Source organism: Streptomyces sp. NPDC058697 (assembly GCF_042715345.1).
Lineage (GTDB): Bacteria > Actinomycetota > Actinomycetes > Streptomycetales > Streptomycetaceae > Streptomyces > Streptomyces liliifuscus.
Map to the genome: position 1 here is coordinate 1 of NZ_JBHXSU010000026.1, position 115,039 is coordinate 115,039.

At 70.6% G+C, this 115,039-nt stretch carries 95 protein-coding genes and 3 pseudogenes (1 of these 98 cut by a window edge); 55 read left to right on the top strand and 43 right to left on the bottom strand.

The annotated features are described in order from the left end of the window. Nucleotides 1-141 precede the first annotated feature (141 nt). From ACFWXQ_RS38400 to ACFWXQ_RS38420, 5 genes are all read right to left on the bottom strand, one after another. Entirely contained in the window at nt 142-2,337 is a 2,196-nt protein-coding gene (locus ACFWXQ_RS38400) for a 3-hydroxyacyl-CoA dehydrogenase NAD-binding domain-containing protein (protein WP_383947156.1), read from the bottom strand. Between the two features lie 52 nt (nt 2,338-2,389). Then, nucleotides 2,390-3,604, bottom strand: coding sequence for an acetyl-CoA C-acetyltransferase (locus ACFWXQ_RS38405; protein WP_383947153.1), 1,215 nt, complete (start codon nt 3,602-3,604; stop codon nt 2,390-2,392). A gap of 40 nt (nt 3,605-3,644) precedes the next feature. After that, nucleotides 3,645-4,787 carry an acyl-CoA dehydrogenase family protein gene (locus ACFWXQ_RS38410; protein WP_383947151.1) on the bottom strand — a complete coding sequence of 381 codons (1,143 nt, stop codon included), beginning with the start codon at nt 4,785-4,787 and terminating at the stop codon, nt 3,645-3,647. Beyond that, a complete protein-coding gene (locus ACFWXQ_RS38415; RefSeq protein WP_383947148.1) occupies nt 4,784-5,923 on the bottom strand; it encodes a CaiB/BaiF CoA transferase family protein in 1,140 nt (379 codons plus the stop codon). The genes ACFWXQ_RS38410 and ACFWXQ_RS38415 overlap by 4 nt, the downstream gene beginning before the upstream one ends. Before the next feature lie 118 nt (nt 5,924-6,041). Beyond that, complete coding sequence (locus ACFWXQ_RS38420; RefSeq protein WP_383947145.1) at nt 6,042-6,422, bottom strand: MmcQ/YjbR family DNA-binding protein; 381 nt, start codon at nt 6,420-6,422, stop codon at nt 6,042-6,044. 112 nt (nt 6,423-6,534) lie between these two features. Here ACFWXQ_RS38420 and ACFWXQ_RS38425 point away from each other — a divergent pair, with 112 nt between their 5' ends. Together ACFWXQ_RS38425 and ACFWXQ_RS38430 are read left to right on the top strand one after the other, a co-directional pair. Then, entirely contained in the window at nt 6,535-7,743 is a 1,209-nt protein-coding gene (locus ACFWXQ_RS38425) for a saccharopine dehydrogenase family protein (RefSeq protein ID WP_383947142.1), read from the top strand. Nucleotides 7,744-7,834: 91 nt separating this feature from the next. Then, a pseudogene (locus ACFWXQ_RS38430) lies at nt 7,835-8,034 on the top strand (PfkB family carbohydrate kinase); the annotation flags it as partial. Here ACFWXQ_RS38430 and mmpA read toward each other — a convergent pair. From mmpA to ACFWXQ_RS38445, 3 genes are all read right to left on the bottom strand, one after another. Beyond that, nucleotides 8,015-8,161: a morphogenic membrane protein MmpA gene (mmpA, locus tag ACFWXQ_RS38435; protein ID WP_383947139.1), complete on the bottom strand. Its 147-nt coding sequence runs from the start codon at nt 8,159-8,161 to the stop codon at nt 8,015-8,017. The pseudogene ACFWXQ_RS38430 and the gene mmpA overlap by 20 nt on opposite strands. 102 nt (nt 8,162-8,263) lie before the next feature. Continuing rightward, on the bottom strand, nt 8,264-8,968 hold the full coding sequence (locus ACFWXQ_RS38440) for an endonuclease V (protein ID WP_383947136.1): 705 nt from the start codon (nt 8,966-8,968) through the stop codon (nt 8,264-8,266). A gap of 75 nt (nt 8,969-9,043) precedes the next feature. Beyond that, complete coding sequence (locus ACFWXQ_RS38445; protein WP_383947134.1) at nt 9,044-10,108, bottom strand: WD40/YVTN/BNR-like repeat-containing protein; 1,065 nt, start codon at nt 10,106-10,108, stop codon at nt 9,044-9,046. A 297-nt stretch (nt 10,109-10,405) separates the two neighbouring features. On the opposite strand from ACFWXQ_RS38445, the gene ACFWXQ_RS38450 reads away from it, so the two are divergent. After that, complete coding sequence (locus tag ACFWXQ_RS38450; RefSeq protein WP_189839578.1) at nt 10,406-10,822, top strand: SsgA family sporulation/cell division regulator; 417 nt, start codon at nt 10,406-10,408, stop codon at nt 10,820-10,822. Between the two features lie 15 nt (nt 10,823-10,837). Here the strand turns inward: ACFWXQ_RS38450 and ACFWXQ_RS38455 are convergent, their stop codons facing one another. Both ACFWXQ_RS38455 and ACFWXQ_RS38460 read right to left on the bottom strand, forming a co-directional pair. Further along, complete coding sequence (locus tag ACFWXQ_RS38455) at nt 10,838-11,680, bottom strand: isocitrate lyase/phosphoenolpyruvate mutase family protein (protein WP_383947131.1); 843 nt, start codon at nt 11,678-11,680, stop codon at nt 10,838-10,840. A 188-nt stretch (nt 11,681-11,868) separates the two neighbouring features. After that, nucleotides 11,869-12,537 (bottom strand): GPP34 family phosphoprotein, encoded by a 669-nt coding sequence (locus ACFWXQ_RS38460; protein WP_383947129.1) that lies wholly within the window; start codon nt 12,535-12,537, stop codon nt 11,869-11,871. Nucleotides 12,538-12,859: 322 nt separating this feature from the next. Here ACFWXQ_RS38460 and ACFWXQ_RS38465 point away from each other — a divergent pair, with 322 nt between their 5' ends. The 4 genes from ACFWXQ_RS38465 to ACFWXQ_RS38480 all read left to right on the top strand — a co-directional run bounded on the left by ACFWXQ_RS38465 (nt 12,860) and on the right by ACFWXQ_RS38480 (nt 19,053). Further along, on the top strand, nt 12,860-14,491 hold the full coding sequence (locus ACFWXQ_RS38465) for an ABC-F family ATP-binding cassette domain-containing protein (RefSeq protein ID WP_383947126.1): 1,632 nt from the start codon (nt 12,860-12,862) through the stop codon (nt 14,489-14,491). 10 nt (nt 14,492-14,501) lie between these two features. After that, the gene (locus ACFWXQ_RS38470; protein ID WP_383947124.1) at nt 14,502-16,844 is read left to right on the top strand and encodes an ATP-binding cassette domain-containing protein; all 2,343 of its coding nucleotides are present in this window, start codon (nt 14,502-14,504) and stop codon (nt 16,842-16,844) included. A gap of 235 nt (nt 16,845-17,079) precedes the next feature. Further along, nucleotides 17,080-17,856 carry a dimethylargininase gene (gene ddaH / locus ACFWXQ_RS38475; RefSeq protein ID WP_383947121.1) on the top strand — a complete coding sequence of 259 codons (777 nt, stop codon included), beginning with the start codon at nt 17,080-17,082 and terminating at the stop codon, nt 17,854-17,856. Nucleotides 17,857-18,072: 216 nt separating this feature from the next. Further along, nucleotides 18,073-19,053, top strand: coding sequence for an acyl-ACP desaturase (locus ACFWXQ_RS38480; protein ID WP_383947118.1), 981 nt, complete (start codon nt 18,073-18,075; stop codon nt 19,051-19,053). A 97-nt stretch (nt 19,054-19,150) separates the two neighbouring features. Here the strand turns inward: ACFWXQ_RS38480 and ACFWXQ_RS38485 are convergent, their stop codons facing one another. Beyond that, nucleotides 19,151-22,552 carry a hypothetical protein gene (locus ACFWXQ_RS38485; protein WP_383947115.1) on the bottom strand — a complete coding sequence of 1,134 codons (3,402 nt, stop codon included), beginning with the start codon at nt 22,550-22,552 and terminating at the stop codon, nt 19,151-19,153. 177 nt (nt 22,553-22,729) lie between these two features. Here ACFWXQ_RS38485 and ACFWXQ_RS38490 point away from each other — a divergent pair, with 177 nt between their 5' ends. Next, nucleotides 22,730-25,201, top strand: coding sequence for a hypothetical protein (locus tag ACFWXQ_RS38490; RefSeq protein ID WP_383947113.1), 2,472 nt, complete (start codon nt 22,730-22,732; stop codon nt 25,199-25,201). A gap of 12 nt (nt 25,202-25,213) precedes the next feature. Here ACFWXQ_RS38490 and ACFWXQ_RS38495 read toward each other — a convergent pair whose 3' ends face one another. Continuing rightward, nucleotides 25,214-25,483, bottom strand: a complete 270-nt coding sequence (locus ACFWXQ_RS38495) for a WhiB family transcriptional regulator (RefSeq protein ID WP_190227651.1) — start codon at nt 25,481-25,483, stop codon at nt 25,214-25,216. A gap of 315 nt (nt 25,484-25,798) precedes the next feature. On the opposite strand from ACFWXQ_RS38495, the gene ACFWXQ_RS38500 reads away from it, so the two are divergent. Both ACFWXQ_RS38500 and ACFWXQ_RS38505 read left to right on the top strand, forming a co-directional pair. Then, entirely contained in the window at nt 25,799-26,587 is a 789-nt protein-coding gene (locus ACFWXQ_RS38500; protein WP_383947110.1) for a VOC family protein, read from the top strand. Nucleotides 26,588-26,890: 303 nt separating this feature from the next. Continuing rightward, the gene (locus tag ACFWXQ_RS38505) at nt 26,891-28,117 is read left to right on the top strand and encodes a glycoside hydrolase family 64 protein (RefSeq protein ID WP_383947107.1); all 1,227 of its coding nucleotides are present in this window, start codon (nt 26,891-26,893) and stop codon (nt 28,115-28,117) included. Nucleotides 28,118-28,262: 145 nt separating this feature from the next. On the opposite strand, the gene ACFWXQ_RS38510 is transcribed toward ACFWXQ_RS38505, so the two are convergent. Continuing rightward, nucleotides 28,263-29,309: a LacI family DNA-binding transcriptional regulator gene (locus tag ACFWXQ_RS38510; protein ID WP_383952149.1), complete on the bottom strand. Its 1,047-nt coding sequence runs from the start codon at nt 29,307-29,309 to the stop codon at nt 28,263-28,265. Nucleotides 29,310-29,494: 185 nt separating this feature from the next. Continuing rightward, nucleotides 29,495-30,454, bottom strand: coding sequence for a multicopper oxidase domain-containing protein (locus ACFWXQ_RS38515; RefSeq protein WP_383952172.1), 960 nt, complete (start codon nt 30,452-30,454; stop codon nt 29,495-29,497). Nucleotides 30,455-30,767: 313 nt separating this feature from the next. Here ACFWXQ_RS38515 and ACFWXQ_RS38520 point away from each other — a divergent pair, with 313 nt between their 5' ends. Together ACFWXQ_RS38520 and ACFWXQ_RS38525 are read left to right on the top strand one after the other, a co-directional pair. Beyond that, on the top strand, nt 30,768-33,197 hold the full coding sequence (locus ACFWXQ_RS38520; RefSeq protein WP_383952174.1) for a ThuA domain-containing protein: 2,430 nt from the start codon (nt 30,768-30,770) through the stop codon (nt 33,195-33,197). 14 nt (nt 33,198-33,211) lie between these two features. After that, complete coding sequence (locus tag ACFWXQ_RS38525) at nt 33,212-35,431, top strand: OmpL47-type beta-barrel domain-containing protein (RefSeq protein ID WP_383952151.1); 2,220 nt, start codon at nt 33,212-33,214, stop codon at nt 35,429-35,431. Here ACFWXQ_RS38525 and ligD read toward each other — a convergent pair. Continuing rightward, nucleotides 35,418-36,446, bottom strand: a complete 1,029-nt coding sequence (gene ligD, locus ACFWXQ_RS38530) for a non-homologous end-joining DNA ligase (protein ID WP_383952153.1) — start codon at nt 36,444-36,446, stop codon at nt 35,418-35,420. The genes ACFWXQ_RS38525 and ligD overlap by 14 nt on opposite strands. A 354-nt stretch (nt 36,447-36,800) precedes the next feature. On the opposite strand from ligD, the gene ACFWXQ_RS38535 reads away from it, so the two are divergent. From ACFWXQ_RS38535 to ACFWXQ_RS38545, 3 genes are all read left to right on the top strand, one after another. Next, nucleotides 36,801-37,772: an SGNH/GDSL hydrolase family protein gene (locus tag ACFWXQ_RS38535; protein ID WP_383952155.1), complete on the top strand. Its 972-nt coding sequence runs from the start codon at nt 36,801-36,803 to the stop codon at nt 37,770-37,772. A 148-nt stretch (nt 37,773-37,920) separates the two neighbouring features. Continuing rightward, the gene (locus tag ACFWXQ_RS38540; protein WP_383952156.1) at nt 37,921-38,991 is read left to right on the top strand and encodes an ATP-dependent DNA ligase; all 1,071 of its coding nucleotides are present in this window, start codon (nt 37,921-37,923) and stop codon (nt 38,989-38,991) included. A gap of 201 nt (nt 38,992-39,192) precedes the next feature. Continuing rightward, nucleotides 39,193-40,179 carry a DUF3048 domain-containing protein gene (locus ACFWXQ_RS38545; protein ID WP_383952158.1) on the top strand — a complete coding sequence of 329 codons (987 nt, stop codon included), beginning with the start codon at nt 39,193-39,195 and terminating at the stop codon, nt 40,177-40,179. A gap of 3 nt (nt 40,180-40,182) precedes the next feature. On the opposite strand, the gene ACFWXQ_RS38550 is transcribed toward ACFWXQ_RS38545, so the two are convergent. Beyond that, the gene (locus tag ACFWXQ_RS38550; RefSeq protein ID WP_383952160.1) at nt 40,183-40,656 is read right to left on the bottom strand and encodes a MarR family winged helix-turn-helix transcriptional regulator; all 474 of its coding nucleotides are present in this window, start codon (nt 40,654-40,656) and stop codon (nt 40,183-40,185) included. 204 nt (nt 40,657-40,860) lie between these two features. On the opposite strand from ACFWXQ_RS38550, the gene ACFWXQ_RS38555 reads away from it, so the two are divergent. The 7 genes from ACFWXQ_RS38555 to pcaD all read left to right on the top strand — a co-directional run bounded on the left by ACFWXQ_RS38555 (nt 40,861) and on the right by pcaD (nt 47,550). Continuing rightward, nucleotides 40,861-41,643 carry a CoA transferase subunit A gene (locus ACFWXQ_RS38555; RefSeq protein ID WP_383952162.1) on the top strand — a complete coding sequence of 261 codons (783 nt, stop codon included), beginning with the start codon at nt 40,861-40,863 and terminating at the stop codon, nt 41,641-41,643. After that, a complete protein-coding gene (locus ACFWXQ_RS38560) occupies nt 41,643-42,314 on the top strand; it encodes a CoA transferase subunit B (protein WP_383952164.1) in 672 nt (223 codons plus the stop codon). The genes ACFWXQ_RS38555 and ACFWXQ_RS38560 overlap by 1 nt, the downstream gene beginning before the upstream one ends. Continuing rightward, nucleotides 42,311-43,513, top strand: a complete 1,203-nt coding sequence (locus ACFWXQ_RS38565) for a thiolase family protein (protein WP_383952166.1) — start codon at nt 42,311-42,313, stop codon at nt 43,511-43,513. The genes ACFWXQ_RS38560 and ACFWXQ_RS38565 overlap by 4 nt, the downstream gene beginning before the upstream one ends. A gap of 8 nt (nt 43,514-43,521) precedes the next feature. Then, the gene (gene pcaH, locus ACFWXQ_RS38570) at nt 43,522-44,292 is read left to right on the top strand and encodes a protocatechuate 3,4-dioxygenase subunit beta (protein WP_383386148.1); all 771 of its coding nucleotides are present in this window, start codon (nt 43,522-43,524) and stop codon (nt 44,290-44,292) included. Nucleotides 44,293-44,294: 2 nt separating this feature from the next. Beyond that, the gene (gene pcaG / locus ACFWXQ_RS38575; RefSeq protein ID WP_383952168.1) at nt 44,295-44,858 is read left to right on the top strand and encodes a protocatechuate 3,4-dioxygenase subunit alpha; all 564 of its coding nucleotides are present in this window, start codon (nt 44,295-44,297) and stop codon (nt 44,856-44,858) included. 230 nt (nt 44,859-45,088) lie between these two features. After that, entirely contained in the window at nt 45,089-46,402 is a 1,314-nt protein-coding gene (gene pcaB, locus ACFWXQ_RS38580) for a 3-carboxy-cis,cis-muconate cycloisomerase (RefSeq protein ID WP_383954712.1), read from the top strand. After that, nucleotides 46,399-47,550: a 3-oxoadipate enol-lactonase gene (gene pcaD, locus ACFWXQ_RS38585; RefSeq protein WP_383954710.1), complete on the top strand. Its 1,152-nt coding sequence runs from the start codon at nt 46,399-46,401 to the stop codon at nt 47,548-47,550. Before pcaB ends, pcaD begins: the two co-directional genes overlap by 4 nt. 61 nt (nt 47,551-47,611) lie before the next feature. On the opposite strand, the gene ACFWXQ_RS38590 is transcribed toward pcaD, so the two are convergent. Then, nucleotides 47,612-50,302, bottom strand: a complete 2,691-nt coding sequence (locus ACFWXQ_RS38590) for an ATP-binding protein (RefSeq protein WP_383954708.1) — start codon at nt 50,300-50,302, stop codon at nt 47,612-47,614. Nucleotides 50,303-50,527: 225 nt separating this feature from the next. Here ACFWXQ_RS38590 and ACFWXQ_RS38595 point away from each other — a divergent pair, with 225 nt between their 5' ends. From ACFWXQ_RS38595 to ACFWXQ_RS38610, 4 genes and pseudogenes are all read left to right on the top strand, one after another. Then, nucleotides 50,528-51,832: an MFS transporter gene (locus ACFWXQ_RS38595; RefSeq protein ID WP_383954706.1), complete on the top strand. Its 1,305-nt coding sequence runs from the start codon at nt 50,528-50,530 to the stop codon at nt 51,830-51,832. A gap of 60 nt (nt 51,833-51,892) precedes the next feature. Then, a pseudogene (locus tag ACFWXQ_RS38600) lies at nt 51,893-53,032 on the top strand (anhydro-N-acetylmuramic acid kinase); the annotation flags it as partial. 276 nt (nt 53,033-53,308) lie between these two features. After that, nucleotides 53,309-53,689: pseudogene (locus tag ACFWXQ_RS38605) on the top strand (anhydro-N-acetylmuramic acid kinase); the annotation flags it as partial. Nucleotides 53,690-53,744: 55 nt separating this feature from the next. Beyond that, complete coding sequence (locus ACFWXQ_RS38610; protein WP_383954704.1) at nt 53,745-54,707, top strand: DUF2510 domain-containing protein; 963 nt, start codon at nt 53,745-53,747, stop codon at nt 54,705-54,707. Between the two features lie 190 nt (nt 54,708-54,897). Here the strand turns inward: ACFWXQ_RS38610 and ACFWXQ_RS38615 are convergent, their stop codons facing one another. After that, entirely contained in the window at nt 54,898-55,521 is a 624-nt protein-coding gene (locus ACFWXQ_RS38615) for a TetR/AcrR family transcriptional regulator C-terminal ligand-binding domain-containing protein (RefSeq protein WP_383954244.1), read from the bottom strand. Between the two features lie 249 nt (nt 55,522-55,770). Between ACFWXQ_RS38615 and ACFWXQ_RS38620 the strand changes: the two genes are divergently transcribed. After that, nucleotides 55,771-56,628, top strand: coding sequence for a phosphatase PAP2 family protein (locus ACFWXQ_RS38620; protein WP_383954246.1), 858 nt, complete (start codon nt 55,771-55,773; stop codon nt 56,626-56,628). Further along, complete coding sequence (locus ACFWXQ_RS38625; RefSeq protein WP_383954248.1) at nt 56,625-57,587, top strand: DMT family transporter; 963 nt, start codon at nt 56,625-56,627, stop codon at nt 57,585-57,587. The genes ACFWXQ_RS38620 and ACFWXQ_RS38625 overlap by 4 nt, the downstream gene beginning before the upstream one ends. Before the next feature lie 98 nt (nt 57,588-57,685). On the opposite strand, the gene ACFWXQ_RS38630 is transcribed toward ACFWXQ_RS38625, so the two are convergent. The 11 genes from ACFWXQ_RS38630 to ACFWXQ_RS38680 all read right to left on the bottom strand — a co-directional run bounded on the left by ACFWXQ_RS38630 (nt 57,686) and on the right by ACFWXQ_RS38680 (nt 69,094). Next, nucleotides 57,686-58,567, bottom strand: a complete 882-nt coding sequence (locus ACFWXQ_RS38630) for a phospholipid scramblase-related protein (RefSeq protein WP_383954250.1) — start codon at nt 58,565-58,567, stop codon at nt 57,686-57,688. An 86-nt stretch (nt 58,568-58,653) separates the two neighbouring features. Beyond that, nucleotides 58,654-60,702 (bottom strand): phosphocholine-specific phospholipase C, encoded by a 2,049-nt coding sequence (locus ACFWXQ_RS38635; RefSeq protein WP_383954252.1) that lies wholly within the window; start codon nt 60,700-60,702, stop codon nt 58,654-58,656. 180 nt (nt 60,703-60,882) lie between these two features. Continuing rightward, nucleotides 60,883-61,935 carry a 2-aminoethylphosphonate ABC transporter substrate-binding protein gene (locus tag ACFWXQ_RS38640; protein WP_383954254.1) on the bottom strand — a complete coding sequence of 351 codons (1,053 nt, stop codon included), beginning with the start codon at nt 61,933-61,935 and terminating at the stop codon, nt 60,883-60,885. 48 nt (nt 61,936-61,983) lie between these two features. Then, on the bottom strand, nt 61,984-62,781 hold the full coding sequence (locus tag ACFWXQ_RS38645; RefSeq protein ID WP_383954256.1) for an ABC transporter permease: 798 nt from the start codon (nt 62,779-62,781) through the stop codon (nt 61,984-61,986). Continuing rightward, a complete protein-coding gene (locus tag ACFWXQ_RS38650) occupies nt 62,768-63,571 on the bottom strand; it encodes a 2-aminoethylphosphonate ABC transporter permease subunit (RefSeq protein ID WP_383954264.1) in 804 nt (267 codons plus the stop codon). The genes ACFWXQ_RS38645 and ACFWXQ_RS38650 overlap by 14 nt, the downstream gene beginning before the upstream one ends. An 85-nt stretch (nt 63,572-63,656) precedes the next feature. After that, a complete protein-coding gene (locus ACFWXQ_RS38655) occupies nt 63,657-64,709 on the bottom strand; it encodes an ABC transporter ATP-binding protein (protein ID WP_383954258.1) in 1,053 nt (350 codons plus the stop codon). Then, on the bottom strand, nt 64,706-65,380 hold the full coding sequence (locus tag ACFWXQ_RS38660) for a phosphonatase-like hydrolase (RefSeq protein WP_383954260.1): 675 nt from the start codon (nt 65,378-65,380) through the stop codon (nt 64,706-64,708). Before ACFWXQ_RS38660 ends, ACFWXQ_RS38655 begins: the two co-directional genes overlap by 4 nt. Continuing rightward, nucleotides 65,374-66,498 (bottom strand): TIGR03364 family FAD-dependent oxidoreductase, encoded by a 1,125-nt coding sequence (locus ACFWXQ_RS38665; protein WP_386270268.1) that lies wholly within the window; start codon nt 66,496-66,498, stop codon nt 65,374-65,376. The genes ACFWXQ_RS38660 and ACFWXQ_RS38665 overlap by 7 nt, the downstream gene beginning before the upstream one ends. A gap of 131 nt (nt 66,499-66,629) precedes the next feature. Next, nucleotides 66,630-67,385, bottom strand: coding sequence for a GntR family transcriptional regulator (locus ACFWXQ_RS38670; RefSeq protein ID WP_383952858.1), 756 nt, complete (start codon nt 67,383-67,385; stop codon nt 66,630-66,632). Nucleotides 67,386-67,472: 87 nt separating this feature from the next. Continuing rightward, the gene (locus ACFWXQ_RS38675; protein ID WP_383952860.1) at nt 67,473-68,426 is read right to left on the bottom strand and encodes a GlxA family transcriptional regulator; all 954 of its coding nucleotides are present in this window, start codon (nt 68,424-68,426) and stop codon (nt 67,473-67,475) included. A 23-nt stretch (nt 68,427-68,449) separates the two neighbouring features. Next, entirely contained in the window at nt 68,450-69,094 is a 645-nt protein-coding gene (locus ACFWXQ_RS38680) for an HD domain-containing protein (RefSeq protein ID WP_383952882.1), read from the bottom strand. A 232-nt stretch (nt 69,095-69,326) separates the two neighbouring features. Between ACFWXQ_RS38680 and ACFWXQ_RS38685 the strand changes: the two genes are divergently transcribed. From ACFWXQ_RS38685 to ACFWXQ_RS38695, 3 genes are read left to right on the top strand one after another with little or no spacing between them, the layout of a single operon-like run. Beyond that, entirely contained in the window at nt 69,327-70,391 is a 1,065-nt protein-coding gene (locus ACFWXQ_RS38685) for a Rieske 2Fe-2S domain-containing protein (RefSeq protein WP_383952862.1), read from the top strand. After that, on the top strand, nt 70,388-70,603 hold the full coding sequence (locus ACFWXQ_RS38690; protein WP_383952864.1) for a hypothetical protein: 216 nt from the start codon (nt 70,388-70,390) through the stop codon (nt 70,601-70,603). Before ACFWXQ_RS38685 ends, ACFWXQ_RS38690 begins: the two co-directional genes overlap by 4 nt. Continuing rightward, the gene (locus ACFWXQ_RS38695; RefSeq protein ID WP_383952866.1) at nt 70,600-71,544 is read left to right on the top strand and encodes a PDR/VanB family oxidoreductase; all 945 of its coding nucleotides are present in this window, start codon (nt 70,600-70,602) and stop codon (nt 71,542-71,544) included. Before ACFWXQ_RS38690 ends, ACFWXQ_RS38695 begins: the two co-directional genes overlap by 4 nt. A gap of 6 nt (nt 71,545-71,550) precedes the next feature. On the opposite strand, the gene ACFWXQ_RS38700 is transcribed toward ACFWXQ_RS38695, so the two are convergent. Next, the gene (locus ACFWXQ_RS38700) at nt 71,551-72,348 is read right to left on the bottom strand and encodes an IclR family transcriptional regulator C-terminal domain-containing protein (RefSeq protein WP_383952884.1); all 798 of its coding nucleotides are present in this window, start codon (nt 72,346-72,348) and stop codon (nt 71,551-71,553) included. A 190-nt stretch (nt 72,349-72,538) separates the two neighbouring features. Here ACFWXQ_RS38700 and ACFWXQ_RS38705 point away from each other — a divergent pair, with 190 nt between their 5' ends. From ACFWXQ_RS38705 to ACFWXQ_RS38720, 4 genes are read left to right on the top strand one after another with little or no spacing between them, the layout of a single operon-like run. Further along, the gene (locus tag ACFWXQ_RS38705; RefSeq protein ID WP_383952868.1) at nt 72,539-73,510 is read left to right on the top strand and encodes an ABC transporter substrate-binding protein; all 972 of its coding nucleotides are present in this window, start codon (nt 72,539-72,541) and stop codon (nt 73,508-73,510) included. Next, nucleotides 73,507-74,280: an ABC transporter permease gene (locus ACFWXQ_RS38710; RefSeq protein ID WP_326758431.1), complete on the top strand. Its 774-nt coding sequence runs from the start codon at nt 73,507-73,509 to the stop codon at nt 74,278-74,280. Before ACFWXQ_RS38705 ends, ACFWXQ_RS38710 begins: the two co-directional genes overlap by 4 nt. After that, entirely contained in the window at nt 74,277-75,056 is a 780-nt protein-coding gene (locus ACFWXQ_RS38715; RefSeq protein WP_383952870.1) for an ABC transporter permease, read from the top strand. The genes ACFWXQ_RS38710 and ACFWXQ_RS38715 overlap by 4 nt, the downstream gene beginning before the upstream one ends. 35 nt (nt 75,057-75,091) lie before the next feature. Next, nucleotides 75,092-75,898 (top strand): ABC transporter ATP-binding protein, encoded by an 807-nt coding sequence (locus tag ACFWXQ_RS38720; protein ID WP_383952886.1) that lies wholly within the window; start codon nt 75,092-75,094, stop codon nt 75,896-75,898. A gap of 6 nt (nt 75,899-75,904) precedes the next feature. Here the strand turns inward: ACFWXQ_RS38720 and ACFWXQ_RS38725 are convergent, their stop codons facing one another. Beyond that, nucleotides 75,905-76,561 (bottom strand): hypothetical protein, encoded by a 657-nt coding sequence (locus tag ACFWXQ_RS38725; RefSeq protein WP_383952872.1) that lies wholly within the window; start codon nt 76,559-76,561, stop codon nt 75,905-75,907. Between the two features lie 275 nt (nt 76,562-76,836). On the opposite strand from ACFWXQ_RS38725, the gene ACFWXQ_RS38730 reads away from it, so the two are divergent. The 4 genes from ACFWXQ_RS38730 to ACFWXQ_RS38745 are packed head-to-tail and all read left to right on the top strand — an operon-like array spanning nt 76,837 to nt 80,735. Next, nucleotides 76,837-77,496 carry a helix-turn-helix domain-containing protein gene (locus ACFWXQ_RS38730; RefSeq protein WP_383952874.1) on the top strand — a complete coding sequence of 220 codons (660 nt, stop codon included), beginning with the start codon at nt 76,837-76,839 and terminating at the stop codon, nt 77,494-77,496. A gap of 31 nt (nt 77,497-77,527) precedes the next feature. Further along, nucleotides 77,528-78,058, top strand: a complete 531-nt coding sequence (locus ACFWXQ_RS38735; RefSeq protein WP_383952876.1) for a toxin-antitoxin system, toxin component — start codon at nt 77,528-77,530, stop codon at nt 78,056-78,058. A gap of 15 nt (nt 78,059-78,073) precedes the next feature. Next, the gene (locus ACFWXQ_RS38740) at nt 78,074-79,315 is read left to right on the top strand and encodes an MAB_1171c family putative transporter (RefSeq protein WP_383952878.1); all 1,242 of its coding nucleotides are present in this window, start codon (nt 78,074-78,076) and stop codon (nt 79,313-79,315) included. Then, nucleotides 79,299-80,735, top strand: a complete 1,437-nt coding sequence (locus ACFWXQ_RS38745) for an NAD(P)/FAD-dependent oxidoreductase (RefSeq protein WP_386270271.1) — start codon at nt 79,299-79,301, stop codon at nt 80,733-80,735. Before ACFWXQ_RS38740 ends, ACFWXQ_RS38745 begins: the two co-directional genes overlap by 17 nt. A 45-nt stretch (nt 80,736-80,780) precedes the next feature. Here ACFWXQ_RS38745 and ACFWXQ_RS38750 read toward each other — a convergent pair whose 3' ends face one another. After that, entirely contained in the window at nt 80,781-81,824 is a 1,044-nt protein-coding gene (locus ACFWXQ_RS38750) for an alpha/beta fold hydrolase (RefSeq protein WP_383944167.1), read from the bottom strand. A 241-nt stretch (nt 81,825-82,065) separates the two neighbouring features. Between ACFWXQ_RS38750 and ACFWXQ_RS38755 the strand changes: the two genes are divergently transcribed. Then, nucleotides 82,066-82,293 carry a hypothetical protein gene (locus tag ACFWXQ_RS38755; RefSeq protein ID WP_055614757.1) on the top strand — a complete coding sequence of 76 codons (228 nt, stop codon included), beginning with the start codon at nt 82,066-82,068 and terminating at the stop codon, nt 82,291-82,293. A 69-nt stretch (nt 82,294-82,362) separates the two neighbouring features. Here the strand turns inward: ACFWXQ_RS38755 and ACFWXQ_RS38760 are convergent, their stop codons facing one another. Continuing rightward, complete coding sequence (locus tag ACFWXQ_RS38760; RefSeq protein WP_384088662.1) at nt 82,363-83,061, bottom strand: 4'-phosphopantetheinyl transferase; 699 nt, start codon at nt 83,059-83,061, stop codon at nt 82,363-82,365. After that, nucleotides 83,009-83,914, bottom strand: coding sequence for a metallophosphoesterase family protein (locus tag ACFWXQ_RS38765; protein WP_383944161.1), 906 nt, complete (start codon nt 83,912-83,914; stop codon nt 83,009-83,011). Before ACFWXQ_RS38765 ends, ACFWXQ_RS38760 begins: the two co-directional genes overlap by 53 nt. 212 nt (nt 83,915-84,126) lie before the next feature. Between ACFWXQ_RS38765 and ACFWXQ_RS38770 the strand changes: the two genes are divergently transcribed. The 4 genes from ACFWXQ_RS38770 (at nt 84,127) to ACFWXQ_RS38785 (ending at nt 88,399) form a co-directional block, all read left to right on the top strand. Continuing rightward, nucleotides 84,127-86,028 (top strand): HAD-IIIC family phosphatase, encoded by a 1,902-nt coding sequence (locus ACFWXQ_RS38770; RefSeq protein ID WP_383944159.1) that lies wholly within the window; start codon nt 84,127-84,129, stop codon nt 86,026-86,028. After that, on the top strand, nt 86,028-86,255 hold the full coding sequence (locus tag ACFWXQ_RS38775) for a phosphopantetheine-binding protein (protein WP_307519734.1): 228 nt from the start codon (nt 86,028-86,030) through the stop codon (nt 86,253-86,255). The genes ACFWXQ_RS38770 and ACFWXQ_RS38775 overlap by 1 nt, the downstream gene beginning before the upstream one ends. Further along, nucleotides 86,252-87,016, top strand: coding sequence for a 2-oxo acid dehydrogenase subunit E2 (locus ACFWXQ_RS38780; protein ID WP_383944156.1), 765 nt, complete (start codon nt 86,252-86,254; stop codon nt 87,014-87,016). The genes ACFWXQ_RS38775 and ACFWXQ_RS38780 overlap by 4 nt, the downstream gene beginning before the upstream one ends. 201 nt (nt 87,017-87,217) lie before the next feature. Then, a complete protein-coding gene (locus ACFWXQ_RS38785) occupies nt 87,218-88,399 on the top strand; it encodes an ATP-grasp domain-containing protein (protein WP_383944153.1) in 1,182 nt (393 codons plus the stop codon). On the opposite strand, the gene ACFWXQ_RS38790 is transcribed toward ACFWXQ_RS38785, so the two are convergent. The 5 genes from ACFWXQ_RS38790 to ACFWXQ_RS38810 all read right to left on the bottom strand — a co-directional run bounded on the left by ACFWXQ_RS38790 (nt 88,376) and on the right by ACFWXQ_RS38810 (nt 96,552). Further along, nucleotides 88,376-90,106 carry an IS200/IS605 family accessory protein TnpB-related protein gene (locus tag ACFWXQ_RS38790; protein ID WP_383944173.1) on the bottom strand — a complete coding sequence of 577 codons (1,731 nt, stop codon included), beginning with the start codon at nt 90,104-90,106 and terminating at the stop codon, nt 88,376-88,378. The genes ACFWXQ_RS38785 and ACFWXQ_RS38790 overlap by 24 nt on opposite strands. 184 nt (nt 90,107-90,290) lie before the next feature. Further along, the gene (locus ACFWXQ_RS38795; protein WP_383944150.1) at nt 90,291-91,163 is read right to left on the bottom strand and encodes a sulfotransferase family protein; all 873 of its coding nucleotides are present in this window, start codon (nt 91,161-91,163) and stop codon (nt 90,291-90,293) included. 151 nt (nt 91,164-91,314) lie between these two features. Then, nucleotides 91,315-94,365, bottom strand: coding sequence for an alpha-mannosidase (locus ACFWXQ_RS38800; RefSeq protein ID WP_383944147.1), 3,051 nt, complete (start codon nt 94,363-94,365; stop codon nt 91,315-91,317). Nucleotides 94,366-94,394: 29 nt separating this feature from the next. After that, complete coding sequence (locus ACFWXQ_RS38805; protein ID WP_383944141.1) at nt 94,395-95,732, bottom strand: 6-phospho-beta-glucosidase; 1,338 nt, start codon at nt 95,730-95,732, stop codon at nt 94,395-94,397. A gap of 70 nt (nt 95,733-95,802) precedes the next feature. Further along, on the bottom strand, nt 95,803-96,552 hold the full coding sequence (locus ACFWXQ_RS38810; protein ID WP_055614767.1) for a DeoR/GlpR family DNA-binding transcription regulator: 750 nt from the start codon (nt 96,550-96,552) through the stop codon (nt 95,803-95,805). A gap of 148 nt (nt 96,553-96,700) precedes the next feature. On the opposite strand from ACFWXQ_RS38810, the gene ACFWXQ_RS38815 reads away from it, so the two are divergent. The 8 genes from ACFWXQ_RS38815 (at nt 96,701) to ACFWXQ_RS38850 (ending at nt 108,460) form a co-directional block, all read left to right on the top strand. Then, complete coding sequence (locus tag ACFWXQ_RS38815; protein WP_383944139.1) at nt 96,701-97,765, top strand: carbohydrate kinase family protein; 1,065 nt, start codon at nt 96,701-96,703, stop codon at nt 97,763-97,765. A gap of 37 nt (nt 97,766-97,802) precedes the next feature. Further along, a complete protein-coding gene (locus ACFWXQ_RS38820; protein WP_200394780.1) occupies nt 97,803-99,089 on the top strand; it encodes an extracellular solute-binding protein in 1,287 nt (428 codons plus the stop codon). Beyond that, nucleotides 99,089-100,051 carry a carbohydrate ABC transporter permease gene (locus tag ACFWXQ_RS38825; RefSeq protein WP_383944136.1) on the top strand — a complete coding sequence of 321 codons (963 nt, stop codon included), beginning with the start codon at nt 99,089-99,091 and terminating at the stop codon, nt 100,049-100,051. Before ACFWXQ_RS38820 ends, ACFWXQ_RS38825 begins: the two co-directional genes overlap by 1 nt. A 14-nt stretch (nt 100,052-100,065) precedes the next feature. Beyond that, entirely contained in the window at nt 100,066-100,962 is an 897-nt protein-coding gene (locus ACFWXQ_RS38830; protein WP_383944133.1) for a carbohydrate ABC transporter permease, read from the top strand. Further along, the gene (locus tag ACFWXQ_RS38835; RefSeq protein ID WP_383944131.1) at nt 100,962-103,877 is read left to right on the top strand and encodes a glycoside hydrolase family 2 TIM barrel-domain containing protein; all 2,916 of its coding nucleotides are present in this window, start codon (nt 100,962-100,964) and stop codon (nt 103,875-103,877) included. The genes ACFWXQ_RS38830 and ACFWXQ_RS38835 overlap by 1 nt, the downstream gene beginning before the upstream one ends. Nucleotides 103,878-103,981: 104 nt before the next feature. Beyond that, complete coding sequence (locus ACFWXQ_RS38840; protein ID WP_383944129.1) at nt 103,982-105,832, top strand: LamG-like jellyroll fold domain-containing protein; 1,851 nt, start codon at nt 103,982-103,984, stop codon at nt 105,830-105,832. Nucleotides 105,833-105,862: 30 nt separating this feature from the next. Further along, nucleotides 105,863-107,533 carry a PHP domain-containing protein gene (locus tag ACFWXQ_RS38845; RefSeq protein ID WP_383944126.1) on the top strand — a complete coding sequence of 557 codons (1,671 nt, stop codon included), beginning with the start codon at nt 105,863-105,865 and terminating at the stop codon, nt 107,531-107,533. Between the two features lie 102 nt (nt 107,534-107,635). Further along, a complete protein-coding gene (locus ACFWXQ_RS38850) occupies nt 107,636-108,460 on the top strand; it encodes a PaaX family transcriptional regulator C-terminal domain-containing protein (RefSeq protein WP_383944123.1) in 825 nt (274 codons plus the stop codon). Nucleotides 108,461-108,528: 68 nt separating this feature from the next. Here ACFWXQ_RS38850 and ACFWXQ_RS38855 read toward each other — a convergent pair whose 3' ends face one another. The 4 genes from ACFWXQ_RS38855 to ACFWXQ_RS38870 form a co-directional block, all read right to left on the bottom strand. Beyond that, entirely contained in the window at nt 108,529-108,984 is a 456-nt protein-coding gene (locus ACFWXQ_RS38855) for a MaoC family dehydratase (RefSeq protein WP_383944120.1), read from the bottom strand. Nucleotides 108,985-109,016: 32 nt separating this feature from the next. Continuing rightward, entirely contained in the window at nt 109,017-110,519 is a 1,503-nt protein-coding gene (menE, locus tag ACFWXQ_RS38860) for an o-succinylbenzoate--CoA ligase (protein WP_383944117.1), read from the bottom strand. Nucleotides 110,520-110,582: 63 nt separating this feature from the next. Further along, entirely contained in the window at nt 110,583-111,458 is an 876-nt protein-coding gene (locus tag ACFWXQ_RS38865; protein WP_383944170.1) for an amidohydrolase family protein, read from the bottom strand. Nucleotides 111,459-111,470: 12 nt separating this feature from the next. After that, the gene (locus ACFWXQ_RS38870; RefSeq protein ID WP_383944115.1) at nt 111,471-112,388 is read right to left on the bottom strand and encodes an SDR family oxidoreductase; all 918 of its coding nucleotides are present in this window, start codon (nt 112,386-112,388) and stop codon (nt 111,471-111,473) included. A 258-nt stretch (nt 112,389-112,646) separates the two neighbouring features. Between ACFWXQ_RS38870 and ACFWXQ_RS38875 the strand changes: the two genes are divergently transcribed. The 3 genes from ACFWXQ_RS38875 to ACFWXQ_RS38885 form a co-directional block, all read left to right on the top strand. Continuing rightward, nucleotides 112,647-113,075: a MarR family winged helix-turn-helix transcriptional regulator gene (locus ACFWXQ_RS38875; RefSeq protein ID WP_383944112.1), complete on the top strand. Its 429-nt coding sequence runs from the start codon at nt 112,647-112,649 to the stop codon at nt 113,073-113,075. A 30-nt stretch (nt 113,076-113,105) separates the two neighbouring features. Next, nucleotides 113,106-113,855: an IclR family transcriptional regulator gene (locus ACFWXQ_RS38880; protein WP_383944110.1), complete on the top strand. Its 750-nt coding sequence runs from the start codon at nt 113,106-113,108 to the stop codon at nt 113,853-113,855. Between the two features lie 307 nt (nt 113,856-114,162). Then, nucleotides 114,163-115,039, top strand: partial view of a sensor histidine kinase gene (locus tag ACFWXQ_RS38885; RefSeq protein WP_383944107.1) — the 5' portion only. Its footprint extends 350 nt past the window's final position; only the first 877 of its 1,227 coding nucleotides appear in the window; its start codon is at nt 114,163-114,165; the stop codon falls past the right edge of the window.

Below are 115,039 nucleotides of genomic sequence, written 5' to 3' on the forward strand. Positions count from 1 at the left end.
CCCCTGAAAGGGGCGCGGGGAACTGCGCGAGCAACCCACGACGGCCCGCAGCCAAAAACGAACCCCACGGGGTCTGGGGCGGAGCCCCAGAAGGACGGGAATGGGTAGGGGCGGCGGGGGCGAAAAACCGGCGTCAAACCCTCACGCGTCCGTGAACCGCTCCCCCTTCTCCGCCTTCTCCACAAGCAGCGCCGGAGGCGCGAACCGCTCCCCGTACCGCTCGGCGAGCTCACGCGCACGGTCCACGAAGCCCGGCAGCCCGCCCTCGTACCCGTTGATGTACTGAAGAACGCCACCCGTCCAGCCAGGGAAGCCGATCCCGAAGATCGAGCCGATGTTGGCGTCGGCGACGGACGTCAGGACGCCCTCCTCCAGAAGCCGGACGGTGTCCAGCGCCTCGGAGAACAGCATGCGCTCCTGCATGTCCCGGAAGGGAATCCCGGCCTCGGCGGCCCCCGCACGCGTGAAGTGCTCGCGCAGCCCGGGCCACAGTCCGGCGCGCCTGCCGTCCTCCCCGTACTCGTAGAAGCCCGCGCCACCGCTGCGCCCGGGGCGGCCGAACTCGTCGACCATGCGGTCGATGACCGCGTCCGCGGGGTGCGCCGTCCAGGTGCCGCCCGCCTCCTCGACGGCCCGCTTCGACTCGGCGCGGATCTTGCGCGGCAGGGTGAGGGTCAGCTCGTCCATCAGGGAGAGGACCTTGGCGGGGTAGCCGGCCTGGGCGGCGGCCTGCTCGACGGAGGCGGGCTCGATGCCCTCGCCGACCATCGCCACGCCCTCGTTGATGAAGTGCCCGATGACGCGGGAGGTGAAGAAGCCCCGCGAGTCGTTGACGACGATCGGGGTCTTCCTGATCTGCCGTACGAGGTCGAAGGCGCGGGCGAGTGCCTCGTCGCCGGTGCGCTCGCCCTTGATGATCTCGACGAGCGGCATCTTGTCGACGGGCGAGAAGAAGTGCAGTCCGACGAAGTCGACCTGTCGCTCGACGCCTTCGGCGAGGGCGGTGATCGGCAGGGTCGAGGTGTTGGAGCAGAGCAGCGCGTCCGGTTCGACGATGTGCTCGATCTCCTGGAACACCTTGTGCTTGAGCGCGGAGTCCTCGAAGACGGCCTCGATGACGGCGTCGCAGCCCGCCACGTCCTGAGGGTCGGCGGTCGGCGTGATGCGGGCCAGCAGCGCGTCCGCCTTCTCCTGAGTTGTACGGCCCCGGGAGACGGCCTTGGCGCAGAGCTTCTCGGAGTAGCCCTTGCCCCTTGCCGCCGCCTCGGCGGACACGTCCTTGAGGACGACGTCGATGCCCGCGCGGGCGCAGGAGTACGCGATGCCGGCGCCCATCATCCCGGCGCCCAGGACGGCGACCTTGCGGACCTGGCGGGGTTCGACACCCTTGGGCCGGTTGGCGCCCGAGTTGACGGCCTGGAGGTCGAAGAAGAAGGCCTGGATCATGTTCTTGGAGGTCTGGCCGGCGGCCAGCTCCACGAAGTAGCGCGCCTCGATGACCTGCGCGGTCTCGAAGTCGACCTGCGAGCCCTCGACGGCGGCCGCGAGGATGTTGCGCGGCGCCGGGTAGGGCGCGCCGTTCGTCTGCTTGCGCAGGTTGGCCGGGAAGGCGGGCAGGTTGGCCGCGAACTTCGGGTTGGACGGGGTGCCGCCCGGGATGCGGTAGCCGGGCTTGTCCCAGGGCTGGCTCGACTCGGGGTTGGCGTCGATGAAGGCGCGGGCCTTGGCGAGCATCTCCTCGTGGGTGGCCGCCACTTCGTGGACGAGGCCGTTCTCCAGGGCGCGCCCCGGGCTGTACTGGGTGCCCTGGAGGAGCACCTTCAGGAGCGCGTCGGCGATGCCCAGGAGGCGTACGGTCCTGACGACGCCGCCTCCTCCGGGCAGCAGACCGAGTGTGACCTCGGGGCAGCCGATCTTGGAGCCGGGCGCGTCGAGGGCGACGCGGTGGTGACAGGCCAGCGCGATCTCGTAGCCGCCGCCCAGGGCCGCGCCGTTCATGGCGGCGACGACGGGCTTGCCGAGCGTCTCGATGCGGCGGAGGTCGCGCTTGATGGCGAGGCCTCCGTCGAGGAGCTGCTGAGCGGTCTCGGGGGTGACGCGGATGAGGTCGCGCAGGTCGCCGCCCGCGAAGAAGGTCTTCTTGGCGGAGGTGAAGACGATGCCGCGGATGGCGTCGGGGTCGGCCTGGACCTCCGCCTCCAGCCGGTCGGTGATCGCGGCGAGCGAGTCGCGGAACGCCTGGTTCATGGTGTTCGCGGACTGGTCGGGGTCGTCGAGGACCAGGGTGACGATGCCGGTCTCGTCCTGTTCCCAGCGGATGGTGGTGCTCTCGGTCATGAGGGGGTTCTCCGTTGAAGTCCGTTGGAAGTCCGTTGATCCGCCGGGAAGTTCAGACGCGCTCGACGATCGTGGCGATGCCCATGCCGCCGCCCACGCACAGGGTGGCGAGGCCGAACCGCTTGTCCTGGCGCTCCAGTTCGTCGACGAGCGTGCCGAGGATCATCGCGCCGGTGGCGCCGAGCGGGTGGCCGAGGGCGATCGCGCCGCCGTTGACGTTGACCTTGTCCAGGGACAGGCCCATGTCCTTCACGAAGCGCAGGACGACCGCGGCGAAGGCCTCGTTGATCTCGACGAGGTCGATGTCGTCGATGGTCAGCCCGGCCTTGGCGAGTGCCTTGCGGGTGGCGGGCGCGGGCCCGGTCAGCATGATGGTCGGCTCGGAGCCGGAGACGGCCGCGGCGACGATCCGCGCGCGCGGGGTGATCCCGTACCGCTCGCCGACCTCCTTCGAGCCGACGGCGACCAGCGAGGCGCCGTCCACGATGCCGGAGGAGTTGCCCGCGTGGTGGACGTGGTCGATCTTCTCCACCCAGTGGTACTTCTGCAGCGCCACGGCGTCGAAGCCGCCCAGGTCTCCGATGTCCGCGAACGACGCCTTTAGCTTGGCGAGCGAGTCGGCGGTCGTTCCGGGGCGCAGGTGCTCGTCGTGGTCGAGGACGACGAGTCCGTTGCGGTCCTTCACGGGGACGAGGGACCGCTCGAAGCGGCCGTCCTTCCAGGCCGCGGCGGCGCGCTCCTGGGACAGCGCCGCGTACTCGTCGACGTCCCGGCGAGAGAAACCCTCGATGGTGGCGATGAGGTCGGCGCCGATGCCCTGGGGTACGAAGTTGGTGGCGATGTTGGTCATCGGGTCGGCGAACCAGGCGCCGCCGTCGGAGGCCATCGGCACCCGGGACATCGACTCGACGCCGCCCGCGAGGACGAGGTCCTCCCAGCCCGAACGGACCTTCATCGCGGCGAGGTTGACGGCTTCCAGGCCCGACGCACAGAAGCGGTTCTCCTGGACTCCGGCCACCGTGTCGGGCAGTCCGGCGGCGATGGCGGAGATCCGGGCGATGTCGGAGCCCTGGTCGCCGACGGGTCCGACGACACCGAGCACGATGTCGTCGATGGCGGCCGGGTCGAGCCCCGGGAAGCGGGCGCGGATCTCGTGGATGAGCCCGACGACCAGGTCGACGGGCTTGGTGCCGTGCAGGGCGCCGTTCGCCTTGCCGCGGCCGCGCGGGGTGCGGATCGCGTCGTACACGTACGCTTCGGTGGTCACGCGTGAGCCTTTCAAGGAGAGCCCGCAAGGGCCGGGAGGGTCAGCCGAGCAGGGAACGGCCGATGATCTCCTTCATGATCTCGGTCGTCCCGCCGTAGATGGTCTGGATGCGGCCGTCGGTGAAGGCCCTGGCCACGCGGTACTCCGTCATATAGCCGTAGCCGCCGTGCAGTTGGAGACAGCGGTCCGCGACGCGCTTCTGCAGCTCGGTGGCCCACCACTTGGCCATCGAGGCGTGCACCGCGTCGAGTTCGCCGTCCGCGTGGTCCTCTGTGCAACGGTCGACGAACGTCCTGGTGACGGCGCACTCGGTGGCCATCTCGGCTATCTCGAAGCGGATGTGCTGGAGCCGGGACAGCGGCCGCCCGAAGGCCTCGCGCTCCTTGACGTACTCCGTGGTGATCTCCAGCAGGTACTCGGCGGCGGCGATCCCTGCGACGGCGATGTTCAGCCGCTCCTGCGCGAGATTCGTCATCAGGTGCACGAAGGCGCCGTCGAGCTCGCCCAGCAGGTTCGCCTTCGGAACGCGTACGTCGTGGAAGAACAACTCGGCGGTGTCCTGGGCCTTCTGCCCGATCTTGTCGAGGTTGCGGCCGCGCTCGAAGCCGTCCATGCCTCGCTCGACGACGAGCAGGGAGAGGCCCTTGGCGCCTCCCTCGGGGGTCGTCTTCGCGACGACGATCACCAGGTCGGCCAGGATCCCGTTCGAGATGAAGGTCTTGGAGCCGTTGAGCAGCCAGTGGTCGCCCCGGTCCTCGGCGCGCGTCTTGATGCCCTGGAGGTCCGACCCGGCGCCGGGCTCGGTCATCGCGATGGCGGTGATCAGTGAGCCGTCGCAGAAACCGGGCAGCCACCGCCGCTTCTGCTCCTCGGTGGCGAGGCCCGTCAGATACGGCCCGATGATGTCGTTGTGCAGCCCGAGCGCGAGCCCGGCGGCCCCCGCGCGCGTGAACTCCTCGGCGAGTACGGCGCTGTAGCGGAAGTCGGCGTTGCCTCCGCCCCCGTACTCCTCCGGGACGGCGAGTCCGAGCAGGCCCTGCTTTCCGGCGGCCAGCCAGGCGTCCCGCGAGACGATGCCGTCCTTCTCCCACTGCTCGTAGTGCGGCAGCACCTCCTTGGCGAGGAAGGTCCGGACGGTCTCGCGGAACGCGTCGTGCTCGGGCGCGAAGATCTGCCGCTTCATTCGGTGCTGCCCTTCAGGAGGTCCGGTACGTCCCAGTCGCGGGCCACATCCGCGGTGTCGGCGCCCGGCAGTGCGGGCCCGCTGCGGACGGCGGTGGGAGTGGCGGAGAAGCGGGGTGCGGGCGCGGGCTGGGTGATGCCGCCGTGGTCGGTGAAGGTGCCGCGGGCGGCGAGATGCGGATGGTGCGGGGCCTCGCGCAGCGACAGCACCGGCGCCACGCAGGCGTCGGAGCCCTCGAAGACCGCGGTCCACTCGTCTCTCGTGCGGGTCTTGAAGCGGGCGGCCAGCGCCTCGCGGAGTTCGGCCCAGCGGGACAGGTCCTTGCGCGCCGAGACGTACTCCTCCAGGCCGAGCAGCCGCACGAACTCCTCGTAGAACTGCCCCTCCAGCGCGCCCACCGCCATGTACTGGCCGTCGGCCGTCTCGTACGTTCCGTAGTACGGGCAGCCGCCGTCGAGGAGGTTGGCGCCCCGCCGGTCCTGCCAGCCGCCGGCGGCGAGCATGCCGTGGATCATCGAGGCGAGGTGGGCCGTGCCGTCCACGATCGCCGCGTCCACGACCTGGCCGGCGCCGGTCGCGCGGGCGTGGTGGAGGGCGGCGAGGACGCCGACGACGAGGTAGAGCGAGCCGCCCGCGTAGTCCCCGACGAGGTTCGCGGGGACGGCCGGGGGCTCGCCCGGAGCGCCGATCATGCCGAGGGTGCCGGTGAGCGCGATGTACGCGATGTCGTGGCCCGCGCGCGGGGCGAGCGGGCCCTCCTGGCCCCAGCCGGTCATCCGTCCGTAGACGAGCTTCGGGTTGCGGGCGTGACAGGCCTCGGGGCCGACGCCGAGGCGCTCGGCGACGCCCGGACGGAAGCCCTCGATGAGGATGTCGGCGCGGTCGGCCAGGTCGAGGACGCGGTCCGCGCCGTCGGGTGCCTTCAGATCGACGATCACCGAGCGCTTGTTGCGGTTGGTGATGTCGTAGTCGGGGTTGATCGCGAGTCCGACGCCGTTCGGCCTGTCCACGCGGACGACGTCCGCGCCCAGGTCGGCCAGGAGCATGGCGGCGAACGGGCCGGGCCCGATGCCCGCCAGCTCGACCACGCGCACCCCGGCGAGCGGGCCGTGCACTGCCGTCCCTGCCGCTGCCATCAAGCCCCCAGCACTGTGACACACCTGATGTAACATCAGTGATGTTAAGAACGTGTTCCACTCCGCACAAGCCCTGGCGAGCAAGCGCTTAGTAGATTCTGGAAGCCAACCAGGAGCTTCAGCGCGCGTCCAGCTCCGCTATGAGCCTCTTTGGCGCGATGGTGCGGTAGCTCTCCTCCACCCAGTCGCACAGCAGCTCCGCGGCCGGGGCGCCCTTCTCCTCCAGCGGGACCCTCACCCAGCCCGCCTTGCCCAGGCCGTATCCGGCGGGCTCCGCGCCCGGTGAGGACAGCGCGTGGGCGTGCGCCACCTCGTCCTTGAGCTTCACGGTGACGCCCAGCGGATAGCTGCCGTCGTCGACACCGAGGAACACGAACACCTTCTTGTTGACCTTCGCGACGCTCTCACTCCAGGGGAACTCCTCGACCGCGCCCGGCAGTCCGAGGGCGAACTCTCGTACTTTCTCCCACTTCTTCAGGGCGGTCTTCGTCGGGGCCACGGCTGCCTCCGGTCCTTTTCGGCCCCGCGCACGGGGTCCTGGTTCGGCTCCTCGTACCTCACGCTAGCCTCAGCCACCGACAACGGCGCGGGCTGGACGGCTGAGAGGTGCCATGAGCAGGCAGGACAGGACGGAGCGCGCGTACGACATCGTGCTCTTCGGGGCCACGGGATTCGTCGGCGTGCTCACGGCGGAGTATCTCGCCGCGCACGCTCCAAAGGGGCTGCGGTGGGCGATCGCGGCGCGCGACACCGCGAAGCTGGAACGGCTGCGGGAGCGCCTGACGCAGATCGACCCGGCCTGCGCGGAGCTGCCGCTGCTGCGGGCCGATGTCGCCGATCCGGCGTCCGTGCGGGAACTCGCGGCGCACGCGCGCGTGGTGGCCACGACCGTCGGGCCCTACCTGACGTACGGCGAGGACCTGGTGGCCGCCTGCGCGGAGGACGGCACCGACTATCTGGACCTCTGCGGAGAGTCCGAGTTCGTGGACCTCATGTACGTGCGGCACGACGCACGCGCGCGTGAGACCGGCGCACGGCTGGTGCACGCCGCCGGCTTCGACTCGGTCCCCCATGACCTCGGCGCCTACTTCACCGTGCGTCAACTGCCCGAAGGGGTGCCACTGACCGTCGACGGGTTCGTGCGCGTCGAGGGGATGTTCTCGGGCGGCACCTTCGCCTCCGCCCTCAACCAGATGTCGCGCGGGCGGCACATGCTCGCCGCGGCGCGGGACCGCAAGCGGCACGAGCCCCGGCTGGTGGGACGGCGGGCGTACGCGCCGTCGAGCGCTCCCCGGTACGCCAAGGAGGTCGGGGCGTGGGCGTTGCCCCTGCCCACCATCGACGCGCAGATCGTGCAGCGGTCCGCGCGGGCGCTGGAGCGGTACGGGCCCGACTTCCGTTACCGGCACTACGCGGCCGTCAGGACGCTGCCGTTCGCGGTGGGCGGGGTGGCGGGGGCCGGGGCGGTCATCGCGGCGGCCCAGGTGCCGCCGGTGCGGCGGTGGCTGTCGGACCGGCTCAAGCCCGGTGACGGGCCCAGCGAGGAGAAGCGGGCGTCGAGTTGGTTCTCGGTGCGGTTCGTCGGTGAAGGGGGTGGGCGGCGGGTGTTCACTGAGGTCTCCGGTGGGGATCCCGGGTATGGGGACACCGCGAAGATGTTGGCCGAGTCCGCGTTGTGTCTTGCGTTCGACGAGCTTCCCTCGACTTCTGGGCAGGTGACGACTGCTGTTGCCATGGGGGATTCGCTGATCGAGCGGTTGCGGGGGGCTGGGATCAGTTTTCGGGTTGCCGCCGATCGCTCCGCGGGAAGTGCCGGATGACTGGTGCGGGTTCGTTGTGGCTGGTCGCGCAGTTCCCCGCGCCCCTGACGGGGCGCGCTGCCCTCAGACCCTTCTCATGACATGCGGCGGATCGCCGAGCGCGCCGGTCGTGGATTCGAACGGAGCCGGGACGCCTTCGCGGCGGGCTGGCTGTTCGGCAGGGTGAGCGGCGAACCGCCCGAGCGGTGCGGGCTCTTCGGCGTGATCGCCGGGGCCCATGCGTGCACGGTGCCGGCCACGCGGGCCGGCGTCATCGGACGCGGGGAACTGCTCAGAGCGGCCACCCCATGACCGTGTAGATCATCCCGGCTATCCAGGCGACACCGGCGAGGACGGCGAGGAGCAGTCCGGCCATCACGGCCCGCTCGACGGGCTGGGTGGGGCTGGTGGCGGTCTTCGGGGCACGGTGTGTCGTCATGCGTCACAGCCTGCCGATCATGGCGGGGGCCCGGCATCCGTACAGATACTCAGAACCGGTACTCAGAACGCCTACTCGGAGGCCGGTGCCGAGTACTCGTACTCAGGGGGCCGTCCCAGCGGCCGTCGCCTTCAACGCCCGTCGGCACAGGGCGTCCGCGTGCCTGGTCGTCTCCGGTTGGCGGAAGCGCGGCGCGAGGTGGAGGGTGTGGGCGCAGGCGGTGTCCAGGGTCACCCGGTGGCCGACGGAGACGAACACCGGTTTGACGCCCGCCTGGGTGCGCAGTGCGCGGCCGACCTCCTCCTCGCCCGCGAGCAGCGGTGACGCGGATCCGCGCGGGGCGCCCGGCTCCTCGTACGTGAAGGTGAACGGGTTCTTGGCGACCCCGATCGTCGGCAGGCCGGTGAGGACGCCGAGGTGGCTGGCCAGGCCGAAGCGGCGGGGGTGGGCGAGGCCGTAGCCGTCGCAGACGACCAGGCCGGGTGCGCACGGCAGCGCTTCGAGGGCGGCCAAAACGGCCGGGATCTCCCGGAAGGCCAGCAGCCCGGGGACGTACGGGAACGGCACCTGGCCCACGGCCGTGGACTCGGCGACCACGTCGAGCGTCGACGCGTCGAGCACGACGGCCGCGGCCACGACGACATCGCGCTCGTCGTCGTACGCCACGTCGACCCCGGTCACCCGGCCGGTTCCCGGCGGCGGCCCGGGCTCGTCGAGAACCACCCGCCCCCGCAACTCGTCCTGTACGGCCCTGGCCTGGTCCTCGGTGGCGGGCCAGCCCGCGGGGATGCGTACGGTCGTCGTCATGATGTGACGAGCGTACGACCCCGCGGCCGACGGCCACTTGCCACTTTTCGCGCCCGTTCTCCCGGGGATCGCTGTTCAGCGCTCCAGGCGGGCCACCCGGCCCTTCTCGCCGGAGGCCCAGCAGGCCCGGTCGGGGGTGCAGTCCACGGTGTCGTACGAGCCGGTGTCCAGGGTGCGCCAGGTGCGGCCGCCGTCCCTGGTGAGGTCGGTGCCGGTGGGGCCGACCGCGAGGGCGGACGTCCGGCTGTGCGGGAGCCAGGTGACGCCCGAGCGGTAGGCGGGCGGCGGTGTGCCTGCCGTGGTCCAGGTGCGGCCGCCGTCGCGGCTGGTCGCGGCCGCCTGTGGGGAGGCCTGGTCGGCGCGGTAGTCGCCGCCGACCGCGATGCCGTGCGTCCGGTCGCGGAATGCGACGGCGAAGACTCCGCGTGCCGGGTCGCCCGCCGGGATCGGGGTGTCGGTGGCCGTCCAGGTCAGGCCCCGGTCGGAAGAGTGCAGCACACGCGCGCGTGCCGCCCCGCCGGTGGCCAGCCACACGTCCCGCGGCCCCGAACTGACCAGGCACTGCCCACTGGCCGCGAAGCCCGCCTCGCCGGTCTGGGCCGCGGGCATGCCGGCGCTCGGCAGGACCTTCCAGGAGCGGCCGCCGTCGCTGGTCGACAGGATGCGGAACCTGCCGTCCACCGGGTCGCTCATGGCCAGGCCGTGGCGGCTGTCGAAGAAGGTGATGCAGTCGTAGAAGGCCTTGGCGTCGGTGTTGCGGAACGACTCGGTCCAGGTCGCCCCGCCGTCCTCGGTCCGGAAGACCCGGGACGCCTCGCCCTCGCCGATGGCCAGCACCACGGCACGCCTGCTGTCGAAGGCCTCGATGTCCCGGAACTCCAACTCGGCGGCTCCCGGCGGCGATACGTTCCGCCAGTTCCTGCCGCCGTCGGCCGTGCGCAGCACCGTGCCCTTGGACCCGGCCAGCCAGGCGGTGTTCCGGCTGACGGCGGAGAGCCCTCGGAAGCGGACGTCCGTGCCGCTGTCCTTCAGCTCCCAGTGCGGAGCCTTCCCGCCACCCGGTCCCTGGTCGTGTGCCTGTGCCTGTGCGGGTGCCGTGAGCGTGGCGGCGAGTGCGAGTCCGCACACCCCCGCGGTCACCAGCCGCCTCGTGGATCCCGTACGCCCTGTGAATCCCGTAAGTCTCGTGCGTCGCGTCTTCCCCAAGCCCCTCATGGCGGGCGAAGCTAGCCCACTCCCCCAGTGGCGTCCAGATGCCCCGGAAGGCATCGGGGGTCACTTGAGGAATCTTTGATCACTTCCGTGATTGAAGGCGGTGACGGAGGTCACTCGAATTTCATGGGTTTTAGTGCGCACGGATCGGCCGGTTCGAGCGTCTCTACAAGTGCCCGGCTCATCCGTCCACCGTTCGTCCAGCCGTCACAAGGGAGCAAGGCGTTGTCCACCGTCATCGAGCAGCCCGTAGAGGCCCGTCTCGTCGCCGCGGCTCCGCGGATGCCGAGCATTCCCGCAACACTCCGATACGACCCGCACGACCCCTTCGCCGTCCGCATGTCCTTCCCGGCCCCGGCCACGCTCGAAGGCGTGGACGTGATCTGGACCTTCGCCCGCGAGCTCCTCGCCTCGGGCCTGGAGGAGCCGGTGGGACACGGGGACGTCCGCGTGCGGCCGTACGGGTACGACCGCATCGTCCTGGAGTTCCACGCCCCCGAGGGCACCGCCGTGGTCCACGTCCGCACGGGCGAGCTGCGGCGCTTCCTGGAGAGTACGACCCAGGTCGTGCCCTTCGGTCTTGAGCATCTGCACCAGGACCTGGACCAGCAGCTCGCCGAGCTGCTGCGGGACGCCTGCTGACCCCTTCCGGAGAGGTCAGCGCCCTTTCCCCAGCAGGGTGTTGAGCTCTCCGTAGTCGAGTCCGCCGGCCAGCGACTCGTACGTCCCCGTGCCCAGCAGCTCCCGCGCGGCACGGCGGACAAGTGCGTGTGCGGCCTGCGCGATTCCCGAACCGACGCTGATCCGGGCGACGCCGAGTGAGGACAGCTCGGCGACGGACGGGGCACCGGGGCCGGCCATCACGTTGAGCGGCCCGTCCACGCCCTCGGCCAGGTTCTTGACGGTGACCGGGTCGACGGGACCGGGCACGAAGACTCCGTCGGCCCCTGCGGCGAGGAAGGCGGCGGCGCGCTCCAGGGTGACGGCCAGGTCTCCGGCTCCCCGCAGATACGTGTCGATGCGGGCGTTGACGAACAGCGGTACCCCGGCCGAGTCGGCGGCCTCCCGGGCGGCCGCGATCCTCTCGGCCTGCTCGGCGACCGGCCGCAGGGCCGCACCGCCTCTGCGCGCCTGCTCCGGCCCGTACAGGGCGTCCTCGATGTTCACGCCCACCGCGCCGGCCGCCAGCACCGCGCGGACCGTGTCGCCGACGCCCTGGGCGTCCTCGGCGTAGCCGGTCTCGATGTCGGCGCTCACCGGCACCCGGACGGCGGCCGCGATGCGCCCGACCGCTTCCAGCGCGCGGTCCCGGTCGAGGTGGTCCCCGTCCGCGGCGCCCAGGTCCCAGGCGAGGCCCGCGCTGGTGGTCGCGATGGCAAGGGCGCCCGCCTCCTCGACGACACGGGCGCTCATGGTGTCCCAGGCATTGGCGAGGACGAGTGGCCGGCCGGGGATGTGCAGCTCGCGGAAGGTCAGGGCCTGTGCACGGAGATCGGTCATGCGAATGAGCCAATCACCGGGGCGGGCAGCTTGGCTGGCAGGAATCCGACACGTACGTGGGCCGCCTGAGCGGACCTCACGGCCGCGGCCGGGGCTCCCGCCACGCCCCTCACCCGGGCGGGGTCGACTCCCCGGCACAAGCCGCTCCTGCCACCCCGGCTCGCGGGCGCCCGGGCTTCCTCTGCCCCTCAGCTCCCGGGCACGCCCGTAGTCGTCATCACCAGGACCACCGCCGAACGCACCTCCTGGACCGCCTTCTTCAGGGCGGGAGTCGTCGCCCCGCTGCGTTCGGCCAGGTCCTCGATTCGCTGCTTGTACTGCCGCTGTTCCTTGCCCGACAGCAGGGTGCGCAGCTCGGCGCCGGCGGCGAGGGCGACGAGGGCCGCGTCCTGCTCGGGCACCTCCTCGACGGGCCCGGGCCCCTCCAGTACCTCCCGGGCCTCCTCGCGCAGCCTGTCCACGGCGGCGACGCGGTCGATCTCGTACTCCACGGACGGGAACACCCCGAGCACCCGTGTCTTCTCCGCGCGCAGGTATCCGTCGGCGGCGAGCTGCTCCCGTACGGCGTCCAGGGTGACGCGGGCCCGAAGGCCGACCCAGGTCTTCCACCTGTGCGGGCGGGACTCCTCGACCAGTTCCAGGAGCCCGTCGAGGACGGGGTCCCCGGTCTGGGCGTCGGGGTCCGTGGGCGTGGCGATGCCGTCCACGTCGGCGAGCAGTCCGCGCTGTGCCAGCTCGGTGAGGGCTCCCGCCCGGACGATGTGGGGGAGGTGGGCGGCGTCGGTGACCTTCAGCTTCGTGGTGTCCCAGGCCAGCAGGTAGAGCCGGGCGGGCAACGAGAGGGAACCGTCGGGCACGGGGTCTCCTTGGTGCGGTCGAGGTGGGGGCTCACGTTATTTCGTTGACAGCCGTGAGAGCCCTTCGTACGGTGTGTGACGGTTCTGTTGTCGCCGATTGGAGAAGGACGTTGCTCGTCTGAGGTCCTGAGACACCTCGTCACACACGTGTCCGTGTGTGCGCAGCGTGCGACCTCGGCATTCGAGCCGTCCTCCCGGAACAGGGCCTTCCCCTTTCCTCCCAGGATGCCTTGAGGACCTCTGTCCGTCCTCCCGGCCGTCGTCGCCGCCCCGGTGTCTCGATACGCGTTGCCCTGACCGCATCAAGTACCGCGAGGCGCGTATGTCAACCTTCCCCACCTCCATCACCTGTACCTCCCTTTCCTTCGCCTGGCCGGACGGCACCTCCGTCTTCGACGATCTGCAGGTGGCCTTCGGACCCGGCAGGACCGGGCTCGTCGGCGTCAACGGATCAGGGAAATCAACGCTGTTGAAGCTGATCGCCGGGCAACTGACCCCGGCCGACGGCACCGTGCGTGTCGCGGGCGAGGTCGGATATCTGCCGCAGAACGTCACCCTGGACACCGGTCTGCGGGTCGACGAGGCGCTGGACATCGCCGCCAAGCGGACCGCGCTGCACGCCATCGAGGCGGGTGACGTGTCCGAGGCGCACTTCGACGTCGTGGGCGACGACTGGGACGTGGAGGAGCGGGCCGTCGCCACCCTCGGCGAACTCGGTCTCGGCCACATCGAGTTGGACCGCACCATCGGCGAGGTCTCGGGCGGCGAGTCGGTCCTGCTGCGGCTGGCCGCACTGCTGCTGCGCCGGCCCGACGTCCTCCTGCTCGACGAGCCCACCAACAACCTCGACCTGTACGCGCGCCGGCGGCTGTACGCGGCCGTCGAGGCCTGGTCAGGAGTCATGATCGTGGTCAGCCACGACCGTGAACTCCTGGACCTGGTCGACCAGATCGCCGATCTGCGTTCCGGCGAGGTGACCTGGTACGGCGGCAATTACTCGATGTACGAGGAGGCGCTCGCCACCGAGCAGGACGCGGCCGAGCGCATGGTGCGCGTGGCCGAGTCCGATCTGAAGAAGCAGAAGCGTGAACTGGCCGATGCACAGGTCAAGTTGGCCCGGCGCAAGAAGTACGGCCAGAAGATGTTCGAGCAGAAGCGCGAGCCGAAGATCGTCATGGGTGCCCGCAAACGCGCCGCCCAGGAGTCCGCGGGCAAGCACCGCATCATGCACGAGGAGAAGCTGGCCGAGGCGAAGGAGCGGCTCGACGAGGCCGTGGACGCCGTGCGGGACGACGACGAGATCCGAGTCGACCTGCCGTACACGGCCGTACCGCCGGGCCGGAACGTACTGACGCTCCTGGACCTGGAGTTGGCGTACGGCGCGAGGGTGGGCAGCTTCGATCTGCGCGGGCCCGAGCGGGTCGCGCTGATCGGGCGCAACGGGTCGGGCAAGACGACCCTGCTGCGGACGGTCGCCGGGGAGCTGGAACCGGTCTCCGGGGAGGCACGGGCGCATGTGCCCCTGCGGTTTCTGCCGCAGCGGCTCGACGTGCTCGACGACGAGCTGACGGTCGCCGAGAACGTGGCCCGGTTCTCGCCCGGCGCGACCAACAACCGCGTCCGGGCACGGCTGGCCCGCTTCCTCTTCCGGGGTGCGCGGGCCGACCAGCGGGCGGCGACGCTCTCCGGCGGCGAACGCTTCCGGGCGGCGCTGGCCGCGCTGATGCTCGCCGAGCCCGCGCCACAGGTCCTGATGCTGGACGAGCCGACCAACAACCTCGACATGGCGAGCGTGCGACAGCTCACCACGGCCCTGGAGTCGTACGAGGGAGCGCTGATCGTGGCCAGCCACGACGTGCCGTTCCTGGAGTCGATCGGGATCACCCGGTGGCTGCTGCTGGAAGGAGGAGAACTCAAGGAAATCACGCCAGAAGCTGTCGGGTATCCCGGCTAGCTTCGGCGGTATGAGCCAGTTGACCACCGGTACACAGCAGCCCTTCACCGGCCCTGACCAGCCCGTTTCCGGTACGCACTCGTTCATCGGGGTGGTCGGGGCCCGTGAGAACAACCTCCAGGACGTGACCCTGCGCATCCCGAAGGGCCGGCTCACGGTCTTCACCGGGGTGTCGGGGTCGGGCAAGTCGTCGGTCGTCTTCGACACGATCGCGGTCGAGTCGCAGCGCCAGCTGAACGAGACCTTCACCTGGTTCGTCCGCAACCGGCTGCCGAAGTACGAACGGCCGCACGCGGAGGCCATCGAGGATCTCTCGCCCGCGATCGTCGTCGACCAGAAACCGGTCGGTGGCCACTCCCGGTCGACGGTGGGCACGATGACGGACGTGTACTCGGTGATCCGGGTGCTGTTCTCGCGGCACGGCAGCCCGAGCGCGGGTCCTGCCACCGCGTACTCGTTCAACGATCCGTCGGGCATGTGCCCCGAGTGCGACGGTCTCGGGCGCACGGTCCGGCCCGACTGGGACCGCATCCTGGACCCGGACCTGTCCCTGGCGGACGGCGCGATCCTCTTCCCGCCGTTCGCCGCCGGAACCTGGCAGGGGCAGGGATACACGAACACCACCGAGTTGGACCCGCACAGGCCCGTACGCGAATTCACCGCGGCCGAGCGGGAGTTCCTGCTGCGCGGGCGCCCCGGCAGCAAGGTCACCATCAGCGGCTCGGGCGGCACCTGGAGCACCGACTACGAAGGGCTCGCCGACCGTTTCGAGCGGCTGTATCTCAAGCGGGACCTGTCCGCGCTCAGCCAGAAGACACGTGACCAGGCGCGGGGCTATATGACGGAGGGGCTCTGCCCGGGGTGCCGGGGCGCCCGGCTGAACGAGGCGGCGCTCGCCACCCGGATCGGCACCGGGCCCGCCGGGCGGCCCGGCCTGTCCATCGCCGACTGCGCCCGGATGCAGATCAGCGACCTGATCCCCGTGCTGAAGGACATCGACGACCCGGTCGCCACACCGGTCGCGGCCGCCGCCGTGGCCTCGCTGGAGCGGATCGAGGCGATCGGGCTCGGCTATCTCAGCCTGGACCGGGAGACTTCGACGCTGTCCGGCGGGGAGGGGCAGCGGCTGAAGATGGTCCGGCACCTCGGGTCGAGCCTGACCGGGATGACGTACATCTTCGACGAGCCGAGCGTCGGGCTGCACCCGCGTGACGTGGGACGGCTCGGGGACCTGCTGCTGCGGCTGCGGGACAAGGGGAACACCGTGCTGGTCGTCGAGCACGACCCGGACGTCATCGCCCTCGCCGACCACATCGTCGACATGGGGCCGCGGGCAGGAGCGGACGGCGGCCGGGTCGTCTTCGAGGGGACGCCCGGCGAGCTGGCGTCGGCCGACACCCCGACGGGCCGTTGTCTGCGCCGCCGCACCGAGGTGAAACGGCGGACACGGACGGCCACCGGAGGGCTCTGGGTGAAGGGCGCCGCCCTGCACAACCTGCGGGACGTGACGGTCGAGTTCCCCACCGGGGTACTGACCGCGGTGACCGGTGTCGCCGGCTCGGGGAAGAGCACGCTCGTCTCGAAGGAGTTCACGGCCGCGCACCCGGACGCCGTGGTCGTCGACCAGTCGTCCATCGGCATCTCGGCGCGGTCCACTCCGGCGACGTACCTCGGCGTCATGGACACCGTACGGAAGATCTTCGCGCGGGAGACGGGCGTGGAGCCGGGCCTTTTCAGCTTCAACTCCGATGGGGCGTGCGGGACTTGTCAGGGGCGCGCAGTCAGCTACACCGACCTCGCGTTCATGGACCCGGTGACCACGACCTGCCCCGACTGCGAGGGGCGACGCTTCAAGGACGAGGTGCTGCGGCTGACCGTGGGCGGCAACTCCATTGTCGACGTACTGGAGATGACGGCCGATCAGGCCCTGGGCTTCTTCGAGGACCCGGGCGTACGCCGCCGACTGCGGGCTCTACGGGACGTGGGGCTCACGTATCTGACACTCGGTCAGCCCCTGTCCACGCTCTCCGGCGGGGAACGCCAGCGCATCAAACTCGCGACCCGGCTCCACAGAACCGGAGCGGTGTACGTGCTCGACGAGCCGACCACCGGCCTGCACATGTCGGACGTCGACGGCCTGCTCGCCCTCCTCGACCGGCTGGTCGACGCGGGCAACACGGTGCTTGTCGTCGAGCACAACCTCGATGTTGTCGCCCACGCCGACTGGGTCATCGATCTGGGGCCCGAGGGGGGCAAGGAGGGTGGGCTGGTCGTGTTCGAGGGGACGCCGGGGCAGCTGCTCGATGCGGAGGGGTCGTTCACCGCGGAGCACCTCCGGCGGTTCGTGGGGTAGGGCTTCGCCGGGGGCGTTGACGGACACCACCAGGTCGTGACGGAGAGTGCGGGCCCGTGGGGGCTGGTCGCGCAGTTCCCCGCGCCCCTGACGGGGCGCGGCCCGCCACCGCTCGCGGATACGGACACACCCGCCACAATCCCCTCTCCAGCCCCGCACCCCGGGGGGCTGTTGTGACTCCGGCATGGGCTGCATGATGTGCGGGGACACACCCGGCCGAGACGGAGAAACGCACGTGCCCAGCCAGAAAGCCCTCATCCGCCGCCCGAGCCCCCGCCTGGCCGAGGGTCTGGTCACGCACATCGAGCGCACGAAGGTCGACGTCGAGCTGGCGGTCGAACAGTGGGAGGCGTACGCGGAGGCGCTGCGTACGCACGGCTGGGAGACCGTCGAGGTCGAGCCCGCCGACGACTGCCCGGACTCCGTGTTCGTGGAGGACGCGGTGGTCGTCTACCGCAACGTGGCGCTGATCGGGCGCTCCGGCGCGCAGTCGCGGCGCGGCGAGACCACCGGGGTCGAGCAGACCGTGGCGCGGCTCGGCTGCTCGGTGAACTGGGTGTGGGAGCCGGGCACGCTCGACGGCGGCGACGTCCTGAAGGTCGGCGACACGATCTACGTCGGCCGGGGCGGGCGGACCAACGGGGCCGGCATCCATCAGCTGCGGGCCGCCTTCGAACCGCTGGGCGCCCGAGTCGTCGCCGTACCGGTGAGCAAGGTGCTGCACCTGAAGTCGGCGGTCACCGCGCTCCCGGACGGCACGGTCGTCGGGCACGAGCCGCTGGTGGACACCCCGTCGGTCTTCCCGCGCTTCCTCGGGGTACCTGAGGAGTCCGGCGCCCACGTGGTGCTTCTCGGCGGCGGCAAGCTGCTGATGGCGGCCAGCGCGCCCAAGACCGCCGAGCTGTACGCCGATCTCGGCCACGAGCCCGTCCTCGTCGACATCAGCGAGTTCGAGAAGCTCGAAGGCTGTGTGACATGCCTCTCGGTACGGCTCAGGGGGCTGTACGCCTGAACGACCGACGGGGACACCCGTTCGCCCCCTGGGACCTGCGGTGTCCGCCAGGTGGGCGACTCAAGGAAGCGGCTCTTGGCGATCTCCGGAGAGATCGTCCCTGATCAGGGCCCTTTACGCCGCGCTTAACCTACGGCATCGTAACCTACGGATACGTAGCCTACGATGCCGTAGGTTGTGTGAACGCTCAGTATTTACGTCCCCTCTGGAGCCCTCGTGACGATCACTTCTCCCCATCTCGGCAGCCCGTCCTCCGACTGGACCGACGCACGGCTGCTGTTCGCGCTGGAAGAAGTGGTGGAGACCGAGCTCAACCGTCATCTGAAGGTCGCCAAGGACTGGATGCCGCACGAGTACGTGCCCTGGTCCGACGCCCGCAACTTCCCCGGCATCTTCGAGGACGGCGAGGCCTGGGACAAGGAACAGTCCAAGGTCACCGAGCTCGGCCGAATCGCACTGGTCGTGAACCTCCTCACCGAGGACAACCTGCCCAGCTACCACCACGAAATCGCTTCCCTCTTCGGCCGCGACGGCGCCTGGGGCACCTGGGTGCACCGCTGGACCGCCGAGGAGGGCCGCCACGGCATCGTGATGCGCGACTACCTCCTCGCGTCGCGCGCCGTGGACCCGGACCAGCTCGAAGCCTTCCGCATGATGCACATGAGCGAGGGCTTCGAGTCGGACAACCGCCACTCGATGCTGCACTCCGTCGCGTACGTCGCCTTCCAGGAGCTCGCGACCCGCGTATCGCACCGCAACACCGGCCACCAGTCGGGCGACCCCGTCTGTGACCGCATGCTGGCGCGCATCGCGACCGACGAGAACCTGCACATGGTCTTCTACCGCAACCTCCTCAAGGCCGCGTTCGAGCTCGCCCCCGACCTGACCATGCAGGCCGTGCGGGACGTCATCGTGCAGTTCCGGATGCCCGGACACGGCATGCCCGGCTTCGAGCGGGCCGCCGCGCAGATGGCGATCGGCGAGGTCTACAACATGCGGATCCACCACGACGACGTGCTGATGCCGGTGCTGCGTCACCTCAGGGTCCTGCAGATCGACGGTCTGGGCCCCGAGGGTCTCAAGGCCCAGGAAGAGCTCGGTCTGTACATGGGCGGGCTCGACGCCGAGGCCTCGAAGTTCGACGAGAAGCTCGCGGCTCGCAAGGCGCGGATGGCGGCGAGGGCTGCCGCCGTATAGCCGGTGGGCTTTGGGCGGGTGCGGTTGTTCGTTGACTGCCGGCCCGTCTTGGGCTGAGCGCGCAGTTCCCCGCGCCCCTTACGGGGCGCCCCCCGACTCACTCGTGCGCCGTTACCTTTGCCAGTGCCGCGTCGCGGACGTCGGGGTGTGGGTGGCGGCGCAGGGTTCGTAGCTGGGCCCGCCAGGGAGGCGGCCAGCCCGTGCGGGTGCCGAGCGTGGTCGTGATTGCCGCGGCCAGCAGTCCCTCGCTGTGGCCGCCGTGAACAGTCAGCCGTTGGGCGGCGCCGAGCAGGATGTCGGCGTCGCCCTCCTGCGTCCGGCGGAGCCTGGCGGCGAGTTCCGTGGCGGTGCGTGCGGCGAGCGCCGGCCGTCCTTCCGTCAGTGCGGCCAGCCGGTCCAGGGCCGTGTCCACCCGCTCCGCCTCCGCGTCCAGGTCGAGGTGGAACGCCGCGACGGTGGCGGCCTGCGGTACGAATCCGTCGTACCGGGCCAGCAGCTCACCGGCCCCGAGGGCCGCGTCCCGGATGGGCCCGGCGGCAATCCTGGCCTGCTGGGCGAGCCGGGCGACGAGGTGGTCGACCCGTTGGCGGGCGGGGCGGTCGCGACGGGGTTCGGCGTCTGCGAGGGCGAACGCCGCCGTCCCGGCATCGGTCCCGGCATCGGTGTCAGTTTCGGACTCGGCCTCCGCCTCCGCCAGTACGCGCAGGGCTTCCCGCAGGCCTCTCGCTCCGCCGGCCGAGCCCGCCGCCGTGACCACCAGGCCCTGCGCCGCCGCCCGCCAGCTCGTGCGGTTCGACAGGTCGGCCGTGGCGGAGGCGAGGACGGTGGGGGCGTCCGGGGACCAGGGCGCCCAGTGGGACAGGGCTCCGAAGGCGAGGGTCGCCGTCGCCGGATCGTCGGTCGCGCACACGTCACGGACGAGACGGGCGTACCGCGCGCGGTGCCGTTCCGGCAGGTCGAGGGGCGAGACGCGCAGGACGGCCGCGCGGAGCACGGGCTCGGCGGCCACGGCGTCGTGCAGGAGCGTCCAGACGCTCTCCTCGGTGAGCAGCGCGCCCGCGAAGGCGACACACGCGGCCCGGACGTCGAGGTGGGCACCGGGACGCTCGTACGCCTCGGTGAGGAGCCCCGCGGCCACCGGTATCGGGAGCCGGGCGGCGGCGAGACGGGCGGCCTCCTTGCGGCTGGTCACCTTGGTGTCCGGGGCGAGCAGCACCTCGCGCAGCTGCCCCACGAGCCGCGACGGCGCCACGTGCCGGGATGCCCGGGTGGCCGCGTACACGGCGACGCGGGCGCGGTCGTCCCCGGCGTGCGCGAGAAGTTCGGGCAGTGCGTCGCCCGGCCGGTCGGTGTGGGCGAGCGCGCCGAGGGCGGCCTCCGCGAGCACGACGTCCGACGAGCCGGTCCAGTCGCGTACGAGTCCGGCGCCGGGGCCCGGTATCCGCGCGGCCTGCGCGATGGCGGCGGCCCGTGCGTACGACGGCAGCCCGGCGTCGGCGGCCTGCTCGGCCAACTGCCTGGCCACGGCCTCCTGTTGGCGTGGCAGCCAGCGTCGTACGTCCTGGTTCACGGGTACGGTCCACGGGCTGCCCTTGGTGAGGAAACGCCCGTACGGCGGGGTGTCCGCGAGGAGCACGTCGAGGAGATCGGTGCGGCGTCGGGTGATCACGTCCAGGACCGGCCACAGTGTTCCCGCCGAGGGTTCGAGCGAGAGGACGCGCGCGGCCCGTTCGTCGCGGGTGGCGGGCGGCTCCAGCCACAGCTCGACCGCGTCGCGTACGGAATCGTCGTTCCCGAACCTGACGGCCTGCCACAGGAGTTCCTGCAGCTCGGGCATGCCCGCGGCGCGACGTCCCACGGCCCGGGCGAGAGCGAAAGTGAGGCTGTAGTCGGCCTTCTCAGCGCCCGCCTCGATCCACGGCCGCAGCGCGTCGTACACCTGGTGTTCCTGGCCGCGACGCAGCTTCTCGTCGAGTCGGCCCAGGTCGGCGCCTCCGGTGTTGCCGGAGATCCGGACGAGGGTGCGCAGCGCCCAGTTCACCAACTCCCTTGATCCGCCCGCCGCGTGCTCCCGCAGCACGGACAGGGCGAGCTCGCTGAGGTTGCCCCGGGTCTGGTGCGAGGAGTCCCGGGCCTCGACGGCGTCGGCGGCGATCCGGTCGAGATGCGGCTCGGCGTCCTCGGTGAACAGGGCGGGCGGGGTGCGGGACACCGCGTACAGGGCGGGCAGCCGCACCGGTTCCTGCTCGTTGCGCAGCCTGGCCGACTCCTCCAGTACGGAGGTGACGGCCGCGGGGTCGCCGGAGCGGGCGGCGTTGCGGATGAGCAACGGCCAGGCCAGCGCCCGGTCTTCGGCGGCGGGGCGGCGCGTCGCCTCGACGAGCCGCTCCCGTACCTCGGCGACGGGCAGGAAGGATTCGGCGAGCAGCACGGTGTCCCACGCCTCGCCGCGCTCGCGTGCCGCGGCGGCCATCCGCCGGGCCTCCTCGGCGACGCAACTGCGGGGCAGCGCCTCAAGGATGACCGCGTCCACGGTGGCACTGCCTACGTCCCGGCCTGCCGTGGACGCTGTGTAGAAGGCGTGACGGCGGGCGGGCGGCAGTGCGTGGAGGAGCGGTGCCAGGCCACCCGACGCGGCCAGCATCCGCCCGTAGACGGCGAGTTCCTCCGCCTCGGATCGCGCCAGCCTGCGTTGCAGCGAGCGACTGCGTGTGCCGACGTAGGAGGGGAAGCGGCCCGAGATCAACAGCCGGAGCACGCGTTCCGGCGCGACGGCGGCGAACGCGCCCGCCTGGTCGAGGAGTTGAGCCGGGACCCTGGAGGGCCCGAGACGCTCGATCAGGTCCAGCACGCGCAGTGGCTCGGCGGCCACAGTGACGATGACGACCTCCGCGTACCGCTGCCACCAGGCGTCGCGCAGCGACTCCGGCAGGGCGGCCAACTCCCGCTCCGCCACGTCCAGCAGGGCATTGGGGTGCCGCCGGCCGAGGCATTTCGAACCCTGTACGGCGTGCAGCAGCGAGGGCAGCAGCCGGGCGACCGTCTCCGGGGAGCACCCGGGCAGCAGCCGTGCCGCCTCCTCGTCGCCCCATTCCGCCCGCAGCGCGTCGACGAGCCGGTCCGCCAGCGCGGTGCGCCGGCCCGCGACGACGGCACGCAGCAGGTGACGACGTATCGTCTCGGGCGCGTCGGTGAGCGCCGACTCGTAGGTGGCGTCCGGCACTTGGAGACTGTCGGCGGCACGCAGCGCGTGTCCGCGCACGAAGGAGTCCGGGTCGGCGATACGCGCCGCGATCCACTCGGTGTCCCCGGCGACGGCCGCCGCCACGACAGCGAGCCCTCGCTCGTAGGAGCCGCGCGTTTCGAGCTCGTCCAGCAGCGGACGCGTCTCCTCCAATTCCCGTGTGCGAGCGGCGAGTTCGCGCATACGCAGCGGGTACGGAAGTGGGTCGAGGGCGTTCAGCAGGCTCTCGGCCTGGTGCCGCGGGGTGTGGACCATGGGGTGGATTGTGCCTGCCGGGGACCGTGGTGCGCGCCGAATTACCGATGCGGCCCACCTCGAAGCCGAGAGCCGCCCATCGCGCCCCGCCCGGCCGCCGTACGCATTTAACCGTCCGTCGTACGCATTTACGGGTCGTCCCCGCGGTGCAACGGTGCCCGGAGGGGGTGACACACCATGGCACAGACCCATGAGTGGATGTTCTACGAGGTCATGTGGCGCGGCTGGGCGGGCAAAAAGCAGGTTCCCTATCCCGTGCCCTGGTGGGCGCAGCAGGCCTTCCGGCGCTGGAGCGACGACTTCGACGCCGGCACGTACGACTCGAAGGAGGCGGCCTTCGCCTCCAACGCCCTGTACCGCTACTGGCACATGGTCGGCGTCAAGGACCACCGCCAGGAGTCGCTGATCGGGCAGGCCGGTGAGATCGAGCCGGTCTACGACAAGTACTGTCTCTCGTTCTTCCTGCACGATCCGGCGACGGGCACACTGCGGCTGCCCCAGCTCCCGGACGGCGGAAGCGTCGAACAGCGCATGGAGGCACCGCACTTACCGGTCGTCCTCACGACCTTCCGTACGCCGGAGGGCGTCGAGTTCGTGCAGCGCACCTTCGCCGCGCCCGTCGGCGCGCGACAGCGGGACCTGGTCGTCTCGCGGGTGACGGTGAGCAGCCCGACCGGGCAGCCGCACGAGGGGCTGCTGTGCGCGGCGGTCATGCCCGCCGGGCCGAGCGGTTTCCAGCGGCACGACCGCAACGGCCGTCAGGTCACCGACCGGCGGCTGACCTATCTGCGTCATCTGCCCGACGAACAGCGCGTGGAGACCAACTCGGGGTGGGGGCCGGTCTTCGACACCCCGCCCGAGCAGTACGGCGTGTACGGCAACCCGGACTCCTCCTTCGATCCGGACACATATCTGGCGCACAGCCCGTTCCACGACCTGGTGACGGGCGGGAAGCTGAACGGCGCCCTGGACGCACAGGACCAGGTGGCGGGGCTGTGCAGCGCCGTGTTCGCCTGGCCGTTCCGGGTCACCGCGGACGAGGTCTTCGAACTCGACGTGCGACTGCCGGTCGATCTGTACGCCGGAGCCGAAGACCTGGCGGAACTGAAGGGAACGCCGGCAACGGAACTGGAGTCGGCCAACCGGGACTTCTGGGCGGCGAAACTGCTGGGTCAGGGACTCCAGCCTCAACTGCCCTCCCCCGTCACCCATTTGACGGACCTCTTCCGCCAGTCACGTTCACAGCTGCTGATCCTCTCCGACCACGGGGAGATCCATCCGGGACCGACGGTCTACGACTCCTTCTGGATCCGCGACTCCTCGGTGGAGGCCACGGCCTGCTCGCTGGTCGGCGATTCGGCCCTGGCCGAGCACCAGTTGGGCACGCACTACCCATTGCGGTTCAACCGCGGCACCGGCCGGATCGGTCCCTGCGCCGAGTACGGCTTCTACGGCGGCCCGCACGAGAAGGACGACCGCGAGTGGGACAGCAACGGCCAGGCACTGTGGGCCATCGGCCGGTTCGACCGCACCACCGGTCGGCAGGCCGCGTTCGGGGCGAAGCTGTACGTCCCGTACGTACGCGACGCGGCCCGCTGGCTCCGCGACAACCGTGACGGGTACGGCCTGTTGCACAGCGGCTGGAGCGCCGAGCACCTCGGTGAACGCGACAAGCCGCACTACTGGGACGACCTCTGGGGACTCGCCGGGCTGTACGAGGCGGCACGCCTTGCGGAACGGATCGACGCACCGGAAGTACCCGAACTCTGGGCCGCCTTCGACGACTTGAAGCGCGCCACCGGGGACTCCATCCGCTGGGTGCTGGCCGAGCAGCGTGCCCGCGGCGCCTGGGAGACGTACATCCCGACCGGGCCCGCGGACGTCGGGCGGCTCGACTCCACGATGATCGGCACGGCCGCCTACTTCCACCCGCTGCGCCTGCACATGGGCAGCAAGCTCGGCGAGGAGGTCGACCGGGCCGCACGACTCACGCTGGACACGATGTACGCGCACTTCGTCACCGGCGGCTATCGCCACGAGGCTGCCTGGAACGCGTACGGGCCCTATCTGACCCTGCAGTTGGCGCACGCCTACCTGCTCGCGGGCGATCCCGCCCGGATGGACGAGCTGCTCGGCTGGACGGTGGGCGCGGGCTTCCCCCGAACGGCGGGCCGAGTGGCGGCACTTGGGGCGTGGAACGAGCAGCACGCGTTCCCGGTCGCCTCGGACTTCGCCGAAGTCCCGTACCGGCCCTGGTACATGGGCGACATCCCGCACGGCTGGGCGGCGGCCGAGTATCTGCTGCTGATCCGCGACATCCTCTTCTTCGAGGCGGACGAGGACCGCGATCCGCATCTCTACATCGCGCCGGGCATACGTCCGCACTGGGTACCGGAGGGCGAAGAGGTCGCGGTGGAGGCGGCGCCCACGCTCTTCGGGGAGCCGTTCGGGTACCGGCTCGCGCACGATCCGGCCGGGCGAACGGTGACCGTCGACATCACGGAGGCTCCGGACGGGGTGCGGTTCGTTTATCCGTGCGGGTTCGGCCGGGTGCGGGCGGCGTCCGCCGACGGGCGGGAGCTGGAGGTGACGGGCCAGGACGTGCGGGTACCGGCCGGGACGGAGCGGTTCACGGTGACGTACGAATGACGGGCGCCGCCGTCAGTACTGCTGCTGGTGCTGCTGCTGGTCCTGCGTGCGGCGGAGACTGAGCCGCTCCTTCTCGGACAGGCCGCCCCAGACGCCGAAGCGTTCGTCGTGGTCGAGCGCGTATTCGAGGCAGGCGGAGCGTATCTCGCACAGTCCGCAGATGCGCTTCGCCTCACGCACCGAGCTGCCCGGCTCGGGAAAGAAGAACTCGGATCCGGTCTGGGCGCACAGTGCCTGTTCCTGCCAGGAGAGGTCGGGCGCGGCAATGGTGTCGTTGTGCATGCCCAGAATCGTGCCGCGCCCCGAAAAACGTTCGATCAACACCGGATCAATGCCAAGCCCCACCCCATGGTGCCGCCGCGAGCAACCCGATGGCACGGCGGCGCGCCCGCCAGGGGCGCGGGGAACTGCGCGACAAGCCACGACGCACCCGCACACACCCACAACCACGAGCACCCAACCACACACAGGGAGCACCTAACTACCAAGGGCAACCACACACCCCGCCAAGCCCAGCGGCAGCGCTCCGGCAGCGATTGTCAGCGCGCGATGCAAGACTCGGGGTGCAGGCAACGGGACCCCTCAAAGGAGGGCAACATGCTCACCACCCGTTTCGTCACCGGCGCCCCGAACTGGGTCGATCTCGGCACGAGCGACATCGACGGCGCCACATCCTTCTACAACGGCCTCTTCGGCTGGGACTTCCGGTCGGCGGGACCGGAGTCCGGCGGTTACGGCTTCTTCCAACTGGCAGGGAAGACCGCCGCCGGCGGCATGCAGACCTCTCCCGAGCAGGGCCCGCCGTCCTGGAACGTGTTCTTCCAGACACCGGACGCCGACGCCACCGCCCAGGCCGTCGAGCGGACCGGCGGCAAAGTACTCATGGCTCCCGACGACGTGATGAAGGAGGGCCGGCTGGCCGTCTTCAGCGACAAGGCGGGCGTCTCCTTCGGCGTCTGGCAGCCGGGCCAGCTGCGCGGCATCGACATCGCGGGCGACCCGGGCTCCTTGTGCTGGGTCGAGCTCTACACACCGGACATCGCCGCGGCGGCCGCGTTCTACTACTCCGTACTGGGCATGGAGACCGCTGCCGTGCCGTTCCCCGGTGGCACGTACACCAGCCTGAACCCCGCGGAGGGCGGCGAGGACTCCATGTTCGGCGGTGTCGTCCCGCTGGCCGACGACCCGACGGAGCGGGAGGCGGGCGCCTACTGGCTGCCCTACTTCGAAGTCACGGACACCGATGCCGTGGTCGCCAAGGCCAAGGAGTTGGGCGGCAAGGTCCGGATGCCCGCCACGTCCGTGGAAGGCGTCGGCCGTGTGGCCAAGCTCGCCGACCCGTACGGCGCACGCTTCGCGGTGATCAAGAGCGAGCCGCAGAGCTGACCACACGACCGCTGACCGCACGCTGACGACAAGGCAGACAGCAAGGCAGGCACCAGGACAGACATCAGGGCAGCCAGCAGAGCGGATGGTGGCCGGGTCCCCTCGATCGGGACTCGGCCACCAGGCCGTCAACTTCGCCGTCAACTCGCCGTCAACTTCTGAACGCAAGCAGATTTCGAGAGCGCTCTCAGTCATAACCCTTGACGCCCCAACTCCCCCTGGGAACAGTGGTGCACCGCAGGGCGTCGACCCCCCACAGGTCGGCCCGTCCCCCTGCCTCCCCCCACACCCCAGGAGACTTCCGTGATCTCACGCAGAACGTTCCTGTCCGGAGCCGCGGCCGTCGGAGCCACCGCAAGCTACCCCGTCTGGGGAAGCGCTCTCAGCCCCACCGCCGAGGCGGCCCCCGCCACGTGTGAACTCGCCCTCAAGAACGCCTCGTTGCCGGGCACGGTCCGCGCGTATGTCACCGGGCACGAGCAGTCGACGGGCAACTGGCTGCTGCTGCGGGCCGACGGCAGCGTCTACCGGCCCACCTCGCCCTCGGCGCCGCAGACCCCGCTGCCCGTCGACTGCGCCATTCCGCTGGGCGCCGCCGGCTCGGCCCCGAAGGTCCTGACACTGCCTCAGATGTTCGGTGCCCGCGTCTACTTCGTCCGGGACAGCACGCTCAACTTCTTCCTCAACCCGGGCCCCGCGCTCGTGGAGCCCGCGTTCGCCACGCCCGGCGACTCGAACTACGGCAAGACCTGGTCGTTCTGCGAGTTCACGTTCAACACCCAGCAGCTGTACGCCAACATCAGTTACGTCGACCTGGTCACCGCCCTCCCCATCGGGCTGACCCTGGAGGGCGACGCCACGCACACGGTCGCGCCCCTGCCCAACGGCGCGGTCGACAGGATCGCCTCGGACCTCACGGCACAGGCGGCCAGGGACGGCCAGCCCTGGGACAAGCTGGTGATCCGCGGCGACGGCGGCTCCGTACTGCGCGTGATCTCGCCGCAGAACCTGATGGCCCCGTACTTCGACCGGCCCGCCGAGATGCCGTTCCGCGACCTCTGGAACAGCTACATCGACGAGGTGTGGGCGAAATACCGCTCGACCGACCTCAAGATCGACCTCCAGGGCGGCCGGGGCACGCTCACCGGCCGGGTCAGCGGTGACACGCTCACCTTCGCGGGCGGCCACACCTTCGCCAAGCCCACGTCGAAGGACATCTTCACCTGCAACCACGGGCCGTTCACCAACAACCCGGGCGACTCCGACGACAAGAAGGCCCTCCTCGCCCGCCTCGCCGCCGGCTTCAACCGCTCGATCATGCTCACCCACCCCACCCAGCCCAACGGCACGACCACGGCCGACTACTACAAGGGCTCGGCCGTCAACCACTGGTCGCGTGTCGTCCACGCCAACTCGCCCATCGGCTACGCCTTCCCGTACGACGACGTACGCCCCGACGGCCAGCCCGACGTATCGGGCGCCGCCCACGACGGCAACCCACGCCGCTTCACGGTGACGGTCGGGTCGTAGGCGCGTAGGCGCTCCGCTGGAGTGTGGTGATTCATCTGCGGGTGCGTCGTGGCTGGTCGCGCAGTTCCCCGCGCCCCTGAAAGACGGGGCTGCGCCCCTGTCTTTCATCTTTTAGGGGCGCGGGGAACTGCGCGAGCAACCCCCACTACGCAGAGGCCCGCCGAACCAATGTCGTAGGCAGCACGACACTGGACGGCGCCCCCGCCAACCCGCCGGAGGCCGACGCCGAGGCGGTCCGGTCCAGCCCCCGCAACAGCAACCGTGCCATCAGCCGACCCATCTCCTCGATGTCCTGCCGGACCGTCGTGAGCGGTGGGTCGGCCTGCTCGGTGAACGGCAGCATGTCGTCGAAGCCGACCACGGCGACATCCTCGGGCACCCGCCGCCCCCGCTCACGCAGGACGCGCATGGCGCCCACCGCCGTGAGGTCGTTGGCGGCGAACACCGCGTCCAGGTCGGGGCAGCGGTCGAGGAGTTCCCGCATCGCACGCTCACCGCCGCCCGGGGTGAAGTCGCCCTCGGCGATCAGCCTCGGATCGGCGTCCACCATCACGTCCCGGAACCCGTCGAGCCGGTCGACCGCCGAGGTCTGGTCGAGGGCGCCGGTGATGTGGGCGATGTTCCGGCGGCCCAGCCCGACAAGATGACGTACGGCCTCGCGGGCGCCGCCCCGGTTGTCGCAGTCGACGTACACCGCGCCGCGCGAACCGTCGATCCAGCCGGGCCGCCCGCCGTACACCGTCGGCACCCCGTGGATGAGGCCGGGCAGCGGGTCGTCGAGGTGCAGCGAGAAGACGAGCGCGCCGTCGACATGGCCGCCGGCGAGATAGCGGCCCACGCGCGCGTGGTCGGCGCGTCCCTCCGTGAGCAGCAGCACGAGCTGTGAGTCGTGAGCCGTCAGTTCTTTGCTGATGCCCCGGAGCTGAAGTGCGAAGAAGGGGTCGGCGAAGACCTTGGTCTCCGGTTCGGCGATCACCACGGCGACGGCGTCGTGCCGCCGCGTCACGAGGCTGCGCGCGGCCTGGTTGGGCACGTAACCGAGTTCCTCGACGGCCTGCCTGACCCGCTCGACCAAGGGCTCCCGCACACCGTCACCGCCGTTGACGACACGCGACACGGTGGCCCGGGACACTCCGGCCCTGGCGGCCACGGCCTCCAGTGTCGGGCGGGGCTCTGTCGACTGCTCGGTCACCTCGGGGCTCCTCAGGGCGGCGTTTGCGGATCAGGATAGCCGCCGTACGACACACCATTGAGAGCGCTCCCTGTTCGAATGGTCGAATATGTAGCGCCCCAGAGGGACGCGAGGAACCGCGCGACCAGCCACATCGAACCCGCCCGCATCGAACCCGCAGACACCAATCAGCCCCCGCGGAGCTGTCAGTGCTCGTGCGGCTCGTACCCCGGGATCGTCCCGTCCGTCTTCTTCACCAGGAACAGGCCCGCCATCCCCATGTCGGAGTGGCTCTGGACATGGCAGTGGTACATCCACGCCCCGGCTCCGACGCCCTCCCCCGCGATCACCTGGAAACCGAACGAGTCGGCGGGCCCCACGATCTTGTTGTCGATGACCTGGCTCGGGTCGTCGGGGCCGGTCAGCAGCCCGGTGCGGTTGTCCGCCCAGCGGTGACCGTGCACATGGAACGTGTGGTAGTACTCGCCGTGCGTGATCATCACGAACTCGACGCGATCGCCCACCGTGGCCTCGAAGTTGGGGCTCTGATGGCCGGGCTTGTTGTTGATCGTCATGTCGTTGAAGACGATCGTGTGCGTCTTGTCGGGGAGGATGTCTCCCTTGCGGCGGACGATCACAGGACCGTAGAGGCCTTTGCGGAGGCCGCCCGTGCCGTGCTCGGTGCCGACGACGTGGTCGTGGTAGTGCCAGTAACCGGCGCTGCCCGCCCGCCAGGTGCCGTCCTTGCGGCGACCGGGGGCGTGGGTGCGCCAGGTGTACGTACGGGTGTCGCCCGGTTCGACCTGGGACCTGCTCAGCTTCGTGCCGTCGCTGGAGATCTCGTAGTCCAGGCCGTGGACGTGCAGACTCGCCGCCACGTCCATCGTGTTCTCGACCTCGATGTGGGCGGTGTCGCCCTCGTTGAGTTCGATGAGCGGGCCGGGGATCGAGGCCTTGCCCTTCTCGAAGCCGTAACCCATCGATCCGTCGGCGAGCTTCTCGATGTAGAGCTTGAGGTGCTTCACCTCGCCGCCCGCGGGCGCGGTCCGGACGGGACTGTCCGCGGAGGTCGCGTCCTGCGCCGCCACGAGCGACAACGATGTCGCGACCGTGGCCACCGCGGCCCCGCCCAGCACCATCCGCCGGCTGAGACCGCGTCTGTCCATGTCGTCCGTGGTGCCCATGCCGAACTCCCCCAACTTGGTGCGGAATCAACGGAATTGACGGAATTGAAGGACCGAGTGACAGAGACGAACCCGGGAGACGGTAGTGGCATCGCGCCCGTTTATCCACACCCAGGACAAAGTTCGTGCGATCCCGGTCATACCTATTGGCGAGTTCCGCGAAAAGGTCTAGCTTCCATGGCGCTGTTGCTGTGACCGAGGAGGGGTGGGTGACCACATGCGGTTCACACCGCATCAAAAGCCCTTGACCGTACGAGGGTTGAGCAGAGGTAGACGGAGAGGCTGGGCGGCCGCGCTGGCCGCCGGAGTCGTCACCGCGGGCGTCCTCTCGGGGCCGGCCGCGAGCGCGCGCCAGGCGCCCGACCCGGCGCTGACAACGATGTCGATCAAGTCGCCGCCCGGCGGCGCCAACGTACGTGTGCTGATCTTCCACGGATCCGCGGCGAACGGCGAGGAGTCGCCCGTCGTCAACGCCGGGATCGAGGCGATCGAGGACATCGGTCTGACGGGGCCGGCGGCCGGGCGGTTCAGCGTGACGGCCACGGACGACGCCTCGGTCTTCACCAACGACACGAAGCTCAGCCGCTTCAACGCCGTCGTCTTCCTGACCGGCGGCGGAGACATCCTCGAACCGGAGCAGGAGTCCGGCCTTGAGGCGTACATGGAGGCGGGCGGCGGTTTCCTCGGCGTCCATGACGCCGCCCGGGCCGAGCCCTACTCGGACTGGTTCACGGGACTCGTCGGCGCCCGTCCGGCGGCCGGCAGCCCAACCGCCGTACAGCGCGCGACCGTTGAGGTCGGCGACCGCCAGCACCCGGCCACCAAGGACCTTCCGCTCCAGTGGAAGCGCCCCGACCAGTGGCTGAACTGGGTCAAGAACCCGTCCGGCGACGTGCACACCGTGGCCCGCGTCCGCGAGTCGACGTACCAGCCGGGCGACAGCAAGAACGGCGCGGACCACCCGGTGTCCTGGTGCCGCGACTACGACGGCGGCCGCTCGTTCTACACCGGCATGGGCGGCACGGTCTCCTCGTACGACGAGACGGAGTTCCGCGCCCATCTGCGCGGGGCGCTGAACTGGACGACCCGTATCGCGCAGGCCGACTGCAAGGCCACGATCAACGCCAACTACAAGGCGGAGCGCCTGACCCAGCCCAATCAGCCGGGCCAGAACGACCAGATCGGCGAGCCGCACGGCCTGGTCACCGCGCCCGACGGCCGGGTGTTCTACATCGGCCGGGGCGGCGCCGACTCCTCGCAGCCCGTCGTGACGGACTGGAACAACCCGGACATCGGCAAGGGCAAGGGCGAGATCCACGTCTACGACCCGAAGACCAAGAAGGTCACGCAGGCCGGCGCGCTCACCGTCTTCGGCAACAAGGGCGGCGGCGACGAGCTCATCAAGGTCGAAGAGGGCCTGCTGGGCATCGAGTTGGACCCGCGGTTCGAGGAGAACGGCTGGGTGTACCTGCACTACACGCCGCACTCCCGGATCAACCGCGACACGCGGATGGCCGAGCGGTACGTGTCCCGCTTCACGTTCAACTCGACCACGAGCAAGCTGGATATGAGCAGCGAGAAGGTCCTGCTGAAGTGGCCCGTCCAGATCCACAGCTGCTGCCACTCGGGCGGCGGCATGGCGTGGGACTCGAAGGGCAACCTCTACATCGCGACCGGCGACAACAACTCCAGTGGCTTCAGCGGCGGTTACTCGGGCAACAACCCGCAGCCGAACTACAAGGGCGTCTCGTTCGCGGACGCGCGCCGCACCGCGGGCAACACCAACAACCTCAACGGCAAGATCCTGCGCATCCACCCGGAGCAGGACGGCACGTACACCCTGCCCGAGGGGAACCTCTTCACGGGCAAGGAGACCGCCGAGGGCGGCGGCAAGACGCGTGGCGAGATCTATGTGATGGGTGTCAGGAACCCGGCGCGCATCTCGATCGACAAGAAGACCGACACCCTGTACGCGGGCTGGGTCGGCCCGGACGCCGGGTCGCCCTCGACGACCTGGGGACCGGCGAAGTACGACACGTTCGCCGCGATCACCAAGCCAGGCAACCACGGCTGGCCGTACTGCATGGGCAACAAGCAGCCCTACCGGGACCGCAATCTGCCCGACCCCAACCAGCCGCTCGGCTGGTACAACTGCGACGCGCCGAAGAACGAGTCGCCCAACAACGACGGCCTCGTCAACCTTCCGCCGGTCACCTCCAACACCATCTGGTACTCCCCCCAGGGCGGCGCCCCGGACTACCCGCGGGACGCGAACGGCATCCCGACGTACAAGACGGAGGACCAGAAGTTCCTGCTGCCGTGGCTGAAGGGCGGCGGCCAGGCGGCCATGGACGGGCCGGTCTACCGGTACGACGCCACGACCGCGAGTGACGCGAAGTGGCCCTCGTACTGGGACGGCAAGTGGTTCGTCGGCGACTTCTACGACGCCGACCAGCCGCGGCACGCGGTGCTGCTCGATCCCAAGACGGCCGGGCAGGGCGGCATTCCGGTGCACGCCGAGTCGCTGAAGAAGATCATCCCCATCGGCAACGACGGCATCAAGAACCTCATGGACTGGAAGTTCGGCCCCGACGGCACGCTGTACGTCCTCGACTACGGGCGCGGCTTCTTCACGTCGGACTCCAAGTCCGCGCTGTGGCAGGTGACGTACAAGGGCGGTGGCCCCACGCCTGCCGCCGATCAGCTGGCCAGGGAGGCGCAGTGACAAGCGTGACGGGCATGCGAAGGCGAAGAACTGGACGGCTGTGGACGGCACTTGTGGCGTCGCTGCTGATGGTGCTCGGGCTCGCCTCCACCTCGGCGTCCGGCCAGACCGACGGCGCTCCGGCGGGCGCGGCGGCGGCCGCGCAGACACTCACGTGGACGGCCGGCGACGACATCACCAAGTACGCGTCCGCGCCCACCACGGCGGTCGCGGGCCCCACGACGATCGTCTTCGAGAACAGCAAGGCGACCGGCAACACCACCGGTATGCCGCACACGTTGACGTTCGACGTGTCCGACCCGGAGTACCAGAACGACGTACCGCTGAACATCCTGGCCAGCCCGAACGACGACCAGGGAGGCAAGTACACGGCCGAGGTGACACTCACTCCCGGCCGGTACCGCTACTTCTGCACCATCCCCGGCCACGGCCAGATGCAGGGCATCCTCTTGGTCACCGAGGGCACCGGCGAGGACACCACGGCGCCGGAAACCGCGGCGGACGTGAGCGGTACGCAGAACGCGGACGGCGCGTACGTCGGTTCGGCGACCGTGACGCTCAGCGCGACGGACGCCGGTTCGGGCGTGGAGCGGATCGAGTACGCGCTCGGTGACGCGGGTGCCTGGCAGCCGTACACCACGCCGGTGGTGGTCGATCAGGTCGGCGCCCACAAGGTCCGCTACCGGGCGCTCGACAAGGCCGGGAACATGGCCGCCGAGAAGGCGGAGTCGTTCACGGTGGTGGCCAAGCCGACGGACGACACCACTCCCCCGGAGACGTCGGCCTCCGTGACCGGCCAGCAGAACCCGCAAGGGGAGTACCTCTCCATGGCGACCATCACGGTGACGGCCTCCGACACCGGTTCCGGCGTCAACACCATCGAGTACGCGCTCGGTGACGCGGGTGCCTGGCAGCCGTACACCGCCCCGGTCATGGTCCACGAGGTGGGCACCCACAAGGTGCGCTTCCGGGCCACGGACAAGGCGGGCAACGCGGCGGCCGAGAAGTCCGTCTCGTTCACCGTCGTCACGCCGCCCGCCGAGGACAAGACTCCCCCGGTGACCGGTGTGAGCGTGGACGGCACGAAGAACTCGTCCGGGGCGTACATCAACAGCGCCAAGGTGACGGTGACGGCCACGGACGAGCACCACGGTTCGGGCATTGCCGCGATCGAGTACTCGCTGGACGGCGGCCCGTACCTCGCCTACACCGCCCCCGTGGTGGTCGACCGCGTGGGCGCGCACACGGTGGCGTACCGCGCGCGTGACAAGGCGGGCAACACCTCGGACGCCCGGACCGTGAGCTTCACGGTCGCCCCGGGCGGCGGTGTGCCGGCGCCCAACTGTGCCGAGTACGACGAGCGGTTGACGGTCATCGTTGGCACGATCGACTCGGGCGTGCCGAACCGGATCACCAACAGCCGTTGCCGCATCAACGAGTTGATCGAGGACGAGAAGGAGTGGACGTCCCACGCGCTGTTCCTCAAGCACGTGACGACGGTCCTGGACGCCCTCCTCAAGGATGGTGTCGTCGTCCAGCGCGAGTACAACCTGATCAACAAGGCGGCCAAGCAGTCGGGCATCGGCAAGCCCGGACAGACCGAGGGCTACCGGACGATCCTCGACGGTACGCCGGCGTCGTTCGCCAAGTGGCAGCACGTGGGCGGCGGTTCGTTCGGCCTGAACGCAGACGGGACCATCACCTCGGGCACGACGAGGGCCGGGCTCGGCATGCTGTGGTTCCCCGAGCGCAAGTACGGGGACTTCTCGCTGAAGCTCCAGTGGCGTGACGACGCGCCGGGCACGGGCAACGCCAACTCCGGTGTGTTCGTGCGGTTCCCGGGGGTCCACGGTCATCCGGAGGAGTCCCGGCCCGAGTGGGTCGCCATCAAGTACGGGCACGAGGTCCAGGTGTTCGACAGTCCGACCGGCGACATGTACAAGACCGGTTCCCTCTACGGCTTCGACCGCGTGGGTCTGGCCGGGGCCGGTGTCACCCAGAAGGGAACCTGGAACGACTACGAGATCCGTGTGGTGGACCAGCACTACTCGATCTACCGCAACGGTGTGCTGATCAACGAGTTCGACAACACCGGTGGCCAGGACTTCACCCCGCCGCGCTCGGACGACCCGGGCACGGACGGGCGACGGTTCGCCTCCGGCTATCTCGGACTGCAGGTGCACGGCACGACGGATGTCGTCTCGTACCGGGACATCCGGATCAAGGAGCTGTAGGGCCGTCCTCCTTCTTGGCCCTGCTCGGCTGTACCCGCTTCGGTTCGCCCGGCATCTTCGGGTACTCGGGCGGGTACGGCAGATCGCCCAGTCCGTGGTCGTGTTCGTCACGGCTGGCGAGTTCGAGCAGGGCTTCGAGGGAGTAGGCGTGCTCGTCCATGTCCGCGTGCACATCGCCGAGTTGGGCGAAGCGCGCGGGCATGGTCGCGAGATCGAAGTCACGGGGTACGGCGTCGGGGACCTCGTCCCAGGTGAGGGGCGCCGACACCGGGGCGTGCGGGCGGGGGCGTACGGAGTAGGCGGAGGCGATCGTGCGGTCACGGGCCGTCTGGTTGTAGTCGACGAAGATCTTCTCGCCCCGCTCCTCCTTCCACCAGGCCGTGGTCACCTGCTCCGGCATCCGCCGCTCCAGCTCACGGCCGACCGCGATCGCGGCCCGGCGGACCTGGGTGAAGGTCCAGCGAGGCTCGATCGGCACGAAGACGTGCAGACCGCGGCCTCCGGATGTCTTGGGAAAGCCACGCAGATCCCCGTACTCGTGAAGCACTTCGCGCAGTTCGTGGGCGGCGCGGACGGCGTCGTGGTAGTCGGTGCCCGGCTGAGGGTCGAGGTCGATGCGCAGTTCATCGGGGCTGTCGACGTCATCACGGCGTACCGGCCACGGGTGGAAGGTCAGCGTGCCGTACTGGGCGGCCCACAGCACCGCGGCGACCTCGGTGGGGCACATCTCGTCGGCGCTGCGTCCGCTGGGGAAGGTGATGTGCGCGGTGGGGATCCAGTCGGGCATGTTCTTCGGCGCCCGCTTCTGGAAGAACGACTCGCCGGTCACCCCGTCCGGATACCGCTCCAGGGTCGTGGGCCGGTTCCGCAGCGCGCGCAGAATGCCGGGGCCGACAGCGATGTAGTACTCGGCGAGGTCCCGCTTGGTGAACCCGCGCTCCGGAAAGAAGACCTTGCCCGGACTGGACAGCCGCACCTTCCGCCCCGCCGCCTCCAGCTCCACCGCATCTCCCATGCGAGCCACGGTAGGCGCACCGGGCGCGCCTCGCATGCTCGGGTGCATGCCCCGGGCGGGACTGCGGGACTGTCCGTGATGACGAATGAGACAGGCGGCGAGGGGCGGCGGGCGGACCGAAGTGATCGTCGGCCGGTCGAGGTCGCTCCGTGAGCCACGGATACCGTGCAGGTCCGGTCAAGCATCGGAAGCAGACGGCCAGAATGGCGAACCGAGCCTTCCAGAACATGTCCGCCACGAGCGGTGTGCACCCACAGACTCCACTGAATGTGACTGTCCGCATCGGATCTAGTGCTCTGAGTAACGAGCCTCATAGGGTCAAAGCGTCGTCAACGCCGTATCCCTGGAGGATTCGTGGCAAGCTTTCGCACTCGACTGGCCCTGCTCGGCTCGGCCGCGGCTCTCACCGCGGGTGCCCTCGCTCCCGCACAACTCGTCGGGGCGCAACCCGCCGCCGCGGCGGAGTACGACTGGGTCGCGCTGGGCGACTCGTACACCGCCGGAGTCATTCCGGCCGCCGGTGACATCTTCGAATACCCCCGTGACGGCTGCGAGCGCACCGACCGGTCCTACCCGCAGGTCATCGACAGGGACTTGGGCTCGCTGATCGAGCTGACCAACGTCAGCTGCGGCGCCGCCACGATCGAGGACGTCACCTTCCGGGCCCAGGAGCCGATCGGACGCAACGTGCCGGGCTTCCCCGAGGACCCGGACTACCCCTTCCCCCCTGTGCCTCCCCAGTCCGAGGCGGTCAGGGCCGGCACCGACGTGATCACCGTCGGCGTGGGCGGCAACACCCTCGGGTTCGCCGACATCCTCTTCAAGTGCCTGGACCTGGGCTCGGGCAGCGGTGGCGTGGGCACACCGTGCAGGGACGCCCTGGCCGACGACATCCCCGCCAAGCTGACCAAGGTGAGCAGCGACCACGACCAGATGCTCGCCAAGCTCCACGAGCGGGCCCCGCACGCCAAGATCCTGGCCGTCGGCTACCCCACGGTCATCCCCGAGGACACCTCCAAGTGCCGGTACAACGACGTGAAGCACTTCTACTCGATCACTCCGGGCGACCTGGACTGGCTCCGCCAGGACGTCCTGGAACCCCTCAACAAGGCCATCGAGAAGTCGGCGGAAGCCAACGACGCCGCAAGCTTCGTCAACCTCTACGACTCCACCCGGAACCACAGCGTCTGTGACGCCGGCCAGTGGGTCGAGGGCATCCTCGACTCCGACGACCGGCCGGCCCTCGTGCACCCCAACGCCAGGGGCCACCGCAACGCGGCCGATCACGTCACATCGGCGATCCTGAACGCCATCGCCCCGAACTGACCCGCACACGGCGCCCCCTCGGTCTCGTAACGCGTTGCCTCCGGCCTTCCGGCGCGGAGGCAACGCGCTGATCACGCCGGACGGCAGAAGGAGGCTCGTGTGTAGCGCCCGCCAGGCGGACACCATTCGCGGCTCATAGAGTCGGAACATGGATCTGCCGGTGATGCCGCCCGTGAAGCCCATGCTCGCCAAGTCCGTCGTGAAGATTCCGCCGGACATGCACTACGAGGCGAAGTGGGACGGCTTCCGGGCGATCGTCTTCCGGGACGGGGATGAGATCGAGATCGGCAGTCGCAGTACGAAGTCGCTGGTCAGGTACTTTCCCGAGCTGGTGGAGGCGCTGCGGGAGCGGCTGCCGAAGCGTTGTGTGGTGGACGGTGAGATCGTGATCGCGCGCGAGGGGCGGCTCGACTTCGACGCGCTGACCGAGCGCATCCACCCGGCGGCCTCCCGGGTGAAGACGCTCTCCGAGCGGAATCCGGCGTCGTTCGTGGCGTTCGACCTGCTCGCGCTCGCCGACGAGTCGCTGCTGGACGTTCCGCTGACTGACCGCCGGGCGCTGCTGGTGGCGGCGCTGTCCGGTGCCACGGCTCCGGTCCATGTGGCGCCGGCGACGACGGACATCGAGGTGGCGCAGCGGTGGTTCGAGCAGTACGAGGGGGCGGGCCTCGACGGAGTGGTCGCCAAGCCGCTCGCGCTGCCCTACCGGCAGGACGAACGTCTGATGTACAAGATCAAGCACGAGCGCACAGCCGATGTGGTCGTCGCGGGCTACCGGCTCCACAAGAGCGGGCCGGTCGTCGGTTCGCTGCTGCTCGGGCTGTACGACGCCCATGGCGCGTTGCAGCACGTGGGGGTGTGCGCGGCGTTCACGATGAAGCGGCGTGAGGAACTGATCGCGGAGCTGGAGCCGCTGCGGATGGAGTCGGCCGCCGGGCATCCGTGGGCTGCGTGGACGGAGGACGCGGCGCACGAGTCCGCACGGATGCCGGGTGCGCCCAGCCGGTGGACGGGCAAGAAGGACCTCTCCTGGCTGCCGCTGCGGCCGGAGCTGGTGTGCGAGGTGGCGTACGAGCACATGGAGAACGGCGAGCGCTTCCGGCACACGGCCCGTTTCCGCCGCTGGCGGCCGGACCGTACGCCCGAGAGCTGCACCTACGCCCAGCTGGAGGAGCCGGTCGGCTACGACCTGGCGGACATCCTGGGGCCGCGGGACTGACCGGCGCCGACCGGACGGCAGTGGGCGGGGCCCAGACGGGTACCCGGACGGTGTCCGCCGGGCCCCTCGGCAGATACCGATCGGTCATCAACTCGGGCTGATCGGCCGATCGACGCGCGCAATCAGAATCGAGCGGGTAAGGCCATCAATGAACTTATAGGCACACAATCATCAATACGAGAATTGGTGGCAACGGTGGGCATGGGACGCATGGCGCGCAGGCGGCGCCGCACGATGACGGCGGCACTGCTGGCTGCCGCGGTGGCCGCCGCCCTGGCGTCGGGCTGCACGACAGCGGGCGGTCGGCTCGACGACGGGCGCGGAAACGTCCCCGACAGCACGGACAGCGGCAGCCCGGAGAGCTCGGAACCCCGCGCCCCCTCACCACTCGCCGTGAAGATCGACAACGTCTCCGCCGCCCGGCCACAGACGGGCCTGGACGCCGCGGACATCGTGTACGCGGAGCAGGTGGAGGGCGGTCTCAGCCGGCTGATGGCCGTGTACGCGACGAAGCTGCCGAAGGCCATCGGCCCGGTGCGCAGCGCCCGCGAGTCCGATCTGGAGCTGCTGCGCCAGTTCAACGAGCCGACGCTGGCCTTCTCGGGGGCGCAGGGCAAGCTGATGCCGCTGATCGACAGGGCGCCACTGCGTGCGGTGTCCCCGGAGGACGACGAGGGGGCGTACTACCGGGGGTCGGACAAGGCCGTGCCGCACAACCTCTATCTGCGTCCGGAGCGGCTCCTGAAGTCCGTGCCCGGAGCGGACGCGCTGACGACGGGGTTCCGGTACGGGGCGGCGCCCGCGGGCGGCAAGGCCGAGAGCACGCGTACGGTCCGTTTCCCGGCCGCCCGTTTCACCTTCGACTGGGCGCAGGACCGGCAGCGCTGGCTGGTGTCGATGGACGGCAGTCCGACGGTCACGACCGACGGCAAGCGGGTGGCCGCCTCGACGGTCGTCGTGCAGTACGTGAACGTCCGGAAGTCCACGTTCCGCGACTTCCTCGGCAACAACACGCCGTACACGAACACCGTGGGCTCGGGAACGGCGAAGGTTTTGCGCGACGGCAAGGTCTTCGACGCCGGATGGAAGCGTCCGGCGGCCGAGGACGGCACGGAGTTCACGACGACGGACGGCAGTCCCCTGAACTTCGCGGAGGGCCAGGTCTGGGTGGTGTTCGCGAAGGCCTGAGCCTCAGTTCTGCGTGACGAGGGGCGCCACCGGGGCTCCGGGGTTGCGCAGTCCCTCCGCCGCGTCCGACACCCGCTGGAGCAGATCGAAGAACACGGTCTGCTCCTCGCTGGAGAGCGGTGCCAGGAAGACCTGGTTCATCCGAGCCGTCCGCACTGTCAGCTTCCGGTGGACGCGCACGCCCTCGTCGGTGAGGCGGAGCAGGAAGCGCCGGCCGTCCTGGGGATCGCGGACCTTGTCGAGGAGTCCGCGCCGCCCGAGCCGGCTGATGACCTCGGCGATGGTGGACCGGTCGAGCCCGACCCGCTCCCCCACCGAGCGCTGGTCGAGCCCCGGTTCGGCGACGAGCGCGTTCAGGACCGCGAACTGGGGTGAGGTGATCTCCTCGGAGACCATGGTGTTCCAGAGCAGGTGATGCGCCTGCTGCAGTCGCCGGGCCAGGTGCCCGGGGTGGGCGGAGAGGTCCACCGCGGCCATGTGCCCTCCTTGTTCGTTGGTGCACTGAACGATACCGGGCGTCCGCCCTCCTTGTCCCGCCGTACGCCGAGACGCTGAACCGTGGATTCCCTTGAGGTCTTGACTGTCTGGGGTTCGAATGGCAGCGTGTTTGAAACCTCGAAGAAATACTCAGTGCCCTGACTAATTTGGCCGCTGACGCTCGGCAGAGAAGAGGCTTCGCAGATGGACAAGGTGGTCGCCACAGCCGCCGAGGCAGTGGCCGATGTGCCCGACGGCGCGACCCTGGCGGTCGGCGGTTTCGGGCTCAGCGGTGTGCCGAACGTGCTGATCGAGGCGCTGTACGAGCGCGGGGTCTCCGGCCTGGGCGTGGTCTCGAACAACTGCGGGGCGATGGAGTCGGGCCTGGCGGTGCTGCTGGCGGCGGGGCGGATCGCCCGGGTGACCGGCTCCTACATCGGGGCGAACAAGGAGTTCGCGCGGCAGTATCTGGCCGGTGAGCTGGAGGTGGAGATGATCCCGCAGGGCACGCTGGCCGAGCGGCTGCGGGCCGGTGGGGCCGGTATCCCCGCCTTCTACACCCCCGCCGGTGTCGGCACGCAGGTCGCGGACGGCGGGCTGCCCTGGCGCTACGACGGCAGCGGCGGGGTCGCGCTCGCCTCGCCGCCGAAGGAGGTGCGGGAGTTCGACGGTACGGAGTACGTGCTGGAGCACGGGATCCGCACCGACTTCGCGCTCGTACGGGCCGCGAAGGGCGACCGGCACGGGAACCTCGTCTTCAACAAGTCGTCCCGGAACTTCAACCCGCTGGCCGCGATGGCCGGGCGGCTGACGATCGCCGAGGTGGAGGAGCTGGTGGAACCGGGTGAGATCGACCCGGACGCCGTGCATCTGCCGGGCATCTTCGTGCAGCGGGTCCTCGCGCTCACGCCCGAGCAGGCGAACGCCAAGCTGATCGAGAAGCGGACGGTCTCGGCGCCCGCCGCAGAGGGAACGGTGAGTGCGTGATGGCCTGGAGCAGGGAAGAGATGGCCGGCCGCGCCGCGCGCGAGCTTCGGGACGGCCAGTACGTGAACCTCGGCATCGGTCTGCCGACGCTGATCCCCAACTATCTCCCGCCGGGTGTGGAGGTGATCCTGGAGTCGGAGAACGGGATCCTGGGCACCGGCCCGTATCCGACCGAGGACCAGGTCGACCCGGACCTGATCAACGCGGGCAAGGAGACCGTCACCGTGCTGCCGGGCGCCTCCTACTTCGACTCGTCGCTCTCCTTCGGGATGATCCGCGGCGGGCACATCGACGTCGCCGTGCTGGGCGCCATGCAGGTCTCCGCGGGCGGGGACCTGGCCAACTGGGCCATCCCCGGCAAGATGATCACCGGGATCGGCGGGGCGATGGACCTCGTCCACGGTGCCCGTACGGTCATCGTGGTGATGACCCACACCGCCAAAGACGGCTCGCCGAAGATCCTTCAGGAGTGCGCGCTGCCGCTGACCGGCAAGGCGTGCGTCAACCGGGTCATCACCGACCTCGGCGTCCTGGACGTCACCGACGACGGGCTCGTGCTCGTCGAGACCGCGCCCGGTGTCACCGTCCAGGAGGTCGTGGCGAAGACCGCCGCGAAGGTCCGTATCGCCGACGAGCTCACTGCCGGGCTCACCGAGGAGATCCAGTCGTGAAGGACGTCTACATCGTCGACGCGGTGCGCACCCCGTTCGGCAAGTACAGCGGGTCGCTGGCCTCCGTGCGCCCGGACGACCTGGCCGCGCACGCCATCCGTGAACTCCTCGCCCGTACACCGGAGTTGGATCCGTCCCGGATCGAGGACGTGTACTTCGGCAACGCCAACGGCGCCGGCGAGGAGAACCGCAACGTCGCCCGCATGGCCGGACTGCTGGCCGGGCTGCCCACCTCCGTACCCGGGGTGACGGTCAACCGGCTCTGCGCCTCCGGTCTCGAAGCGGTCATCCAGGCCGCCCGTGCCATCGCGGTCGGTGACGCGTCGATCGCCCTGGCAGGCGGCGTGGAGTCGATGACCCGCGCCCCCTACGTGCTGCCCAAGAACGACAAGCCCTTCCCCGCCGGGCACACAGAGCTGTACTCGACCACCCTCGGCTGGCGGATGACGAATCCGAAGATGGACCCGCAGTGGACCATCCCGCTCGGCGAGTCGGCCGAACTCATCGCCGACAAGCACAAGATCAGCCGGGAGCAGCAGGACGAGTACGCCCTCGGCAGCCACCAGAAGGCCGCCCAGGCCCAGGCGGACGGCCTGTTCGGCGCCGAACTCGCGCCGGTGCCGGTCCCGCAGCGCAAGGGCGACCCACTGGTCTTCGGCGCCGACGAGTGCGTACGGGCCTCGACGTCCCTGGATGCGATGGCCAAGCTCAAGCCGTCCTTCCGCACCGAGCACGGCACTGTCACCGCGGGGAACGCCTCGCCGCTCAACGACGGCGCCGCCGCCCTGCTCCTGGTCGACGAGGAGGGCCTGCGCGCCACCGGCCGCGAGCCCCTCGCGCGGGTGTCGGCGACCGGTGTCTCCGCGCTCGACCCGCACTACTTCGGACTCGCCCCCGTCGAGGCCGTCAACCGTGCGCTCGCCAAGGCGGGCAAGGGATTTGACGATCTGTCAACTCTCGAACTGAACGAGGCGTTCGCCGCGCAGGTCCTGGGCTGTGTCGCCGAATGGCCCGAGTTCGACCCGGCGGTCCTCAACCCGCAGGGCGGTGCCATCGCGCTCGGCCACCCGCTGGGCGCGTCCGGCGCCCGTCTCGCCGGGACCGTGGCGCACCAGCTCGCCCGCAAGGGCACCGGGGTCGGCGTCGCCACCCTCTGCATCGGCGTCGGCCAGGGCCTCGCCCTCGTACTGGAGCGTTAGGAACTCTCATGGCTCTCACCCAGTCGGACATCGACACCGAGATCAAGGATCTCCAGGACGCGTACGACAAGGCGGTCGCGGGCGGCGCCCCGGTCCTGCACCACCCACGGCGCGACTACGCCCCGTACCGCAGCTCGCTCCTGCGCCACCCCAAGCAGCCGCTGGTCGCCGTGAGCGGCGGGGACCCGGAGGCCGTCGAGCTGTCCGGGCCGGTGTTCGGGGTCACCGACATCACCGAGCACGACAGCGATCTGACCCTCCAGCACCGAGGTGAGCCGATAGGCGAGCGCATGACCGTCTCGGGCCGGCTCCTCGACCGCGACGGCCGTCCCGTGCGCGGCCAGCTCGTCGAGATCTGGCAGGCCAACGCCGCCGGCCGTTACGCCCATCTGCGCGAGCAGCACCCGGCGCCGCACGACCCCAACTTCACCGGTGTGGGGCGGACCCTGACGGACGATCAGGGACGGTACTCGTTCACCACGATCAAGCCGGGCCCATACCCGTGGGGCAACCACACCAACGCGTGGCGGCCCGCGCACATCCACTTCTCGGTGTTCGGCACGGCGTTCACCCAGCGGCTCGTGACGCAGATGTACTTCCCGAGCGACCCGCTGTTCCGGTACGACCCGATCCTCCAGTCCGTGACGGACGAGGCGGCCCGGAACCGGCTGATCGCCGCCTACGACCACGACCTCTCGCGGCCCGAGTTCTCGATGGGCTACGCATGGGACATCGTCCTCGACGGTCCCTCCGCCACCTGGATCGAGGAAGGCCGTTGACCATGGCCGAGCGACTGCTCCCCACCCCGTCCCACACCATCGGCCCGTTCTACGGGCACGCGCTCCCCTTTCCGGGCGGCGCCGAGGTGGCACCGCAGGGCCACTCCGACGCGATCACCCTGCACGGGTACGTGTTCGACGGCGCGGGCACGCCGATCCCCGACGCCCTGCTGGACTTCTGGCAGGCGGCACCCGACGGCTCGCTGAAGGGCGCGCCCGGCTCGATGCGGCGCGACCCGGCGACGGGCGGGTTCGTGGGCCGCGACGGCGTCGACTTCACGGGTTACGGGCGGGTCCCCACGGACGCCGACGGGCACTACGCGCTCCACACGCTGGCGCCGGGCAATGCCGGGCTGCCGTACATCAGCGTGTGCGTGTTCGCGCGGGGTCTGACGCACCACCTCTTCACCCGCGCGTACCTCGCCGACGGGGCGGACCCGCTGCTCGACTCGCTGCCGGCCGAGCGGCGCGCCACGCTGATCGCGGCCGGGGGCGCGAACCGGACGTACCGTTTCGACATCCGCCTTCAGGGCGAAGGCGAAACGGTCTTCCTGGAGTTCCAGTGACAGCTGCCGCCCCTGACGATCCGGCCGGTTCGAGCGATCCCGCCGGTTCCGGCGTTCCCCGCGGTCCCGGCGGCTCCGTCGGTTCTGGCGGTTCTGGCGGCTCCGGCGGCTCCGGCGGCTCCGGCGGCTCCGGCGGCTCCGGCGGCTCCGGCGGCTCCGGCGGCTCCGGCGGCTCCGGCGGCTCCAACGATCCCGGCGGTCCCAGCGGCCCCGGCGGTTCCGACGCCGGTCTGCTCGCGCCCGGTCGTGCGGGCTCGCCCGCCGAGTCCTCGACCGGCGACCGGGCCTTCCTTCAGGCACTGCTCGACGCGGAGGCGGCACTCAGCCGCGCGCAGGCCTCGCTCGGCCTCGCCCCTGCGGAGGCCGCCGCCGCGGTCACCGCCGCGGCCGACGCGGCGCGCTTCGACGTCCGCGATCTGGCGCTCCGCGCGCGGAGCGGTGGCAATCCGGTGATCCCGCTGGTCGCGGACCTGACGGCGGCCGTGGCGGCGGTCGACACCGAGCACGCCCCCTACGTCCACCGGGGCGCGACCAGCCAGGACATCATGGACACGGCCACCATGCTGGTCGCCGCCCGGACACTGGACCTGGTCCTGGCGGACCTGGCCCGTACGGAGCGTGCGCTGGCGCGGCTCGCGCGGGAGCACCGGGACACGGTCATGCCGGGCCGCACCCTCACCCAGCACGCCGTGCCGACCACCTTCGGGCTGAAGGCGGCCGGCTGGCGCTCGCTGGTGCTGGACGCCAGGGACCGCGTGCAGGCCGTACGGGACGGACTCCCGGCCCAACTCGGCGGCGCGGCGGGCACGTTGGCGGCCTTCACCGCGTACGGAACTCCGGACACGGGTGCACTCGTCGAGGCGTACGCCCGTGAACTGGGCCTCGCCGCACCGCTGTTGCCCTGGCACACCCTCCGCACACCTGTCGCCGACCTCGCGGGAGCGCTCGCGTTCACCGCGGGCGCCCTCGGCAAGGCGGCCACCGACGTGCTCACCCTCGCCCGTACGGAGATCCGTGAGCTGAGCGAGGGCACGGGCGGCGGTTCGTCGGCCATGCCGCACAAGGCGAACCCCGTCCGCGCCACGCTCGTCGCCGCAGCAGCCCGTCGAGCACCGCACCTCGCCGCGACGCTGTACGGGTCCCTCGCCGCCGAGGACGAGCGGCCCGCCGGTGCCTGGCACGCCGAGTGGGAGCCCCTGCGCGACCTGCTGCGGCTGGTCGGCGGGGCCGCGCGTGACGCGGCCGAGCTGACCGAGGGGCTGCGGGTCCACGCGGACGCGATGCGCGCCCATCTGGACCTCACCCACGGCCTGATCGTCTCCGAGCGGCTGTCCGCCGAGCTCGCGCCGGTGCTCGGGCGGGCCCGCGCCAAGGAACTGCTCACGCGCGCCGCGCGGCGGGCCACCGCCGAGGACCGGCCACTCATCGAACTCCTCGCCGAGGAGCCCGAGTTGAAGGACCTCGACCTCGTGGCCCTCACCGACCCGACCCAGTACACCGGCTCCGCCGGAACCCTCACCGACCGTGCCCTGGAGCGAAGTTGAGCACCCGACAGCAGTCCCTGTCCGACGGCACGTTGCTCCACCACCGCGCCGAGGGTCCCGCAACCGCTCCCCCGCTTCTCCTGGGCCCGTCCCTCGGCACGTCGACGGCCCTGTGGGACAAGGTCGCACCCGAACTGTCCGTCACCCACCGGGTCGTGCGCTGGGACCTGCCGGGCCACGGCGGCTCCCCCGCCGGTCTGATCGGCCCCGGCGCGACCGTCGCCGACCTCGCCGCGCTGGTGCTCGCGCTCGCCGACTCGCTCGGCCTCGACCGGTTCTCGTACGCCGGTGTGTCGCTCGGCGGCGCGGTGGGGCTGCATCTCGCCGTCCATCACGCCGAGCGGATCGAGCGGCTCGCGGTGATCTGCTCCTCCGCCCACTTCAACGGCTCCAAGGCGTGGGAGGAGCGGGCCGCGCTGGTCCGCGAAGAGGGGCTGGCCGGGCTTGCGGAGGGGGCCGACTCCCGTTGGTTCACACCCGGTTTCACCGTTCCGGAGCTGGTCGAGGACCACCGGACCGCGGATCCGGACGCGTACGCCGCCTGCTGCGACGCGCTCGCGGCCTTCGACATCCGGGAGCGGCTGCCGCAGATCGGCGCGCCGACGCTGCTCGTCGCCGGGCGTGAGGATCCCGCGACGCCGCCCGCGCATCTGCGCGAGATCGCCGACGCGGTGCCCGGTGCCGCGCTCGTCGAGATCCCGGGGGCCTCGCACCTCGCGCCCGCGCAGTGTCCGGAGGCCGTACTCACCGCCCTGCGCGCACACTTCGACGGCGGGGCCAGGCGGGGCATGGAGGTGCGCCGCCAGGTGCTCGGCGACACGCACGTCGACCGTGCGCAGGCCCGGCAGTCGGAGTTCACGGCGCGGTTCCAGGACTTCATCTCGCGCTACGCGTGGGGCGAGATCTGGACCGATCCGACGCTGGCGCGCCGCGAGCGCAGCATGATCACGCTGACCGCGCTGGTGGCGCACGGCCACTACGACGAGCTGGCGATGCACGTTCGCGCCGCCCGCCGCAACGGGCTCACCCCGGAGGAGATCGGCGCGGTGCTGCTGCAGACCGCCGTGTACTGCGGGGTCCCGGCGGCCAACTCGGCGTTCGCCGTGGCCCAGCGGGTGCTCGCCGAGGAGGACGAGGCGGCCGGCTGACCGGCTGACCGGCGTCCTTGGGCCTGGACGCCGGTTACCGGGCCGCCGTCCCGCCTCTCGGTCACCTGGGCCGGGGCACTCGGCCCGAGTGCAGTGCCAATGCCTCCCGGGCCCTGCTCACCAGGCTGTCCGCGCCGCAGGTCCGTGCCAGTGCCAGACCGCGGGTCAGCTCCGTGACGGAGTGGGAGGCGATGCCGTACTCGACGCGCGCCGCCGCGTGCTCGTAGGCACAGGGGGACGCCTCCAGGTAGGCCACCGCCTGGGCGAGCAGCGTGACCGAGCGCCGACCGGTCTCCAGGGCGGCGGAGCAGCGCAGGGCCTCTCCTATGGCGGAGTCCGTGCCGAAGCGTTCGGCCTGCATGCGGGCGTCGGCCGCCACCTCGGCGGCGCGCCGCGGGTCGGCGACGGCGAGGGTGCGGGCCAGATCTCCGGCCCAGGGCGCCAGCACCGTGTTGTGACCGCCGCGGGCCGCGGACATCTTCTCGGCGGACTCCAGCTCGTTCACGCCCTCCTCCACGCGGCCCGTGGCGATCAGCAGGCGGCCCCTGATCGAGCGGGTGTCCGGCAGGACGATCGTGGACGGGTGGGGCGGTTCGAAGGAGTACCGCTCGGCGATCTCCTCGGCCGCGCCCACATGGCCGCGGGCGAGCAGCGTGTCGATGAGCATGCACGCCGCCGACCAGTGCATGGGCAGACCGCTGCCCACCCGGTCCGCCAGCCGGAGTGCCTCGCGCAGGGACTCCTCGGCGTCCACGAGGCGGCCCCGTCTGCGGAGCACGTATCCGCCGAAAGCGTGCGCTACGGCCAGATGGCCGCCGCTCCACCCGGCGTGCTCGTACGTCCGCTGGGCCTCCGTGAAGAGGCTCTCGGCGCGGTCGAGGCGGTCCGCGAACGCGTAGGAGATGCCGAGCATCATCAGGAGCTCGAAGCTCCACTCGGTGTCGGTCCAGCCGAGGCCCGGCGCGAGGCGGCCGTTGACGAGGGCGCGGTCGCAGTGCTCGACGACCTCCTCGGCGTTCTCCCCGCGGGTCATCGCGTCGAAGGCGCGCAGGATGAGCAGAGCGCGCTCGGAGTTGTCGCGGCCGGTGAGCGGCTTGACGAGCTCGGCGAGGCGGCGGGAGCGGCCCGGCGCGTCCTCCTCGGCGACGTGGACGCCCTCCCACATGTAGTGCACGGCCTGCAGGCGCATACGGGCGGGACCGGGCTGGAGCCGGTCGGCCTCCGCGTCGACCGCGGCGACGGCCTCCTCCGGCTGGTCGTTGTGGATGAGGGCGGAGGAGAGCCGGCAGACCGCGTCGACCCGCAGTTCCTCCTCCAGGCCGTGCAGCGTGAGTGCCTGCCGCAGGTGCCCGATCGTCGTCGCGGGCGAGGTGAGGAGCGTGGCACAGCCCAACTCGTAGAGCACGCGCGCGTGGACCTCCGGAAGCGGCGGTTCCAGCAGGGCGCGCTCCAGACAGCGGCGGGCCGCGTCCGGGGCGCCGACGGCGAGGTGCTCGCGGGCGGCCTCGCGCATCTGCTCGACGAGTTCGGGGTCGTCGTCCGGATGTACCTCGAGGAGGTGGCGGGAGGCCGCGGCGGCACCGAGGCCCGACGCGGTGACGACCGAGGCGGCCACCCCGTGCATCGCGGTGCGCAGCGCGTCCGGGATCGAGCGGTAGACGGCGGTGGCGATGAGCGGGTGGACGAACTCCAGGTCCCCGTCGTCGACTTGACCGGTCGTCCGGTCGGCCTCGGTGAGGATGCGCGCCGCGCCGAGGAGTGCCGCACAGCGCTCCGCCTCGTCCCGCGGCATTCCGGCGAGTTCGGCAGCCAGTTCCAGGGAGATCTGCGTGCCGAGGATGGCCGCCGCCCAGGCGAAGCGGGTGGCGTCCACTCCGAGCCCTTCGAGCCGGTCGACGAGTCCACGGCCGCGGGCCGCGCGATTCAGCGCGCGTAGTTCCGAGGCCGAGTCCTCGACCGGCTCGAAGTCGCTGTCCTGGACCTTGGCGAGGAGCTCCACGGTCTCGTACGGGTTGCCGCCGGTGACGGCCCAGACCTCGCGGCAGAACGGGACGTCGGCGTGCGCGCCGAGCGTGGCGCGGGTGAGTCCGGCCGTGGCGTCCGGGGTCAGCGCGCGCAGGGAGGGCATGGGTCCTGCCAGGGCGCCGATGGCGTCGAGGTGGCGGGCGCTCTCGCCGGTGGCGTCCCCGGGGCGGCGGGCGACCACGACGAGGACGGGCAGGTCGTCGAGGCGCTCCGCGAAGGCGGCGAGCCAGTGCAGGCTCTCCTGGTCGGCCCAGTGCGCGTCGTCGACGAGCAGCACCAGCGGCCACTCGCGCCGGGCGAGCCTGCGCACGGCCGCGACCAGGCCGTCGCACACGCCCTGCGGGTCGGCCTGGCGGTCGCCCGATTCGGCGATCCCGAGGGCGGGTCCCGCGATGTCGTACCAGTCCCCGAAGTACTCACGCGCCTCGTCGGGCATCAGCGCCACGAGCGCGGGCTGCAGCAACTGCCGTACGACGTTGAAGGGAACGGATGTAATGGTCTCGCCGCCGCGTGCCGACCAGACCGTGCATTTGCGTGTCTCCGCGATCCGGCGCGACTCGGCGAGTAGCGCGGTCTTGCCGATGCCCGCCTCTCCGGTGAAGACCAGCAGGCTGCCCGAGGCCGAACCCGCGCACAGCGCGTCGACTGCCTCCGCGACCGCGGCGAGTTCCGCGTCGCGCTCCCAGAGGGGTGCCGAGGCGGCCGTTCCCGGCCGTGCCTCCGTCATCCCGCTACCTCCCCAGGTCGCCCAAACGACGTACAGACCTTGAGCCTAGCCCTCCGGAAGACACGATGGAGCCTGGTCGGGACACCTGCTGCCGCGACGGGTGACGCCGGCGGCGCGAAGACGACGGGCGACACCACCGACCGGCCCGGGTGAAAGTTATTGACAGTCAAAAGCCGTGAACTGAAACTAACTTTCCAACATCGTCGCGGCGGCGGGAGGAACGGCATGGGCGCTCCGGTGCACGGCTCCGACCTGCGGACCGACCGGCCGGAGCGCTCCCGCAGGGCGCTGGTCGCGGGGTCGGTGGGCAACTTCATCGAGTGGTACGAGTTCGGCGTCTACGGCTACTTCGCGACGGTCATCGCGGCCCGGTTCTTCACGCCGGAGGGCGGCAGCGAGGCCGAGGCCCTGGTCAGGACGTACGCGTCCTTCGCGCTCGCGTTCTTCTTCCGGCCCGTCGGCGCAGCTCTGTTCGGGCGGCTCGGCGACCGCGTCGGACGCCGTCCGGTACTCATCATGGTCATCGTCCTCATGACGGTCGCGACGACACTGATCGGCGTGCTGCCCACGTACGACACGGTGGGCGCCCTCGCGCCCTGGCTGCTGACCTTTCTGAGGGTTCTTCAGGGGCTCTCCGCGGGCGGGGAGTTCGGCGGCGCGGTGTCGGTGATGACGGAGTTCGCGCCACCGGGCAGGCGGGGCCTGTACGGGTCGTGGCAGTCGTTCACGGTGGCGCTGGGGCTGTTGGGCGGGGCGGGAGTGGCCGCGCTCCTTGCGACCGTGCTCAGCGAGGGGCAAATGGGCGACTGGGGCTGGCGGTTGCCGTTCCTGCTGACGCTGCCGATGGGGCTCGGGGCGCTGTGGCTGCGCCTGCGGCTCGACGAGACGCCGTCCTTCGAGTCGCTCCGGGAGGAGTCCCGGCCACAGCGGCCGCCGGGGCGTGAGGTGGCGAAGGCGATCGCGCTGGGCGCGGGCCGCATCATGGGCTGGGCGGCGGCGGGCTACACGTTCCTCGTCGTGCTCCCCTCGTATCTGCAGAGTTCGCTGAACGCCACGTTCCAGCAGGCACTGGTCGCCACCGTCCTCGCCAACCTGGGTTTCGCGGTCACGATCATCCCGGCGGGCCTGCTCAGCGACCGGATCGGCCGGCGGCCGGTGATGCTGACGGGAGCGCTGCTGGTCACCGTCCTCGCGGTCCCGCTGCTCAACCTCCTTCAGAACACGGGTACTTCGAACGCCCTGAAGGGCGGGGCCGTGTTCGTCGCGGGCGCCGTCGTGGGGCTGATGGCGGGGCCTGGCCCCGCGATGCTCTCGGAGATGTTCCCGACGAGCGTCCGCTACACCGGGCTGGGACTCGCCTACGCCCTGTCCAATGCCGTGTTCTCGGGATGCGCGGGCCTCATCATCACGGAGACCATCGAACGGACGGGCAGCGTGGACATTCCGGCGTACTACGCGGCCGTGACGTGCGCGGTGAGCGTACTGGCGCTTCTGACACTCCGTAAGGAGCCGCTACGGAAAGGGAGTTGAGCGGGTGAGTAGGTGGAGCTCCGGCAGGGGAACGTCGAGCAGGGGGAGGAGGTCAGGCGGGTGCGGGTGATCGGCCTGATGTCCGGCACGTCGTACGACGCGATCGACGCGGCGGCGGCCGACCTACGGTTCGACGGGGACAGTCTGGTGCTGCGGCCGCTCGGCATGGTGGGCGATGTGTACGCCGCCGAGGTGCGGGAGGCCCTCGCTGCGGCGCTGCCTCCGGCGGCCACGACCCTCGCCGAGGTGTGCCGCCTGGACACGCTCATCGGGCAGGCCTTCGCGGCGGCCGCCCTCCGCGCCGACCGTGAACTGTGCGACGGGCGGGCCGAGTTGGTGGCCTCGCACGGCCAGACCGTCTACCACTGGACCGACGGCGGGCGGGTGCGCGGCACCCTGCAGATCGGTCAGCCCGCCTGGATCGCGGAGGCCACCGGGCTGCCCGTGGTCGCCGACTTCCGGCCACGCGACGTCGCCGCCGGCGGCCAGGGAGCGCCCCTGGTGAGCCTCGTCGACCTGCTGTGGCTGCGCGGCAGGCCGGGCACCCCGGTCGCGCTGAACCTCGGCGGCATCGCCAACCTCACCGCGCCCGACGGCACCGCCTTCGACACAGGTCCCGCGGGCGCGCTCATCGACGCGGCCGTCCACCACTTCACCGGCCACACCCACGACACGAACGGCGCACTGGCCGCCCGCGGCACGGTCCACGAGCCCCTGCTGCGCCGGCTCCTCAACGATCCGTACTACGCACTGCCCGCACCGAAGACAACGGGCAAGGAACTGTTCCACCGGGACTACCTGCTGGCGGCTTTGGCGCACCTGAAGGCTCCGCCGGATCCGGCCACACTGACCACTCGGGCCGCGCCGGCCACTTCGGCAGCCCCGGCGGGTCGGGCGGGTCGGGCGGGTGCGACGGGCCTGGTGGGTCCGGCAGCTCCAGCGGATCCGGAGGCTCGGCCGACTCCGGCAGCCCCGGCAGTTCCCGCTGCTCCGGCAGCCCCAGCGAGTCCGGCGGGTCCAGCGGCTCGGCCCACTCCGGCAGCCCCGGCGGATCCGGCAGCTCCAGCGGCTCCGGAGGCTGGGCCGACTCCGGCAACCCCGGCGGCTCCCGCAGCCCCGGCAATTCCCGCTGCTCCGGCAGTTCCAGCAGCCCAAGCCGCCCCGGCACCTCCGGCAGCTCTGGCAGCTCCGGCTGGTCCGGCGCGTCCCGAGGCTCGGCCCACTCCGGCAACCCCAGCGGCTCCCGCAGCCCCGGCAGTTCCAGCAGTCCCAGCAGCCCCGGCACCTCCGGCAGCTCCGGCTGGTCCGGCGCGTCCGGCGGCTCGGCCCACTCCGGCAACCCCAGCGGCTCCCGCAGCCCCAGCACCTCCAGCAGCTCCCGCAGCTCCGGCAGCCCCGGAGGCTCGGCCCACTCCGGCAGCTCCGGCGGATCCGGCAGCCCCAGCAGCGACAACGGCTCCGGTCGGCATCGGCGCCCCCGCGTACCAGGACGTGGTCGCCACCCTCACCCGGCTCACCGCGTGCACGGTCGCGGACGCCGTTCGTTCTGTGGGTGGCACCGAGGTCATCGCGTCGGGCGGCGGCACGTGCAATCCGGTTCTCATGGCGATGCTCGCCGAGGAGCTGCCGGGGGTGCCGCTGCACACCTCCGACGCACTGGGCCTGCCGTCGGCCGCGAAGGAGGCGTACGCATTCGCCGTACTGGGCTTCCTGACGCTGCACGGGCTCGCGGGCACCGACCCGAGGAGCACCGGAGCCCGGCATCCCAGCGTGCTGGGCTCGGTGACACCGGGACGGGACGGGCTGCCCCGGGTGCCCCGGGGCTTGAAACAGCCGGTGCGGCTGGTGATTGAGTGAAACGAATCCGGGGTCCTCTCATCCGGCTTTCACCCACGCCTCATACGGTGGACCCATGACGCAGGCGACTCCCCCCGGCTGGTATCCCGATCCCGGGCAGACAATTGACGGCCCCGCCACGCAGCGCTGGTGGGACGGTAGGACATGGACGGACCAGACCCGCCCCGCGGAGTCAGGCGCCATTTGGGGTCCTCCGGCGTTCTCACCGGACTCGCCGTATCCCGGCGCGCACCCCGGCGGCCCACGGCGCAAAGCGCGCACGGCGATAGCCGTCGCCGTCGCCGTGGCGGTCCTCGCCGGCATCGGCGGCGGGGTGTACGCGCTGACCGCGGACGACGGCTCGGACAGCACCGATTCGGCCGACACCCAGCCGGTGCCGACCCAGCCGGGCGGCCCGCAGGGGCAGGACGGCGGCGGCCAGGGCGGCCCCGGTGCCCCGGAGGGCGGCGAGTCCGCGATACCGCAGCCGCTGCCGTCCGAGGACGGCTACGCCACGGACCCGATCAACGGCATCAGCCTGCCCGTGCCCGACGGCTGGAGCGGCGCGACCATCCAGGTGGGCGCGCAGGTGACCACCAAGGGCTCCTACAAGTGCCCCGGCGACACCTCGGCGGAGTGCAGCCTCGGCGGCGCCTACTCCGCCCCCGCGCTCGCCCTGGAGCTCAAGGCCACCACCGCCGAGGCCGCCGCCAAGGAGGACATCGCCAAGAACGCCGAGGAGTCCTACGGCGGCAAGAGCTACGGCAAGATCACCTCGCACGACGAGCTCTCCTCCAAGGCCGTGACGGTGGCCGGGCAGAAGGGCTACGCGGTCCGCTGGAAGGTCGTCACGAGCAAGGGCGACGACGGCTACGTCGAGTCGCTCGTCTTCCCGGCGCCCTCCAACTCCAAGCAGCTCGTCGTCGTGCGCTTCGGCATCGACGTCAGCTCCAAGGCCCCCAAGCAGTCGGTCATCGACGAGATCACCAAGGGCATCAAGGAAGCCGCGGGCGGCGGCGGCAACGGGCAGGACGTGTAGGGCGTGTAGGGCGTGTAGGGCGTACGACGGTCGGGGCTCCGGGGCCCCGGCCGGACACCAAACGGCCGGGTGGGGCGCCTCTCCGCTGGAGAGGAACCCCACCCGGCCGGGGGGTGCGCGCCGCCCCCGTCCCCACGGTGCGGCGCGAGCAGGTCACCGTCCAGTCATCCCGTGGACGGCGGCCTGGGTCTCAGGTGGTGTCGGACAGCCCCAGGGCCGGCAGCAGGGCCACCTCCACATAGCGCAGGAGGTAGTCCGCGTCCGCGGGGCGCCCCTCAAGGAGGGGGCGGACGCGGAGCACGCCGAGCAGCTGCGCCGGCACGAACTCCAGGACCGGATGGTCGGCCGCGATCTCTCCGCGGTCGACCGCGCGCCGGACCATCCCCCGGAGCGCCTCCAGTTCGGGCTCAACCAGCGCGTCGCGCAGCGCCCGCTGCAGTTCGTCGTCCTGTATCAGGGACTGCCCGAGCGCCTGGAGCAGCCTGGTGTCCTCGTCCGACCGCTCGCCCGCCGTGCGCGCGACCGCACGCAGGTCCCCGGCGAGCGAGCCGGTGTCGATACCGATGAACTTGGGACAGTGGTTGGCTCGCAGCGCGGCCGCCACGAACTGCGGCTTCGTCTTCCACTGCCGGTAGAGCGTGGACTTGCTGCACCGGGTGCTGGAGGCGACGCCCTCCATGGTCAGCGCGTCATAGCCGCACGCGCGGATCTGGTCGAGCACGGCGTCGAAGAACTCCTGCTCACGCTCGGGCGTGATCTTGGAGCGGCGCGAGGCGACGACCGTCTCCGGTTCGTCCGCTGCCTGCGACGTCATGGCTCTTCTCCTCGCTGGTCTCCGCGGCCCCGAGCGGGGCCGCCTCCCGTGTGCTCTCCAGTGTGGCCCCCGGCCCGGCCCTCAGTGTGGCGCAAGTCCTATCGATACGCCAGTGTACCGGAACGCGATCGTATCGGTACACTGGCGTATCGATGAGCCTTGGACAGGACCCACCCCTGTGTCGAGTGGATCCCCTCCTGGGCTCACCACGCACCAGCACCACCAGAACGTCAGCAAAGGGGCCGGGGGATGGAAAGCCGTTCCGAGCCTGCAAGAGAAGGGGAGGCCGCGATACAGCGGCCGCCCCTCGTCCGTGAACTCCTGCTCGTCGCGGGGCTCTTCCTCGTCTACAAGCTCGGCCGGCAACTGGCCACGGGCCACACCGGTGAGGCCTTCGACAACGCGCACCGGGTCTGGGACCTCGAACGGTTCCTGCGTCTGCCCGGCGAAGGCGACGTACAGTCGGCGCTGCTGCACGGCGACACCCTCGTGCACATCGTCAACACCTACTACGCGACCGTCCACTTCCCCGCCACCGCGGCCTTCCTGATCTGGCTCTACCTGCGGCGGCCCGGGCACTACGTGTGGGCTCGCCGGGCCCTCGCCGCGATCACCGCCGCCGCCCTGGTGGTGCACCTCACGTTCCCGCTCGCCCCGCCGCGCATGCTCGCCGCGACGGGTCTCGTGGACACCGGCCAGGTGTACGGGCCCACGGTGTACGGCGCCTCGCCCGAGACCGACTCCCTGTCGAACCAGTTCGCGGCGATGCCGTCACTGCACTTCGGCTGGGCCCTGATGGTCGCGATCGGCCTGATCGCCGCGACCCGGTCCCGTTGGCGGTGGCTGTGGCTGCTGCATCCGCTGGTCACGCTGCTGGTGATCGTCGGCACGGCGAACCACTACTGGCTCGACGCGATCGTGGCGGCCGCGCTGCTCGGCATCGCCCTCGCCGTGATCCGCGTACCGCGCCGGGCGGCGACACCGACGGCGTCCACCCGGGAGCGCGTGGGCGCGGGCAGCTCCGTACCGGATGGGCCGGGGGCACCGAGCGGGCCGGGGACACCCGGCGCGCAGGACGCTCCGGAGCTCGTGGGAGCCGGACGATGAGCGCCACGCTCGTCGCCGTCGTCCTGTCGCTGTTCTCGGCCGTCGCGTACGCGGCCGCGGCGGTGGCCCAGCAGCGGCTGGCCGCACGGACCCCCGACTCCGGGGTGCTCCGGCTGCTCGGCAGTGGTGCCTGGTGGTGGTCGGTGGGCCTCAACGCGTCGGCGGCGCTGCTGCATGTGGCCGCCCTCAAGTACGGGCCCCTCACACTGGTCCAGCCGCTCGGCGCGCTCACGCTCGTCGCCGCGGTGCCGCTGGGCGCGCGGATGGCGGGGCGGCGCGTCACGCTCGTCGAGTGGCGCGGTACGGCGCTGACGCTGGCCGGGCTCGCCGCCCTGCTGGTCACGGCGTCCGGGCCCGCGCCCGACGATGTGCTGAGCGTCCCGCAGGCACTGGCCGTCGCGGGCAGCACCGCGGCCCTCATCGGCGTACTGGCCAGGCCGGGCACCCGCCCCGGGCTGCGGCACGCGACCTCGTCCGGCTTCGCCTCGGGTGTCGCCTCGGCGCTCACGCAGACCGTCACGGTCGCCGCGACGGACCGCTCGGAGTCTCTCCTCAGCGGTCAGGTGATCGTGGTCGCGCTGCTGGTCGCCGCGTTCGCGACGGGCGGGCTGTTGCTGTCGCAGACCGCCTACAAGGGCGGGCTCGGCGCTCCCCTCGCGGTGGTGACGCTGGCCAACCCGATCGCCGCCGCGGTGATCGGCCTCTCGCTGCTCGGCGAGCGGCTGCAGGGCGGCGCGGCGGGACTGCTGCTCGCACTGGCCGGGGCGGCGGTCGCGGCCTGGGGCGTGGTGACACTGTCGCGCGCCACGCCGGTGCCTTCGACCGAGACTTCGGCGAAGGTTTCGGCGGACGAGGAACACCCCGTGGCCGCGGTTCTCGCCCTGGAGCCCGGATCGGCCCTGAACGAGCCGTCGTTGCTGCCGCGGCAGCCGAAGCGCGGGCGTCTCACCCCGCTGTAGGCCACGACGGATCGCACGACGGACTGAGGGAGGGCGGCCGCGGATGTCCGCGACCGCCCTCCCTCATGACGCCCATGACGAACGGACGAACGGATTCGTCAGCCAAGCCCCCGGTTGTCCTGCTTGAGTGCCGTGTCGACGGTCAGCGCCGTCGCTATCACGAGGCTCAACAGGGGCTCGGGAAGCTGGTAGTGCAGCTGCAGGACGTAGTTGTCCGCGGTCGTGAACATCGTCTTGGCGAGGCCTTCCCAGGTCTTGGTGATCCGGGCGACCTCCTTGTCGGCGTGGTCCACGATCGAGAAGTTCCAGGCACGCCAGTTCTCGGCCTTGATCGCGCCGACCTGCTTGCCGTCGACCTTGATCGCGAAGTTGATCTTCCCGACCATGTTCTGCTGGGCGATCTCACCGACCGGCGAACCGTCCGGACGCGCCACGAGCACCCGCGACTTCATGAACTTGCGGGGCCGGGTCAGCAGCAGCTGCGGCTGACCGTACGCGTCGCGGATCTCCAGCTTGTGCGTCATGAACTGGTCGAGGCTCGCGAAGAAGCGCAGCACCTTCTTCAGCGTGCCCTGTCCGACCTGCACCACCGAGCCGAGCTGGTTGCCCTGCTGGTCCATGACCTTGTACTCGTTGGTCAGCTCGATCAGCTTGGCCTTCTGGTTCACCACCAGGACCGGCTCGGTGAACAGCGTGCCCCCGCCGGCGGAGTTCGGTGCGACTCCGGCCTGCTGGTGCACCATCTGCTGCACGCGCGGATCGAACCCTCCCGCCTGCTGCGGAACCTGCTGCGCCGGCTGCTGGTACCCAGGCTGCTGCTGATGCTGCTGCACGTGCTGGACCGGCTGAGCGGCCTGAGCCTGCTGCTGGTCCTGGTTGGTGTGCTGGGTCCACTGAACGCCGTCCCAGTAACGCAGCGTCTGGGGCAGACCCTGAGGATCCGGGTACCAACCTGCAGGAGTGTTCGAATGCGTGGTCACCGGGGCACAGTACCCCGGGTCCGCCAGTACCTGACCAGTCCGTGCGATGTGGGACTCATCGCATCTCCGATGGCGAATCGCACCCTCTAGGCCCTGGCGATCGCGGGGTCGCTGACGCCCACCCGGCCGTTCTCGACGTGCCCGGCGAACCGGCGCACGAACGAACCGCCCGCGTCGGACACGGTGAGGTCGTACCAGCGCTTGCTCGCCCCCAGGTCCACGGTGTGCCTGACGGTCGCGCCGGACCGTACCCGGATCGACTTCGGCCTGCCGCCGTAGCCGTTGGTGAGCTTGAGCTCGGCCGTGCGGGAGCCCTTGTTGGTGAAGGTCAGCTCGATGTCGTCGCCGTCGTGCCGTGCGGTGACCTCGGGTCCGGCGGTCTTGCCGGGGCCCTTGAAGACGCGTACGAAGCCGTTGGGCCCGTGCACGGTCAGGTCGTACGAGCCGTTCGAGTAGGCGGAGTTCCAGGTGTCCGAGACGCTCTTGCCGGCCTCGGTGGTGTACGTCCAGGGTCCGTCGGTGCGGCTTCCGGAGGTCACGTGGAAGGACGCGCCGGCCTTCTTGCCCGAGGCGAAGGTCAGCGTGAACTTCCCGGCCTTCGGGTCGGCCGAGCCGTCGATCCAGGGCGCGTACCGGAGCGGGCGGGCGAGCCGCAGACCGCGCTCCTGCTTCGGCAGCTTGGGATCCGCGGGCGGGGTCGGCTTGTAGTCCGGGTGCCGGTCCTTGTCCGGCGGCTCGTACGCGTCGGTGTCCGGGAGGTCGGCCGGTTTGCTGTCCTTGCGGGAGAAGTCGAAGGCGGCGGTCAGGTCGCCGCAGATGGCCCGCCGCCAGGGCGAGATGTTCGGCTCCTCGACGCCGAAGCGGCGCTCCATGAACCGGACGATCGAGGTGTGGTCGAGGGTCTCGGAGCAGACGTAACCGCCCTTGCTCCAGGGCGAGACGACGATCATCGGCACGCGCGGGCCGAGCCCGTAGGGGCCCGCGACATGGGTCGAGCTGCCCGCGAAGAGGTCCGGGCCGACGTCGACGGTGGACTTGCCGCGGTCCGCGTCGCGCGGCGGCAGCGGCGGGACGAGGTGGTCGAAGAAGCCGTCGTTCTCGTCGTAGGTGATGAACAGGGCCGTCTTCGCCCACACCTTGGGGTCGGAGGTGAGCGCGTCCAGGACCTGGGAGATGTACCAGGCGCCGTAGTTCGAGGGCCAGTTGGAGTGCTCGGAGAAGGCCTCGGGGGCGGCGATGTACGAGACCTGCGGCAGCTTGCCGCCCTTGACGTCGGCCCGCAACTGGTCGAAGAAGCCCTCGCCCTTGCGGGCGTCGGTGCCGGTACGGGCCTTGTCGTACAGCGGGTCGCCGGCCTTGGCGTTGCGGTACTTGTTGAAGTACAGCAGCGAGTTGTCGCCGTAGTTGCCGCGGTACGGGTCCGAGATCCAGCCCCAGGAGCCCGCCGCGTCCAGGCCGTTGCCGATGTCCTGGTAGACCTTCCAGGAGATCCCGGCCTTCTCCAGGCGCTCCGGGTACGTCGTCCAGTCGTAGCCCAGCTCGTCGTTGCCGAGGACGGGGCCGCCGCCCTTGCCGTCGTTGCCGGTGAAGCCCGTCCACATGTAGTAGCGGTTCGGGTCGGTGGAGCCGATGAACGAACAGTGGTACGCGTCGCAGACGGTGAAGGTGTCGGCGAGCGCGTAGTGGAACGGGATGTCCTCGCGGGTCAGGTACGCCATCGTCGTGGCGCCCTTCGCGGGGACCCACTTGTCGTACTTGCCCTTGTTGTAGGCGGCGTGCCCGTCGGGCCAGCTGTGCGGCAGGCCCTCCAGGAACTGCATGCCGAGGTCGTCGGCCTCCGGGTGGAAGGGCAGCAGGTCCTTGGTGCCGTCCGACTGGTGCCACACGGACTTGCCGTTGTCGAGCGTGACCGGGTGGGGGTCACCGAAGCCGCGGACGCCTCTGAGCGCACCGAAGTAGTGATCGAAGGAGCGGTTCTCCTGCATAAGGACGACGACGTGCTCGACGTCCTCGATGGTGCCGCGGTGGTATCCCGCGGGAATGGCCGCGGCCTTGGCGATGCTCTCCGACAGCGCGGTGAACGCCGCGGTGCCGCCTGCGAGTTGGAGAAAACGGCGCCTATTCACTTCGGGCATGGCTGGTGACCTCTTGTCCTGAAGGGGTACTGAGGGCGAGTACGTGATGGAACGTGCGCGAATGGAGTGTTCCAAGAGCAACAAACGACAGGGAAGGGTCGCGTGGCATCTGTGTGAAACACGGCGGTACGTGAGGTGCGCGTCCGGAACACGGTGCTGCGGTCCGCCTGCGGGGAGCGGTCAGCTTCCGGTGGCGTCCTTCCAGGCGTCGACGTACGAGGTGAGGTTCTTGTCGATGTCGGCCCAGTCGGGCTCGAAGACCTCCACGCCGTCCATGAGCTTGGTGAGCGCGATCGCGTTGGCGTCGGTGGCCTTGGTGTCCTGGCGGGCGCTGAAGCCGCCGCCGATCTCGCTGACCTGCTGCTGGGCCTTCCGGCTCAGCATGTAGTCGAGGAGCTTCTTGGCGTTCTCGCTGTGCGGAGCGTCGGTGACGAGACCGGCCGCGTAGGGCAGGGCGAAGGTGGTGGGCTTGCCCGTGCCGGTCGCCGGGAACCAGATGGCGAGGTTCGGCATGGACTTGGCCTGGGCGAAGTTCATCTGGACATCGCCGTTCGCCACGAGCAGTTCACCCTTGTCGACCTTGGGCGCGAGCTTTCCGGTGGAGGCGGACGGACCCACGTTGTTGGACTGGAGCTTGCGGAGGTAGTCCATGGCGGGCTTCTCGCCGCCGAAGTCGTGCATCGCCTTGATCAGCACGGCGGTTCCGTCACCCGCGACACCGGGCGTGGAGTACTGGATCTTGTTCTTGTACTTGGCGTCGAGGAGCTGTTCCCACGTGGTGGGGGCCTGCTTGAGCTCCTTCTTGTTGTAGATGAACCCGAAGTAGTTGTTGACGACGGAGGTCCAGGTGCCGTCGGCCGCCTTGTCGGCGCCGCCGACCTGGTCGGATCCGGCCGGGGTGTACTTCTGGAGCAGCCCCTTGCCGTCGGCCTGCTGGATGAAGGGCGGGAGCGTGACGAGCACATCGGCCTGCGTGTTGCGCTTCTCGCGGACGGCACGCTGCACGACCTCGCCGGAGCCGCCCTCGACGTACTCGACCTTGATCCCGGTCTCCTTCTCGAAGTCCTTGAAGATCCGGTCGTACCAGCCGTCGCCGTTCTCGCCCTTGAGGCCGTCGGCGCTGTAGACGGTGACGACCTTCTCGTCGGAGGCGGCGGAGGTTCCTCCGCAGGCGGTGAGCGGCGCGGCGAGGAGACAGAGGGCGGCGATCGGGACAATCCTGTTTCGAGGCATGGCGAGGTGAACTCCTTGCGCTGAGAGGGCTGTTCGGGGACTGGTTGGTCAGCGGTACGAGGCTTTGGTGCGTACGCGGGAGACGGCGAGCAGGGCGATCAGCGTCGCCGTCATCAGGACCACGGCGAGCGCGGAGCCGGCGAACAGGGCGCCGCGGTCGGTGGCCGCGTAGATCAGGACCGGAAGAGGAGTCCAGTCGGGCGGGTAGAGCATCATCGTGGCGCTCAGCTCGCCCATGGAGAGGGCGAAGCAGAGGCCGGCGGCGGCGGTGAGCGAGGGCAGCAGCAGGGGCAGCTTCACTCGCCACAGGACGTAGGAGGGGCGGGCGCCGAGCGAGGCCGCGGCCTGCTCGTACGCCGGGTCGAGCCGGGCGATCGCGGCCGACACGGACTGGTACGCGAACGCGGTGACGAGGACGGCGTGCGCGAGGATCACGATCGACCGGGTGCCGTTGAGCAGCAGCGGCGGCTTGGAGAAGGCGACGAGGATCGCGAGCCCGACGACGACCGAGGGCACGGCGACGGGCAGCACGAACAGGGCGTCCAGGAACCGTCGTTGGCGTCGTTTCAGCCCGGACGCCGCGAGGGCGGCCCAGGTCCCCACGACGAGCGCGAGCAGGCTCGCGGTGAGCGCGGTGACCAGGCTGGTGGTGAGTGCCTGGAGAGCCTCGCCGCGGGTGGCCGCGTCGTAGTGCCCGGTGGTGAAGCCGGACGGCAGGACGCTGGACCAGTTGGTGGCGAACGACGCGGCCAGGATCACCAGCAGGGGCAGGGCGAACAGCGGGAGGAAGAGCACGAGGAACAGGACCCAGGCGGCCCACTTCCCCTTCCTGCTATGCACCAGCACGACGGCTCACCACCCGGTAGAGGCCGTAGAGGCCCACGGAGATCAGGACGTTGACGACGGCGACCACGCACGCGCCCGGATAGTCGGACTCGAGGATCGCCTTGCTGTAGACGAGCATCGGCAGGGTCGTCACCCCTTTCGCCCCGGTGAAGAGCACGATCCCGAACTCGTTGAGGCACAGGACGAGGACGAGGCTCCCGCCGGCCGCGAGCGCGGGCAGCGCCTCCGGCAGGATCACCGTCCGGATGATCCGCGCGGGCCGCGCACCGAGGCCGGCCGCCACCTCCAGCTGCGCGGTGTCGAGCTGCGAGAAGGCGGCGAGGAGCGGCCGTACGACGAAGGGCGTGAAGTACGTGACCTCGGCGAGGAGCACTCCCCATGGCGTGGTCAGGAACTGGAACGGCCCGTCCGCCGCGCCAGTGGCGTCCGTCCAGAGGCCGTTGGCCATGCCGACGGTGCCGTAGATGAAGAGCAGGGCGAGCGTGATCAGGAAGGACGGGAAGGAGAGGAAGACGTCGATGAACCTGGCGATGCTCCGCGCCCCCGGGAACGGCACGAACGCGATGATCAGCGCCAGCACGAACCCGAGCACGAGGCACCCGACGGTCGCACCGACCGCCAGCCACACGGTGGTCCACAGCGCCTCGCGGAAGGCTTCGGAGCCGAGGACGTCGGAGTACGGCTGCAGCGAGGTCCCACCGGTGTCGGGCTGGAAGGACTGCTGGACTACGAGGGCGAGGGGGTAGAGGAAGACGAGGGCGAGCAGGACGACTGGCGGCAGGGCCACCAACCAGGGGCGCGGGGCTGTGTTCGATTTGCGGCTACCGCCGCGTGGGCGCGACGAGCCACGACTCACCCGCAGCCGACGAACAACCTCAGTCACGGCTCCCTCCCGCGGGCAGCAACACCGCGTCCTCGGGTGCGAAGTGCAACGTCACCGCGTCCCCGTGAGCCGGCGGAGCCTTGAGTTCCCGCAGGTCCGCCATGAGCCGGTGGCCGTCCACGTCGACGTACAGCCGGTGGGTGGCGCCCCGCCACTGGATCTCGTCGACGGTTCCGGCGAGCTGGTTGGGTCCGGAGCCGAGGCCGACGAGGTGGGGGCGTACGCACAGAGTTGCCTGCGCGCCGCGCGCGATCCCTTCCGTCGCGACCTCGACCTCGCGCCCTCCGAAGGAGACGCCACCCTCCCCCACCGTCACCGGCAGCAGATTGGCGTTGCCCACGAAGGAGGCCGTGAACTCGGTCCTCGGCGCCCGGTAGAGCTCGTGCGGGGTCCCGCAGTCCTGCAGCCGCGCCCGGTCCATCACCGCGATCCGGTCGGCCAGCGTCAGGGCCTCGACCTGGTCGTGAGTGACGTACAGGATCGACACGTCGGGCAACTCCCGGTGCAGCCGGGCGAGTTCGGCGAGCATTCCGGAGCGCAGCCGGGCGTCCAGCGCGGACAGCGGTTCGTCGAGGAGCAGTACGCCGGGCCGGATGGCCAACGCCCGTGCGATGGCGACGCGTTGCTGCTGGCCGCCGGACAACTCCCGGGGATGGCGGCGGGCGTACGCCGCCATCCCGGTCATCTCCAGCGCCTCGGCGACCCGCCCGCGTATCTCGCTCTTCGCGACCTTGCGCGCCTTGAGCCCGAAGGCCACGTTGTCCTCGACGCGCATGTGCGGGAACAGCGCGTACTGCTGGACGACCATCCCGATCCCCCGCCGGTGCGGCGGCAGTTCGGTCACATCGCGCTCGCCCAGGTACACCCGCCCGGAGGCGGGCCGCACGAACCCGGCGACCGCCCGCAGCGCGGTGGTCTTGCCGGACCCGGACGGCCCGAGCAGGGCCATCACCTCGCCGGGTTCGACGGTGAGGTCGAGCGCGTCGAGGACGACGTTCCCGTCGTAGGCGACCGTGACCGAGTCGAAGCGGATGCCGCTGCTCATGCGAGCGCTCCCGGCAACTCCGCCACGGAACCCAGCACTTGGGTGGCCCCGGCCGCCCGCAGCGCGTTCTCGTCGTGCGCGCCGGTCAGGACACCGACGACCATGCCCGCCCCCGAACGGACCCCGCTGAGCATGTCGTACGAGGTGTCGCCGACGACCGCGATCTGCCGGACGTCGTCCGCCGCCGCGGTCCGCAGGAACGCGCTGAGGACCATGTCGGGGTAGGGGCGCCCCCGGCCCCCGGCGTCGGCGGGGCACAGCGTCAGGGGGACCAGGTCCTGCCAGCCGAGCGCGGCCAGGATCGCGTCCTGTGTGGTGCGCGCGAAGCCGGTGGTCAGTACGACCGTGCGGCCCTGGGACCTGAGCTGCTCGATCGCCTCGCGTGCACCGGGGATCGGCGCGACGAGCCCGCCGTCGACCAGCTCCGCGTACGCCTCCTCGAAGGCCTTGTTGGCCTCCTGGGCCTTCGCCTCCTCCCCGAACAGATGCCGGAAGACGGAGATCTTGGACTCGCCCATGGTGGCGCGGACGTAGTCCAGCATCGCCTCGGGATCGGCGCCCAGCCGCTGTGCCGCGGCCGTGAAGGCCCGCTCGACGAGGCCGCCGTCGGCGACGGTCGTACCGGCCATGTCGAGCACGACAAGTCGGATGTTCTCGGGGTCGTTTACCATCCCAGCTCCTTGGCGGTCGTCTCGGCGATCGCGGGCGAGCAGGTCATGCCGCGCCCGCCGGGCCCGGTGACCAGCCACACCCCGTCGCGCATCTGCTGCCGGTGCACGACCCGGCTCGGGTCGGTGCACTGCGCGTACACCCCGGCCCAGCGGCGCCGGATCTTCGGCAGCGGGCGGCCGAGGAAGGACTCGACGACCTCGGTGAGGTGGTCGTAGGGGTCTTCGAGGGTGTCGAATGCGAACGGGTGCTCGTACTCGTGGGTGTCGCCGATGGTCAGCCCGCCGTCGGCGCGCTGCACCATGAGCATTTGCATTCGGTGGCGCGCGGCCGTCTCGGCCTGCGGCCGGCGGGCGTTGAGCTCGTCCAGGGCCGCGGAGTCGTACGCCGGGTAGTAGCGGAAGCTGTCGGCGTCGGCGACGGAGGTGGTGAGCGGCTCGCCCAGCGGGTCGGTCTGCATCATCTGGAGACGTACGCGGCGGACGGGCAGGTCGGGTCCGGCCAGCTCGCGGACCAGGCCGCCGAGCCATGCGCCCGTGCAGAGGACGACGACGTCCCCGCTGTGCACGTCCCCGTGGTCGTCACGGACGGCGTGGTGACCGATGACCTCGCGGACCTCCCTGCCGGGCAGGAAGGTGTACCGCGGCGACTTCAACAGCTCGGCGCGCAGGGCGAGTTGTGCGGTGCGCGGCTCCACGGCCGCGTCCCGCTCGCAGTACAGGGCCCCGGTGAACTCGCCACGCAGGGCGGGGTTCAGGGCGCGCGCCTCGTCGGGCGTCAGCAGCTTGTAGCCGCGGGCGGGTGCGTCCTCACGGGCTACGGCGGCCTCGGCGACGGCGAGTTCGAGGTCGCCGCGGACGGGGGTCAGGGAGCCGTTCGGGCGGAAGCCGAGTCCGGGGATCCGGCCGCCGATCTCCTCCCACAGCTCCCGCGCCCGCAGCGCGGTCTCCAGTTCCTCGCCCCCCGCGCGGCCACTCACCCAGATCTGGCCGAAGTTGCGCAAAGACGCGCCGCGAGCCTCCGCCTCGCGCTCGATGTGTACGACCTCATGGCCGCGTTCCACTGCTTGCCAGGCGTGCATGGTGCCCACCACGCCGGCTCCGACGACTATCACTCTCACGACGGCCACGCTCCTCGGGATCGGGGAACCGGAAGGGTCCGGCTCACAACGAGAGCGTGAACTGACCATCACGTTTGGGCTAGACCCGTTATCTTTTCGTTATATTCGGACGGGTCGGCGGAGGGTGTTTTTCAGCCGCGCAGATGGGTCGTGAACGAGAACCGGTCCCCCCGGAACAGCGTCCGCACCCGCTCCAGCGGCTGCCCGTCGGTGTCCCGCGAGACGCGGTGGATCAGCAGCATCGGAAGGGCGGGCGGGGTGCCGATGAGGAGGGCCTCGCGCGGGGTGGCGAGCACCGTCTCGATGCGTTCGTCGGCGTCTCCGAAGGCGATGCCCTGCTGGTGGAGGTAGGCGTAGAAGGAGGAGTCGGGTTCGAAGTCGGCGTCCAGGCGGGGCAGGCGGGCCACGGAGACGTAGGTGCTTTCCAGGCCGACCCGCTCGTCGTCCGCGAGCAGCACGCGCTCCAGATGCCAGACGGGCTCGCCGCGCGAGAGCCCTGTCTCGGCGGCGAGCGCCTCGGGGCAGGGGAAGCGGTCGAGGGTGACGAGGTTGCGGCCGGGGGTGCGTCCCTGGCGTCGTACGCCTTCGGTGTAGCTGGCGAGCGAAAGGGGCTGCTCCAGCTTGGGGCCCGCGACGACCGTGCCACGCCCCTGCCTGCGCAGCCGCCCTTCCAGCACCAGTTCACGGATCGCCTGCCGCACGGTCTCCCGCGCGACCTCGTACCGCTCGGACAGGTCCCGCTCGGTGGGGAGCAGCCCGCCCTCGCCGAGTTCGTCGACGAGGGCGGAGATCCGCGCCTTGACCGCGTAGTACTTCGGGATACGGCCGTGCTCCGGAATTCCGGAGCGGACAGGGGCCGCGGGGTGCTGATCGTTCGGGTAGTCCACGCAGGGATCGTCGCAGATGGATTGCGCCACCATCCAACTGTTGGTGCCCAGCCGGCCGTCCTCGGTACGGCGAACCCGACAGCGCCTTCAGCGACCGGGATCGGTGGATCTGAAACGTGCCCGGTACGTGGTGGGTGTCACCCCCAGCGTGTGGTGGAAAGCGCGGCGCATGGTCTCCGAAGAACCGAAACCGGACCGGCCGGCCACGGCTTCGACGGGTTCGTCGCCGGTTTCGAGTATGGCGCGGGCACTCTCCAGCCTTGCGGATTCGAGGTACTGACCTGGCGTCATGCCGGTTTCGCTGCGAAACAGGCGGGTCAGATGGCGGGGGCTGACGCCTACGTCCCGGGCGAGTGTGTCCAGGCTGTGCGGAGCCGCCGGGTCGGCCACGACCGTGTCCATCGCGCGTCGCAGCCGGGGATGCCTGGCCTCCCGCGGAATCAGGCGGACGCTGAACTGGGACTGGCCGGCGGGACGGGCCATGAAGACGACGAGTTCACGTGCCACGTCGCGTGCCAGGTCAGGGCCGTGGTCGTCCTCTACCAGGGAGAGTGCCAGGTCGATGCCCGCGGTGATACCGGCGGAGGTGGTGACGTGCCCGTCCTTGACGAAGACCGGGTCCGCCTCCACGCTCACCCGCGGATAGGCCGCCGCCAGTTCGTCGGCCAGCCGCCAGTGGGTGGCCGCTCGCCTCCCGTCCAGCACCCCGATGTGCGCGAGAAGGAAGGCTCCGGCGCACACCGAGGTGACCCGGCCGGATCGGCGTACGACCTCGGTGACGCACTCCACGACGTCCACGTCGGCGACCGCTTGCCGCCAGTCGCGCCGGCCGGGCACGACCACGGTGCCAAGCCGTGCGGGCAGGCTTTCCGGGGCACCGTCCACTCCGATCCGCACGCCCGAGGACGTACGCACGTCCGCGCCGCCCGGCGAGACGGTCCGGACGTCATAGCGGGCACCGAACATGTTGGCCGTCCCGAACACCTCGGCGGGGCCGGTCACATCGAGCAGTTGCACGCCGTCGAATGCGGTGATGGCCACCACTCGATCCGCGGAGTGCGCTCCTACTCGGGCCACGGGGAATCCAGGATGGTGCGGACGAAGTCACCACGCTCGAAACCAGGCACATAGTGGGCGAGGACATCGGCCTTGACATTGCCGAACGTGGTTTCCGGCTTGGGCCGCACACCTTCGGTGAAGGCACCCAGAATGCGGTTCTTGAAGTCGGGACGGGGATGCAGAGCCACCACGGCGGAACGCTCCGCCTCTGAGATCTCGTGATATCCGATGCCCAGCACATCGGTCTCCACGCCCGCGGTCACCAGAGCCACCTCCGGCTCCATGAATTCCGGGATGCCCGGAGTCGTGTGCAGGGCGACAGCGGTCCACACCCGGCGAATGCTGTCCTCGGGCACCTTCCTTGCCTGCAGAAAGCGTCGCGCCTCGTCGGCTCCGTCCACCTCGAACCGGCGCCCGCTGTCATGGAACGGCTCCCCCAATCCGAGGTCATGGAACATCGCCGCGACATACAGCAGTTCCGGGTCGAAGCTGAGATCCCGATTGCGGCCTTGAAGACTGCCGAAGAAGTACACCCGCCGCGAATGATCGTAAATGAGATCACTCGTACTGTCCCGGACTAGCTGAGTCGCCTCGTTCGCCAATTTGGAATCCGGCACCTGCACTCCGGCTGCGGAATGAACGTTCACCATCGCCACCACCTGCTACTCCGTCCGCCGGCACCTCCGGCCACACCTCCAGTGTCCGAATCAAGCCCTCACCCCGCCATGGCCGCACGGCCACGCAACCCACAGATACGGACACCGGCGAGAGCTCTTCCGTCTCGCGGAAGCCGCCTTGCGGAGCCCCCGCAAGGGTCACGACTCTGATGGCAACCACGGCACGCGGGGCGACGGAGCCCCGCTCTCAGGGACGGGACCGCCCATGCCTCATATGACCGCCTTCGCCAGGAATCAGTGGTACGTCGCCGCCTACGCCCACGAGGTGGGGCGGGAGCTGCTCGGTCGGACGGTTCTCGGTGAGCCGCTCGTCTTCTACCGCACCGAGGACGACGGCCGGCCGGTCGCCCTGCACGACCGCTGCGTGCACCGCAGGTATCCGCTCTCGGAGAGCGGGCTCGACGGCGACCGGATCGTCTGCGGCTACCACGGCTTCACGTACGACACGACGGGTGCGTGCGTGTACGTGCCCGGTCAGAAACGCGTCCCCCGCACCGCCCGGGTCGCCTCCTATCCGGTGGTCGAGCAGGACGCCCTGATCTGGGTGTGGATAGGCGACCCGGCCCTCGCCGACCCGGAGACCATTCCGCGGGCCAGGCACCTGGACTCCCCCGGCTGGGTCACCGTCAGCGGGATGGAGCCGATCGACGCCGACTACGGCCTCCTCGTCGACAACCTCCTCGACCTGTCCCACGAGACGTATCTGCACGGCGGCTACATCGGCACCCCGGAGGTCGCCGAGACGCCGATCACCACCGAGGTGGACGAGGGCGCGGGCATCGTGCGGGTCAGCCGGCACATGGACGACGCCGAGTGCCCGCCGTTCTACGCCAGGTCGACCGGTATCGAGGGGCGGATCACCCGCTGGCAGGACATCGAGTACCACGCGCCGTGTCTGTATCTGCTGCACAGCCGGATCGCCCCGGTCGGTATGGTGCCCGAGGCGGACGGCAGCGACCCGAACGGCTTCCACACGGAGATCACGTACGCCATCACGCCGTCCGCCGACGGCAAGGTGTACGACTTCTGGATGGTCTCGCGCGACTGGGCGACCGACGACGCCGAGGTCACCGAGTTCCTGCGGGGCAACAACCACACCGTAGTGATGCAGGACGTGGACGCGCTCAATCTGCTGCAGAAGACGCTGGGGACCGAGCGGACCGGCTACCAGGAGCTGAGCATCAACATCGACACCGGTGGTCTGGCCGCCCGCCGTATCCTCGCCCGGCTGGTCGAGGAGGGCGAGAAGCCCATGGAGAAGGTCCAGTGACCAGCCCGACCGGCGAGATCTACCGCATCGACTGGCTGCCGGGCACCGATGTGCTGCACGGCACCTGTCACTGCGGGGCCGAGCACAGCGCCGAGGATCCGATCGAGATGTGGGAGTGGATGCTCGGCCACCCCGAAGGGCACACTCCGCGCGACCCGAACGTGCCGAACGGTCCACGCGGCCCGAACGTCCCCCAAGGAAACGGCTCATGACCTCCTACGAAGCCGAACTCGTCGTCGAGCGACGGGACTTGGCCGCCGAAGGCGTGCTCGCCCTCACCCTCCGCCATCCGCTGGGCGAGGAGCTGCCGGCCTGGGAGCCGGGCGCCCACATCGATGTGATCCTGGGCCCGGACCTGGAGCGGCAGTACTCCCTGTGCGGTGACCCTGCCGACCGGCACTCCTGGCGCGTCGCGGTCCTGCGCGAACCCGACGGACGCGGCGGATCCGCCCATGTCCACGGGCAGTTGGAGGCGGGCGACAAGGTCCGCGTGCGCGGCCCGCGCAACCACTTCGCCCTCCAACCCTCGCCGCGCTACCGCTTCGTCGCGGGCGGCATCGGCATCACCCCGATCCTGCCGATGCTGGCGGAGGCCGAGGCGGCGGGCGCGGAGTGGACACTGCTGTACGGCGGTCGTACCCGCAACTCCATGGCTTTCGTCGGGGAGTTGAGCCCGTACGGGGACAAGGTGCGCGTCGTCCCGCAGGACGAGGCCGGGCTGCTCGATCTCGACTCCGAACTCGGCAGCCCGCAGCCCGGCACCCTCGTCTACTGCTGTGGTCCCGGGCCGCTGCTGGACGCCGTGGAGGAGCGGTGCGCACAGTGGCCGAAGGGCTCGCTGCACGTCGAGCGGTTCCAGCCCAAGGTCCAGGAGACGGGCGCGGAAACGGAGTTCGAGGTGGTCCTGGAGCGCTCGGGTCACACGCTCACCGTCCCCGCGGACGTCTCCGTGCTCGACACCGTACGGTCCGCGGGGGTCGAGGTGCTCTTCTCCTGCACCGAGGGCACCTGCGGGACCTGCGAGACGGACGTACTCGAAGGCACCCCGGACCACCGGGACTCGGTGCTCACGGACGAGGAGCGGGAGGCCGGCGAGACCATGCTCATCTGTGTGTCCCGGTGCCGCGGGAAGCGCCTCGTGCTCGACCTGTGACGACTCCTACCGCGTCTCCGACCCGATCCGCCGGACGGACCCCAGGTCCGCCTCGATCCGGGCGACCGTGGCCAGCAGGTGCGGCAGCAGGTCACGGCGTACGGAGTCGACGGAGTTGCGGCTGGCGTGCACGGGGATGTTGACCGCCGCCACCACCTCGCCGTCCCGGTCCCGTACCGGGACGGCGACCGAGCGCAGCCCCTCCTCCAGTTCCTGGTCGACGATCGCGTACCCCTGTCGGCGGACCCGGCGCAGTTCGGTGCGCAGCAGGTCGGCCGAGACGATCGTGCGGCCCGTGAGAGCGCGCAGGTCCGCGCGGACGAGCCGGGCGTCGATGTCCTCGTCGGGCAGCTGCGCGAGCAACACCCGCCCCACGGAGGTGACATGGGCCGGGAAGCGGGTGCCGACCGTGATCGTCGCGGTCATGATGCGGTGGGTGGGCACCCGTGCCACGTACACGATGTCGTCGCCGTCGAGGACGCACAGGGACGACGACTCCCTTATCTGCGCGACGAGTTGCTCCAAGTGCGGCTCGGCGATCTCCGGCAGGGTGAAACTGGACAGGTACGAGTAGCCGAGTTCGAGGACGCGCGGGGTGAGCCGGAACATCCGCCCGTCCGTCGTCACGTATCCCAGGTCGAAGAGCGTCAGCAGGAAGCGGCGGGCCGCCGCGCGGGTGAGGTCGGTGTGCCGTGCCACCTCACTGAGCGTCAGTTCCGGGTGCTCGGCGTCGAAGGCGCGGATGACCGCGAGGCCGCGCTCGAAGGAACGGACGAAGTGCGGTTCGCGGGCTCCAGCAGGCATCATCGCCTCCACGGGACGCACGGGGGTGCGCACTGCGCACGCTAGGAGCACACTTCGGCAACTGTCAACGACCTTGCGTGTCAAGAGCATTGACCCGCTCCCGGCGAGGTTCTACGTTCCCGCTGAGCACTTCTGTGCGGTCTGCGCACAGCCTGTCGAGGAACTGTCCCAGTGGTCCAGAGGGGGAGTCATGCGTCGTCTGCTCATCGGCCTCGCGGCCGGCGCCGTGTTCGTCACCGCGACGGCCTGCGGTTCGTCCGACTCCGCCGGGTCGGACGACGACAAGGCGTCCGGCGGTGGTACCACCACGATCAAGGCCGGCGTCATCCCCATCATCGACGTCGCGCCCCTGTACCTGGGCCAGTCGAAGGGCTTCTACAGCAAACGCGGCATCAAGCTGTCGCTGACGAGCGCCCAGGGCGGTGCGGCGATCGTGCCCGGTGTCGTCTCCGGCCAGTTCGACTTCGGCTTCAGCAACATGACGTCCCTGCTGGTCGCCCAGTCCAAGAACATGCCGGTCGAGGCCGTGTCGAACGGTGTCGCGTCGACCGGCAAGGAAGGCGCCGACTTCGCGGAGCTCGCGGTGAAGAAGGGCAGCCCCCTCAAGTCCGCGAAGGACGTGGAGGGCAAGAAGGTCGCCGCCAACACGCTCAACAACATCTGTGACACCTCGACCAGGGAGTCGGTCCGCAAGGACGGCGGCGACCCGTCCAAGGTCGAGTTCGTGGAGATGCCCTTCGACCAGATGCCGGCCGCGCTCGCGAACGGCCAGGTGGACGCGGCCTGTGTGGTGGAACCCGCGCTCGCCACCATCAAGTCCCAGGGCGGCACCAGTATCGCGTCGCTCTTCGTCGACGTGTCGCCGGACCTCACCGTGGCCATGTACTTCACCTCCCAGCAGTACGCACAGAAGAACCCGGAGATGGTGAAGAAGTTCCAGGAGGCGACCGCCGAGTCCCTCGCGTACGCCGACAGCCACCCGGACGAGGCCCGCGAGATCATCGCCACGTACACGAAGATCCCGAAGAACCTCCTGGAGACGCTGACCCTGCCCCGGTGGCCGGCCGAGCCGAACCGCGCCTCGATCGAGCGGCTGTCCGAACTGGGCGTGCAGGACGGCCTGTTCGACAAGGCCCCGGACCTGGACAAGCTGCTGCCGTGAGGGGCACCAACGCCCTCCTGGGCGCGGCCGGGCTCGCGGTCTTCCTCGCACTGGGCGAGGCGGTGCCGCGGCTCGGCCTCGTCAAGGACGAGTACTTCCCGCCCACCAGCCGCATAGCCGACGCGCTCGCGACGGAGCTCGCCGACGAGGCGTTCTGGACCGCGCTCGGGGACACGCTCACCGGCTGGGCGATCGGGCTCACGATCGCGGTGACGGCCGGAATCCTGGCGGGAGTTCTGATCTCGGTCACGCCCTACCTCCGCGAGGCGACGGCCTCGACGATCGAGTTCCTGCGCCCGATCCCCTCGGTCGCCCTGATCCCGCTGGCCGTCCTGCTGTTCGGCACCGAACTGCGCTCGGTCCTCCTCCTGGTCGTGTACGCGTCCTTCTGGCAGGTCCTCGTCCAGGTCATGTACGGCGTCCGGGACGTCGACCCGGTCGCCGAGGAGACGGCCCGCTCCTACGGCCTCGGCACCTGGGCACGGATCCGGCACGTGCTCTGGCCCACGGCCCTCCCGTACGTCATGACGGGTGTGCGGCTGGCCGCCGCGGTGGCGCTGATCCTCGCGGTTACCGCCGAACTCGTCATCGGGGCACCGGGGTTGGGCGCGCGGATCGCCGTCGCCCAGACCTCGCAGGCCGTGCCGGAGATGTACGCGCTGGTGGTGGTCACCGGACTGCTCGGGCTGCTGATCAACGTGGGCGCGCGGACCGTCGAGCGGCGGGCGCTGGCCTGGCACCAGTCGGTGCGCGGGGAGGTGGCGGTGTGAGGGGCGTCCTGCTGCGGGTGTTCTTCGTCGTCGCGCTGCCCGCGCTGCTGGTCGCGCTTTGGTGGGTCGCCTCGGACGACAGCACCGACGTCTACTGGCCGCCGCTGCGCACGATCCTCACCACGTTCCCGGACGTGTGGACGGCTGAGCGGTGGCGCGAGGACGTACTGCCGAGCGTGCTGCGGCTGAGCGCGGGTTACGCGTGCGCGGCCGTCGCCGGTGTGGCGCTGGGCACCGTGATCGGCTCGTACCGCAGGGTACGGGCCGTGTGCGAGCCGGTGCTTGAGTTCCTGCGCGCGGTGCCGCCACCGGTGCTCGTGCCGGTCATCATGCTGTTCGCGGGCATCGGGGACACCATGAAGATCGCCGTGATCGCGAGCGGCTGTGTCTGGCCGATCCTGCTCAACACCGTGGAGGGCGTCCGTGCGGTCGACTCGGTGATGTCGGAGACGGCCCGCTCGTACGGCATCACAGGGGTCGCCCGGCTGCGGCACGTGGTGCTGCGCTCGGCGAGCCCGCAGATCTTCGCGGGGCTGCGGCAGGCCCTGTCCATCGGCATCATCCTGATGGTCATCAGTGAGATGTTCGCCGCGAGCAACGGGCTCGGCTTCACCATCGTCCAGTTCCAGCGCGGCTTCGCCATCCCCGACATGTGGACCGGGATCCTGCTGCTCGGGCTGCTCGGTTTCGTGCTGTCGGTTCTCTTCCGGTTGGTCGAGCGGCGGGTGCTCGGCTGGTACCACGGTCTGCGCGACGTCTCCCGGCGGTCCTCGTGAACCTCTCGAACGTGAACCTCTCGAAAGGGCGCTCCATGCTCGACGTACGCGGCCTCCAGAAGGTCTACGAGGGGTCGGACCGCCGCGTGGAGGCGGTACGCGACCTCACCTTCACGGTCGAGGCCGGCGAACTGGTGTGTCTCGTCGGCCCGTCGGGCTGCGGCAAGACGACACTGCTCAAGTGCGTGGGCGGACTGCTGACGCCCACTGCCGGTGACGTCCTCCTCGGAGGCGAGCGGGTGACCGGGCCGCCGCCCGGGATGGCCGTGGTCTTCCAGGAGTACGGGCGAAGTCTCTTCCCCTGGATGCGGGTCCGGGAGAACGTCGAACTCCCCCTCAAACAGAAGAAGTTGTCGAGTGCTAGGCGCCGCGAACTGGTCGCCGACGCGCTGGAGTCGGTCGGCCTCACCGACGCGGCGGGCGCGTACCCGTGGCAGCTGTCGGGCGGCATGCAGCAGCGGGTGGCGATCGCCCGCGCGCTCGCGTACGAGCCCGATGTGCTGCTCATGGACGAGCCGTTCGCGGCGGTGGACGCGCAGACCCGCGCCGAACTGGAGGACCTGGTCCGCGGGTTGTGGCGGCAGCGGGGCATCACGATCCTCTTCGTGACGCACGACATCGACGAGGCGGTGTATCTCGGCGAGCGGGTGCTGATCCTGTCCTCCTCCCCGACCGTCGTCCAGGAGCAGCTGAAGATCGATCTCCCGGCCGGGCGCGACCAGTTGCACACCCGGGTGGCCCCGCGCTTCGCCGAGCTGCGGACCCATGTGTACGAGCAGATCCAGGCGGCCAAGCGCGGGGCACCGGTCGACCGTGTGGTGAAGGACCAACGGCTTGCGTGACGGGTGCTACGCCTCCGCGGTGTGCACCACGCTCAGATGACTCGACGCGCGTCGCGTGCGCCGCGCGGGCGGGCGGCGGGCCTCGCGCAGGACCAGCGTCAGCCGCGTGTAGCCCATGCCCTGAAGGGTCTTGGTAGTCTCCCCGACGATGCGGCAGTCCGTGCGGCCCCAGCGCGGGTCGGGATGCAGGAGCGGCCGGACCGCGCCGTCGTGCTCGACGGCGTCCGGGCCGACCGAGCGGATCCAGTGCGGCAGGCCGTGCCGGTAGGCGGCGTCCATGATCGGGTCCTGGGCGATGTCCCGGAGGATCGACTGGAGTCCGTGGTCGTGGCCGTGCCGCTCGACGGCGGCGGCGAAGTGCGCCAGCATCGGCAGACACCAGCTCGACTCGTGCTCGCCGAGGACCGTGCCCGCGTCCGGATGGAACAGGACGAACCGGAGGAAGTTGTCCCCCGGCATGGCGGTGGGATGCGGGCCCACACCGCGGAAAAGTGTCTCGAACGCACCGTTCGCCAGGACGACGTCCCAGCGGTGGTCGACGACGACGGAGGGAAAGGTGACGGCCTCCAGAAGCGCGGCATAGTCCTGGAGATACGCCTGGGCCTCACGACTCTCGGGGGCTGGTCGCGGCTGCGGCCGGGACCCTCCTGCCTGGTATGCCATCGGGAGGTCCACCCCTCTTGCCTATGCGGCCCTATCGCGGCGTCGTGATCCTGCTACCCCTGGCCGAGCGGTGTCAACTATCGTGGCATTTGACGCCCGTTGACGGCTGAATCCCGCCACAGTTGTGGCGAGACCTGGATGTGAGTTCGACCAAAGGGCTACTCTCCGGTCTTCGGGCGGTTCACTCCGCACATCCGGAATTCCCACAGGGGCTTCACGTCCGAGGAATCCGGTTCCACCAGAGCGGTCGACAGAGACGTGGGAGAGAAGTGTCGGTGACGGATGGCTTCGAGGTTCCGGGCGCCACGGCGACGGGTCTGCTGCCGGCCGTCGTGGCCCGAGTCACCGGGCTGGCCGACCGGCTCGGTGCGCCGCACGACGAGGTGTTCGACGTCCGGCGGCTGTCCGCGGCCTCCGGAGTCCCCGAGGTCGTGGTCAGATCGCTGCTCAACGGGCGGCCCGCGGGCGAGCCCGATCTCCAGGCCCGCTTCCTGCAGCGTCTCGACCTGTTGCGCCGTACCCGGCTGAAGCCGGGCGGCCGCCGCTACACCCAGCAGGAGATCGCCGACGGCGCCGGTATGTCGCGCCAGCAGGCGGGCGCCCTCATCAACGGCGACCGGCGCCCCACGATGGAGCACTGCGACGCCATCCAGCGGTTCTTCCGGGTGCACGCCGGATTCCTCACCGCGGAGGACCCCGAGGCGCTCGCGGGCGCCCTCCAGCACACCGAGCAGGAGCTGCTCCAGCGGCTCGCCGACCGGGAGCGCGAGGCGGCACTGGCGTCCGCCCACGATCCGCTGGAGCGACTGCTGCAGGACCACGGGGTCCGCGGCATCGCCTGGCGGGCCGCACAGCTGCCCACCGACCAGCACCGGGACAAGGTCGCCGAGTGGCTGGACATGCTCTTGGAGAGCGTCAAGCGGCCCGAGTCGTGATCCGGGGGATTCTGTGGGCATAGGAAAGGACATGCGCCGTCTGTGCGGCGAGTTGGTCGACGAGCTCTCACTGCCGGCACCGGCGGAGCCCGCCGATCTGTACGCCGCGCTGTGCGACGCCATGAGCCGACGGCGTGGGCGTCCCGTGCAGTTCCGTACGGCCGCGTTCCCGCCGGGCACCGCCAGCGGGCTCTGGCTCGACATGGCCGACCAGGACCTCGTGGTCGTCGAGGAACGCACCGCGCCCGACCACCAGTTGGTGATCCTCGGCCACGAGCTGTGGCACATGAACGCCGGGCACTGCAGCCACCACGTGGAGGGCGCGGCCGTCGCCGCCCGCATGCTCTCGGACGACGCCGACCTCCAGGCGACCGTCCTCAGGGTGGCGGCCCGCACCCGCTCGGACCTGGCCGACGAGAAGGACGCGGAGAGCTTCGGGTTGCTGCTGGCGAGCAAGTGCCGGGTGTGGCTCGCGGGTTCGGCGCTGCGCGGACCCGTACGGCGTGACGGTCTCGCCGGCCGGATCGAGGCCACCCTGGGCTATCGCGGGCCGCAGGGCTGAGGGCGCCGACTCACCGTGGACGGGTCCAGCTACTACATTCCCGCCGTCGCCATGGCGGCCGCCCTCCTGGTCAAGGCGCCCGCGCTGTCGAGGTCCTGGCGCGATCCGCTGCTGCGCTCCGTGTGCACGCTGATGGCGCTGGCCGGGCTGGTGTTCTTCTTCGCGGCCCCTCCGACCATCGGCGAGGTCAACGACGTCATCGGGATCACGAATGTGTCGGCGCCGCTGGTCTACTGCCTGTTGAGCGCCTTCAGCGCCGCCTGTCTGGTGCTGATCGTCAACTGGCGCGGCGGGCCGGCGGAGTCGACCCGCCGGGTGTCGCGCCGCTGGATCATCGGCTACAGCGTCGTGATCGTGGCGCTGGTCGTGCTCTTCGTCCTCGGCGACTCGCCAGTGGAGCGGCTGGTGGACTTCGACACGTACTACGCCAACGAACCGTTCGTCCGCGAGATGATCGTGCTCTATCTCGCGGCGCTGACCGTCTCGGGTGTCGCGATGAGCGTCATGTGCGGGCGCTGGGCGCTTCAGGTGCAGGGGTGGCTGCGGGCCGGCCTGCTGATCATCGTGGCCGGCTATCTGTTCAACATCGCCTATCTGACCACCAAGTTCACCGCGGTGATCGCCCGCTGGAACGGCGCGAACCTCGACTACCTCAGCTCCGACGCGGCGCCCGTGCTCGCCTCCGCCGGGGTGCAGATCAGCGCGATCGGCTTCTGTTTCCCGCTGGCCTGCCAGCGGGTCGGCGACACCTGGTCCACCTGGTCGACGTACCGCCGTCTCGGCCCGCTGTGGCGCGAGCTGAAGCCGGTCTCGCCGCACGCGGCCCACGGGGTGCGGATGTCCTGGTGGTCCCCGGCCGAACTCCAGGTCACCCAGCGGGAGTCGGACATCCACGACGGCATGCTCAGCCTGTATCCCTACTTCGACACCGCGGTGCGCGCGAGCGCCTACGACGCGGCGCTCGCGGCGGGCTCCGATTCCGCCCAGGCACAGGCAGAGGCCGACGCGGCGATGGTGACGGCGGCGGTGCGGGCCCGGGCCGCCGACCCGGACGGCAGGGTCATCGACTCGGCGGAGCCGGCCGACGCCCCGGCCTCCGCCGGCTCGCCCGCCGCCACCTCTCCGTCCATGTCCACCGAGGGACCGCGCGACCTCGTGCGGATGTCCATCGCGCTGCGTCAGTCCCCCGTCGTCGCGGCTGCCCGAGGGCAGTACGCGACCAGGTCAGAGAGCGACTTCCATGAGCGAACCAGCTAGCCCCGCGCCGGGAACGGCCCCCAGACGTGCTGTCGTGATCGGCGGTGGAATGGCCGGCATGCTGGCCGCCGCCGCGCTGAGCGCGTACGCGGACGTCACCGTCGTCGAGCGCGACGCGCTGCCGGACGGACCCGAGCCGCGCAAGGGGCTCCCCCAGGCGCGTCACGTCCACGTCGTGTGGTCCGGCGGGGCCCGCGCGATGGAGGAGCTGCTGCCCGGCGTCACCGACGGGTGGCTCGCCGCCGGTGCCCGGCGCATCTCGCTGCCGACGGGTCTTGTCTCCATGCAGCCGCGCGGCTGGTTCCGCCGGTGGCCCGAGATGCAGTTCATGATCGCCTGCAGCCGTGACCTCCTCGACTGGGTGGTACGGGAGCGGGTCGTCCGCAGCGCCCGTGTCACCGTCCGGCCACGTACCGAACTGCTCGGTCTGGAGGGCGACGCGCGGCGCGTGACCGGTGTGCGGGTCCGTACGAAGGAGGGCGAGGAGAGCGTCCTGGCGGCCGATCTCGTCGTGGACGCCGCCGGGCGCGGTTCCCGGGCCATCAAATGGCTCGACGAGCTGGGTGTGTCCCCGGCCCCGATGGAGGAGGTCGACTCCGGACTCGCGTACGCCAGCCGGATCTTCCGGGCGCCCGAGGGCACCGAGGACTACCCCCTGGTGAACGTGCAGTCGGACGCGCGGCAGCCCGTGCCCGGGCGGACGACGACCATCGTGCCGATCGAGGGCGGCCGCTGGCTGGTGACCCTTTCGGGCACGCGGGGCGGCCAGCCCACCGGCTCCGCCGAGGAGTTCGAGACGTTCGCCCGCGAGGTCAGGCATCCGATCGTGGGCGAGCTCATCGCCCACGCGGAGCCGCTGTCGGATGTCGTCGTCACCCGCAGCACCGTGAACCGCCGCCACCTGTTCGAGAAGGTCAAGGACTGGCCCGAGGGCTTCGTCGCGATCGGTGACTCGGTCGCCACGTACAACCCGGTGTACGGGCACGGGCTCTCGGTGGCCGCGCAGGGTGCCGTGGCGCTGCGGGAGCACGTGGCCGAGTACGGGATCGCCACGCCCGGCCTCGCCCGCCGTGCGCAGCGGGCCGTGGCCCGGCCGGTCGCCACCGCCTGGGACCTGGCCACCGGCACCGACATCCTCTACCCCGGCGCCATCGGCGAGGAGCCGGGCCTCACGGACAAGCTCCTGGGCCGCTACATCGACCGCCTCATGCTCACGGCGACCGCCCGCCCCCTGGTCACCCAGGCGTTCTTCGACGTGGTGACGCTGTCCAAGCCGCTCAGCGCGCTGGTCAAGCCGGCCGTCGTCATCGCGGTGCTCCGGGGGCCCCGCCGGGCACCCCTCGCCGATCCGCCACTGTCGGACAAGGAGCGGGACACGGTCCTGGGCGCACCGGAACCGTCGGGGGCGCGCGAGGGCTGACGGGGCCACCCCGAGGTGCGGCCCGAGGCGCGGCCCGCGCGGCGGCTAGGTCGCGCTGCGTTCGCTCGCCTCCCTCAGATCCCGCTCCACCGCCCGGCCGCGGGCGGTGTCCGGCCGGCCCGCGGCGGTGCCGGGGTGGCCGGTGCGCAGGAGGTCGCTCCAGTGTTCGCGGCTCCAGTCGGCGGGGCTGGTGGTGCCGGTGAACTCCTCGACGAGGGAGAGGAAGCGGGCCGGGTCGGTGTGGAAGGGGAAGTGCCCGGCGCCCTCGAAGATCTCCAGGCGGCTGCCGGGCATCGCCTCGTGCGCCCCGTACGCGTGCCGTACCGGGACCACGCTGTCGCGGTCGCCCCACATCAGCATCGTGGGCATGCCCTGGGTGAGGTAGCAGCGGTCGAGCATCGTCACGACCTGGCCGCGCCAGTCGACCACCGCCCGCAGCGTACGGATGAACGCGCTTCGGGAGGTCGCGTCGGGCAGGGCGTCCACGAGGGTCAGCAACTCGGGCGCGTCCTGGCCCAGGTCGGTGTCGAGGAGCCTCATCAGACGGGCGACCAGCCCCACTTGGATCCGCATCCCCGGCAGCCGCAGTGCGGCCAGGGCCAGGTCGGCGCCGGGCAGCGAGACCGCCCGCAGGACGGGGTTCACCTCGCGGCCCACGCCGCCGGCACTGACCAGGATCAGCCGCTCGGTGCGTTCGGGGAACTGGTAGGCGAACTGCATCGCGACGCCGCCGCCGAGCGAGTGCCCGATCAGCGTGGCCTGCTCGATGCCGAGGGTGGAGAGCAGATCGCGCAGCCCGTTGGCGTACGCGGCCACCGAGTAGTCGGCCCGGGGCTTGTCCGAGGCTCCGTGGCCGAGCAGGTCGGGGGCGATCACCGTGTGGGTGCGGGCGAGATCGGGGATGAGCTCCGCCCAGGTCGCCGAGGAGTCGCCGATGCCGTGGATCAGGACGAGCGCCGGACCCTCGCCGGCCATCCGGTAGGCGCGGCGGTAGCCGTGCACCACGCGGTGGTGCAGCCGCAGCTCTCCGTCGCCCACCGGGCGCAGCCGCGCGGTGGTCCTCGGGTGCTGTCGCGGGACGTCGACCACGGGCTCGCCTCCCCTCACCGGGCCGCCGGGAGTACGGCTCCAGGCCCTGGCTTCCAGCGTAGGACCCTTGTCCGACAAGGGATTTCCGTGATGTTTCCCCTCCGCTAACCGGGCGAACCGACGCGTACCGAAAGGGCATTGTCAGTGGCGGACGGCAAGCTGGACCCAGCGCCACCGCTGTGCGGGGGCGAGTGAACCGCCACAAGCGCTGCAGCCGAGCCGAACCGGGGAGAGCCGTCCGATGCCGACCGCCGTACTGACCGATCACGAACGCACCGCCGTGCAGGCCTATCTGCGCCTGTTGCAGACGGTCCGGGCCGCCATGGACGGCCCTCCCGGCACGGGCCGACCACCCGTCGTGCCGCCCGCCGCCCTCGCGGAGGCGGAGCGCGCACTGGCCGCGGCGGGGCTCACGGGCAACGAGGAGGCGTTCTTCCGCCTGCTGCACACCTGGTGCCCGGAGGTGTGATGAGCCGCCGTCAGCCCTTCGAGGGAGGAGGGACGAGCCGGACGGGCGCGCTCAGCCGTGCGGCACCGCTCAGCCCTGGGCGTGCGGCACGGTCACCGAGGTCGCCACGAGTCCCCGGCGTACCGTCCAGCGCCCGTCGAAGTATCCGATGCGTCGGCCGTCGACCACCGGCCCGGGCACGAGGAGCCGGGCGCGGAGGCCACCTGACGTGGTGTGTCCGGGATCCATGAAGACGTCGATGTCCGCCTCGGAAAAGTCGAGCCACTTCCCGGTGAGGGGGAACCACGCCTTGTAGACCGACTCCTTGGCGCTGAACAGGAGCCGGTCCCAGTGGACGCCGGGGTGCTGCGCGGCCAGGCCGCGCAGCCGCCGGTCCTCGTCGGGCAGCGCCACGGACGCCAGTACGTTGTCCGGGAGCGGCAGATGGGGCTCCGCGTCGATGCCGATCGAGGCCAGATCGGTGGCGCGGGCCAGCGCCGCCGCGGCGTAGCCCTCACAGTGCGTCATGCTGCCGATCAGCCCGGCGGGCCACCGCGGGGCTCCCCGCTCACCGGGCAGCACGGCCTGCGGGGGCACGCCGAGCTTCTCCATGGCGTGCCGGGCACAGGCGCGTACGACGGTGAACTCGCGGCGCCGTTTCTCGACGGCGCGTGCGATCAGCGCCTGTTCCTCGGGATAGAGCTCGGGGTACGGCGTCGTGCCGCCGGGCCGCTCGTCACCGTGTGCCTCCACGGCCACTACCGACTCCGGGAGCAGCTCCTCGATCACCGGATCCGACCTCCATCGGCAGAATGCGGCGCAGCTTGCCCGGCGGTTCCGTGCGCTTGCGCCACTCGCGGGGGTAACCCACCGACACCTCTTCGAAGCGGACGCCGTCGAGCCAGGTGGTGCGGGGAATGTGCAGGTGCCCGTAGACCATGGCCGCGACGCGGTACGTGCGGTGCCAGTCCGCGGTGAGCCGGGTGCCGCACCACATGGCGAACTCCGGGTACCACAGGACCTCTGTCGGGTGGCGGTCCAGCGGGTAGTGGTTGACCAGGACCGTCGGCAGGTCGGCGGGGATCTCCGCGAGCCTGCGCTCGGTCTCGGCCACCCGGGCCCGGCACCAGTCCTCACGGCTCGGGTACGGGTCGGGGTGCAGGAAGTGCTCGTCCGTGCAGACGACGCCGGTGCCGTGGGCGTACGTGAGCCCTTCTTCCTTGGTCGCGCAGCCCGCGGGCAGGAACGAGTAGTCGTAGAGGAGGAAGAGCGGCGCGACGGCGACCGGTCCGCCGGGGCCCTCCCACACGGGGTACGGGTCTTCCGGGGTCGTCACTCCCAGCTCGCGGCAGACCTCCACGAGGTGTTCGTAGCGGGCCACTCCGCGCAGGGTGACGGTGTCCTTGGGGTGGGTCCACAGCTCGTGGTTGCCGGGTGCCCAGATCACCTTGCGGAAGCGGGAGGCGAGGGTTTCGAGGGTCCAGCGGATGTCGGCCACCGTCTCGGCGACGTCACCGGCCACCAGCAGCCAGTCGTCGTCGGTCTCGGGGCGCATCTCCTCGACGAGGGCGCGGTTCTCGGCGTATCCGATGTGCAGGTCGCTGATGGCCAGCAGCCGGCCCGGACGGTCAGCCGTCGTCACCCTCGCCCCCTCCGTGGACCGGAGACGCCCCTCGGCGTGCCCGGATGGGACCACAAGAACACATGCCGCCTCCACGGTACAAGAGCGGCTTTAGCCGCCTCGCCGACGATATGGCCACGGCCGGTTCTTCAGGTGCGGGTCCATCGTGGCTGCTCGCACCGTTCCCCGCGCCCCATACGGGGGCGCCGAGCCCAAAGAGAGCAGGGAGAGCTATGACAGGCGCATCCGGCTCCGAGCGTCTGGTGGAGAGGGAGCCTGCCACCCTGGTCGAGCTGCACCGTGAGGGGCGGCTCGTGCGTGAGTATCCCGGTGTTCGGCGGCTGCTCGCCGGGGCCTCGGACGTCGAACTCGCCCGCGCCGGGCAGCTGTTGGCGCGGCTCGATCCGGACGAGGTGGTGGCGGAGCACCCGGCCGTGCCGGTCGTGAGCGTCGCCGTCACCGGGCACGGCACGCTGGCACCGCTGTTGCCGTCCCTGACCGTCGAACTGGCCCGCCACGGACTGCTGTTGCGGCCGCATCTCGCGGACTTCGACGCGTACGTCTTCGACCTGTCCGACCCGTGCGGCGAGCTGTACCGGGCCGATCTGGCCCTCTGTGTGCTCGACCCGATGGTGGTCTTCGACGAGGTTCCCGTGCCCTGGGGGCCCGAGGACGTGGAGCGGGTGGCGCGGGAGCGGATCGGGACGCTGGCGGGGCTGGTCGCGCGGTTCGTGGAGTCGGCGCGCGGGACGCTCGTCCTCAACACCCTGCCGCTGCCCAGGCGGTTCGCCGCGCAGCTCGTCGACCACCGGTCGCGGGCGCGGCTCGGGGCGGTGTGGCGGGAGGCCAACGCGCGGCTGCTGCGGCTCGCCGAGGAACACGAGCGGGTCGTCGTCCTCGACCTGGACCCGCTGGCCGGCGAGGGCGTGCCCGTCGTCGAGCCGCGGCTGAGCCAGTACACCCGGACGCACCTCTCCCCCGCCCTGTTCGCCGCGTACGCCCGCGAGATCGGGCATCTGGCCCGGCATCGGGCCGGGCAGGGCAAGAAGGTCCTCGTCCTCGATCTGGACGGGACGCTGTGGGGCGGGATCCTCGGCGAGGACGGCCCGGACGGCATCGAGATCGGTGCCGACGGCACTCACCGCGGCGGGGCCCATCGCGCGTTCCAGCGGGTCGTCGGACAACTCGCCTCGCAGGGCGTGCTGCTGGCCGCCGTCAGCAAGAACGACCCCGAACCGGTCGGCGAGGTCCTGCGCAGGCATCCCGGAATGTTCCTGCGGGAGGACGACTTCGTCCGGGTCGTCGCCAACTGGCGGCCCAAGCACGACAACCTCGCCGAGCTCGCCGAGGCGCTCAACCTGGGCGTGGACAGCTTCGTGTTCGTGGACGACAGCCCCTACGAGTGCGGGCTCGTCCGCCACGAGCTGCCCGGTGTGGCCGTCGTGCCCGTGAACGGCGAACCGGCCCTGCACATCGAGGCGTTGCTGCGCGACGGCTGGTTCGACGCCCCGGAGCTGACCCGCGAGGACGTCACTCGGGTCGCCCAGTACCGCGACGAACTGGTCCGCAAGGACTTCCTCGACAGCTTCGGCTCCCTGGACGAATATCTGCGGCAGCTGCGGGTCGAGGTCCACCTCGTCGAGGCCGGCCCCGCCGAGGTGGCCCGGCTCTCCCAACTGACCCTGCGCACCAACCAGTTCAACCAGACGACGCTGCGGCTGGGGCCCGCCGAGGTGCGCGCCCTCCTCGACGATCCGGCGGCGCGCGTCCTCGCCGTCCGCGCCGCCGACCGCTTCGGGGACAGCGGTGTCGTCGGAGCGGTGTTCACGCGCCGGCACGGCGACACCGTTCACATCGACAACTTCCTGCTCAGCTGCCGGGTGTTCTCCCGGGGCATCGAGCAGACCGCGCTCTGTGCCGTGCTGCGACACGCCCGCGCACACGGCGCCCGTGCGGTGCGCGCGAACCACCGGGCCACACCGAAGAACAGCAAGGTCAAGGACTTCTACCCGAGGAACGGCTTCGCCCCCGTCACCGACGACGGCACGACCGTGACGTACGAGCACGGCCTCGGGGTGCTGCCCGTCCCGCCCCCGCACGTCCATTTCACCGAGATCCCGGGAGACGACGGCTAGTGAACTCCATCGACGACTTCCTCATCCTCCTCCAGGACGACCTGGGCCTGCCGGTGACCGGCGCGGACGTCGGCGCGGGGCTCGACCGGGTGCCCGGCTGGGACTCGGTGCACCTGCTCTCGCTCCTCGCGCTCCTGGAGCGGACGACCGGCCGTGCGCTCCCGCTCGCGGAGGCACTGGAGGCCGGCAGCCTGGAGGAGATCTACGCGCTGGCGGTCGCCTCGTGAGGATCTCACCGGTGGCCCGCGAGCGCCGCCACACCCTGGCCTTCCTCGACGGCATCCGGTCCTTCGCGCCGGTGTTCCTCGGTACGTCGGTCGACATGGGCAACGTACGGGAGCACCGCACCGGGCAGGCGTCGGGGCGCCGGATCTCCACGGTCACGTACGTGCTCCATGTGGCCGCGCGGGTGCTGGCCGCGCACCCCGAGGCGAACGCCGCGCTGCGGGGCCGGTCCAGGGTCGCCCGCTACGACGGTGTGCACGGCAAGTTCACGCTCGACCGCACACTGGGTGGCCGCCGGGTGGTGCTGTCGGCCGTGCTGCCGGACCTGGAGCGGGCCGCTCTCGGCGAGATCCAGCAGCGCGTCGACCACTTCCGCGAGGGCGACCCCGAGACGATGCCGGAGTTCGCCGGCGTCCGCGCGCTCCAGCGGCTGCCCGGGCCGCTGCGCACCCTCGCCTACCGTGCGGCGACCCGTCCGCTGCGCAGGCGGGCCTCGACGACGGGCACGTTCGCGGTGAGTTCGCTCGGTCACCGTCCGGTGGAGGCGTTCCACTCCGTCGGCGGGACCACGATCACGCTCGGACTCGGCGCGACCGCCGACCGGCCCGCGGTCCGTGACGGGAGGGTCGTCGTCGCTCCGGTGCTGCCGCTGAGTCTCACCTTCGACCACCGTGTGATCGACGGGGCCGAGGCGGCGGACGTGCTCGCGGAGATCAAGGAGGGCCTGGAGTCCTTCAAGGGGAGCGGGGTCCAGGGGGCCTGACGTGCCTCAGGAGCACCGGCGGGCCCGTCCGGGGATTCTGTAACACGCGCGTAGCAGCGAGCACGCGGCGCAGGCCCTATGATCGGCCCTACACAACCGCCACGGACTCCCGTTTTCGAACGGCGGTTTTGTGTACCCATTTACTCCTTGGCCGGGCGCGGCCTGCTTCGCCGTGCCCGTGAACCCTGAAAGGCGGCCTGCATGGTCTCTCGCGTACGCGTCTGGCTCAACCGCACGTACGCGGAGAACGTGTTCTTCATGGATCAGCTACGGCGAAATCCGTGCGGCCGGGCCGTTGAGATCCACGCGACCCACGGCGACCCCGACTCCCCCATCCTCGCCGCGGCCGACGCCGCCGCGCTGGAGCCGGAGGGGCTGTCCCCGGCGGCGTACGTCGAGTACGCGCTCGACCAGTGCGCCCGGCACTCCATCGACGTGTTCGTGCCGGTCCTGCACCAGGCGACCCTCGTCGAGCACCGCGAGGAGTTCGCCGCGGTCGGTACGGCGCTGCTCGCGCCGCCCGCCGAGGCCGTGCACACCTTCCAGGACAAGGTGATCGCGTACGAGGCGGTCGAGAAGCTCGGCATTCCGGCACCGCCGTGGTGGCGGGTGCGGACCGCGGACGAGCTGATCGTGGCGGTCGACGCGCTTGAGGCCGGCGGCCACAAGGCGTGCTTCAAGCCGGCCTCCGGGGCGGGCGGTGTCGGTTTCCGCATCATCACGCGGACCCCCTTCTCCCTGATGCACCTCAACGGCTTCCCCAGCCCGTACGTGCCGCTGGACATGGTCGTCGAGGCGCTGAAGCAGGCCGACGAGCCCGTGGACTGGCTGGTCATGCCGCGTCTGGAGCAGCCGGAGGTGTCCGTGGACTGCCTGACCGGTCCGGACGGGCGGGTACGGATGGCGGTGGGCCGGACCAAGAACGGCCGGCGGCGCGGCTTCACGCTCGACCCGCAGTGGATCGAGCCGTCCCGGCTGCTCGCGGAGTCGTTCGGGCTGCACTATCTGACGAACATTCAGTTCCGGATGCTCGGTGACGAGCCGGTCCTCATGGATGTGAACACGCGCCCGGCGGGCGGCCTGCACCAGCTCTCGCAGTGCGGCATCAACGCCCCCTGGGCGGCGGTGCGGTTGGCGCTCGGCGAGGAGCCCGGCGACGTGGTCCCGCCGTTCCTCGGACAGGACTACACAGTCGTCGCGGGACCGCGCGCGGTACGGCCCGTGTCGCTGCCGCAGCAGCGCGCGGACCTGGACGTCGCCGCGTCGGCGCCCGAGTCCGTCGTGAGCACCCAGACAACGCAGACCGCACAGGTGGCTCCGGCACCCCAGTCAGCTCAGACGACCCACGCTGCACAGACTTCAGACAGTCCCCTGACCGTCTGACTGGCCCATATCAACTTGGTGCACGTGCCAACTCCCGTACCGTTCTTGAACACTGAGCGGTAGTGAGTCCTGTTCGAAGGACTGCTGCTCGGTGGCGCTGCCCCGAACGGTGTTGGGCAGGCTGGTCCCCCGCTTTCGCTCCACCACCGGTGACACGCATCTGGTGCGTGGTCCGGGTAGGTGGGGGCGGGCTTCCTCACGCCGACGGATCTCCGGTCGGGCCTGGACGGTCCGATGCCCACGACGATCACTCCGGTCGTCGTGGGGCGGTGCCGTCCTCCCCCAGCTACCGCTGGGAGGTGCCCCCAGCCTGATCGGGTGTCCGAGGGCGCGTCGCCCGACCGCGATGCTCGCCGCATCGTGCCGGGAAATCTGGCGAGTTGGTTTGGTCAGCGGTTGCTGCCAGTGCTGGGCACCCCACTTGCTGGTGTAGGCGGGGTCGACCGCGACGATGGCGATGTCCTGTTCGGCGGCCATCGACACCAGCCGGGCCTTGAGTTTCGCGGTAGGGAAGCGGGAGAGCAGGCGGCGGAAGCGTTTGTTGCGGCCGTACTTCTCCCGGCTCGTGCCGTCGGTGAAGTCAAGGTCCTCGATGGCGATCGCGGCAGCGCCGCAGTCGCGGGTGTAGTGCAGCAGCCGACTCAGTGCGTGCCGCAACTGCGCGTCCCGGTGCTCCGTGCTACCGGTCAGGTCGTAAAAGAAGCGCTGCGGCTCGCCAACCGGGTTGCCGTGCACGTCCAGTTGCCAGGCCGCCAGGTGGTCGTCGTTCATGTCCACCCCCACCGCCCCCTGGGCCAGGGCCGCTTCGAGCGGCAGGGTGGGGGTGACGGCGCGCTGCCAGGAAGCCGTCACATACCAGCGGCCGCGGGCCGTGTCGTGGTTGATGCGGTACGCCACCGCGCGGTTCGCGGTGATCCGGTCGCGCCACTCCTGGCCGCGATGCTGGAATCGTACGTTCGCGTCCAAGACGTACCGGCCGTGCGGGGCGTTGGCCAAGTGGGCCAGCCCGGCCGGGAGCCTGATCGAGACCTGTCCGGTATCAGTGACGCGGATGGTCTCGTTGCCGAACCGTTTGCCGGACTCGCCGTCGGCCGCCAGGAACATCCGCTCCGTCCGCCAGCACTCCCGCCACGCCTGCTCACTCAGCCCCGCTGCCTCCAGGTGGTGGCGGGTGCGGGCGAGGCGTTTGCCGCCGCGCACAACCCGCACCCGGCCTGCCGTCCAGGCCGCCTCCACCACCGCCACCCGGTCCTTCAAGGTCTGCAGACGGCGCGCCTTGGCATGCCACTCACCCCGCGAGGCATAGCCGCGCACTAGCCCTGCCCGCTTGTCGGCCTTCGCGCCCAGCGGTCGGGCCAGCCGCGCCTCGACCGACGCGATCTGCCCCCGCAGCCAGCCCATCTGCGTCATCTGTCCGCGCCGGGCCAGCGCCCACTGATCGTGGGTGGCCTTGGTGATACTGCCCGCCCAACGCGCCGACGACTTACCCGTCAGCGCACGCTTGCGCACCGCCCAAGAACCCACATCGTGCTCCAGACCCTGCTGTGAGCGCTCCGCGAGATCACCGGCCGCCAGCGAGCCGAGTAAGTCACCGACCTCCGCCAGCACGCCAGCATCCAACTCGCTCACCCGCAGCCGGTCCCGGACAGCCACCCCGGCCGGCCCGGGCACCACGAACGACGCTGCCAACTCCCGCAGCCTGCGCATCCGTTCACCCCACCAGCCGATGATCCCGTCACGGTACTCAACGAGCACCACCCGCGAAGGTCACCTATTCGACCAAAGAACTCCCGTTCCCCAGTCACGGCGGGCTTCACCGGCTGACGGCCGCGCAAGGGGGGCCCAAAAAGTCCCCCCCTGGTCCCCGGGCGGCTCTCCAGGGGGTGCCCGGTCAGTCGACCGGGTACCCCCATGCCTTTGCCAACTCGGCCAGGCGGGGCGGTAGTTGGGCCGTCGGGTCGGCCGGGCGGGCCTGCTGGATGCGGCCCGACCTGATCGTGGGGCTCCAGTCGCCGAGCTGCGGACGGAAGTCGCCGTGATCCTTCGCGCCGTAGTCGAGCATCGCGCTCTCCCAGGGGACACCGAGGTACTCGCACACCCCGCGGGTGGTCCGCTCCGGGTGGGCGGTGAGGTCCTCGTACGTCATCACATGGGCGTCGAGGGTGCGGCGGGCCTCGTCCAGCTTCTCGCTGTAGTCGAGGACCTCGGCGCGGATCTGTTCGTGGTCCGGGTCGGTGCGGCGGTCGGTGAGCGAGGCGACGACCGCGCCGGGGTGGCGGAGCAGCACGATGTAGCGGGCGTTGGGCCAACATCGGTTCAGGCGCGGCCACATGAGGGTGTTCGGCGGGGTCTTGTCGACGATGACCTGCTTGCCGCTGCGGGCGAGTTCCAGGTGCAGCACCCGGTCCCACAGCACATGCTCCAGCTCGTCCTTGTCGAGTTCGAGTGCCCGCATGGCGTCGGCGGTGAAGTCGCGCGACAGGTTGATGTGCAGGGTGCGCAGATGCATCTCGTGCGGGGCGCGGATCCTGCTGTGGCTGTTCAGCAGGACCCTCAGCAGGGTCGAGCCCGAGCGCACGGAGGAGAGGACGAAGACCGGCGAGTCCACCAGCCGCGGGGCGAGCGGGGCGGTGTACGAGTCCCCGTCGGTCCTGGGCGTGGGCATGGCGTCGAGGCTCCGGCGCGGCGGGCTCACCGCCTGGGCCATCAGCCTTCCCCTGCGCCTCAGCCCTTTGCCGATCGCGGACATTCGCGGGTCTCGCACGGTGACACCTTTCTCTCGTACTGCCCCACATCAGAGGGGCGACGGGCGAACTCCAGGTGTCGTCCAGGGAACGGGCACTGGTCACGGCGGGCGATGGACCCGCCGTGACCAGGCGTCTTACCGCTTCCTTAATTCTTCATGGGAAGCGTGGTCACCTGTTCCCCACAGCCAGTCGCAGCGTCTGGATCTCGAAGGGCCGCAGGGTGACGGACACACTGTCGCCGTCCGTGTCCGCGCTGGTCAGCGGGCGTTCCAGGAGGTCGGTGAGCTGGGCGCCGGCGAGCGGGAAGCCCGTGCGCAGGGTGCCCTGTGCCCGGCCGCCGAGGGACTCGTAGACGCGTACGACGACATCGCCGGAGGCGTCGTCGGCGAGCTTGACCGACTCGATGGTCACGCCCCCGCCCTCCACGGACACCACCGGTTCGGGGGTGCCCGCCGAGTCCGCCACCCGCAGCGGCAGGTTGAGCGAGTAGCCCTCGGCGACCGCGTCCTCGATGGTCGCGCCCGGCAGCAGCGCGTAGGTGAAGCGGTGCTTGCCCTGGTCGGCCTCCGGGTCCGGGATGCGCGGGGCGCGGACCAGGCTGAGGTGGACCGTGGTGGTCGTACCGCCGTCCTCGCGGACCGTGCGGGTGACGTCGTGGCCGTAGGTGGAGTCGTTGATGACCGCGACGCCGTAGCCCGGTTCGCCGATGTGGACCCAGCGGTGGCCGGAGACCTCGAAGCGGGCCGACTCCCAGCTGGTGTTGGTGTGCGTGGGCCGCTGGATGTGGCCGAACGCGATCTCGGCGGACGAGTGGGCCGCCCGGACGTCCACCGGGAAGCCCGCCTTGAGGAACTTCTCGGCCTCGTGCCAGTCGATGTCCGTCTCGAAGTCGATACGGGGGCTGCCGGCGCGCAGGCTGATCGTCTGGGTGATGCGCGAGCCTTTGCCGAAGGAGCGCTCCACACGGATCGCGCCCAGCAGCGGGTCCTCCTCGACCACGGTCACCGACTCCGCGTCCAGCAGGTCCGTGTAGCGGTTCTTGTAGTGCTTGTCGACGTCCCACGCGTCCCAGTAGTTCGGGAGGTCCGTGTGCAGCCGGAGCAGGTTGCCCGTGTCGGCGAGGACCTCACGGCCGCCGGCGCGCAGATCGCGTACGGAGGCCAGGGTGCCGTCCTCGGCGACCTCGACGCGGACCAGTCCGTTGTCGAGGACGCGGCCGGTGACCGTCACCGGCTCGGGTGCGTCGCCGGTGCCGAGGGGTGCGCTGCCGTTCGCGGGGACGACGGTGTGGGCGAGGGTGCCGTCGGCGGTCCGTACGACCTCCCGGCGCTCGGCCGGGCTGGTGTTGAAGACGCGGGTGCCGCCCGTGCCGAGTGCGGTGACCGCCTCGGCGGTCAGCTCCTCGACCTCGACCGCGACGCGCGCGTACTCGGCCTCCGCCTCGCGGTGCACCCAGGCGATGGAGGACCCGGGCAGGATGTCGTGGAACTGGTGGAGCAGGACCGTCTTCCAGAGCCGGTCGAGCTTCTCGTGCGGGTAGGCGTAGCCGGGAGCGTGGAGCGCGGCCGTCGTGGCCCACAGCTCGGCCTCGCGGAGCTTGTGTTCGCTGCGGCGGTTGCCCTGCTTGGTGCGGGCCTGCGAGGTGTAGGTGGCGCGGTGCAGCTCCAGGTAGAGCTCACCGACCCAGACGGGAGCGTCCGGGTACTCCTCGCGGGCCTTGGCGAAGAACTCGTCGGGGTGCTCGACGACGACCTTCGGCGAACCCTCCAGGTCCGCCAGCCGACGCGCCCGTTCCATGATCTCGCGGGTGGGGCCGCCGCCGCCGTCGCCCCAGCCGAAGGGGGCCAGCGAGCGGGTGGCGGCACCCTTCTCCTGGTAGTTGCGGGTGGCGCGGGCCATCTCCTCGCCGCTGAAGCGCGCGTTGTAGGTGTCGACGGGCGGGAAGTGCGTGAAGATCCGCGTGCCGTCGATGCCCTCCCACCAGAAGGTGTGGTGCGGGAACTTGTTGGTCTGGTTCCAGGAGATCTTCTGGGTGAGGAACCACTCGTTGCCGGCCAGCTTGGCGAGCTGCGGGTAGGCCGCGGTGTAGCCGAAGGAGTCCGGCAGCCAGACGCCCTTCGTCTCGACGCCGAAGTGCTCGATAAAAAACCGCTTGCCGTGGATGAGCTGGCGGGCGACGGCCTCGCCGCCGGGCAGGTTGCCGTCGGCCTCGACCCACATGCCGCCGACCGGCGCCCACTGGCCCTTCTTGACGGACTCCTGGATGCGGGCCCAGACCTTCGGGTAGTTGTCGCGCACCCACTCGTACTGCTGGGCCTGCGAGCAGGCGAAGATGAAGTCGTCGTACTCGTCGGCGAGCGAGGTGACGTTGGAGAAGGTGCGGGACGTCTTGCGCTTGGTCTCGCGGATCGGCCAGAGCCAGGCGGAGTCGATGTGCGCGTGGCCGACGCCGGAGACGATGTGGGCGCTGGCGTTGGCGGGCTTGGACAGGGCGGGCTTGAGCGCGGCCCGTACGTCCGCGGCCGTGCCGGAGACGTCGTCGAGGTCCAGCAGGTCCAGGGCCCGGTCCAGGGTGTGCATGATCTCGTGCCGGCGCGGGTCGTGCTCGCCCAGTTCCAGCATCAGTTCGCGCAGCACCTGGACGTCCAGGTCGAGATGCCAGACCTCCTCGTCGAGGATCGCGATGTCGGCGCGCTGGAAGGTGTAGATCGGCTTGTCGCCCGCGGTGAGCTTGTCGCCCATGGGCGTGATCTTGGAGAAGTTGTCGGCGAGGATGTCCGGGTTGGAGGCGGCCTCGACCAGGTAGTCGATCTGCTCGCCGCCGACGGCGGGGTTGGCGATCGCCACGTACTGGTTGAGCGGGTTGACGGCCTTGAGCGGGGTGCCGTCCGTGAGGTGGACGAGCGCCTCGGCCTGGTTGCCCGGCCAGTCGCCGATGAAGCCGAGGTCGATGACGGCCTCGACGCGCTTGCCGGCCCACTCGGCGGGAACCTGTCCGCGCATCCGGAACCAGGTGGTGCCCCAGGGCGGTCCCCAGGGGGTGTCCATCGCGAAGGGCTCGTACGAGGCGGCCGCGGCCTCCTCGAAGGGGACGGGCTCGCCCGGAGCCTGCCAGGCCTCGACCTCGAAGGGTACGGAGGCGGCGTAGATCGCGGTCTTGATGCGCTGGTCGTGTACGCGCTGGACGCGCTCTTCGATCCGGCGGCGTTCGTCGTGCATCTCAAGTCTCCAGGTAGCGGGGAAAGCGCTTACTCAAGGTACGCCAACCCAGGATGGGCTCCGGTGTATCCGTCGACCAGCCTGCGGGCGACATTCACGGAGTCGACGAGCGGGTGCAGGGCGAAGGCCTTCACGGCCGTCGTACGGGAACGCGACTCGGCGGCGGCGAGCACCTCGCGCTCCACCGCCTTCACCGCGCAGACCAGGCCCGTCGCGTGGTCCGGGAGCGGGGCGACGGCGACCGGGTGGGCACCATTGGCGTCGACCAGGCAGGGCACCTCGATGACGGCGTCCGTGTCGAGCACCGAGAGGGTGCCCTGGTTGCGGACGTTGAGGATCAGCGTGGTGCGCTCGTCGCGGGCGATGGCCCGCATCAGGGCGAGCGCCACCTTCTCGTAGCCGCCGGAGAGGTCGTCGGCCTCGCGCTCGCCGGCGCCTGCCGTCTCCCGGTTCTCCGACATGTACGTGGCCTCGCGCTCGGCGCGCGTACGGTCCCAGGCGGTGAGGGCGGAGGCGTCGGGCCGCTTCATCTCCTCGTAGAAGTGCTCCTGCTGGTCGCGGAGGAACGCGCCGCGGGTCTTCTCGGCCTCGCTGTAGGCGCGGACCGCTTCCCGGTTGAAGTAGTAGTAGTGCAGGTACTCGTTCGGGATCGCGCCGAGCGACTGGAGCCACTCGGTGCCGAAGAGCTTGCCCTCCTCGAAGGAGCCGAGGAGGTCCGGGTCGGCGAGCAGCCGCGGGAGTTCGTCGCGTCCGGCGATGTGCAGGCCGCGGACCCAGCCGAGGTGGTTGAGGCCGACGTAGTCGATCCAGGCCTCGCGCGGGTTGGCGCCGAGCACCCTGGCGATACGGCGGCCGAGGCCGACCGGTGAGTCGCAGATGCCGATCACGCGGTCGCCTAGGTGGCGGGACATGGCCTCGGTGACCAGGCCCGCCGGGTTGGTGAAGTTGATGAGCCAGGCGTCGGGCGCGAGCCGGGCCACACGCTGTGCGATGTCCACGGCGACGGGCACCGTGCGCAGTCCGTACGCGATGCCGCCGGCGCCGACCGTCTCCTGGCCGAGGACGCCCTGGTCGAGGGCGACCCGCTCGTCGGCCGCACGGCCTTCGAGGCCGCCGACGCGGATCGCGGAGAAGATGAAGTCGGCGCCGCGCAGCGCTTCGTCGAGATCGGTGGTGGCGGTCACGGTCGGTGCGTCGGGGACGTCCGCGGCCTGCTCGGCGAGGACGCGGGCGACGGCGGAGAGCCGTCCCGCGTCCAGGTCGTGCAGCACGACGTCGGTGACGCGGCCCTCGCCGCGGTCCCCGAGGAGCGCCCCGTACACGAGCGGCACCCGGAATCCGCCGCCGCCCAGAATCGTCAGCTTCACGCAACTGCCCTTTCGATGTTCGTCGAGGTCCATGAGTTCCTCGATGTCCGCGAACCGGCGCGCACGCCGCTCACGTCAGCACCACGCGCACACCCGCCTCCTCCAGGGCGGACCGCGTCCCGGCGTCCGCCGGTCCGTTGGTCACCACCACGTCCAGTTCCTCGGGCCCGCAGACCTTGGCCATGCCCGTGCCCGGGAACTTGGCGCGGTCGGCGAGCAGGACGACCCGCTCGGCCGCCTTGATCATGGCCCGCTTGACCGGTACCTCGACGACCGTCGTGTCCATCACCTGCCCGCCGGGGCGCACTCCACTGGTGCCGAGGAACAGCCAGTCCGCGTGCAGCTGGCGCAGGTTGTCCTCGGTGAGGAAGCCGACCAGTGAGCGGTACTCGCGGCGGACCATGCCGCCGAGCAGCACCAGTTCGATGCCCTCGTCGTCCACCAGCTCCTCGTAGACCACGAGGTTGCTGGTGATCACGGTGATCCGGCGGCCGTGCAGCTGCCGGGCCAGCCGGTAGGCGGTGGTGCCGATGTCGAGCAGGACCGACTGGCCGTCCTCGACCATCGCGGCGGCACGTTCGGCTATGGCATCCTTCTCGGCCACGCGCACCTCGGCGACCTCGGCGAAGGGCTGGTCGCCCTCCTCGGCGACCGCCCCGCCGTGCACGCGGGTGAGCAGGCCCTCCTCCTCCAGTTTGAGCAGGTCACGCCGGACTGTGGCGGGGCTCACACCCAGCTGCTCCGAGAGGTCGGTGACGGCTGCGGGGCCCCCGTTTCGCAGGGCCCGCAGGATGAGTTGATGTCGTCGCTCTGCCAGCACGCGCTGAACAGTACTCGTCATTCGCAATCATTTCCATGCTCAGTTCTGCTCGACTCTTGCCAAATCAGCCTGAGGCGCGCACGATCCTGTCCACCGAAACACGATCCCGTGCATCGAAAGTGAAGAGTTTTGACGAGAGGATGCGCTCGTGGGTGACGAACGGCCCGACGCGCGGCCCGATGTGCTGCTGACCGGGCTGCTCTTCTACGACCTCGTCCTGACCGGTCTGGGCAAGCCGCCGACCCCCGGCGAGGAGATCTGGACCGACGGGATGGGCACGAGCCCCGGCGGGATCGCGAACCTGGCCGTGGCCGCGGCCCGCTACGGCCTGAGGACGTCTCTGGCCACGGTGTTCGGCGACGACTACTACGGCGCCCACTGCCGTGAGGTCCTCGCGGAGCAGGAGCACATCGACCTCTCGCTCTCCCGTACCGCGGACGGCTGGCACACCCCGGTCACCGTCTCGATCGCGTACGGACACGACCGCGCCCTGGTCACCCACGGCCAGGAACCCCCGTACTCGCAGGACGCGTTGATGGGTGACCCGCCCGCCGCGCGCACGGCCCTCGTGCACATCGAGGCCGAACCCCGCGAGTGGCTCGCCAAAGCGGCGGCGAACGGTACGAAGATCTTCGCGGACGTCGGCTGGGATCCCACCCAGCAGTGGTCCTCGGCCCTCCTCGACCAGCTCGCCCTGTGCCACGCCTTCGTCCCGAACGACACCGAGGCGATGGCGTACACCCGCACCGACACCGCGGCCGACGCGCTCTCCAAGCTCTCCGAGCTGGTGCCGGTGGCCGTGGTCACGCGCGGCGGCGACGGTGCGATCGCCGTCGACCAGACGACGGGCGAGTACGCCGACGTACCCGCCCTCGCCACCGAGGTGCTGGACGCGACGGGTGCCGGAGACGTCTTCGGCGCGAGTTTCGTCGCGGCCTCCCTCGAAGGCTGGCCCCTCGAAGAGCGGCTGCGCTTCGCGGTACTGGCCGCCGGACTGTCCGTACGGCGGCACGGCGGGGCGCTCGCCGCGCCCGGCTGGTACGGCGTCCACGAGTGGTGGCAGTCGGTCAAGAACACCGAGAGCACCGAAAACACCGAACTGCGGCGCGCGTACGGCTTCCTGGCCGACCGCATTCCCGCGGACCCCGGCCCGCCGGTCCCCCACGCCCCGGTGACCCCACCCGCCCCCCACGGCATTCCCGATCTCCCCTGATGCGAAGACCGAACACATCCGAAAGGCGGTGGGAGCTGTGCGGCTCTCACGAAGGGGCCTGCTCCGCGCGGGTCTGGCCGGTACGGCCGCCACGGCGCTCGGCGGCCTGGCGTCCGGCTGCGCCGTACCGACCGGCTCGACCGGCCGGAACATGGTCCTGTGGTACTGGAGCGGCGGGCTGAGCGACACCGTCGTCAAGAAGGCCAAGGCGCGCTACGACTCGTCGGTCGACCTGGACGCGATCCAGATCGGCGGCTACTACCGCTCCAAGCTGATCACCACGATGACCGGCCAGGCCCACATCCCCGACATCGCGGGGCTCAAGGGCGAGGACATGGCGTCCTATCTGCCGAACGCCGACCAGTTCGTCGATCTGCGGACCCTCGGCGCCGAGAAGCTCAAGAGCCAGTACCTGGACTGGAAGTGGCAGCAGGCGGTCGCACCGGACGGCAGCCTCATCGGCTTCCCCATCGACGTGGGCCCGGTCGTGCAGTACTACCAGCCGGCCGTCTACGAGAAGGCCGGACTGGCGTACGAACCGGACGACGTCTCCTCGGAGATGAACACCTGGGACAAGTTCTTCGCGGCCGGTGAGCAGCTCAAGAAGCGCATCCCGGGCACGTACATCCTGACCGACGTCGGCAGCGTCTTCGAGATGTCGATCGGCCAGGGGACCACCCGGTATGTGAACCGGGACAAGCACTTCATCGGCGACGGCGAGCACGTACGCGTCTGCTGGGACCGTGCGGTGGAGGCCAAGCGGCGCGGGATCGTCTCCGACCTCGTGACGGGCACCCCCGACTCCATCTCGGCCACCGAGAAGGGCCGGCTGCCGAGCCAGCTCAACGCCTCCTGGGCGGCCGGTGACCTCAAGCTCCAGTACCCGAAGACCAAGGGCAGATGGCGGGTGGCGAACTGTCCGGGCGGCCCGTCGAACGTCGGCGGCTCGTTCCTGGCGATCACCAAGGCGTGCCGCGAACCCGAGAAGGCCTTCGAGATCATCACCTGGCTGCTCAACGCGGACAACCAGGCCCAGGGCTTCGTCGACGCCGGACTCTTCCCGTCGACCCCCGCCTCGTACGACATGAAGAAGCTGCGCGAGCCCGACCCGTTCTTCGGCGACCAGATCACGATGGACGTCTACGGGCCGGCCGCGGAGAAGATCCCGGTCGCGTTCAACAGCCCGTTCGACGTGGCGCTCGGGCAGCCGATCAAGGACGAGATCAAGAACGTCGGCGTCCTCGGCAAGGACCCCAAGAAGGCCTGGAGGGACGCCATGAGCAAGTGCCGGCGCATCGCGGACCACCTGGGGGTGAGTCACTGATGGCTACCGTGCCCCTGGTCGAGAAGCCCCCGGCGCCCGCCGTGGAGCCACCCGCCCCCAACCCCAGGAAGAGCATCCGGAGTTACTGGCGGCTGTACGCCGCGATCTCGCCCTTCTATCTGCTGTTCCTCGCCTTCGGTCTGATCCCGGTCGGCTTCTCGCTGTATCTGTCGTTCCACCGCTGGGACGGTCTGGGATCGATGCAGTACGCCGGGCTGTCGCAGTACAAGTACCTGCTGTCGGACACCGACTTCTGGAGTTCGATCGGCAACACGATCATCATCTGGGCGCTGGCCACCTTCCCCATGATCTTCCTGGCGATGGTGACGGCCGTGATGCTCAACTCGGCGGTCCGCTTCAAGAAGATCTACCGCTTCGCGTTCTTCCTGCCGAACGTCACCTCGGTGGTGGCCGTCGCGATCATCTTCGGCTCGGTCTTCTCCACCAACTTCGGCCTGGTCAACGCCCTGTTGCAGGCGGTCGGACTCGACCAGGTGGCCTGGCTCAACACCCCGTGGGGCATCAAGGTCGCCATCGCCACCCTGATGACCTGGCAGTGGACCGGCTACAACGCGATCATCTTCCTCGCCGGACTCCAGACGATCCCCGGCGAGCTGTACGAGGCCGCGCGCGTGGACGGCGCAGGGCCCGTCCAGACCTTCTTCCGGATCACGCTGCCGATGATGCGGCCCGTGCTGCTCTTCGTCCTCGTCATCTCTACGGTCACCGGACTGCAGAGCTTCTCCGAACCCCAGGTGCTGCTGCAGACCACGGCCAACGAGTCGACGTTCTCGGGCGGTCCCGACCACGCCGGCCGGACGATGGTCCTCTACTTCTTCCAGCAGACCTTCGACAACAACGACTTCGGTTACGGCGCCGCCGTGGCCTGGGGCATCTTCCTCGTCGTCGTCATCTTCTCGATCATCAACTGGCGCTTGGTGCAGCGCCGGGGCGAAGACTAGGGAGGCCCGTCACCATGACAATCACCGATGTCAAGCCCACCGAGTCCGAGCCCGGCAAGGCCAGGCACAGCAAGAACAAGCGCATCGAGGGCACCCGGCGCAGGGGAATCGCCCTCCATGTGTCCCTGATCCTCGGCCTGTTGCTCTCCGCGTTCCCGTTCTACTGGGCCGTGATCATGTCGACGCACACGTCGACCGAGATCTTCTCCTACCCGCCGAAGCTGCTGCCCGGCTCGCACCTCGGCGACAACCTCAGCAAGCTCTTCGACAGCATCGACTTCTTCGGGTCGATGTTCAACTCGCTGCTCGTCGCCACCTCGGTGACGGTCCTCGTGCTCTTCTTCGACTCACTGGCCGCGTTCGTCTTCGCGAAGTTCAGCTTCCCCGGCCGGGGAGTGCTGTTCGCCATGATGATGATGATCTTCATGGTGCCGGCCCAGTTGCAGGCCATCCCGCAGTTCGTGATCATGGCGAAGCTCGGCTGGATCGGCTCGATGACCTCGCTGATCGTGCCGGCGGCCGCGAACGCGTTCGGCATCTTCTGGATGCGGCAGTACATGAAGAGCGCGATCCACGACGAGCTGCTCGACGCCTCCAAGCTCGACGGGGCGAGCTTCATGCGCCAGTACTGGCACGTGGCCCTGCCGGTCGTGCGGCCCGGTCTCGCCTTCCTCGGCATCTTCACGTTCATGGGCCAGTGGAACGACTACGCCTGGCCGTTGATCGCCCTCACCAACCCGGACAACGTGACCCTCCAGGTCGCGCTCTCCCAGCTCAACGGCGTCCACGGCACCACGGACTACGGGATGGTCATGACGGGTGCGGTACTGGCCCTCATCCCGCTGCTGATCGTCTTCGCGATCGGCGCCAAGCAGATCATCGCGGATCTCGGCAAGGGAGCCATTCGCTGATGCGACGCGATCACCTGATCGCCCTGCGCCCCTGGGAGGCACCCGAGGTGACCTCCTGGGGGCGGCTGGCCATGAACGCGGTGGACCGGCGCTCCGGTGCGCTGTCCCTGGACGGCTCCTGGCACTTCCAGCTGCTGCCCTCGCCCATGGGCTGCTCGGGCGAGTGGACCCGGACCGAGGTGCCGGGCACCTGGACCACCCAGAGCGGCGACGACCTGCCCCAGTACACCAACGCGCAGATGCCGTGGGGAGAGTTCCCGCCCGCCTCGCCCGCCGCCAACCCGACGGGCATATACGAGCGTTCCGTCGACATCCCCGCCGAGTGGGCCGGACGCAGGATCGTGCTCCAGGTCGGCGCGGCCGAGAGCGTCCTCCTGGTCCATGTGAACGGCAAGCCCGTCGGCATCTCCAAGGACTCCCACCTCGCGGCCGAGTTCGACCTCTCCGACGTCGTACGCCCCGGGGACCCGGCGACCGTACGGTTCACCGTCGTCAAGTGGTCCGACGCCTCGCACATCGAGGACCAGGACCAGTGGTGGCACGCCGGGATCACCCGCTCGGTGCTGCTGTACGCGACCGACCCGCTGTATCTCGCGGACGTGACCGTCAGGGCCCGGCGGGACGGACGGCTCCGGGTCGACTGCCAGGTGCGCGACGCAGCGGGACCGCTGCCCCAGGGGTGGTACGTCACCGGGGCGCTGGAGGGCCAACTCCTTGCCCAGGACACCGAGTTCGACCGTTTCAACGCCGAGGACATGCGGGTGTCCGACTTCTTCGGCGAGGCCCGGCTGCGGGGCACCGTCGAGAACGTGTGGCCATGGACCGCCGAGACGCCCGAGCTGTACGACCTGACCGTGCGCCTGCACCGGTCCGACGGCTCGGTCGCCGACACCTCGCACCACCGGGTCGGGTTCCGGGACGTCGAGATCCGCGGCCGGGACCTGCTGGTCAACGGCGAGCGCGTCTACATCCGGGGCGTCAACCGGCACGACTTCCACCCGCTGACCGGCCGCACGGTCACCGCGGACGACATGCGCGCGGACCTGGTCGTCATGAAGCGCTTCGGCTTCAACGCGATCCGCACCGCCCACTACCCGAACGACCCGACGCTGTACGACCTCGCCGACGAGCTGGGTTTCTACGTCGTGGACGAGGCGAACATCGAGTCGCACGACCACGCCCACGAGATCGCCGACGACCCCCGCTATCTGCCCGCCTTCGTGGACCGGGTCTCGCGCATGGTGCTGCGCGACAAGAACCATCCGTCGGTCATCATCTGGTCGCTGGGCAACGAGTCCGACTACGGCGCCAACCACGACGCGGCGGCGGGCTGGGTCCGGCGCCACGATCCGACCCGGCCGATCCAGTACGAGGGCGCGGCCAAGCTCGACTGGGCGGATCCGACGGCCGCGTCCGACATCGTCTGCCCGATGTACGCGCCGATCGAGGACTGCGTCGCACACGCCCTGTCGGGAAAGCAGATCATGCCGCTCATCCAGTGCGAGTACTCGCACGCCATGGGCAACAGCAACGGCACGCTCGCCGACACCTGGGCCGCCATCGAGTCCACCCCAGGTCTTCAGGGCGGCTTCATCTGGGAGTTCTGGGACCACGGCATTCTCCAGCGTGTGAACGACGGAAGACCTGTCGGGCGTGGGGGTGCCGGGCTGTACGAGCACGGAGTCGCCGCGCCCGGCCATCGCTGGGCCTACGGCGGCGACTTCGGCGAGACCATCCACGACGGGGCCTTCATCGCCGACGGCGTGGTGTTCCCGGACCGCACGCCCAAGCCCGTGTTGTACGAGCACCGGGAGATCGCGGCGCCGGTCCGCCTCACCTACGGCCAGGGCGTGCTCCTGGTCCACAACCGGCAGCACTTCCGGGGCCTGGACTGGCTCGCGGCCGAGTGGTGCCTGGTCCTCGCGGACGGCACCACGGTGACGGCACCGGCCGAGCTGCCCGACGTACTGCCGGGCGAGTCCGCGGCGGTGCCGCTGCCCTTCCCTGTGCCGGAGGGCGAGTCCTGGCTGACCCTGCGGGTCACGACCGCGGACGACGAGGCCTGGGCCCCGCTCGGCACCGAGGTGTGCCTGCCGCAGGTCCGGCTGGGCGCGCCCGCCGCCGACGCGGCGCCGGAGCCCGCGTCCGGCCCGGCCGTCACGCTGGACACGGACGCGCTGCTGGTCCATCCGCTGCTGACCTCCGCGCCCGTGCTCTCGCTGTGGCGGGCGCCCACCGACAACGACGAACTGGGCGGCATGGCGGCCCGTTGGCACGACTGGGGGCTCGACGAGCTCGTACGCAAGGTCGTGGACGTGCGCGAGGAGGGCACCCGGGTCGTCGTGGTCGCCGAGTACGCGACCGGGGCCGGGCCCGTCCGCCACGAGCAGGTGTTCACCCCGGTCGCCGGTGGCCTCCGGGTCGAGGAGTCGGCCGAACTGCCGGAGGGCCTCGACGACGTGGCCCGCGTCGGCACGGTCTTCGAGACGGTCGCCGGGCTCGATGTCCTGGACTGGTACGGGCAGGGCCCCTGGGAGTCCTACCCGGACCGGAGCACGGGCGCGCCCGTCGGGCACCACTCGCTCCCGGTGGACGAGCTGTTCACCCCCTATCTGCGGCCCCAGGAGAGCGGCGGGCGGCACGGTGTGCGCCGGTTCACGCTGTCGGCGCCGGACGCCACGGGACTGACCGTGGAGCTCGGGGCGCCGGGGCAGGTCTCCGTCAACCGGTACCGGGCCGAGGATCTGGCCGCCGCCGCGCACCACGACGAGCTGGTGCCGCGGCCCGGCTGTGTCGTGCACCTCGACGCCGCGCACCGGGGGCTCGGCACGGCGTCGTGCGGGCCCGACACCTCGGCCGAGTACCTCGTCGCGCCGGGCACCCACCGCTGGGCCTGGACGCTGCGCGTGCTCTGATCCCTGCCGCCGGCCCCTCCCGACCACCGCCCTCTCCCGGTCGCCACCCCCTCCCGAGTCACCACCCCCCTCTCCCGAGCAGTCCCCCTTCTCACGGAGCAGACGTGTGTACTTCGCATGAGCACGACCCGGCCGAGGCCTGCCCGCAAGCCGGCGCCGGACGACGGAACTTCCTTCGGGCGACCGCGCTGATCGGCGCCGCCACGGCGGCGGTCTCGCTGCCGGCCGCCACCGCTCAGGCGGCGCCCGCTTCGGGCACCCGCTGGAGACCCGACCCCGACAGCCACCGCTTCACGCTCGCCGTGATGCCCGACACGCAGTACCTCTTCGACGGGCCGAGCATCAACCCCGCCCCGATCGAAGCGTCTCTGCGGTACGTCCTGGAGCACGGGAAGGACGAGAACATCGTCTTCCTCTCGCACCTGGGCGACCTCACGGAGAACGGCGCCCAGCCCGAAGTCGCCGCGGTGAGCAAGGCGTTCGAGCTGCTCGACCGGCGGGGCGTGGGCTACAGCGTCCTGGCGGGCAACCACGACGTGAAGTCCTCCACCGACGACCAGCGGGGCCCGACCCCTTATCTGGACGCCTTCGGCCCCAAGCGGTTCAAGGGCAGGCCGACCTTCGGCGGGGCCTCGCCGGACGGCTACAACACCTTCCACCTCTTCAAGGCGGCCGGCCGGCAGTGGCTCGTCCTCGCCCTGGACTGGCGGCTGTCGGCGAAGGGCTACGCGTGGGCCAAGGACGTCATCGCCCAGCACCCGAGGACGCCGGTCATCCTCACCACCCATGAGCTGGTCTACGAGGACGACACCCTCTCCACCTACGGACAGCAGCTCTGGGACCGGCTGGTCAAGGAGCACGACCAGATCTTCCTCACCCTCAACGGGCACTACTGGCCGGCCGCCCGGACCGTGCGCAGGAACGCCGCCGGGAACGACGTACACCTGCACCTGACGAACTATCAGAACCGTTACTACGGCGGCGCGGCGATGATCCGGCTGTACCGTTTCGACCTCGACCGCGACACCATCGATGTCGAGACGATCTCCCCGTGGATCCTGGGCCGGGCGGCCAAGGGGCTCAACGAGCTGGAGCGCCAGGAGATCGAGCTGTCCGGCCCCGCGGACCGGTTCTCGGTGGCCGTCGACTTCGAGAAGCGCTTCTCCGGCTTCGCCCCGGTGCCGCCGCGCGCGCCCCGGCCCGCCTCCGAGATGCTGGTGCGGGGCACGCTCGCCTACTGGCGGTTCGACGGCCACGCGGAGGGCGCGGCCCTGGACGGCACGGTCCGCGACCTCTCCGGACGCGGCAACGACCTGACCGTGGTCAAGGTCGGCGACGGCTCCCTCACCTGGTCGTCGGCACACCACCCCGACCAGCCGGGGCACGGCAGCCTCTCGTTCAACGGCGACAAGTCACCGCTGCGGGGCGCCTACCTGCGGACCGTGGACAACGCGCCGCTCAACTCGGCCACCTTCCGCGGCGGTTACACCGTCGAGGCCTTCTACCAGCTGCCCGCCGACTGGAACCCGTCCCGCAACGCCTGGTCCGGGCTGGTCAGCCGCACCGGTACGGGCGGGGCCGCGGGCAAGAAGGAGGGCGACCCGGACGAGCCGCTCGCCACGCTGTCCCTGTCGGACGGCCCCGGCCCGCAGTGGGCGGTACGGCCGCTCAACCAGGAGGGCATCGCGACCAACTGGGGCGACGAGACGGCGCGGGAACAGTGGTGGCACGTCGCCGTCGTCAACGACGGCTCGCACACCACGCTGTACGTCCAGGGGTGCCCCGTGGCCCGCAATCCCACCGCGCGCTCCGTGGGACTGACCTCGGTCGGACTGCCCTGGCTCCTCGGCGGCTACGAGTACGCCGGGAAGATCGACCAGATCCTGCACGGACGGCTCGGTGACGTGCGGATCGTCGAACGCGCCCTGCCCGTCAAGTCGTTCATGAACCACTGATCCATCGAACTCCGAGGGACTCACCAGACCATGACCGAGCAGCAGCTGCCCGCCTGGGCAGATCCGTCCGTCTCCCCCGCCGCCCTGGACGCGCAGGGCGTGTCCAGACGTCAACTCATGCGCCGTGCGGGCCTGTTCGGCGCCGCCTTCGCCGCCGGGTCGCTGGCGACGCCCGCCATGGCGAGTGCGAAGGGCTTCGGCGGCAACGACCCGCGCCTCGCCTACCTCGTCGGCGACCACCACGTCCACTCCGTCTACAGCCACGACGCCAAGTACACCTTCGACCAGGTCGCGCAGGCCGGCGCCGAGTACGGCCTCGACTGGATGGTGTTCAACGAGCACTCCAACTTCGGGCACGCCAAGTACGGCGCGCAGTTGGAGCACAAGGAGATCCTCAAGGCCCGCGCGGCGAACCCGCGTCAGCTGATCTTCCAGGGCCTGGAGTGGTACATCCCGGGCGCCGAGCACTGCACGATCTTCGCGGCGCCCGGCCGCCACGAGGTCGACCTGCTCACGAAGTTCGAGCTGGCCTACGACGGCAAGCTGCTCGGCTACACGGCGGGCGCCCCCACCCACCCCGACACCCCGCGCAACGAGGCGCACGCCGTCAAGGCCATCAAGTGGCTGGCCTCGCAACGCCGTTCGGGTTACGTGGACGACGTACTGGTCTTCGCCAACCACCCATCGCGCCTGGGCATCGACTCCCCGCACGAGATGCGGAACTGGCGGGACGCGGCCCCCGAGATCATGATCGGCATGGAGGGCGCGCCCGGCGCCCAGGGCGGGGCCATCCCCGGCTGGCGCGGTCCGACGTCGATACGCGGCGAGTACGAGAACAAGCCCTCGGCGGACTCCTGGCCCGGCTATCCGACGGACGCGTATGTCACGTACGGCGGCTTCGACTGGATGACGGCGACCGTCGGCGGCATGTGGGACGCCATGCTCTCCGAGGGCAGGCTGTTCACGATCACCACCAACTCCGATGTGCACCGGGTGGTGTTCGACACCTGGAAGAACGGCGACTGGCCGCCGGGGCAGAACTTCGACAACACGGGACGGCTGCCCGACCCGGTCAACACCACCGAGCCACAGCCCGGCGGCGACTTCTGGCCCGGCCAGTTCAGCCGCACCCACGTCGGTGTGTCCCGCTACGGCTACCGCGCGGTGATGGCGGGCCTGCGCGCGGGCCGCGTCTGGCTCGACCACGGGCATCTGCTCGACGGTCTCGACGTACGGCTGAAGCGGGACTGCGACCACGGCCGGGGCGTCACACTGGGCAGCCGGCTGCGCGTCCGCAAGGGCGAGAAGCTCACCCTGAACGTCACCGTGACGACGGCCTCGCGGCCCAACCCGCACGACATCCTGCCCGAGCTGGCCCACGTGGACGTGATCCGCGGCGCGGTGCGCGGTCCGGCGGCCGACCGGGACAGCTGGCGGGCGCCGGCCACCAAGGTCGTGCACACGGCGGACGTGTCAGGGCGCAAGGGCACGTACACCCTGCGCATCCCGCTGACCGCCGGGGACGAGTCCTTCTACGTGCGGCTGCGCGGCAGCGACGGCAACCGGCACGGCGCCGGGTACCTGGGCGCGTCGGTCGACCCGCACGGGCCGATCCCGCACAAGCCGGGCGACGGTGACCCGTGGCTCGACACGTGGTTCTACTCCAACCCGGTGTTCGTGGAGGTGGCCGGCCACCGGTGAGGCCGGTCCTGGGGCCACCGGTGCTGGGGTGGCCGGTCCTGAGGTGCCCGGTGCGCCCGTACTACCTGGTCACGAGCTGATCGACGGGCGTACCGTGGGCCGGTGACCACTGACGAGGCGCTGCGGCCCCAGTCCCTCATGCTGTCGTTCCTGGGTGACCAGGTGCTCGGCCGTGACGTCTGCGTGTACTCGGGGAGCGTCATCGACGTCTTCGGGCGCGCGGGCGTCGGCGAGCACGCGACCCGCTCGACGCTGACGCGCATGGTGGGCCGCGATCTGCTCAGGCGGCAGCGCGAGGGACGCCGTATGTACTTCGGGCTGACCGAGCGCTCGGAGTCCGTGCTGCGGGACGGCGAGCAGCGCATCTGGGAGGACGGGGCCGTCAACCGGCAGTGGGACGGCTCCTGGACGCTGCTCGGCTTCTCGCTGCCGGAGTCCTGGCAGCGTCAACGCCACGATCTGCGCGCGCAGTTGACCTGGAGCGGCTTCGGCCCGCTGTTCGGCGGACTGTGGATCGCACCCGGCGAGGCCGACGTCTCCGCACTCGTCACCGAGCTCGGCCTGTCCGCCCATGTGAAGATCTTCCGGGCCCACGCGGACGCGGGCATGGACATCGGCGCCATGATCGAGGAGACCTGGGCGCTGGACGAACTGGCCACGCGCTACGAGGCGTTCGCGCATCGCTGGCAACGCTGGGAGACGACCGAGCCCGCCGCCGACGAGGCCCTCGCCCTGCGGCTGCGCCTGTCGACGGAGTGGCTGCAGGTCGTCCGACGCGACCCGCGCCTCCCGGTCAAACACCTCCCGGACAACTGGCCCGCCGAACAGGCCGAGAAGACCTTCCGCACGGTGTACGCCCGCCTGACCCCGCTGGCAAGGGAGTCGGCGGAGCAACTCCTCGACCTGGTACCGGTACGAGCCCCGTAGGGGCGCGGGGAACTGCGCGACCAGCCACAACGAACCCGCGGACAAAAACGGCGCTCCCAGCAGAACGCTCACACATAAAAACGGGACAAACTCTGCAACACAGCCGCCGGCTTGGCCGCCCCCTCGATCTCAATCGTCCCGTCAACCGCGATCTGCACACCCCCCGGCACGTCCTCGACATCAGCCAGCCTTCCGACGAGCCGGATACGCGAGCCGACCTTCACCGGCGAGGGGAAACGGACCTTGTTGAGGCCGTAGTTGACCTTCGTGGTGACCCCCTGCACATCCAGCAGCTCGGTGAAGAGCGGGATGAACAGCGAGAGGGTGAGATACCCGTGCGCGATGGGCGCACCGAACGGCCCCGCCTTGGCCTTCTCCTCGTCGACATGGATCCACTGGTGGTCCCCCGTGGCGTCGGCGAACGTGTTGATGCGCTCCTGGGTGACCTCGATCCACTCGCTGGTGCCGAGGTCGCTGCCGGCGAGCTTCTTGAGTTCGTCGATGCCGTTCACGGTGATGGTCATAAGTGCCTGTTCCTTGAGGGGAGTTCGGAGGGTCATCGCGTCCCGTACCGCTTGCGCACCCGGGACTTGAGGAGCTTGCCGGAGGCCGTCCGCGGCAGTTCGTCCGCGAGCACCACCGACTTCGGGATCTTGTACTTGGCGAGGCGTCCGGCGAGGGACGCGAGGACCTCGTCGGGGTCGAGCTCGACGTCCTCGCGGGGCACGACGACCGCACGCGGCACCTCGCCCCACTTCTCGTCGGGCACGCCGATGACCGCGCACTCGACGATGTCGGGGTGGGCGAGGAGCTGGTCCTCGATCTCGGCGGGGTAGATGTTCTCGCCACCGGAGATGATCATGTCCTTGATGCGGTCGACGATGGTGACATAGCCGTCCTCGTCGATCCGGGCGGCGTCCCCGCTGCGGAACCAGCCGTCGTGGAACACGGCCGCGGTCTCGTCGGGCAGCCCCCAGTAGCCGGGCATCACATGCGGCCCGCGTACGACCACTTCCCCGGTCTCGCCGATCTCGGCGGGGGCGAGATCGGGCCGTACGACACGTACGTCGCTGAAGAAGTGCGGCACACCCGCCGATCCCGCCTTGCTCACCGCGTGCTCGGCGTCCAGGAAGAGCACGCCGGGCGAGGCCTCGGTCATGCCGTAGCCCTGGAGGAAGGTGAGGCCCCGTTCCTGGTAGGCGGCGATGAGCGGGGTCGGCACGGGTGAGCCGCCGCAGCTGAGCATGCGCAGGGAGGACAGGTCGGCGTCGGCCCAGCGCGGATGGCGGGCCACGTGCTCGAACATGGTGGGCACGCCGAACATGAAGGTGATGCGGTGCCGTTCGATCAGGTCGAGGGTGGCCGCCGGATCGAAGGCCTCGACCAGGACGCAGGTGCCGCCCTTGAGGAGGACCGGCAGGGTCAGCATGTTCAGCCCGGCGGTGTGGAACAACGGGGCGGAGACCAGGGCGCGTTCGTCGGTGATCAGGTCCTGGTCGACCAGGACGTTGACCGCGTTCCACGTCAGGTTGCCGTGGGTGAGCATCGCGCCCTTGGGCCGGCCGGTCGTGCCCGAGGTGTACATGATGATGCAGGTGTCGTCGGCGGTGACGGGTTCGTCGATCGCCTCGTCGGCGGCCGCGCCGAGCAACTGGTCGTATTCGGCGCCCACTTCGACGTACGTACGCACGTCGCTGTTGCCCGGCAGTCCCGCGACCAGGCCGGCGAACGACGGCCCGTACACGAGGGCCTTCGCGCCGGAGTCCGTGAGCTGGTAGGCGATCTCGGGCCCGGCGAGGCGGGTGTTGAGCGGTACGAAGACCGCGCCGAGCGTGCCCGCGGCGAACAGTGTCTCCAGGTAGGACGGGTGGTTCGGGCCGAGGTAGGCGATGCGGTCGCCGCGGCGCACCCCGGAGTCGCGCAGGGCGTGTGCGAGGCGGGTGGTGCGCTCGTACAGCCCGGCGTAGGTGACCGTGGTGTCGCCGTGGATCAGGGCGGTGCGGTGCGGGGTCTTGCGGGCCCGGCGTGCGGGCCACGACCCCAGTCCCTCATTGCGCATGTCCGTGCCCCTGTCCTTCATTGCACATGGGGTGCCCCTGTCCTTCGTTGCACATGGCTGCCGCTATGGCTTCGTCAGCCCGAGCAGCCGGGCCGCGTTGTCCTTGAGGATCTTCGGCCTGACCTCGTCCTTGATGGAGAGCTTCGCGAAGTCGGCCAGCCAGCGGTCCGGGGTGAGGACCGGGTAGTCGGAACCGAACAGCACCTTGTCCTTGAGCAGCGTGTTCGCGTACTGCACGAGCTGCGGCGGGAAGTACTTCGGCGACCAGCCGGACAGGTCGATGTGGACGCCCGGCTTGTGCGTGGCGACCGCGAGTGCCTCGTCCTGCCAGGGGAACGACGGGTGCGCCAGGATGATCTTGAGGTGCGGGAAGTCCGCGGCGACGTCGTCCACGTGCAGCGGGTTGGAGTACTTGAGCCTGATCCCGCCGCCGCCCGGGACGCCCGCCCCGATGCCCGTCTGTCCGGTGTGGAAGAGGGCGATCGTGCCGGTCTCCTCGATCACCTCGTACAGCTCGTACGCGACCGACCTGTCGTTGGGGAAGAAGCCCTGGATGCTGGGGTGGAACTTGAAACCCTTCACCCCGTACTCCTCGACCAGGCGGCGGGCCCGCTTGACTCCGGCCTTGCCGCGGAAGGGGTCGATGGAGGCGAAGGGGATCAGTACGTCCGGGTTGGCGGCGGCCGCCTCGGCGACCTCCTCGTTCGGGACGGGCTCGGTGCCGGTGGCGGACTCGGCGTCGACCGTGAAGATCACGGCGGCCATCTTCCGCTCGCGGTAGTAGGCGGCGGTCTCCTCCAGGGTCGGCTTCCGCTTGCCCTCGACCTTGAAGTAGGCGCTGGAGGCCTCGTGCAGGTCGTCGTCCAGGGACGAGGTGCCCTTGGAGGAGACCTCGGCGTGGGTGTGAACGTCGATCGCGACGAGTTCCTCGACGTCGATGGTCGTCATCGTCTACGCCTCCGGGAACTTCGGGGCGGGGATGCCGACGGACTGCGGCTCGGCGCCCAGCGAGGCCGGCCAGACGTCGGCCAGGGAGTCGGGGGTCCAGCCACCGTCAGCGTACGCCGCCTTGATCTCCTGGGGGTGGGACCACAGGGCCACCTTGTCGCCGCCGATGCCGATGGCCTGGCCTGTCACCCCGCGCGCGGCTTCGGAGGCCAGGAACGGGACGAGTACGGCGCAATCCTCGGGGGTGCCGAAGCCCTCGCCCTTGCGGAGGAAGTCCGGCAGCGGCTCGCCGCCTCGCATGGCCTCGATGTAGGGCGCGAAGGCGGGGATGGTCTCGGTCATCGCGGTGGCGGCCACCGGCACGATCGCGTTGACGGTGATGCCCGCGCGGCCCAGCTCCATCGACCACGTACGGGCCATGGCGGCGATGCCGGCCTTGGCGGCGGCGTAGTTCGTCTGGCCGAAGTTGCCGCGCTGTCCGGCAGGGGAGCCGACCAGGATCAGCGTGCCGCCCTCGCCCTGCTCCCGCATGCGTACTGCGGCGGCGCGGGCGCAGGTGAAGGTGCCCTTGAGGTGAGTGGTGATCACCGCGTCGAAGTCCTCGTCGGTCATCTTCCACAGGACCTTGTCCCGGAGGATGCCCGCGTTGGTGACCAGGACGTCGAGGCGGCCGAACTCCTCCACCGCCCGGCCCACCAGGCGGTCCGCGGCCTCGGTGGTGCCGACCGGGACCACCTCGGCCACGGCGCTGCCGCCCGCCTCGGTGATTGCCTTGACGGCCTGCTCGGCGACGTCCTCGTCCACGTCGTTGACGACCACGGAGGCGCCTGCGGCGGCCAGGGCGTGCGCATAGGCCAGGCCGAGGCCACGGCCGGAGCCGGTGACGACGGCGACCTTGCCGGTGAGATCGATGCTGGGCACGACGGTCCCTTCGAGAAACGGATCACCTGCGGGAGGCAGGACGGCTACGAGATCGAAGCACTACGAGTTCGGAGCGCTCCGAGATCGAAGCTAAAGACAATCATTGTTGTCGTCAATAGTTGTTGCTGACTCGTCCGTGCGGCATGCTGTGAGGAACACAAACGCACCGCCCCCGCGGGGGCCCGGCCCAGGGAGCCCGCCATCGCCGGCCAGCAGCACGCCACGCCCCCCGACGCCATCGACTCTCAGGAGCCGTGGATGCGCGGGCTGCACTCGGACACCGGCTATCTCCTGTACCGGCTGGGACTGCGGTCGGGGCAGCTGTTCAACACGTTCCTCCAGGAGTCCGGGCTGCGGCTGCGGCACTACGCGCTGCTGCGGTTCCTGGCCACCTCCGAGGGCGCGCTCCAGCGGGAGCTGAGCTCGCGGCTCGGCTACGACCCGAGCGCGATCGTCGGTCTGGTGGACGACCTGGAGAAGCTCGGTTTCGCCGCGCGCCGCCCCTCCCCCGACGACCGCCGCAGCCGCATCGTGGTGCTCACCGAGGACGGCCGCGCCTTTCTGCGCGACACCGACGAGGCGGGTCTGCGGGTGACGAACGACCTGCTCAAGCCCCTCGACCCCGCCGAGCGGGACACCCTGCACACGCTGCTGCAGCGGGTCGCCGAAGCGGAGCTCGACACATGACCGGCCTCGACGCATGACCGGTCCCGGCCGATGACCGCGGCGTCCGCCCCCGACCGCCTCCTGGCCGTGCTCGCCGCCTTCGACCACGAACACCCGGCGCTCTCCCTCACGGACATCAGCCGCCGGGCCGGGCTCTCCCTCACCACCGCCCACCGGCTGGTGGGCGCGCTCAGCGACTGGGGCGCCCTGGAGCGCGACCCGTCCGGGATCTACCACGTGGGCCTGCGCCTGTGGGAGATCGCGGCGCTCTCCCCGCGCGGTCTCGCGCTGCGGCAGATCGCGCTGCCGTATCTGGAGGACCTGTACGAAGCCACCCACGAGAACGTGCAGTTGGCGGTCCGGGACGGCTCCGAGGTCGTCTACATCGAGTGGATCTCCGGCCGTTCGGCCGTGGGCGTGAAGATCCAGGTGGGCGCCCGCTGGCCGCTGCACGCGACCGGCGTGGGCCTCGCGCTGCTCGCGCACTGCGAGACCGCCTTCCAGGAGACGTACTGCGGCGGACCGCTGGCCGCGTTCACCCCGCACACGATCACGGACGGGGCCACGCTGCGCCGCGCCCTGGCCGAAGTCCGGCGCTCGGGCGTGGCGGTGAGCACCCGTCAGATCACCGACGACGCGCTGTCGGTGGCCGCGCCGGTCCGTGCGGCGAACGGCTCAGTGGCCGCGGCCGTCTCGGTCGTGGTGCCCGAACGCGACGCGCAGACACCGGCGTTGATCCCGGCGGTACGGCTCGCTGCGCTTGGCATCTCACGGGCGCTGGGGTGGCAGCCGGAACGGTAGTGACAGGGCGGGCGTGTCTTGTCGTCCTGGGAACGGGCGCCCCGTCGGGGAGGCGCGCCCTGTCCGGGAGGGCGAGCCCCGTACGGGAAGGCTAGCCCCGTCGGGAAGGCGGCCCCCGTACGGGAGAGCGAGCCCCGCCGGAAGGCGAGCCCCGTCCGGGAAGGCGAGCCCCGTCGGGAAGGCGAGCCCCGTCCGGGGAAGACAGGTCCCTGCCCGGAGCGCGGGCCCCGGATATCCCTCTCACCGGTGAGGACGCGGCCCGGCGGTCACCCGATACTGGGACGGCCCTTGCCCCGAGGAGCCGCGTATGTCCGTGTCAGCCCAGTCCTGGATCACACCTGCCGTCGCCCGCCTACGCGCGGCCAACCCGTACGTCGTCGACGCCGCGCTCGCCGCACTGGTGCTGTTCGCCGCCTCGCTGCAGTGGATGTTCCCCGACGACGGCGACGACCGCCTCACCTGGCAGGGGTTCCTGCTGGGCGCCGGTACGGCGGTGCCACTGGTGTGGCGGCGGCGGGCACCCTTCCTGGCGGCCTGCGGTGTCTCGGTGTTCACGCCCGCCATGGCGGTCTACCACGCGCCGCCGCCCGACGTGATGTACGGCGGCCTGGTCGTGCTCTACACGTTGGCCGCGATCGCCCCGCCCTGGCAGCGGCGCTTCATGCTGGTGGGGTGGCTGGCCGGGGTGTCGCTGACCATGATGCACAAGGAGGGCGCCCAACCCTTCGAGTACGCCTTCCAGTTGCTGAGCTGCGTCAGCGCGTACGGGTTCGGAATGCTGTCCCGTCTCCAGCGGGCGTACACGGCGGCGCTGGAGGACCGGGCCCGCCGGCTGGAGCGGGAGCGGGCCGCCGAGACCGCGCGGGCGGTCGCGCGGGAACGGGCCAGGATCGCCCGGGACATGCACGACATCCTGGCCCACGCGGTGAGCCTCATGGTGGTGCAGGCGGAGGCCGGGCCCGTGGTGGTGCGCAGCGATCCCGAGCGCGCGGAGACGGCGTTCGACGCCATCGCCGCCGCGGGGCGCGACGCGATGAACCAGCTGCGGCGGATCCTCGGCGTGCTCAAGGACGAGCCGGTGAACGGTACGTCCGCCCGGTTGCCGCAGCCCGGTGTGGCGGCCCTGACCGACCTGGTCCGGCAGGTCGCGGAGTCCACCGCTCTGCGCGTCGAGCTCCACTCCA

Coding starts and splice junctions, on each gene's coding strand:
- ACFWXQ_RS38400 (WP_383947156.1), bottom strand. CDS start 2,337: ATGACCGAGAGCACCACCATCCGCTGGGAACAGGACGAGACCGGCATC.
- ACFWXQ_RS38410 (WP_383947151.1), bottom strand. CDS start 4,787: ATGAAGCGGCAGATCTTCGCGCCCGAGCACGACGCGTTCCGCGAGACC.
- ACFWXQ_RS38415 (WP_383947148.1), bottom strand. CDS start 5,923: ATGGCAGCGGCAGGGACGGCAGTGCACGGCCCGCTCGCCGGGGTGCGC.
- ACFWXQ_RS38425 (WP_383947142.1), top strand. CDS start 6,535: ATGAGCAGGCAGGACAGGACGGAGCGCGCGTACGACATCGTGCTCTTC.
- mmpA (WP_383947139.1), bottom strand. CDS start 8,161: ATGACGACACACCGTGCCCCGAAGACCGCCACCAGCCCCACCCAGCCC.
- ACFWXQ_RS38440 (WP_383947136.1), bottom strand. CDS start 8,968: ATGACGACGACCGTACGCATCCCCGCGGGCTGGCCCGCCACCGAGGAC.
- ACFWXQ_RS38455 (WP_383947131.1), bottom strand. CDS start 11,680: ATGACCGATCTCCGTGCACAGGCCCTGACCTTCCGCGAGCTGCACATC.
- ACFWXQ_RS38465 (WP_383947126.1), top strand. CDS start 12,860: ATGTCAACCTTCCCCACCTCCATCACCTGTACCTCCCTTTCCTTCGCC.
- ACFWXQ_RS38470 (WP_383947124.1), top strand. CDS start 14,502: ATGAGCCAGTTGACCACCGGTACACAGCAGCCCTTCACCGGCCCTGAC.
- ACFWXQ_RS38485 (WP_383947115.1), bottom strand. CDS start 22,552: ATGGTCCACACCCCGCGGCACCAGGCCGAGAGCCTGCTGAACGCCCTC.
- ACFWXQ_RS38490 (WP_383947113.1), top strand. CDS start 22,730: ATGGCACAGACCCATGAGTGGATGTTCTACGAGGTCATGTGGCGCGGC.
- ACFWXQ_RS38495 (WP_190227651.1), bottom strand. CDS start 25,483: ATGCACAACGACACCATTGCCGCGCCCGACCTCTCCTGGCAGGAACAG.
- ACFWXQ_RS38500 (WP_383947110.1), top strand. CDS start 25,799: ATGCTCACCACCCGTTTCGTCACCGGCGCCCCGAACTGGGTCGATCTC.
- ACFWXQ_RS38515 (WP_383952172.1), bottom strand. CDS start 30,454: ATGGACAGACGCGGTCTCAGCCGGCGGATGGTGCTGGGCGGGGCCGCG.
- ACFWXQ_RS38525 (WP_383952151.1), top strand. CDS start 33,212: ATGCGAAGGCGAAGAACTGGACGGCTGTGGACGGCACTTGTGGCGTCG.
- ligD (WP_383952153.1), bottom strand. CDS start 36,446: ATGGGAGATGCGGTGGAGCTGGAGGCGGCGGGGCGGAAGGTGCGGCTG.
- ACFWXQ_RS38540 (WP_383952156.1), top strand. CDS start 37,921: ATGGATCTGCCGGTGATGCCGCCCGTGAAGCCCATGCTCGCCAAGTCC.
- ACFWXQ_RS38545 (WP_383952158.1), top strand. CDS start 39,193: ATGGGACGCATGGCGCGCAGGCGGCGCCGCACGATGACGGCGGCACTG.
- ACFWXQ_RS38550 (WP_383952160.1), bottom strand. CDS start 40,656: ATGGCCGCGGTGGACCTCTCCGCCCACCCCGGGCACCTGGCCCGGCGA.
- ACFWXQ_RS38555 (WP_383952162.1), top strand. CDS start 40,861: ATGGACAAGGTGGTCGCCACAGCCGCCGAGGCAGTGGCCGATGTGCCC.
- ACFWXQ_RS38560 (WP_383952164.1), top strand. CDS start 41,643: ATGGCCTGGAGCAGGGAAGAGATGGCCGGCCGCGCCGCGCGCGAGCTT.
- pcaH (WP_383386148.1), top strand. CDS start 43,522: ATGGCTCTCACCCAGTCGGACATCGACACCGAGATCAAGGATCTCCAG.
- pcaG (WP_383952168.1), top strand. CDS start 44,295: ATGGCCGAGCGACTGCTCCCCACCCCGTCCCACACCATCGGCCCGTTC.
- ACFWXQ_RS38590 (WP_383954708.1), bottom strand. CDS start 50,302: ATGACGGAGGCACGGCCGGGAACGGCCGCCTCGGCACCCCTCTGGGAG.
- ACFWXQ_RS38595 (WP_383954706.1), top strand. CDS start 50,528: ATGGGCGCTCCGGTGCACGGCTCCGACCTGCGGACCGACCGGCCGGAG.
- ACFWXQ_RS38610 (WP_383954704.1), top strand. CDS start 53,745: ATGACGCAGGCGACTCCCCCCGGCTGGTATCCCGATCCCGGGCAGACA.
- ACFWXQ_RS38615 (WP_383954244.1), bottom strand. CDS start 55,521: ATGACGTCGCAGGCAGCGGACGAACCGGAGACGGTCGTCGCCTCGCGC.
- ACFWXQ_RS38620 (WP_383954246.1), top strand. CDS start 55,771: ATGGAAAGCCGTTCCGAGCCTGCAAGAGAAGGGGAGGCCGCGATACAG.
- ACFWXQ_RS38625 (WP_383954248.1), top strand. CDS start 56,625: ATGAGCGCCACGCTCGTCGCCGTCGTCCTGTCGCTGTTCTCGGCCGTC.
- ACFWXQ_RS38635 (WP_383954252.1), bottom strand. CDS start 60,702: ATGCCCGAAGTGAATAGGCGCCGTTTTCTCCAACTCGCAGGCGGCACC.
- ACFWXQ_RS38640 (WP_383954254.1), bottom strand. CDS start 61,935: ATGCCTCGAAACAGGATTGTCCCGATCGCCGCCCTCTGTCTCCTCGCC.
- ACFWXQ_RS38655 (WP_383954258.1), bottom strand. CDS start 64,709: ATGAGCAGCGGCATCCGCTTCGACTCGGTCACGGTCGCCTACGACGGG.
- ACFWXQ_RS38660 (WP_383954260.1), bottom strand. CDS start 65,380: ATGGTAAACGACCCCGAGAACATCCGACTTGTCGTGCTCGACATGGCC.
- ACFWXQ_RS38680 (WP_383952882.1), bottom strand. CDS start 69,094: ATGGTGAACGTTCATTCCGCAGCCGGAGTGCAGGTGCCGGATTCCAAA.
- ACFWXQ_RS38685 (WP_383952862.1), top strand. CDS start 69,327: ATGCCTCATATGACCGCCTTCGCCAGGAATCAGTGGTACGTCGCCGCC.
- ACFWXQ_RS38695 (WP_383952866.1), top strand. CDS start 70,600: ATGACCTCCTACGAAGCCGAACTCGTCGTCGAGCGACGGGACTTGGCC.
- ACFWXQ_RS38700 (WP_383952884.1), bottom strand. CDS start 72,348: ATGCCTGCTGGAGCCCGCGAACCGCACTTCGTCCGTTCCTTCGAGCGC.
- ACFWXQ_RS38705 (WP_383952868.1), top strand. CDS start 72,539: ATGCGTCGTCTGCTCATCGGCCTCGCGGCCGGCGCCGTGTTCGTCACC.
- ACFWXQ_RS38720 (WP_383952886.1), top strand. CDS start 75,092: ATGCTCGACGTACGCGGCCTCCAGAAGGTCTACGAGGGGTCGGACCGC.
- ACFWXQ_RS38725 (WP_383952872.1), bottom strand. CDS start 76,561: ATGGCATACCAGGCAGGAGGGTCCCGGCCGCAGCCGCGACCAGCCCCC.
- ACFWXQ_RS38735 (WP_383952876.1), top strand. CDS start 77,528: ATGCGCCGTCTGTGCGGCGAGTTGGTCGACGAGCTCTCACTGCCGGCA.
- ACFWXQ_RS38745 (WP_386270271.1), top strand. CDS start 79,299: ATGAGCGAACCAGCTAGCCCCGCGCCGGGAACGGCCCCCAGACGTGCT.
- ACFWXQ_RS38755 (WP_055614757.1), top strand. CDS start 82,066: ATGCCGACCGCCGTACTGACCGATCACGAACGCACCGCCGTGCAGGCC.
- ACFWXQ_RS38770 (WP_383944159.1), top strand. CDS start 84,127: ATGACAGGCGCATCCGGCTCCGAGCGTCTGGTGGAGAGGGAGCCTGCC.
- ACFWXQ_RS38785 (WP_383944153.1), top strand. CDS start 87,218: ATGGTCTCTCGCGTACGCGTCTGGCTCAACCGCACGTACGCGGAGAAC.
- ACFWXQ_RS38790 (WP_383944173.1), bottom strand. CDS start 90,106: ATGCGCAGGCTGCGGGAGTTGGCAGCGTCGTTCGTGGTGCCCGGGCCG.
- ACFWXQ_RS38800 (WP_383944147.1), bottom strand. CDS start 94,365: ATGCACGACGAACGCCGCCGGATCGAAGAGCGCGTCCAGCGCGTACAC.
- ACFWXQ_RS38825 (WP_383944136.1), top strand. CDS start 99,089: ATGGCTACCGTGCCCCTGGTCGAGAAGCCCCCGGCGCCCGCCGTGGAG.
- ACFWXQ_RS38830 (WP_383944133.1), top strand. CDS start 100,066: ATGACAATCACCGATGTCAAGCCCACCGAGTCCGAGCCCGGCAAGGCC.
- ACFWXQ_RS38835 (WP_383944131.1), top strand. CDS start 100,962: ATGCGACGCGATCACCTGATCGCCCTGCGCCCCTGGGAGGCACCCGAG.
- ACFWXQ_RS38845 (WP_383944126.1), top strand. CDS start 105,863: ATGACCGAGCAGCAGCTGCCCGCCTGGGCAGATCCGTCCGTCTCCCCC.
- ACFWXQ_RS38855 (WP_383944120.1), bottom strand. CDS start 108,984: ATGACCATCACCGTGAACGGCATCGACGAACTCAAGAAGCTCGCCGGC.
- menE (WP_383944117.1), bottom strand. CDS start 110,519: ATGCGCAATGAGGGACTGGGGTCGTGGCCCGCACGCCGGGCCCGCAAG.
- ACFWXQ_RS38875 (WP_383944112.1), top strand. CDS start 112,647: ATGCGCGGGCTGCACTCGGACACCGGCTATCTCCTGTACCGGCTGGGA.
- ACFWXQ_RS38880 (WP_383944110.1), top strand. CDS start 113,106: ATGACCGCGGCGTCCGCCCCCGACCGCCTCCTGGCCGTGCTCGCCGCC.